This is a genomic window from Saccharopolyspora antibiotica (genome assembly GCF_047200635.1).
GTDB lineage: Bacteria > Actinomycetota > Actinomycetes > Mycobacteriales > Pseudonocardiaceae > Saccharopolyspora_C.
In genome coordinates, this window is sequence record NZ_JBJZOI010000009.1 from 57537 (window position 1) to 169760 (window position 112224).

108 protein-coding genes, 3 tRNA genes and 1 riboswitch (2 of these 112 running past the window's edge) are annotated in these 112224 nt (G+C 71.9%); of the genes, 70 read left to right on the top strand and 41 right to left on the bottom strand.

Annotated elements, in window-relative coordinates; all coding sequences use genetic code 11:
• Positions 1 to 1200 carry the 5' portion of a nitrite/sulfite reductase gene (locus ACL03H_RS09215; RefSeq protein WP_412810709.1) on the bottom strand. 510 nt of this gene lie to the left of the window's left edge, so the window shows 1200 of its 1710 coding nt (coding positions 1-1200); the start codon lies at positions 1198 to 1200; its stop codon lies beyond the left edge, outside the window.
• 433 nt (positions 1201 to 1633) lie between these two features.
• On the opposite strand from ACL03H_RS09215, the gene hemW reads away from it, so the two are divergent.
• The 17 genes from hemW (at position 1634) to ACL03H_RS09300 (ending at position 16911) form a co-directional block, all read left to right on the top strand.
• Positions 1634 to 2857: a radical SAM family heme chaperone HemW gene (hemW, locus tag ACL03H_RS09220; protein WP_412810710.1), complete on the top strand. Its 1224-nt coding sequence runs from the start codon at positions 1634 to 1636 to the stop codon at positions 2855 to 2857.
• A gap of 154 nt (positions 2858 to 3011) precedes the next feature.
• Positions 3012 to 4037: a heat-inducible transcriptional repressor HrcA gene (gene hrcA, locus ACL03H_RS09225; protein ID WP_412810711.1), complete on the top strand. Its 1026-nt coding sequence runs from the start codon at positions 3012 to 3014 to the stop codon at positions 4035 to 4037.
• A 62-nt stretch (positions 4038 to 4099) separates the two neighbouring features.
• Positions 4100 to 5275: a molecular chaperone DnaJ gene (gene dnaJ / locus ACL03H_RS09230; protein WP_412810712.1), complete on the top strand. Its 1176-nt coding sequence runs from the start codon at positions 4100 to 4102 to the stop codon at positions 5273 to 5275.
• Between the two features lie 373 nt (positions 5276 to 5648).
• Positions 5649 to 6020, top strand: coding sequence for a histidine triad nucleotide-binding protein (locus ACL03H_RS09235; RefSeq protein ID WP_412810713.1), 372 nt, complete (start codon positions 5649 to 5651; stop codon positions 6018 to 6020).
• Positions 6021 to 6262: 242 nt separating this feature from the next.
• Complete coding sequence (locus tag ACL03H_RS09240; protein ID WP_412810856.1) at positions 6263 to 7336, top strand: PhoH family protein; 1074 nt, start codon at positions 6263 to 6265, stop codon at positions 7334 to 7336.
• Positions 7333 to 7890 carry an rRNA maturation RNase YbeY gene (gene ybeY / locus ACL03H_RS09245; RefSeq protein ID WP_412810714.1) on the top strand — a complete coding sequence of 186 codons (558 nt, stop codon included), beginning with the start codon at positions 7333 to 7335 and terminating at the stop codon, positions 7888 to 7890. Before ACL03H_RS09240 ends, ybeY begins: the two co-directional genes overlap by 4 nt.
• Positions 7891 to 7915: 25 nt before the next feature.
• Positions 7916 to 9241 carry a hemolysin family protein gene (locus tag ACL03H_RS09250; protein ID WP_412810715.1) on the top strand — a complete coding sequence of 442 codons (1326 nt, stop codon included), beginning with the start codon at positions 7916 to 7918 and terminating at the stop codon, positions 9239 to 9241.
• Positions 9234 to 9599: a cytidine deaminase gene (locus ACL03H_RS09255; RefSeq protein WP_412810716.1), complete on the top strand. Its 366-nt coding sequence runs from the start codon at positions 9234 to 9236 to the stop codon at positions 9597 to 9599. Before ACL03H_RS09250 ends, ACL03H_RS09255 begins: the two co-directional genes overlap by 8 nt.
• A gap of 47 nt (positions 9600 to 9646) precedes the next feature.
• On the top strand, positions 9647 to 10570 hold the full coding sequence (gene era, locus ACL03H_RS09260; RefSeq protein WP_412810717.1) for a GTPase Era: 924 nt from the start codon (positions 9647 to 9649) through the stop codon (positions 10568 to 10570).
• Positions 10571 to 10750: 180 nt separating this feature from the next.
• A complete protein-coding gene (locus ACL03H_RS09265; RefSeq protein WP_412810718.1) occupies positions 10751 to 11503 on the top strand; it encodes an RDD family protein in 753 nt (250 codons plus the stop codon).
• 49 nt (positions 11504 to 11552) lie between these two features.
• Positions 11553 to 11936 carry a DUF2752 domain-containing protein gene (locus ACL03H_RS09270; RefSeq protein ID WP_412810719.1) on the top strand — a complete coding sequence of 128 codons (384 nt, stop codon included), beginning with the start codon at positions 11553 to 11555 and terminating at the stop codon, positions 11934 to 11936.
• Positions 11937 to 12079: 143 nt separating this feature from the next.
• The gene (recO, locus tag ACL03H_RS09275) at positions 12080 to 12892 is read left to right on the top strand and encodes a DNA repair protein RecO (RefSeq protein WP_412810720.1); all 813 of its coding nucleotides are present in this window, start codon (positions 12080 to 12082) and stop codon (positions 12890 to 12892) included.
• Positions 12893 to 12894: 2 nt separating this feature from the next.
• The gene (locus ACL03H_RS09280; protein WP_412810721.1) at positions 12895 to 13494 is read left to right on the top strand and encodes a GNAT family N-acetyltransferase; all 600 of its coding nucleotides are present in this window, start codon (positions 12895 to 12897) and stop codon (positions 13492 to 13494) included.
• A 54-nt stretch (positions 13495 to 13548) separates the two neighbouring features.
• Complete coding sequence (locus ACL03H_RS09285; protein WP_412810722.1) at positions 13549 to 14397, top strand: isoprenyl transferase; 849 nt, start codon at positions 13549 to 13551, stop codon at positions 14395 to 14397.
• Positions 14394 to 14828 (top strand): YbjN domain-containing protein, encoded by a 435-nt coding sequence (locus ACL03H_RS09290; protein WP_412810723.1) that lies wholly within the window; start codon positions 14394 to 14396, stop codon positions 14826 to 14828. The genes ACL03H_RS09285 and ACL03H_RS09290 overlap by 4 nt, the downstream gene beginning before the upstream one ends.
• A gap of 284 nt (positions 14829 to 15112) precedes the next feature.
• Positions 15113 to 16129: a permease gene (locus ACL03H_RS09295; protein WP_412810724.1), complete on the top strand. Its 1017-nt coding sequence runs from the start codon at positions 15113 to 15115 to the stop codon at positions 16127 to 16129.
• Entirely contained in the window at positions 16129 to 16911 is a 783-nt protein-coding gene (locus ACL03H_RS09300) for a TIGR03943 family putative permease subunit (protein WP_412810725.1), read from the top strand. Before ACL03H_RS09295 ends, ACL03H_RS09300 begins: the two co-directional genes overlap by 1 nt.
• Before the next feature lie 13 nt (positions 16912 to 16924).
• Here the strand turns inward: ACL03H_RS09300 and ACL03H_RS09305 are convergent, their stop codons facing one another.
• Together ACL03H_RS09305 and ACL03H_RS09310 are read right to left on the bottom strand one after the other, a co-directional pair.
• Positions 16925 to 17347 carry a Fur family transcriptional regulator gene (locus ACL03H_RS09305; RefSeq protein WP_412810726.1) on the bottom strand — a complete coding sequence of 141 codons (423 nt, stop codon included), beginning with the start codon at positions 17345 to 17347 and terminating at the stop codon, positions 16925 to 16927.
• Positions 17344 to 17844, bottom strand: a complete 501-nt coding sequence (locus tag ACL03H_RS09310) for an ArsR/SmtB family transcription factor (protein WP_412810727.1) — start codon at positions 17842 to 17844, stop codon at positions 17344 to 17346. Before ACL03H_RS09310 ends, ACL03H_RS09305 begins: the two co-directional genes overlap by 4 nt.
• A 528-nt stretch (positions 17845 to 18372) precedes the next feature.
• On the opposite strand from ACL03H_RS09310, the gene ACL03H_RS09315 reads away from it, so the two are divergent.
• The 6 genes from ACL03H_RS09315 (at position 18373) to ACL03H_RS09340 (ending at position 24019) form a co-directional block, all read left to right on the top strand.
• Positions 18373 to 19758, top strand: coding sequence for a glycine--tRNA ligase (locus ACL03H_RS09315; RefSeq protein WP_412810728.1), 1386 nt, complete (start codon positions 18373 to 18375; stop codon positions 19756 to 19758).
• Positions 19759 to 19781: 23 nt separating this feature from the next.
• A complete protein-coding gene (locus ACL03H_RS09320; protein ID WP_412810729.1) occupies positions 19782 to 20432 on the top strand; it encodes a YdcF family protein in 651 nt (216 codons plus the stop codon).
• A 104-nt stretch (positions 20433 to 20536) separates the two neighbouring features.
• On the top strand, positions 20537 to 21817 hold the full coding sequence (locus ACL03H_RS09325; RefSeq protein WP_412810730.1) for a deoxyguanosinetriphosphate triphosphohydrolase: 1281 nt from the start codon (positions 20537 to 20539) through the stop codon (positions 21815 to 21817).
• A 151-nt stretch (positions 21818 to 21968) separates the two neighbouring features.
• Positions 21969 to 22154 (top strand): hypothetical protein, encoded by a 186-nt coding sequence (locus ACL03H_RS09330; protein ID WP_412810731.1) that lies wholly within the window; start codon positions 21969 to 21971, stop codon positions 22152 to 22154.
• A 117-nt stretch (positions 22155 to 22271) separates the two neighbouring features.
• Positions 22272 to 23369, top strand: coding sequence for a serpin family protein (locus tag ACL03H_RS09335; protein WP_412810732.1), 1098 nt, complete (start codon positions 22272 to 22274; stop codon positions 23367 to 23369).
• 83 nt (positions 23370 to 23452) lie between these two features.
• Positions 23453 to 24019, top strand: a complete 567-nt coding sequence (locus tag ACL03H_RS09340) for a carboxymuconolactone decarboxylase family protein (RefSeq protein ID WP_412810733.1) — start codon at positions 23453 to 23455, stop codon at positions 24017 to 24019.
• On the opposite strand, the gene sigJ is transcribed toward ACL03H_RS09340, so the two are convergent.
• Positions 23982 to 24962, bottom strand: a complete 981-nt coding sequence (sigJ, locus tag ACL03H_RS09345; protein ID WP_412810734.1) for an RNA polymerase sigma factor SigJ — start codon at positions 24960 to 24962, stop codon at positions 23982 to 23984. The genes ACL03H_RS09340 and sigJ overlap by 38 nt on opposite strands.
• A gap of 65 nt (positions 24963 to 25027) precedes the next feature.
• On the opposite strand from sigJ, the gene dnaG reads away from it, so the two are divergent.
• The 4 genes from dnaG (at position 25028) to ACL03H_RS09365 (ending at position 28423) form a co-directional block, all read left to right on the top strand.
• Positions 25028 to 26920: a DNA primase gene (gene dnaG / locus ACL03H_RS09350; protein ID WP_412810735.1), complete on the top strand. Its 1893-nt coding sequence runs from the start codon at positions 25028 to 25030 to the stop codon at positions 26918 to 26920.
• On the top strand, positions 26920 to 27444 hold the full coding sequence (locus tag ACL03H_RS09355; RefSeq protein WP_412810736.1) for a hypothetical protein: 525 nt from the start codon (positions 26920 to 26922) through the stop codon (positions 27442 to 27444). The genes dnaG and ACL03H_RS09355 overlap by 1 nt, the downstream gene beginning before the upstream one ends.
• A gap of 39 nt (positions 27445 to 27483) precedes the next feature.
• A complete protein-coding gene (locus ACL03H_RS09360) occupies positions 27484 to 28236 on the top strand; it encodes a trans-aconitate 2-methyltransferase (protein ID WP_412810737.1) in 753 nt (250 codons plus the stop codon).
• Positions 28237 to 28350: 114 nt separating this feature from the next.
• A tRNA-Asn gene (locus tag ACL03H_RS09365) sits at positions 28351 to 28423 on the top strand.
• A gap of 339 nt (positions 28424 to 28762) precedes the next feature.
• Here the strand turns inward: ACL03H_RS09365 and ACL03H_RS09370 are convergent.
• Positions 28763 to 29626, bottom strand: a complete 864-nt coding sequence (locus tag ACL03H_RS09370) for a CPBP family intramembrane glutamic endopeptidase (protein ID WP_412810738.1) — start codon at positions 29624 to 29626, stop codon at positions 28763 to 28765.
• A gap of 592 nt (positions 29627 to 30218) precedes the next feature.
• Positions 30219 to 30671: a MarR family winged helix-turn-helix transcriptional regulator gene (locus ACL03H_RS09375; RefSeq protein ID WP_412810739.1), complete on the bottom strand. Its 453-nt coding sequence runs from the start codon at positions 30669 to 30671 to the stop codon at positions 30219 to 30221.
• A gap of 68 nt (positions 30672 to 30739) precedes the next feature.
• Between ACL03H_RS09375 and ACL03H_RS09380 the strand changes: the two genes are divergently transcribed.
• Entirely contained in the window at positions 30740 to 31585 is an 846-nt protein-coding gene (locus ACL03H_RS09380) for an NAD(P)-dependent oxidoreductase (protein ID WP_412810740.1), read from the top strand.
• A gap of 95 nt (positions 31586 to 31680) precedes the next feature.
• Here the strand turns inward: ACL03H_RS09380 and ACL03H_RS09385 are convergent, their stop codons facing one another.
• Complete coding sequence (locus ACL03H_RS09385; protein ID WP_412810741.1) at positions 31681 to 32184, bottom strand: MarR family winged helix-turn-helix transcriptional regulator; 504 nt, start codon at positions 32182 to 32184, stop codon at positions 31681 to 31683.
• 176 nt (positions 32185 to 32360) lie between these two features.
• On the opposite strand from ACL03H_RS09385, the gene ACL03H_RS09390 reads away from it, so the two are divergent.
• A complete protein-coding gene (locus ACL03H_RS09390; RefSeq protein ID WP_412810742.1) occupies positions 32361 to 33290 on the top strand; it encodes an NAD(P)/FAD-dependent oxidoreductase in 930 nt (309 codons plus the stop codon).
• Positions 33291 to 33392: 102 nt separating this feature from the next.
• Here ACL03H_RS09390 and argG read toward each other — a convergent pair whose 3' ends face one another.
• Entirely contained in the window at positions 33393 to 34820 is a 1428-nt protein-coding gene (argG, locus tag ACL03H_RS09395; RefSeq protein ID WP_412810743.1) for an argininosuccinate synthase, read from the bottom strand.
• A 200-nt stretch (positions 34821 to 35020) separates the two neighbouring features.
• Here argG and ACL03H_RS09400 point away from each other — a divergent pair, with 200 nt between their 5' ends.
• Positions 35021 to 35824, top strand: coding sequence for an SAM-dependent methyltransferase (locus ACL03H_RS09400; protein ID WP_412810744.1), 804 nt, complete (start codon positions 35021 to 35023; stop codon positions 35822 to 35824).
• Positions 35825 to 35845: 21 nt separating this feature from the next.
• On the opposite strand, the gene ACL03H_RS09405 is transcribed toward ACL03H_RS09400, so the two are convergent.
• From ACL03H_RS09405 to ACL03H_RS09415, 3 genes are all read right to left on the bottom strand, one after another.
• Positions 35846 to 36445 (bottom strand): TetR/AcrR family transcriptional regulator, encoded by a 600-nt coding sequence (locus ACL03H_RS09405; RefSeq protein WP_412810745.1) that lies wholly within the window; start codon positions 36443 to 36445, stop codon positions 35846 to 35848.
• 25 nt (positions 36446 to 36470) lie between these two features.
• Positions 36471 to 37493, bottom strand: a complete 1023-nt coding sequence (locus ACL03H_RS09410) for an extracellular catalytic domain type 1 short-chain-length polyhydroxyalkanoate depolymerase (protein WP_412810746.1) — start codon at positions 37491 to 37493, stop codon at positions 36471 to 36473.
• A 103-nt stretch (positions 37494 to 37596) separates the two neighbouring features.
• Complete coding sequence (locus tag ACL03H_RS09415) at positions 37597 to 38151, bottom strand: TetR/AcrR family transcriptional regulator (RefSeq protein WP_412810747.1); 555 nt, start codon at positions 38149 to 38151, stop codon at positions 37597 to 37599.
• An 82-nt stretch (positions 38152 to 38233) separates the two neighbouring features.
• Here ACL03H_RS09415 and ACL03H_RS09420 point away from each other — a divergent pair, with 82 nt between their 5' ends.
• The 3 genes from ACL03H_RS09420 (at position 38234) to ACL03H_RS09430 (ending at position 40171) form a co-directional block, all read left to right on the top strand.
• Positions 38234 to 39130 (top strand): SDR family oxidoreductase, encoded by an 897-nt coding sequence (locus ACL03H_RS09420; protein WP_412810748.1) that lies wholly within the window; start codon positions 38234 to 38236, stop codon positions 39128 to 39130.
• A gap of 579 nt (positions 39131 to 39709) precedes the next feature.
• The gene (locus ACL03H_RS09425) at positions 39710 to 39913 is read left to right on the top strand and encodes a hypothetical protein (protein WP_412810749.1); all 204 of its coding nucleotides are present in this window, start codon (positions 39710 to 39712) and stop codon (positions 39911 to 39913) included.
• A 181-nt stretch (positions 39914 to 40094) separates the two neighbouring features.
• Positions 40095 to 40171, top strand: a tRNA-Ile gene (locus ACL03H_RS09430).
• A 129-nt stretch (positions 40172 to 40300) separates the two neighbouring features.
• Here the strand turns inward: ACL03H_RS09430 and ACL03H_RS09435 are convergent.
• Positions 40301 to 41194, bottom strand: coding sequence for an NADP-dependent oxidoreductase (locus ACL03H_RS09435; RefSeq protein ID WP_412810750.1), 894 nt, complete (start codon positions 41192 to 41194; stop codon positions 40301 to 40303).
• Positions 41195 to 41263: 69 nt separating this feature from the next.
• Here ACL03H_RS09435 and ACL03H_RS09440 point away from each other — a divergent pair, with 69 nt between their 5' ends.
• Entirely contained in the window at positions 41264 to 41851 is a 588-nt protein-coding gene (locus ACL03H_RS09440) for a TetR/AcrR family transcriptional regulator (protein ID WP_412810751.1), read from the top strand.
• A gap of 82 nt (positions 41852 to 41933) precedes the next feature.
• On the opposite strand, the gene ACL03H_RS09445 is transcribed toward ACL03H_RS09440, so the two are convergent.
• The 5 genes from ACL03H_RS09445 to ACL03H_RS09465 form a co-directional block, all read right to left on the bottom strand.
• Positions 41934 to 42260 carry an FKBP-type peptidyl-prolyl cis-trans isomerase gene (locus ACL03H_RS09445; RefSeq protein WP_412810752.1) on the bottom strand — a complete coding sequence of 109 codons (327 nt, stop codon included), beginning with the start codon at positions 42258 to 42260 and terminating at the stop codon, positions 41934 to 41936.
• A 67-nt stretch (positions 42261 to 42327) separates the two neighbouring features.
• The gene (locus ACL03H_RS09450; protein WP_412810753.1) at positions 42328 to 42795 is read right to left on the bottom strand and encodes a VOC family protein; all 468 of its coding nucleotides are present in this window, start codon (positions 42793 to 42795) and stop codon (positions 42328 to 42330) included.
• 63 nt (positions 42796 to 42858) lie between these two features.
• On the bottom strand, positions 42859 to 43080 hold the full coding sequence (locus ACL03H_RS09455) for a YbdD/YjiX family protein (protein WP_412810754.1): 222 nt from the start codon (positions 43078 to 43080) through the stop codon (positions 42859 to 42861).
• The gene (locus ACL03H_RS09460; RefSeq protein WP_412810857.1) at positions 43077 to 45215 is read right to left on the bottom strand and encodes a carbon starvation CstA family protein; all 2139 of its coding nucleotides are present in this window, start codon (positions 45213 to 45215) and stop codon (positions 43077 to 43079) included. The genes ACL03H_RS09455 and ACL03H_RS09460 overlap by 4 nt, the downstream gene beginning before the upstream one ends.
• A gap of 242 nt (positions 45216 to 45457) precedes the next feature.
• Entirely contained in the window at positions 45458 to 46279 is an 822-nt protein-coding gene (locus ACL03H_RS09465; RefSeq protein ID WP_412810755.1) for an LLM class F420-dependent oxidoreductase, read from the bottom strand.
• A 467-nt stretch (positions 46280 to 46746) separates the two neighbouring features.
• Here ACL03H_RS09465 and ACL03H_RS09470 point away from each other — a divergent pair, with 467 nt between their 5' ends.
• Positions 46747 to 47271 (top strand): SigE family RNA polymerase sigma factor, encoded by a 525-nt coding sequence (locus tag ACL03H_RS09470; protein ID WP_412810756.1) that lies wholly within the window; start codon positions 46747 to 46749, stop codon positions 47269 to 47271.
• On the top strand, positions 47268 to 48305 hold the full coding sequence (locus ACL03H_RS09475) for a hypothetical protein (RefSeq protein WP_412810757.1): 1038 nt from the start codon (positions 47268 to 47270) through the stop codon (positions 48303 to 48305). The genes ACL03H_RS09470 and ACL03H_RS09475 overlap by 4 nt, the downstream gene beginning before the upstream one ends.
• Positions 48306 to 48334: 29 nt before the next feature.
• On the opposite strand, the gene ACL03H_RS09480 is transcribed toward ACL03H_RS09475, so the two are convergent.
• On the bottom strand, positions 48335 to 49591 hold the full coding sequence (locus tag ACL03H_RS09480) for a hypothetical protein (protein ID WP_412810758.1): 1257 nt from the start codon (positions 49589 to 49591) through the stop codon (positions 48335 to 48337).
• Between the two features lie 394 nt (positions 49592 to 49985).
• Here ACL03H_RS09480 and ACL03H_RS09485 point away from each other — a divergent pair, with 394 nt between their 5' ends.
• Entirely contained in the window at positions 49986 to 50489 is a 504-nt protein-coding gene (locus ACL03H_RS09485; RefSeq protein ID WP_412810759.1) for a DUF3145 domain-containing protein, read from the top strand.
• 59 nt (positions 50490 to 50548) lie between these two features.
• Complete coding sequence (locus ACL03H_RS09490) at positions 50549 to 51130, top strand: hypothetical protein (protein WP_412810760.1); 582 nt, start codon at positions 50549 to 50551, stop codon at positions 51128 to 51130.
• An 86-nt stretch (positions 51131 to 51216) separates the two neighbouring features.
• Here ACL03H_RS09490 and ACL03H_RS09495 read toward each other — a convergent pair whose 3' ends face one another.
• The 5 genes from ACL03H_RS09495 to ACL03H_RS09515 all read right to left on the bottom strand — a co-directional run bounded on the left by ACL03H_RS09495 (position 51217) and on the right by ACL03H_RS09515 (position 56244).
• Entirely contained in the window at positions 51217 to 52464 is a 1248-nt protein-coding gene (locus ACL03H_RS09495; RefSeq protein WP_412810761.1) for a beta-ketoacyl-[acyl-carrier-protein] synthase family protein, read from the bottom strand.
• Positions 52461 to 52700 (bottom strand): acyl carrier protein, encoded by a 240-nt coding sequence (locus ACL03H_RS09500; RefSeq protein ID WP_412810762.1) that lies wholly within the window; start codon positions 52698 to 52700, stop codon positions 52461 to 52463. Before ACL03H_RS09500 ends, ACL03H_RS09495 begins: the two co-directional genes overlap by 4 nt.
• 71 nt (positions 52701 to 52771) lie before the next feature.
• On the bottom strand, positions 52772 to 53752 hold the full coding sequence (locus ACL03H_RS09505) for a beta-ketoacyl-ACP synthase III (RefSeq protein ID WP_412810763.1): 981 nt from the start codon (positions 53750 to 53752) through the stop codon (positions 52772 to 52774).
• Positions 53749 to 54726, bottom strand: coding sequence for an ACP S-malonyltransferase (locus ACL03H_RS09510; RefSeq protein ID WP_412810764.1), 978 nt, complete (start codon positions 54724 to 54726; stop codon positions 53749 to 53751). The genes ACL03H_RS09505 and ACL03H_RS09510 overlap by 4 nt, the downstream gene beginning before the upstream one ends.
• A gap of 315 nt (positions 54727 to 55041) precedes the next feature.
• Positions 55042 to 56244: a PucR family transcriptional regulator gene (locus ACL03H_RS09515; RefSeq protein ID WP_412810765.1), complete on the bottom strand. Its 1203-nt coding sequence runs from the start codon at positions 56242 to 56244 to the stop codon at positions 55042 to 55044.
• 170 nt (positions 56245 to 56414) lie between these two features.
• On the opposite strand from ACL03H_RS09515, the gene ACL03H_RS09520 reads away from it, so the two are divergent.
• Positions 56415 to 57350: a peptidoglycan recognition protein family protein gene (locus ACL03H_RS09520; protein ID WP_412810766.1), complete on the top strand. Its 936-nt coding sequence runs from the start codon at positions 56415 to 56417 to the stop codon at positions 57348 to 57350.
• A gap of 90 nt (positions 57351 to 57440) precedes the next feature.
• Here ACL03H_RS09520 and ACL03H_RS09525 read toward each other — a convergent pair whose 3' ends face one another.
• Positions 57441 to 57677, bottom strand: a complete 237-nt coding sequence (locus ACL03H_RS09525) for a DUF3263 domain-containing protein (protein ID WP_412810767.1) — start codon at positions 57675 to 57677, stop codon at positions 57441 to 57443.
• A gap of 170 nt (positions 57678 to 57847) precedes the next feature.
• Positions 57848 to 57989: riboswitch (FMN riboswitch) on the top strand.
• A gap of 95 nt (positions 57990 to 58084) precedes the next feature.
• Between ACL03H_RS09525 and ACL03H_RS09530 the strand changes: the two genes are divergently transcribed.
• A complete protein-coding gene (locus tag ACL03H_RS09530) occupies positions 58085 to 58735 on the top strand; it encodes a nicotinamide mononucleotide transporter family protein (protein WP_412810858.1) in 651 nt (216 codons plus the stop codon).
• Positions 58736 to 58834: 99 nt separating this feature from the next.
• Here ACL03H_RS09530 and aceE read toward each other — a convergent pair whose 3' ends face one another.
• Positions 58835 to 61666 carry a pyruvate dehydrogenase (acetyl-transferring), homodimeric type gene (gene aceE, locus ACL03H_RS09535; protein ID WP_412810768.1) on the bottom strand — a complete coding sequence of 944 codons (2832 nt, stop codon included), beginning with the start codon at positions 61664 to 61666 and terminating at the stop codon, positions 58835 to 58837.
• A 229-nt stretch (positions 61667 to 61895) separates the two neighbouring features.
• Here aceE and ACL03H_RS09540 point away from each other — a divergent pair, with 229 nt between their 5' ends.
• From ACL03H_RS09540 to ACL03H_RS09570, 7 genes are all read left to right on the top strand, one after another.
• Complete coding sequence (locus tag ACL03H_RS09540; protein WP_412810769.1) at positions 61896 to 62330, top strand: DUF3052 domain-containing protein; 435 nt, start codon at positions 61896 to 61898, stop codon at positions 62328 to 62330.
• A gap of 143 nt (positions 62331 to 62473) precedes the next feature.
• The gene (locus ACL03H_RS09545) at positions 62474 to 62938 is read left to right on the top strand and encodes a peroxiredoxin (RefSeq protein WP_412810770.1); all 465 of its coding nucleotides are present in this window, start codon (positions 62474 to 62476) and stop codon (positions 62936 to 62938) included.
• 69 nt (positions 62939 to 63007) lie between these two features.
• Positions 63008 to 63079: transfer RNA gene (locus tag ACL03H_RS09550), tRNA-Val, on the top strand.
• 1322 nt (positions 63080 to 64401) lie between these two features.
• A complete protein-coding gene (locus tag ACL03H_RS09555; RefSeq protein WP_412810771.1) occupies positions 64402 to 65424 on the top strand; it encodes a beta-ketoacyl-ACP synthase III in 1023 nt (340 codons plus the stop codon).
• A gap of 28 nt (positions 65425 to 65452) precedes the next feature.
• A complete protein-coding gene (locus tag ACL03H_RS09560) occupies positions 65453 to 65695 on the top strand; it encodes an acyl carrier protein (protein WP_412810772.1) in 243 nt (80 codons plus the stop codon).
• The gene (locus ACL03H_RS09565) at positions 65695 to 66918 is read left to right on the top strand and encodes a beta-ketoacyl-[acyl-carrier-protein] synthase family protein (RefSeq protein ID WP_412810773.1); all 1224 of its coding nucleotides are present in this window, start codon (positions 65695 to 65697) and stop codon (positions 66916 to 66918) included. Before ACL03H_RS09560 ends, ACL03H_RS09565 begins: the two co-directional genes overlap by 1 nt.
• A gap of 19 nt (positions 66919 to 66937) precedes the next feature.
• On the top strand, positions 66938 to 68800 hold the full coding sequence (locus ACL03H_RS09570; RefSeq protein ID WP_412810774.1) for an acyl-CoA dehydrogenase family protein: 1863 nt from the start codon (positions 66938 to 66940) through the stop codon (positions 68798 to 68800).
• Positions 68801 to 69327: 527 nt separating this feature from the next.
• On the opposite strand, the gene ACL03H_RS09575 is transcribed toward ACL03H_RS09570, so the two are convergent.
• From ACL03H_RS09575 to ACL03H_RS09600, 6 genes are all read right to left on the bottom strand, one after another.
• Positions 69328 to 70257: a PfkB family carbohydrate kinase gene (locus ACL03H_RS09575; RefSeq protein ID WP_412810775.1), complete on the bottom strand. Its 930-nt coding sequence runs from the start codon at positions 70255 to 70257 to the stop codon at positions 69328 to 69330.
• A gap of 11 nt (positions 70258 to 70268) precedes the next feature.
• Positions 70269 to 71726 (bottom strand): purine-cytosine permease family protein, encoded by a 1458-nt coding sequence (locus tag ACL03H_RS09580; protein WP_412810776.1) that lies wholly within the window; start codon positions 71724 to 71726, stop codon positions 70269 to 70271.
• Between the two features lie 4 nt (positions 71727 to 71730).
• Positions 71731 to 72741 carry an ADP-ribosylglycohydrolase family protein gene (locus ACL03H_RS09585; RefSeq protein ID WP_412810777.1) on the bottom strand — a complete coding sequence of 337 codons (1011 nt, stop codon included), beginning with the start codon at positions 72739 to 72741 and terminating at the stop codon, positions 71731 to 71733.
• Positions 72738 to 73472: a GntR family transcriptional regulator gene (locus ACL03H_RS09590; RefSeq protein WP_412810778.1), complete on the bottom strand. Its 735-nt coding sequence runs from the start codon at positions 73470 to 73472 to the stop codon at positions 72738 to 72740. The genes ACL03H_RS09585 and ACL03H_RS09590 overlap by 4 nt, the downstream gene beginning before the upstream one ends.
• A 487-nt stretch (positions 73473 to 73959) precedes the next feature.
• A complete protein-coding gene (locus ACL03H_RS09595; RefSeq protein WP_412810779.1) occupies positions 73960 to 74181 on the bottom strand; it encodes a hypothetical protein in 222 nt (73 codons plus the stop codon).
• Positions 74182 to 74390: 209 nt separating this feature from the next.
• A complete protein-coding gene (locus ACL03H_RS09600; protein WP_412810780.1) occupies positions 74391 to 75134 on the bottom strand; it encodes a helix-turn-helix domain-containing protein in 744 nt (247 codons plus the stop codon).
• Positions 75135 to 75523: 389 nt separating this feature from the next.
• Here ACL03H_RS09600 and ACL03H_RS09605 point away from each other — a divergent pair, with 389 nt between their 5' ends.
• Positions 75524 to 75775, top strand: coding sequence for an ATP-binding protein (locus ACL03H_RS09605; RefSeq protein WP_412810781.1), 252 nt, complete (start codon positions 75524 to 75526; stop codon positions 75773 to 75775).
• A gap of 29 nt (positions 75776 to 75804) precedes the next feature.
• Here ACL03H_RS09605 and ACL03H_RS09610 read toward each other — a convergent pair whose 3' ends face one another.
• From ACL03H_RS09610 to ACL03H_RS09625, 4 genes are all read right to left on the bottom strand, one after another.
• Positions 75805 to 77262, bottom strand: coding sequence for an APC family permease (locus tag ACL03H_RS09610; protein ID WP_412810782.1), 1458 nt, complete (start codon positions 77260 to 77262; stop codon positions 75805 to 75807).
• A gap of 40 nt (positions 77263 to 77302) precedes the next feature.
• Positions 77303 to 77605: a chorismate mutase gene (locus tag ACL03H_RS09615; protein WP_412810783.1), complete on the bottom strand. Its 303-nt coding sequence runs from the start codon at positions 77603 to 77605 to the stop codon at positions 77303 to 77305.
• A gap of 199 nt (positions 77606 to 77804) precedes the next feature.
• Positions 77805 to 78833, bottom strand: coding sequence for a methyltransferase (locus tag ACL03H_RS09620; protein WP_412810784.1), 1029 nt, complete (start codon positions 78831 to 78833; stop codon positions 77805 to 77807).
• A gap of 121 nt (positions 78834 to 78954) precedes the next feature.
• Positions 78955 to 79857 (bottom strand): phytanoyl-CoA dioxygenase family protein, encoded by a 903-nt coding sequence (locus ACL03H_RS09625; RefSeq protein WP_412810785.1) that lies wholly within the window; start codon positions 79855 to 79857, stop codon positions 78955 to 78957.
• A gap of 703 nt (positions 79858 to 80560) precedes the next feature.
• Between ACL03H_RS09625 and cmdF the strand changes: the two genes are divergently transcribed.
• The 6 genes from cmdF to ACL03H_RS09655 all read left to right on the top strand — a co-directional run bounded on the left by cmdF (position 80561) and on the right by ACL03H_RS09655 (position 88890).
• A complete protein-coding gene (gene cmdF, locus ACL03H_RS09630; protein WP_412810786.1) occupies positions 80561 to 82168 on the top strand; it encodes a tyrosine 2,3-aminomutase in 1608 nt (535 codons plus the stop codon).
• 40 nt (positions 82169 to 82208) lie between these two features.
• On the top strand, positions 82209 to 83309 hold the full coding sequence (locus ACL03H_RS09635) for an AMP-binding protein (RefSeq protein WP_412810787.1): 1101 nt from the start codon (positions 82209 to 82211) through the stop codon (positions 83307 to 83309).
• On the top strand, positions 83309 to 84700 hold the full coding sequence (locus ACL03H_RS09640; protein WP_412810788.1) for an aldehyde dehydrogenase family protein: 1392 nt from the start codon (positions 83309 to 83311) through the stop codon (positions 84698 to 84700). Before ACL03H_RS09635 ends, ACL03H_RS09640 begins: the two co-directional genes overlap by 1 nt.
• Before the next feature lie 87 nt (positions 84701 to 84787).
• Positions 84788 to 85831, top strand: coding sequence for an alcohol dehydrogenase catalytic domain-containing protein (locus tag ACL03H_RS09645; protein ID WP_412810789.1), 1044 nt, complete (start codon positions 84788 to 84790; stop codon positions 85829 to 85831).
• Between the two features lie 231 nt (positions 85832 to 86062).
• Positions 86063 to 88372 (top strand): N,N-dimethylformamidase beta subunit family domain-containing protein, encoded by a 2310-nt coding sequence (locus tag ACL03H_RS09650; RefSeq protein WP_412810790.1) that lies wholly within the window; start codon positions 86063 to 86065, stop codon positions 88370 to 88372.
• Positions 88373 to 88686: 314 nt separating this feature from the next.
• On the top strand, positions 88687 to 88890 hold the full coding sequence (locus ACL03H_RS09655; protein ID WP_412810791.1) for a cold-shock protein: 204 nt from the start codon (positions 88687 to 88689) through the stop codon (positions 88888 to 88890).
• Between the two features lie 77 nt (positions 88891 to 88967).
• On the opposite strand, the gene ACL03H_RS09660 is transcribed toward ACL03H_RS09655, so the two are convergent.
• Together ACL03H_RS09660 and ACL03H_RS09665 are read right to left on the bottom strand one after the other, a co-directional pair.
• Positions 88968 to 89102 carry an MFS transporter small subunit gene (locus tag ACL03H_RS09660; protein WP_412810792.1) on the bottom strand — a complete coding sequence of 45 codons (135 nt, stop codon included), beginning with the start codon at positions 89100 to 89102 and terminating at the stop codon, positions 88968 to 88970.
• 10 nt (positions 89103 to 89112) lie between these two features.
• Positions 89113 to 90624, bottom strand: a complete 1512-nt coding sequence (locus tag ACL03H_RS09665; protein WP_412810793.1) for an L-lactate MFS transporter — start codon at positions 90622 to 90624, stop codon at positions 89113 to 89115.
• A 407-nt stretch (positions 90625 to 91031) separates the two neighbouring features.
• On the opposite strand from ACL03H_RS09665, the gene ACL03H_RS09670 reads away from it, so the two are divergent.
• The 3 genes from ACL03H_RS09670 (at position 91032) to ACL03H_RS09680 (ending at position 93595) form a co-directional block, all read left to right on the top strand.
• A complete protein-coding gene (locus ACL03H_RS09670) occupies positions 91032 to 91445 on the top strand; it encodes a DUF485 domain-containing protein (protein ID WP_412810794.1) in 414 nt (137 codons plus the stop codon).
• Complete coding sequence (locus ACL03H_RS09675; RefSeq protein WP_412810795.1) at positions 91445 to 93055, top strand: solute symporter family protein; 1611 nt, start codon at positions 91445 to 91447, stop codon at positions 93053 to 93055. Before ACL03H_RS09670 ends, ACL03H_RS09675 begins: the two co-directional genes overlap by 1 nt.
• 132 nt (positions 93056 to 93187) lie before the next feature.
• Positions 93188 to 93595: a DUF7144 family membrane protein gene (locus tag ACL03H_RS09680; RefSeq protein ID WP_412810796.1), complete on the top strand. Its 408-nt coding sequence runs from the start codon at positions 93188 to 93190 to the stop codon at positions 93593 to 93595.
• Positions 93596 to 93598: 3 nt separating this feature from the next.
• Here ACL03H_RS09680 and ACL03H_RS09685 read toward each other — a convergent pair whose 3' ends face one another.
• Positions 93599 to 95266, bottom strand: a complete 1668-nt coding sequence (locus tag ACL03H_RS09685) for a putative bifunctional diguanylate cyclase/phosphodiesterase (protein WP_412810797.1) — start codon at positions 95264 to 95266, stop codon at positions 93599 to 93601.
• A 1229-nt stretch (positions 95267 to 96495) separates the two neighbouring features.
• Here ACL03H_RS09685 and ACL03H_RS09690 point away from each other — a divergent pair.
• Positions 96496 to 96765, top strand: coding sequence for a WhiB family transcriptional regulator (locus ACL03H_RS09690; RefSeq protein WP_412810859.1), 270 nt, complete (start codon positions 96496 to 96498; stop codon positions 96763 to 96765).
• 325 nt (positions 96766 to 97090) lie between these two features.
• Here ACL03H_RS09690 and ACL03H_RS09695 read toward each other — a convergent pair whose 3' ends face one another.
• Positions 97091 to 98335, bottom strand: a complete 1245-nt coding sequence (locus ACL03H_RS09695) for a DNA cytosine methyltransferase (protein ID WP_412810798.1) — start codon at positions 98333 to 98335, stop codon at positions 97091 to 97093.
• 101 nt (positions 98336 to 98436) lie between these two features.
• Between ACL03H_RS09695 and ACL03H_RS09700 the strand changes: the two genes are divergently transcribed.
• A complete protein-coding gene (locus ACL03H_RS09700) occupies positions 98437 to 98925 on the top strand; it encodes a very short patch repair endonuclease (protein ID WP_412810799.1) in 489 nt (162 codons plus the stop codon).
• Between the two features lie 76 nt (positions 98926 to 99001).
• Here the strand turns inward: ACL03H_RS09700 and ACL03H_RS09705 are convergent, their stop codons facing one another.
• Positions 99002 to 99997, bottom strand: coding sequence for a NaeI family type II restriction endonuclease (locus ACL03H_RS09705; protein ID WP_412810800.1), 996 nt, complete (start codon positions 99995 to 99997; stop codon positions 99002 to 99004).
• Between the two features lie 159 nt (positions 99998 to 100156).
• On the opposite strand from ACL03H_RS09705, the gene ACL03H_RS09710 reads away from it, so the two are divergent.
• The 7 genes from ACL03H_RS09710 (at position 100157) to ACL03H_RS09740 (ending at position 108089) form a co-directional block, all read left to right on the top strand.
• Positions 100157 to 100732, top strand: a complete 576-nt coding sequence (locus ACL03H_RS09710) for a 2Fe-2S iron-sulfur cluster-binding protein (RefSeq protein WP_412810801.1) — start codon at positions 100157 to 100159, stop codon at positions 100730 to 100732.
• Complete coding sequence (locus tag ACL03H_RS09715; protein ID WP_412810802.1) at positions 100729 to 101709, top strand: FAD binding domain-containing protein; 981 nt, start codon at positions 100729 to 100731, stop codon at positions 101707 to 101709. The genes ACL03H_RS09710 and ACL03H_RS09715 overlap by 4 nt, the downstream gene beginning before the upstream one ends.
• On the top strand, positions 101706 to 103784 hold the full coding sequence (locus ACL03H_RS09720) for a xanthine dehydrogenase family protein molybdopterin-binding subunit (protein WP_412810803.1): 2079 nt from the start codon (positions 101706 to 101708) through the stop codon (positions 103782 to 103784). Before ACL03H_RS09715 ends, ACL03H_RS09720 begins: the two co-directional genes overlap by 4 nt.
• A 456-nt stretch (positions 103785 to 104240) precedes the next feature.
• The gene (locus ACL03H_RS09725; protein WP_412810804.1) at positions 104241 to 105209 is read left to right on the top strand and encodes a DUF3048 domain-containing protein; all 969 of its coding nucleotides are present in this window, start codon (positions 104241 to 104243) and stop codon (positions 105207 to 105209) included.
• A gap of 248 nt (positions 105210 to 105457) precedes the next feature.
• The gene (gene mshB / locus ACL03H_RS09730; RefSeq protein ID WP_412810805.1) at positions 105458 to 106303 is read left to right on the top strand and encodes an N-acetyl-1-D-myo-inositol-2-amino-2-deoxy-alpha-D-glucopyranoside deacetylase; all 846 of its coding nucleotides are present in this window, start codon (positions 105458 to 105460) and stop codon (positions 106301 to 106303) included.
• Positions 106304 to 106353: 50 nt separating this feature from the next.
• Positions 106354 to 107289, top strand: a complete 936-nt coding sequence (locus ACL03H_RS09735) for an ABC transporter ATP-binding protein (RefSeq protein ID WP_412810806.1) — start codon at positions 106354 to 106356, stop codon at positions 107287 to 107289.
• Complete coding sequence (locus ACL03H_RS09740) at positions 107286 to 108089, top strand: ABC transporter permease (RefSeq protein ID WP_412810807.1); 804 nt, start codon at positions 107286 to 107288, stop codon at positions 108087 to 108089. Before ACL03H_RS09735 ends, ACL03H_RS09740 begins: the two co-directional genes overlap by 4 nt.
• Positions 108090 to 108143: 54 nt before the next feature.
• Here the strand turns inward: ACL03H_RS09740 and ACL03H_RS09745 are convergent, their stop codons facing one another.
• The gene (locus ACL03H_RS09745) at positions 108144 to 108863 is read right to left on the bottom strand and encodes a GntR family transcriptional regulator (protein ID WP_412810808.1); all 720 of its coding nucleotides are present in this window, start codon (positions 108861 to 108863) and stop codon (positions 108144 to 108146) included.
• Between the two features lie 214 nt (positions 108864 to 109077).
• Here ACL03H_RS09745 and ACL03H_RS09750 point away from each other — a divergent pair, with 214 nt between their 5' ends.
• The 4 genes in view from ACL03H_RS09750 to ACL03H_RS09765 are tightly spaced (at most 11 nt apart) and all read left to right on the top strand, a layout consistent with a single transcriptional unit that may run on beyond the window.
• Positions 109078 to 110286 carry an NRAMP family divalent metal transporter gene (locus ACL03H_RS09750; RefSeq protein ID WP_412810809.1) on the top strand — a complete coding sequence of 403 codons (1209 nt, stop codon included), beginning with the start codon at positions 109078 to 109080 and terminating at the stop codon, positions 110284 to 110286.
• 11 nt (positions 110287 to 110297) lie between these two features.
• Entirely contained in the window at positions 110298 to 111083 is a 786-nt protein-coding gene (locus ACL03H_RS09755) for a LamB/YcsF family protein (protein ID WP_412810810.1), read from the top strand.
• Between the two features lie 5 nt (positions 111084 to 111088).
• Positions 111089 to 111700, top strand: coding sequence for a 5-oxoprolinase subunit B family protein (locus tag ACL03H_RS09760; protein ID WP_412810860.1), 612 nt, complete (start codon positions 111089 to 111091; stop codon positions 111698 to 111700).
• Positions 111697 to 112224, top strand: the 5' portion of a protein-coding gene (locus tag ACL03H_RS09765; protein ID WP_412810811.1) for a 5-oxoprolinase subunit C family protein. It continues 330 nt past the right edge of the window; the window shows 528 of its 858 coding nt (coding positions 1-528); its start codon is at positions 111697 to 111699; the stop codon falls past the right edge of the window. Before ACL03H_RS09760 ends, ACL03H_RS09765 begins: the two co-directional genes overlap by 4 nt.

Genomic DNA, 112224 nt, shown 5'->3' on the forward strand with positions numbered 1-112224 from the left:
CACGTCCAGCACGAGCAGGTTCTGCTCGACGGTGGTGCGGATCCGGGAGGAGCCCACCCGCTCAGCGGCCTTGGCGACCTCCACCAGCGTGGACCCGCTGACCCGCCCGGCCTGCGACTTCACCCCGACGTAGAAGTTGCCGTCGACCTGCGGGTGCACCCCGAGGTGGTCGCGGTGCCCGCCGGGCGTCTCCGGCGCGGGACCGTCCAGCAGCTTCCGGCCCAGGTACTCGTCCTCGATGACCTGACGAGTCCGCTCCGCTCCCCAGTCGTCGACGAGGAACTTCAGCCGCGCCCGGTGCCGCAGCCTGCGGTAGCCGTAGTCGCGGAACAGGCAGGTCACCGCGTGCCAGACCTCGGCGGCCTCCTCGATCGGCACCCAGGCGCCCAGCCGCACCGCCAGCTTCGGGTTGGTGGACAGCCCGCCGCCGACCCACAGGTCGAAGCCGGGGCCGTGCTCTGGGTGCACCACGCCGACCAGCGAGATGTCGTTGATCTCCGGCACCGTGTCCCAGCGCGGCGAACCGGAGATCGCCGTCTTGAACTTCCGCGGCAGGTTCGACAGCGACCGGTCGCCGATGTAGCGCTCGGTGATCTCCCGGACCGCCGGGGTGGCGTCGATGATCTCGTCCGCCGCGACTCCCGCCACCGGGGAGCCCAGCAGCACGCGGGGGCAGTCCCCGCAGGCCTCCGTGGTGGACAGGCCGACGGCCTCCAGCTTCCGCCAGATCGTCGGCACGTCCTCGACCCGGATCCAGTGCAGCTGGACGTTCTGGCGGTCGGTGATGTCGGCGGTGTCGCGCGCGTAGCTCTGCGAGATCTCCCCGATCACGCGCAGCTGCTCGGTGGTCAGCGCTCCGCCGTCGATGCGGACCCGCAGCATGAAGTACGAGGCGTCGAGTTGCTCCGGCTCGATCGTGCCGGTGCGCGCGCCCGGGATCCCCGGTGCGCGCTGCGTGTAGAGCCCCCACCAGCGGAACCGGCCGCGCAGGTCGGCCGGGTCGATCGAGTCGAAACCGCCGTGCGCGTAGATCGTCTCGATGCGTTGCCGCACGTTGAGGGGGTTGTCGTCCTTCTTCGAGCGCTCGTTGGCGTTCAGCGGTTCCCGGTAGCCGAGCGCCCACTGGCCCTCGCCCCGCCCGGACTTGCGGGCGGGGGCGCGGCGCGCGGTGCGGGCTTGAGCTTCCGTCGGGGGGACCATGGCCCGACCTCCGTGGTGGTCGACGAGGCGCTGAGCCGCACCGAGCGGAATCCACCAGCGGATTCGCCGTCGGCGCGCACCCGGCGCCGACTGGAAAGTTCGGAAGGCGACGGCGGGTTTCAGCCAGTGGAACGGCACAGCGCGCTGCAGACCCGCCGCAGGTCGAGGTAGCGACGGGCCACCAGCAGCAACTTCGTCGCGGGCGCGCCCATGCCGATTAGCGTGCCACGCGTCCACCTGCTGCTCCACCCTCGGCCAGATACTGAGACGAGGGTCAACCGGGATCGCACTCGGCCGGGCGGGCCGGGGCGGAACCCCGGCTGCGCTGCACGTCGCGGGCGCGCCGCCGGGGCGGCGGTCGGCCCAGCAGCGGGCGATCCCGGGCTGGTGAGGGGCTGCGCTGGGAGTTCTCCGGGGCTGGGAGACTGGGGGCGTGCCTTCGCAGCCCCCGCCGGGTGAGCCGGCCCCGCCGGACGGATCACTGCCCGCCAGCGCCCTGACCGGGGTGGGCGAGCGGCCGTTCGGCGTCTACGTGCACGTGCCGTTCTGCGCGACCCGCTGCGGCTACTGCGACTTCAACACCTACACGGCCGACGAGCTGGGCTCCGCCTCCGGCTTCGCGGACTGGCTCGACGGGCTGCGCGCGGAGCTGGACCTCGGTGCCCGGGTGCTGGGCGCGGGTGGCCCGGTCCCGGCCGCGCGCACCGTCTTCGTCGGTGGCGGCACGCCCTCGCTGCTCGGCGCCGAGCGGCTCTCGGCCGTGGTGTCGGCGATCCGGAACTCCTTCGGGCTCGCCCCCGGCGCGGAGGTCACCACCGAGTCCAACCCCGAGTCGACCTCGCCGGAGTTCTTCGCCGGCATCCGGGCCGGTGGCTTCAACCGGGTCTCGCTCGGAATGCAGTCCGCCGCCGAGCACGTGCTGCGGGTGCTCGAACGCACCCACACCCCTGGCCGGGCCGCCGCCGCGGCGCGGGAAGCGCGCGCGGCCGGGTTCGAGCACGTCAACCTGGACCTGATCTACGGCACGCCGGGGGAGACCGACGACGACCTGCGGGCGTCGCTGGACGTGGTGCTCCAGGCCGGTGCCGACCACGTCTCGGCCTACTCGCTCATCGTCGAGGACGGCACCGCGATGGCCCGCAAGGTCCGGCGGGGTGAGCTGCCGATGCCCGACGAGGACGTGCTCGCCGACCGCTACGAGATCATCGACGCCCGGCTCGGCGAGGCGGGACTGCGCTGGTACGAGGTCTCGAACTGGGCCTCGGACGAGGCGGCGCGCTGCGCGCACAACCTCGGCTACTGGCAGGGCGGCGACTGGTGGGGCGCCGGGCCCGGCGCGCACAGCCACGTCGGCGGGGTGCGCTGGTGGAACGTCAAGCACCCGGCGCGCTACTCGGCGCTGCTGGCCGAGGGGCGTTCCCCCGCGCTGGCCCGGGAGCTGCTGGACGCGGAGGACCAGCGGATCGAGCGGATCATGCTGGAGCTGCGCGTCGCCGAGGGACTGCCCGCCACCGCGCTCGACGAGGCCGGCGCGAAGGCCGCCGAGCAGGCCGCCGCGGACGGGCTGCTGCGGGAGGCCGACCTGAGCGCGGGCCGCTGCGTGCTGACCGACCGGGGTCGGCTGCTCGCCGACGCCGTGGTGCAGCGCCTGCTGTGACCGCCCGCCGCGACCGGCCGGGCACCCGGGGTGGCGGATGGCCTGCGAACGAGGCGGTTTCCGGTCGAGGTGATCTGAACCCGGTCACGAGCACCGTAAACTCGACGGTGCGAGCACCAGGCCGGGTGCGCGGCTGCGGCGATGCGGAGGTGACGTGGTGAACGCCGACCAACGGCGGTTCGATGTCTTGCGGGCCATCGTGGCGGACTACGTGTCCACCAACGAACCGGTCGGGTCGAAGGCGCTGGTCGACCGGCACAACCTCGGCGTCTCCAGCGCGACCGTGCGCAACGACATGGCGGCGCTGGAGGAGGAGGGGCTCATCGTCCAGCCCCACACCAGCGCGGGCCGGGTGCCCACCGACGCGGGCTATCGGCTGTTCGTCGACCGGCTGCACGAGATCAAGCCGCTCACCGCGGCGGAGCGCCGGGCGATCGGTGCCTTCCTCGAAGGGGCGCTGGACCTCGACGACGTGATGCGCCGCAGCGTCCGGCTGCTCGCGCAGCTGACCCAGCAGGTCGCCGTGGTGCAGTACCCCACGCTGACCCGCTCGACCGTGCGCCACGTCGAGGTGGTCACCATCACCCCGGCGCGGCTGATGCTCGTGCTCATCACCGACACCGGCCGGGTCGATCAGCGGATGGTCGACCTCGGCGACGTGATCGGTGACGAGGACGTGGCGCGGTTGCGCACCGTGCTGAACTCGGCGATGGCCGAGAAGCGGCTCGCGGACGCCTCGGCGGCCGTGGCCGAACTGCCCGACCAGTCCCCGCCGGAGCTGCGCGACGCCATGACGCGCGTCGCGAGCGTGCTCATCGAATCGCTGGTGGAGCATCCCGAGGAGCGCATGGTCCTCGGCGGCACCCCCAACCTCACCCGCAACGTCACCGACTTCCCGAACTCGCTGCGCCAGGTGCTGGAAGCCCTGGAGGAGCAGGTCGTGGTGCTCAAGCTGCTCGCGGCCGCCCGCGATTCGCGCACCGTGACGGTGCGGATCGGGATGGAGAACGAGGCCGAGGAGATGCGCACGACGTCGGTGGTGTCCACCGGCTACGGCACGCATGGGATGGTGCTGGGCGGCATGGGGGTCGTCGGCCCCACCCGGATGGACTATCCGGGAACGATGGCGGCGGTCCGTGCCGTTGCCGCGTACGTGGGTGAGATCCTGGCGGGCCGGTGAGGCCCGACCGCACGACTCGCCCCACGTGAACTCGCAGACCTAGCAGAGGAAGATCGCAGAAGGTGGCCAGGGACTACTACGGGACCCTCGGGGTGGCCAAAGACGCTACGCCGGAGCAGCTCAAACGCGCGTACCGCAAGCTAGCCAGGGAATTGCACCCCGACGTCAACCAGGAGCCCAACGCCCAGGAGCGGTTCCGCGAGGTGACGACGGCGTACGAGGTGCTGTCCGACCCGAAGAAGCGCCAGGTCGTCGACCTCGGCGGTGATCCGCTCTCCCAGGGCGGCGGCGACGGCGGCACGGGCGGCGATCCGTTCGCCGGCTTCGGCGGCCTCGGCGACATCATGGACGCCTTCTTCGGCGGCTCCGGAGGTGGCGGAGGCGGTGGGCGAGGCCCGCGCAGCCGGGTGCAGCCGGGCTCGGACGCGCTGCTGCGCCTGGAGCTGACGCTGGAGGAGTGCGCCAGCGGCGTGAACCGGGACATCACCGTCGACACGGCGGTGCTCTGCGACTCCTGCGACGGCGGCGGCTCGCGCGCGGGCAGCGCGCCCTCCACCTGCGACACCTGCGGGGGTCGCGGCGAGGTGCAGTCGGTGCAGCGCTCCTTCCTCGGGCAGGTCATGACCTCCCGCCCCTGCCCGGTGTGCCGCGGCTTCGGCGAGGTCATCACCGATCCCTGCCAGCAGTGCGGCGGCGACGGCCGGGTGCGCGAGCGGCGGACCATCACCGTCAAGATCCCGGCCGGGGTCGGCGACGGGATGCGGGTCCGGCTCGCGGGCGAGGGCGAGGTCGGCCCGGGCGGAGGCCCGGCGGGCGACCTGTTCGTCGAGGTCGAAGAGCTGCCCCACGAGCGGTTCGTCCGCGACGGGGCCGACCTGCACTGCAACGTGGCGGTGCCGATGACGGCCGCCGCGCTGGGCACGGTGCTCACGCTGGAGACCCTGGACGGCACCGAGGAGATCACCGTGGAGCCGGGCACCCAGCCCGGGACGGAGCAGGTGCTCAGCGGGCGGGGCCTGCCGAAGCTGCGCTCCAACGGCCGGGTCAGCGGGCACGGCGACCTGCACGTGCACCTCGACGTCCAGGTGCCGACGCGGCTGGACGAGGAGCAGACCGAGCTGTTGCGCGGCCTCGCGGCGCTGCGCGGCGAGGAGCAGCCGGAGCCGACCGTCACCGCGAACGGCAACGGGCAGCGGCAGGGGTTGTTCTCGCGCTTCAAGTCCTTCGGACACCGCTGAGGCCCGATCGTGATCTGGTGCGCCGGCCGTCGCCGGGCGCCCGGAGAGGCCCTGATCAGGGGCCTGTCCCGGCGCGGCGGCGGCCGGTTTTCGCGTTCGGCGCGGATCACTGGATCGGAGCAATGAACCTGCATTTGTGCGTTTTCTGGCGCGCGCGAATGACGCGGGGTTACGGTGAACGCCACGCCTGAGGAGGGAATCTCACCGCCTCAGGTGGCTCGCGGAGCGAGCCCAACCGGGCGCTCGTCGGACAACCCCCCCTCGGTCCGGCGAGGCCGCGCCGTAGCCGGGCCACCCCCAGCCCCGCTACGGCGCGGCATCCGGCGGGGAGCGATCACCGGAGGCGTCGGGGCCGCCGGATAGCCTTCCCGGCATGACCGACAGCGACCTGGACTCCCTGTTCCTGCGCATCATCGCCGGCGAGATCCCCGCCGACGTCGTGCACGACGACGAGCGCGTCATCGCGATCCGGGACATCAACCCGCAGGCGCCGACGCACGTGCTGGTCGTGCCCAAGACCCGCTACCGCAACGCGGCCGAGCTCGCCGCGGCCGAGCCCGACCTGATCGCCCGGCTGGTGACCGTGGCCGACGAGATCGCCGAGCGCGAGGGCATCGCCGAATCCGGTTACCGGCTGCTGTTCAACACCAACGCCGACGCGGGCCAGACCATCTTCCACGTGCACCTGCACCTGCTCGGCGGCGAAGCCCTCGGCGGCCTCACCGGCGGCCCGCTGCCCGGCTGACCGGGAGGGGAGCGGTGGAACGGCGGCGCGATCGCGCCGCCGCTTGCTCTACCATCGGAACCGGGACGAACGCACGACCGACTTCGCGCGCCGAGCGCAGAAAGCAGGCCCGAACACACGTGGCCGGAATCGCAGCAGGTGGATCCGCCCAGTCCGGACGCCAGTCCGGGGACGTCCAGAACCAGCAGACCAGGGAATCGCCGGACGGGACCGCCCAGCGGGAAGCGGTGCAGGACCAGAGCTTGCCCGCCCAGAACCCCTCCGCGCAGCACCTCTCGGCGCAGAGCCGGGCGCAGGGCAGGCCCGTCCAGTCCGGCGTGACCATCCCGGACAGCGCGGTCCTCGCGCTCGTCGGCACCCGCGACGCGAACCTGCGGGTGGTGGAGGAGCTCCTCGCCGCCGACGTGCACGTGCGCGGCAACGAGGTGACGCTCACCGGTGAGCCCGCCGACGTCGCCTTCGGCGAACGGGTGTTCGCTGAGCTCATCGCGATGGTGGAGAAGGGCGGCCTGCTCGGGCCCGACGCGGTGCGCCGGATCGTGGCCATGCTCTCGGCCGACAGCGGGGAGTCGCCCGCCGACGTGCTCAGCCTGGACATCCTGTCCCGGCGCGGTCGCACCATCCGTCCCAAGACGCTGAACCAGAAGCACTACGTCGACGCGATCGACGAGAACACCGTGGTGTTCGGCATCGGACCCGCGGGAACCGGCAAGACCTACCTGGCGATGGCCAAGGCCGTGCAGGCCCTGCAGGCCAGGCAGGTCAACCGGATCATCCTGACCAGGCCGGCGGTGGAGGCGGGCGAGCGGCTCGGCTACCTGCCGGGCACGCTCTACGAGAAGATCGACCCGTATCTGCGGCCGCTGTACGACGCGCTGCACGACATGATCGACCCGGAGTCCGTCCCGCGGCTGACCCAGGCGGGCACGATCGAGGTCGCGCCGCTGGCCTACATGCGCGGGCGCACCCTCAACGACGCGTTCATCATCCTCGACGAGGCGCAGAACACCACGCCGGAGCAGATGAAGATGTTCCTGACCCGGCTCGGTTTCGGCTCCCGCGTCGTGGTCACCGGCGACGTCACCCAGGTCGATCTGCCCGGCGGGCAGCGCAGCGGGCTGCGGGTCGTGCGGGAGATCCTCGACGGCGTCGACGACGTGCACTTCGCCGTCCTCGACAGCGGGGACGTCGTCCGCCACCGGCTGGTCACCGACATCGTCAACGCCTACGACCGCTGGCAGGCGGAGCAGGACGCGGATTCCGAGCAGTTCCCGCGTCGCTCCGGCCGGGGCGGTCAGTTCCGGGAACGCGCATGAGCATCGAAATCGCCAACGAATCCGGCGTCGAGGTCGACGAGGGGACCATCGTCTCGGTCGCCCGCTACGCCCTGGACCGGATGAGCGTCAGCCAGCTGGCCGAGCTGTCCATCGTGCTGGTCGAGCTGAACGTGATGTCCGACCTGCACGAGCGCTGGATGGACCTGCCCGGTCCGACCGACGTGATGGCCTTCCCGATGGACGAGTACGACTCGTCGCGGCGGCCGGACGCGGCCGGCTCCGGCCCGGCGCTGCTCGGCGACATCGTGCTGTGCCCCGCTTTCGCGAAGGACCAGGCCCGCAAGGCCGGGCACGAGCTGATCGACGAGCTGCACCTGCTGACCGTGCACGGCGTGCTGCACCTGCTCGGCTACGACCACGCCGAGCCGGACGAGGAGCGCGAGATGTTCGGGTTGCAGAACCGGATCCTCGCCGACTACCGGACGGCCCGGGACGAGGCCGAGCGGGCCGCGGCGCAGCGCGACGCGGACAACCGCGTGCTGGGTACCGTGGGGCTGGACCCGGGCACCTCGCCCGAGGTCCCCCGCGACTGAGGGCGAGAAGGCGGGGGTCGTGTTCATGAGTTCGGCCGCACTGGTGGTGTGGGCTGTGCTGCTCGTGCTGGGGGCCGGGGTGTTCGCCGCGGCCGATTCCGCCGTCGGCACCGCGTCCCGCGCCCGCGTGGAGGAGCTGCTGCGGGAGAACCGCAGCGGGGCCAGGCAGCTGGCACTGGTGCTGGAGGACCGGCCCCGGCACGTGAACCTGCTGATCCTGCTGCGCCTGGCCTGCGAGCTGGGCGCCACGGTGCTGGTGACGGTGGTGGCGCTGCGCCTGGTGGAGTCCGACCTGTGGTCGGCGCTGCTGGCGATCCTGATCATGCTCGTGGTGTCCTACGTGCTCATCGGAGTCGGACCGCGGACCATCGGCAGGCAGCACCCGTACGGGGTGGGGCTGCTGGTGGCCGCGCCGGTCCGAGCGCTGGCGCGGGTGCTCAACCCGCTGACCCGGCTGCTGATCCTCATCGGCAACGGGCTCACCCCAGGACGCGGTTTCCGCGAGGGCCCGTTCTCCTCGGAGGTGGAGCTGCGCGAGCTCGTCGACCTGGCGGGGGAGCGCGGCGTGGTCGCCGCGGGCGAGCGCGAGATGATCCACTCGGTGTTCGAGTTCGGCGACACCATCGCCCGCGAGGTGATGGTGCCCCGCACCGAGATCATCTGGATCGAGCGGGCGAAGTCCGCGCGCCAGGCGCTCGCGCTGTGCCTGCGCTCCGGGTTCTCCCGGGTGCCCGTGATCGGGGACAGCGTCGACGACATCGTGGGCGTGGTGACGCTGCGCGACCTGACCCAGGCGCTCGCGGAGGGCGGCGACCTCAACCAGCCCGGCCCCGAGCTCGGCGAGCTGATGCGCCCGGCCAGCTTCGTGCCGGACACGAAGCGCCTCGACGAGCTGCTCAAGGAGATGCAGCTGTCCCGCAGCCACCTGGCCATCGCCGTCGACGAGTACGGCGGCACCGCCGGCCTGCTCACCATCGAGGACGTCATCGAGGAGATCGTCGGCGAGATCACCGACGAGTCCGACCTGGAGGAGCACCGGCCGATCGAGCACCTGGACGACGGCACGATCCGGGTGTCCTCCCGGCTGCCGGTGGAGGACCTCGGGGCGCTCTGCGACGTCGAGCTGGACGGTTCGGAGGTGGAGACCGTCGGCGGCCTGCTCGCGCAGCGACTCGGCCGGGTCCCGCTGCCGGGGGCCGAGGCCGAGATCGAGGGCTTGCGGCTGCGCGCCGAGGGCGGCAAGGACCACCGCGGCCGCATCCGCATCAACGCGCTGCTGGTGCGTCGCGTGAACGGCGAACCCGCACCGCACCGCGGTGCCGATCAGGAAGGAAGCCCCACCCGTGGCTGAGCACGCGCAGGAGTCGGCCGCTCCGGAGGAGCTGGACGCCGAGGACGCCAAGATCGTCACGCTGGCCCGTTCGGCCCGCGCCCGCACCGGCGCCGCCGAGGGCGCCGCGGTGCGCGACACCGATGGCCGCACCTACGCGGCGTGCACGGTGGCGCTGCCGTCGTTGCGGCTGACCGCGTTGCAGGTGGCCGTGGCCACCGCCGTGGCCAGCGGCGCCGAGGGCCTGGAGGCCGCCGCCGTGGTCACCGATGCCGCCGAGGTCTCCGCGGACTCGATCGCCGCCGTCCGCGACCTGACCGCCACCGCGCCCGTGCTGCGCGCCGACGCCAGCGGCGAGGTCGCCGGGGTGCTGAGCTGAGCAGGGCCGGTGCCGGAGCTCCGGGCTCCGGCGGCGACAATGGGGGAGTGAGCAGCACTCCAGACACCGGTTCCTCCGATGCGCACCGCTCCGGGTTCGCGTGCTTCGTCGGCCGTCCCAACGCGGGCAAGTCGACGCTGACGAACGCCCTGGTCGGCTCGAAGGTGGCGATCACCTCCAGCAAGCCGCAGACCACCCGGCACGCGATCCGCGGCATCGTGCACCGGCCGGACGCGCAGCTGATCATCGTGGACACGCCCGGTCTGCACCGTCCGCGCACGCTGCTCGGGCAGCGGCTCAACGACCTCGTCTACGAGACCTGGTCCGAGGTGGACGTCGTCGGCTTCTGCGTGCCCGCCGACCAGAAGGTCGGCCCCGGTGACCGGTTCATCGCCGAGCAGCTCGCCAAGGTCGCGCGCCGCACCCCGGTGCTGGGCATCATCACCAAGACGGACCTGGCGACGAAGCAGCAGGTCGCCGAGCAGCTGCTCGCGCTGCAGCAGGTGATGGAGTTCGCCGACCTGGTGCCGGTCTCCGCCGTGGACTCCTACCAGATGGACACCCTCGGCGACCTGCTCGTCGGGCACCTGCCGGAGGGGCCGCAGCTCTACCCGGACGGGGAGCTCACCGACGAGCCGGAGGAGACGCTGATCGCGGAGATGATCCGCGAGGCGGCGCTGGAGGGCGTGCGCGACGAGCTGCCGCACTCGCTGGCGGTGGCGATCGAGGAGATGAACGTGCGCGAGGACCGCGAGGACCTCGTCGACGTGCACGCGATCGTGTACGTGGAGCGGCAGAGCCAGAAGTCGATCGTGATCGGCCGCAAGGGCGAGCGGCTGCGCGAGGTGGGTTCGCAGGCGCGCCAGCACATCCAGCGGCTGCTCGGCAGCAAGATCTACCTCGACCTGCACGTCAAGGTCGCGAAGGACTGGCAGCGCGACCCCCGGCAGCTGCGCAAGCTGGGGTTCTGACGCCGCCGGACCCGCTGCCGCGGCGAGCGCGGACCCGTCGCCGCGGCCGTCCGCGATGTTGCTTTCGCAACCGGGATTCCAACGATTTGATCGAACGGCCACGGCGGGCAACCGCGCTCCGGTAATTTCCTGTTCGGCCTCGTCAGAGCGCTGCCCGTTTCATCGATCGAAGGACTCCCCGTGACCAACCCGTATGGCGGGCCGCCGTCCGGCCCGCAACCGCAACAGCCCTACGGGCAGCAGTCGTATCCGCAGACGGGTGGCCAGCCGCAGCAGCCCTACCCGCAGACGGGCGGCCAGCCGCAGCAGCCGTACGGTCAGCAGCCCTACGGCCAGCAGCCGTACCAGCAGCAGCCCTACGGGCAGCCGGGGTACGGGTACGGGCAGCCGGTGAACCCGGCGAACTACGCGCACTGGGGTCATCGGGTGCTCGGGTACCTGGTCGACGGCGCGATCATCGGCGTGCCTACGGCGATCATCATGCTGATCGTGGGCGGGATCGCCGGGGCGATGGCGCGCTCCGGCGAAGGCGCCCTCGTGTTCGTGAACGTGATCGCTCTGGTGCTCTACTTGGCCACTGTCGCGTTCGGCATCTGGAACCTGTGCTACCGGCGCGGGACGACCGGGCAGACCATCGGCCAGAAGGTCTTGAAGATCAAGACGGTGAGCGAGGAGACCGGCCAGCCGCTCGGGTTCGGCACGGCGTTCCTGCGTCAGCTGTGCCACGTCCTGGACGGTTTCGCCTGCTCGATCGGCTGGCTGTGGCCGTTGTGGGACGCGCGGCGGCAGACCTTCGCGGACAAGATCATCAGGTCCGTCGTGGTGCCCGCCCCGGAGCAGAGCGCGCCGGGCCAGCAGCCCGGTTATCCGAACCAGGGCGGCTACCCGCAGCAGCCCGGCTACCCGCAGCAGCAGCCGCCGCAGCAGTGGTGATCACCCGGTGAGCGGCGTGCTCCGAGCCGTCGCTTTCCCCTGGCGCCGGATGCCCCGGACGACCCGCCTCGCCGCGGGCGCCGGGGCGCTCGGCTTGGTGCTGAGCGCGGGCCTGCTCCCGCTGCCGTGCCCGATGTTGTTCCTGACCGGTCTGGACTGCCCGTTCTGCGGCGGCAGCCGGATGCTCGGCGCGCTGCTGCACGCCGACTTCGCCCGCGCGGCCGACTTGAACCTGTTCGCCCTCGTGGTCATCATGCCGCTCGCCGTTGCCTTCCTGATCGGATCGGCCCGGCAGGAACTCGGTCAGGTCGCCCATCCGCTGCCGGCCGGACGCCGCGGCTTGATCGCCGGGCGCGTCCTGGTGGGCGCCGTCATCACCTGGGGCGTGGTGCGCAACCTCCCGTTCCCGGGTTTCGAGTTCTTGCGCGCCTGAGCCGGTGTTCCGCCGGGGAATCCGCGCGGGCTCGGCCCGGGCGCGGCTCGTCGAGCTGCGACCCGGCGCGCCGCGACACCCGCGTTCGCGGCGAGGGGCTCACCCGGAGCAGTCGGGTAGCCCGGTAGTGGGACGATGGCGGCGTGAGCCTCTACCGGGATACCGGCGTCGTGCTGCGGGTCCACAAGCTGGGTGAGGCCGATCGGATCATCACCCTGCTCACCCGCCGCTTCGGCAAGGTGCGCGCCGTGGCCAAGGGCGTGCGGCGCACGAACTCCCGCTTCGGCGCCCGCGTCGAGCCCTTCTGCCACGTCGACGTGCAGCTGCACACCGGGCGCACCCTCGACGTGATCACCCAGGTGCAGACGCTGGACGCCTTCGGCGTGCACATCGTCGACGACTACCAGCGCTACACGGCGGGTTGCGCCGTGCTGGAGACCGTGGACCGGCTCGCCGCCGAGGAGGGCGAGCCCGTGCTGCGGCTCTACCTGCTGGTGACCGGGGCGCTGCGGGCGCTGTCCGGCCGGGATCGGGACCCCTCGCTGGTGCTCGACGCCTTCCTGCTGCGCGCCATGTCCTACGCGGGCTGGGCCCCCGCGCTCGCCGAGTGCGCCCGCTGCGGCGCCGCCGGGCCGCACGCCGCGTTCTCGGTGCAGGGCGGCGGCTCGATGTGCCCGGACTGCCGGCCCGCCGGGTCCGCCCGGCCCGCCGCGACGACGCTGCCGCTGCTCGAAGCGCTGCTGCACGGCGACTGGACCGCCGCCGAGAGCAGCGCCGAGCCGGTGCGGCGGGAGGGCAGCGGGCTCGTCGCCGCGCACCTGCAATGGCACCTGGAGCGGCAGCTGCGCTCGCTGCCGCTGGTGGAGCGCCAGGAGCACCGACCGGCCGTCCCCGAGCTCATCCGGGAGCGGGCGGCGGCCGCGGACGCCGGTGCGGCGGACGGGGCCACCGGTTGATCGTGCGCAGCTGGCGTCCCCGCGACGCCGCGGCGGTGCATCGGATCTGCGTGGCCACCGGTGACGGCGGTGAGCCCGTGCACCCCATCCTGCGCGACCCGGACCTGGTCGCCTACGTGTTCGCCGACCCCTACCTGCTGCTGCACCCGGAGCTCGCGTTCGTCGTCGAGGGGCGCGGCGCGGTGCTCGGCTACGTGGTCGCCGCCCTGAACACCGAGGAGTTCTTCGCCCGCTGGCAGCTCGAATGGGCGCCGCGCTTCGCCGCCAGCCACCCGTCGGCCCGCGTGGTGGACGGGCGCGACGCGGACAGCCAGCTGCGCGCCTTCCTGCACCGGCCGCGCCTCATGCTGCCCGCCGACCAGGACGGCTTCCCCTCGCACCTGCACATCAACCTGGTCGCGGAGGCGCGCGGGCAGGGGATGGGCAGGCGGCTGCTGCACGCGGTGTTCGAGCAGCTGGCCCGGGCGGGGTCGCCGGGGGTGCAGCTCGGCGTCAACCCGGCCAACACCCGCGCGCAGGCGCTCTACCAGCGAACGGGCATGGTCCGGCTGCCCTCGGACACCCGGGTCGAGGTCCGCTACGGGACACCACTGAACGGGTGACACGACGGTCCGGGAGAATGGACGACCGGCCGCAGAACAAAGGAGAAGGCACACATGCTGCGACGCCGCGGACGCGGAAGCGACGACCCCACCGTGCAGGCCCCCGCCCCGCACCCCTCCGGGGCCACCCCGCCGAAGCTGCCGCAGGAACTGGTCCCCCGGCACGTTGCCATCGTGATGGACGGCAACGGGCGCTGGGCCAACGAGCGCGGCCTGCCCCGGGTCGAGGGCCACAAGCGGGGCGAGCAGGTGGTGCTGGAGCTGGCCAGGGGCGCGATCGAGATCGGCGTGAAGTGGCTGTCGCTGTACGCCTTCTCCACCGAGAACTGGAAGCGCAGCCCGGACGAGGTCAAGTTCCTCATGGGCTTCAACCGCGACGTCATCGCCCGCCGCGTCGACGAGCTCGACGAGCTCGGGGTGCGGGTGCGCTGGGCGGGCCGCAAGCCGCGGCTGTGGCGCAGCGTCGTGAACACGCTCCAGGCCGCGGAGGAGCGCACCCGCGGCAACGAAGTCATGAACTTGACCATGTGCGTGAACTATGGTGGCCGGGCCGAGGTGGGTGACGCCGCGCGCGAGATCGCCCGGTTGGCCGCCGCAGGCAAGATCAATCCAGAGAAGGTGGACGAGCGGACCGTGTCCCGGCACCTCTACCAATCGGAGATGCCCGACGTCGACCTGTTCATCCGGCCGTCCGGGGAGCAGCGCACCTCCAACTTCCTGCTCTGGCAGTCCGCATACGCCGAGTTGGTGTTCCAAGACACCCTGTTCCCCGACGTGGACCGTCGCCACCTCTGGCGCGCGTGCGAGCAGTACGCACGACGCGACCGGCGCTTCGGCGGCGCCGTCGACCGTGCCGCGCAGGACGAGAGCACCACCGACACCGCCCAGGAGGGCATCTCATGACCCAGGAGGCCGCCACTACCGCGGAGCTGTTGACCGCGGCGAAGGAAGCGCTGGAGACCTACCACGAGGTGAGCGTCGACGACGACGGAGCCCTGACGCTGCAGCACGGCGACGTGCCGTGCGCCGTGCAGGCGATGCAGCTCGCCGAGGGCCTCACGGTGCTCAGCCTGACCTGCGTCGTCGCGTGGGACCTGCCGTTGGACGACAAGCTCGCGCAGTCCGCGGCGGAGCGGGCGGGCCAGGGCCTGTTCGGCACGCTCGGCGTGGTGCGCACCGAGCGCGGCATGGACGTGACCCTGCGCTACGCCTTCCCCGCCGAGGGCATGGACCCGCAGCCGCTGGGCACCCTGCTCATGCTGGTGGTCTCCACGGCCTCGCAGCTGCGGGCGGAACTGCTCGACGGCGTCGAGGAGGACGCACCGGTCGACTGAGGTCGCCGCCGCGAGGAGCCCCACCCGGGTCGCCGGGCGGGGCTCCTCGCGCGTCGGGGGTTGCCGTCCGACGCGCGTCGGCGTGTCGGCGCGGATGAGCGCGGACTCACCGGATACGGGTGTCCTCCGGCGATCGCGGGTGAATCCGCGGCACGCGATGCGCGGCACGTGCGCGGCCCGTTGGCCGGTCCGGGTGTCAATGTGCCCGGCCGGGTGAACCGGAGACGTGGGAAGGCGGGGACAGCTGCGAACGATTGTCAGTAGCGGCTGGCACGATGTGCGCCATGACCACGACCCTCCGCCGTTCGGGCCGTGATCCGGTGCGGCGTCGCCGGGTCACCTCGCTGGAAGTGCTGTGCGCGCTGCTGCTGGCCGCCCTGCTGTTCCAGGCGCCGATCAGCGCGCTGCTCGACGCGCCGGGCCTGCGCACCGGCTCCACCGTGTTCGTCGCGGTGTGCGTCCAGGCGTTGCCCTTCCTGGTGCTCGGCGTGCTGATCAGCGGCGCCATCGCCGCGTTCGTGTCGCCGAGCGCGCTGCGCCGGGTGCTGCCCGGGGCTCCCGGCGCCGCGGTGCCGGTCGCCGGTCTGGCGGGGCTGGCGCTGCCGGGCTGCGAGTGCGCCTCGGTGCCCGTCGCCCGGCGGCTGATGGGGCAGGGCGTCCCGCAGGCCGCGGCGCTCACCTTCCTGCTCGCGGCCCCGGCGGTGAACCCGATCGTGCTGGTCTCCACCGCGGTCGCGTTCCCCGGGGATCCGATGATGGTGCTCGCCCGGTTCGCCGGCTCGCTGCTGACCGCGTGCGCGACCGGCTGGGTCTGGCTGCGGATCGGGAAGGCGAGCTGGATCGCTGAGCACGCCCTGCGGCGGGTCGAGCGGCGCCCGGACCCCGGCGCGGGCCGCTGGGCGCTGTTCGCCGAGACCGCCCGGCACGACCTGGTCGAGGCGGGCGGGTTCCTGGTGCTGGGCGGGCTCACCTCGGCGGTGTTCACCGTCCTCCTCCCGGCGGAGTGGATGAGCTCGCTCGGCGGCCAGCTGGTGCTCGGCGTGCTGGTGATGGCGCTGCTGGCCGTGGTGCTCGCGCTGTGCAGCGAGGCGGACGCGTTCGTCGCCGCCTCGATCTCGGGGTTGCCGCTGCTGCCGAAGCTGGTTTTCCTGGTCGTGGGCCCGGCCGTGGACCTCAAGCTCATCGCGCTCCAGGCGGGGACGTTCGGGCGCTCCTTCGCGCTGCGGTTCGCGCCGCTGGTGTTCGTGCTCGCGCTCGCCAGCTCGCTGCTGGTGGGCCTCGTCCTGCTGGGAGGCGCGTGATGCGCGGGGAAACGCAGAACCTGCTGCTGGTGCTGCTCGGTGGAGCGCTGCTCAAGCTCGCGCTCACCGGCACCTACCTGCGCTACGTCAAGCCCGGGCTGTTCCCGTGGTTGGTGGGTGCGGGAGCGGTGGTGGTGGCGCTCGGCGCGGTGGCGATCGTGCGCGACGTGCTGGAGGCCCGGGCGCGGGCGCGCGCGGCGGTCGACCCGTTCGCCCCACCCGTCCCGGAGCGATCCGGTCCGGGACAGGAGGGGACGGAGCACGAGCACCGGTCCCGCAGCCCGTGGCTGCTGCTGCTGCCGGTGTTTGCGGTCTTCCTGGTGGCACCGCCCGCGCTCGGCGCCGACTCGATCGGCCGGGGCCAGCACGCCGCGGCACCGGAGCGGCCCGGCGCGGAGTTCTTCGACGCGCTGCCGCCGGGACCCGCGCCGCGGCTGACCGTCTCGGAGTTCATCACCCGCGTGGTCTGGGACGGCAGCGGTGCGCTGGAGCGGCGCGCCGTCCGGCTGCAGGGCTTCGTGGTGCACCCGGACGACGATCCCGGGCGCAGCCAGCTGGCCAGGCTGCGGATCAGCTGCTGCGCGGCGGACGCCGCCCCGGTGCTGATCGACCTCGCCGGGGCCCCGGCGGAGGCGCTGACCGAGGTCGAACCCGACACCTGGATCGAGGTGACCGGAACGCTGCGACCGGGCACGGCCACCGAGGCGAACGGGCACGTGCCGACCTTCGACCTGACCGAGGTGCACGAGATCCCGGCCCCGGAGGACCCGTATGAGTACTGATCGGGACGCGGGCTCAGCCCGCGGCGGCGCAATCCGGGCAGACGCCGATGATCTCCACCGTGTGCCCCACGTTGGAGAAGCCGTGCTCGCTGGCGATCCGCTCCGCCCACTGTTCGACCGGCGGATCGGTGACCTCGACGGTCCGCCCGCAGTGGCGGCACACCAGGTGGTGGTGGTGCTCGGCGGAGCAGCGCCGGTAGACGGCCTCGCCGGAGTCGGTGCGCAGCACGTCGATCTCGCCCGCGTCGGCCAGGGTCTGCAGGGTCCGGTAGACGGTGGTCAGGCCGATGCCCTCGCCGCGCCGACGCAGCTGCTCGTGCAGGTCCTGCGCGGACCGGAAGTCGTCGATCTCGCTGAGCAGGCGGGACACCGCCGCCCGCTGCTTCGTGGCCCGCAGCCCTGGCACGCCGGCCGCGGAACGCTCACCGGTGGTCACGCTGTTTCCGTCCCCTCTGCAGTGTCTCGGGCGAACCGCGCGCCCTGGCGCCGGCGCGAGCCGGAGAGCTCCTCCGCGTGCGCGGCGGCGTCGACGACGATGTGCGCGAGATGTTCGTCGACGAGCCGGTACACGACCTCCCGCCCGTGCCGCTCCCCGTGCACGACCCCCGCCGACTTGAGCACCCGCAGGTGCTGGCTGATCAACGGCTGGGTCACGCCGAGCGCGTCCACGAGCTCGTGCACGCACCGCTCGGCGCTGCGCAGCTGGAGCACGATCGCGATGCGCACCGGGGCGGCCAGCGCCCGCAGCAGCTCGCCGGCCTCGGCCAGGGTCTGGTGGTCGTACACCGGCACCAGCCTGGGCGCCCCTCGCTCCGGCGAGTGCACGTGCTCCTCGGCGCGGTCCGGGTTGCCGTGCCCGGCCTCGGCCGCCGCGGTCCCGACCGGTTCGGTACCGGCCGAACCGGCGCGCGGATCGGGGCTGACGGCGGGCATGGCGTCCTTTCCGGCGGGCCTGGCGGTGTTCCCGGCTGATCCGGGTGCACCGGCCGCCCGGGGAGCGGCGGATTCTGTCCGACGTCCATCCTACGGGGCGAGCGAAACGCGCAGGCACCTCGCGGGGGTGGCCCGGTGCGCCGGGACGATCGTTCCGGCGCGGGTGCGCGTCCACCGCCGGCCCGGCCCGGTGGCGCGGGCGAGATGGGTGGGGCCACCGGGGCGGCAGGTCGCATCGGTACGCTGGGAAACCCCAGGACGCATCGCGTGCGGTGGCAGGGCCCGCACGACGTCGGAGATCGTCGAACAGCCGGGCTCCGACGCCGGGAAGGCCTCCCGTCCCGGGGCAACGTCGCCGACGGCGACCCCCGGGAGCACCGCCCGGCCGAACAGCAGCACCGGGAGCGGGCGCGGCAGAGCGCGTCGCGTCCCGGCCGCCGACAACTACCGTCGAGCCCCGACCCGCGTGGTCGACCCTCGGCCCGAAGCAGATCGTCGAGTCCCTCGACCTGAGATTCCGGAGTGACCGTGCCCGCCGATCAGATCGACACGATCGTCAACCTTTGCAAGCGCCGTGGCTTCGTCTTCCCGTCCGGGGAGATCTACGGCGGTACGAAGTCGGCGTGGGACTACGGGCCGCTCGGCGTGGAGCTCAAGGACAACATCAAGCGCCAGTGGTGGAAGTCGATGGTGCAGGGGCGCGACGACGTCGTGGGCCTGGACTCCTCCGTGATCCTGCCGCGCGACGTGTGGGTCGCTTCCGGCCACGTCGGTGCCTTCCACGACCCGCTGGTCGAGTGCACCTCCTGCCACCACCGCTTCCGCGGTGACCACCTGGTCGAGGAGTTCGCCGAGCGCACCGGGAAGGAGATCGCCGAAGGCGACCTCTCTCAGGTCCCCTGCCCGAACTGCGGCAACCGCGGCCAGTTCACCGAGCCGCGCGAGTTCAACATGATGCTCAAGACCTTCCTCGGTCCGGTCGAGAGCGACGAGGGGATGCACTACCTGCGCCCGGAGACGGCGCAGGGCATCTTCGTGAACTTCGCGAACGTCATGACCACCGCGCGCAAGAAGCCGCCGTTCGGCATCGGCCAGATCGGCAAGTCCTTCCGCAACGAGATCACGCCCGGCAACTTCGTGTTCCGGACCCGCGAGTTCGAGCAGATGGAGATGGAGTTCTTCGTCGAGCCGGGCGAGGACGAGCAGTGGCACCAGTACTGGATCGACGCCCGCACCGAGTGGTACACCGGCCTGGGCATCGACCGGGACAACCTGCGGCTCTACGAGCACCCCAAGGACAAGCTCTCGCACTACTCGAAGCGCACCGTCGACATCGAGTACCGCTTCCGCTTCGCGGGCAACGAGTGGGGTGAGCTGGAGGGCGTCGCCAACCGCACCGACTTCGACCTCACCACGCACTCCAACCACTCGGGCGTGGACCTGTCGTACTTCGACCAGGCCAGCAACTCCCGCTACCGGCCCTACGTGATCGAGCCGGCCGCGGGCGTGGGCCGTCCGATGATGGCGTTCCTGGTCGACGCCTACCACGAGGACGAGGCCCCGAACGCCAAGGGCGGCGTGGACAAGCGCACCGTGCTGAAGCTGGACCGCAGGCTGGCGCCGGTGAAGGCCGCGGTCCTGCCGCTGTCCCGCAACGCCGAGCTGTCCCCGAAGGCCCGCGACCTGGCCGCGCAGCTGCGCCGGAACTGGAACATCGAGTTCGACGACGCGGGCGCGATCGGCCGCCGCTACCGCAGGCACGACGAGATCGGCACCCCGTTCTGCGTGACGGTGGACTTCGACTCGCTGTCCGACCACGCGGTCACCGTCCGGGAGCGGGACACGATGTCCCAGGAGCGGGTCGCGATGGACAAGCTGGAGGAGTACCTCGCCGTCCGCCTGATCGGTTGCTGAGCGGCCGGTCCGGAGCAGAGCCCATGTCTGAGCCCGCCCCCCGACGCGCGAGCCCCGGCCGAGTGCTGCGCCGCGCCGCGCTCGGCTCCGTGCTGATGCTGCTGCTCCTGCTCGGCGGCACCGGGTTCCGGGTGTGGCAGGTGGCGCGCAGCGACGACCGGCGTCCGGTGGACATGATCGTGGTGCTGGGCGCCGCCCAGTACCACGGCAAGCCCACCCCGGTGCTGCGCGCCCGCCTCGAGCAGGCCCTGGAGCTCTACGAGCAGGGCCTCACCGAGCACGTCGTCACCGTCGGCGGCAGCCAGGAGGGCGACAAGTACACCGAGGCGGAGACGGGCCGGATCTGGCTGGCCGACCACGGGGTGCCGGAATCCAGGATCACCGACGTGGAGACCGGTGCGGACACCCTCGGGAGCATGAGGGCAGTGGCGAAGCTGGCGGATCAGCGCGGCTGGAACTCCACGCTGATCGTCAGCGACCCCTGGCACTCGTTGCGGGCGCGGACGATGGCCTCCGACTTCGGCCTGGACGCCTGGGCCTCGCCGACCCGGTCGGGGCCGATCGTGCAGACGCGGTCGACCCAGTTCCACTACATCTTTCGCGAGACCGGCGGCCTGCTGTACTACCGGCTCACCCACGCTCCGGCCGAGGTCGTGGGCAACGGCCTCGGCTGACCGCCGGACCGGCCCACCGCGAGCCCCGGGCGGACAGCGAGCGGTTCGCCGCCAGCTCGCGCTTTCTCGCTGGGCCTCCCGGGGCCGGGCCGTAGGCTGGCGCGGTGAACGCCTCATCGCCCGGGTACGGCGAGCACGATCTGGCCCGGTTGCTCCCCGAACCTCCGAAGGCCGCCGCGCTGCCCGGCGCGCACGAGGAAGCCCGCTCCCCGTTCGCCCGGGACCGGGCGCGGGTGCTGCACTCCGCCGCGCTGCGCAGGCTCGCGGGCAAGACGCAGGTCATGGGGCCGGAGGAGGGTGACGTCCCGCGCACCCGGCTCACGCACTCGCTCGAAGTGGCCCAGATCGGACGCGGCATCGCGGCCACCCTCGGTGCCGATCCCGATCTGGTGGACACCGCCGGGCTCGCCCACGACATCGGGCACCCGCCGTTCGGGCACAACGGCGAGCAGGCCCTGCACGCGCTCGCGGAGCCCTGCGGGGGGTTCGAGGGCAACGCGCAGACGCTGCGGATCCTCACCCGGCTGGAGCCGAAGCTGCCGGGTGAGCCGGGCGCGGGCAGCGGGCTCAACCTCACCCGAGCCTGCCTGGACGCGGCGACGAAGTACCCGTGGCCCCGACGCCCGGGTCAGGTGAAGTTCGGCGTCTACGCCGATGACCTGCCGGTGTTCGACTGGATGCGCCGGGAGGCGGTGGGCGACCGCCGCTGCCTGGAGGCGCAGATCATGGACTGGGCCGACGACGTGGCCTACTCGGTGCACGACGTGGAGGACGGGGTGCACTCGGGTCGCATCTCGCTGCGCGAGCTCGTCCGGCGGGAGGAGCGCTCGGAGATCGTGCGGCTGGCCGCGAAGCACTTCTGGGCCGACGGCGACGCGGGCGAGCTGGACGCGGCCGCCGGGGAGCTCGCGCTGCTGCCCGCGGTGGCGGCGGCCGCGGACTACGACGGCACCCTCGGTGCCCAGGTCGCGTTGAAGCGCCTGACCAGCGAGCTGGTCGGCCGGTTCACCTCGGCGGCGGTGACGGGCACCGCCGAGGCGCACGGTCCCGGCCCGTTGACCCGCTACGCGGCGGACGTGGTCATCCCCCGCCAGGTCGCGGCGGAGGTCGCGGTGCTGAAGGCGGTGGCGGTGCACTTCGTGCTCAGCGATCCCCGGCGGCTGCGGATGCAGGAGCGGCAGCGGGAGCTGCTGGCGGAGCTGGTCGCGGAGCTGCTGCGCCGCGCACCCGAGTCGCTCGACCCCGCGCTGCGACCGGAGTGGTCGGTGGCGGCCGACGACGCCGGGCGGCTGCGGGTGGTGTTGGACCAGGTGGCTTCCCTGACCGATGCGCAGGCCGTGGCTTGGCATGCACGCCATGTACGCAGAGACACCAGAACGGTGTGAAATACATCCGTTCAGGGGGTGCGCCTCCGAAGTGTCCGGCATAGTGTTCACCCAGCGTGTCAGGCGTTCGGGATCCCCGACCCGAACGGCCGGCTACTGCGCGTGCGGCGCGAATCCCCCGACCCCGTCCCCGTGCCGCAAGGAGACCCCGATGCCGAACCGGCACTACATCCAGAAGCTCGTCGTCGAAGGCGAGCCGTACGTCAACAGCGACAACCTCGCCGACTGGGTGACCGACCTGCGCTGGCGCGATCCCGAGGCCCGCCGCGCCGCGGAGTACATCGCCCAGGAATTGCGGCTGATGGGGTTGTCCGACATCGAGGAATCCCTGCGCTGATCGTGCCCGGCCCCGGGATCCACCGGGTCGAGGCGGAGCCACGAGATCGGCAGGAGTGGCAGACTCGGCGGCAGTCCTGAGTGAGCAGCCGACGCGCCGAACGGAGTCCACCCGGCCGTGACCGAGCACCTCGATTTCAGCCTGGCCCTGCACCACCAACTCGCCCCGGAGTCCCGGCGGTCGTTCGCCTGGTCGCCCTACTCGGTCGCCAGCGCGCTCGGCCTGGCCGGGGAGGCCGCGGGCGGCGACACCCGCGCTGAACTCCTCGACGTCCTGGGGGCCGCCGATCCTGCCGCCGCGCGCGCCGCGCTGTCCCCGGCGGCGGAGCTGCCCGCCGGGGGCTCCGCCGAGGCGCCGGTCCTGGCGGTGGCGAACACCCTGTGGGCGCACGAGGAACTCCCGCTGCACGAGGAGTTCCTGCGCGAACTCGCCCGGTGGCCCGGTGCCGCCGCCCGCACCGCGCCGTTCCGCACCGACCCGGACGGCGCCCGCAGGTTGATCAACGCCGACGTCGCGGAGACCACCCGGCAACTGATCCCGGAGCTGCTGGAACCCGGCACCGTCGACCCCGAGACGGTCGCGGCCCTGGTCAACGCGCTCTACCTCAAGGTCTCCTGGCGCGAGGCATTCGACCGGCATCGCACCGCGGACCTCGCGTTCCACGCCCCGGCGGGGGAGCGCGCCGTCCCGACGATGACCGCGACCCGCCGCACCGGCTACGCGGCCGCCGAGGGCTGGCAGGCGGTGGTGCTGCCCGCCGCGGGCGGCGCGGAGGCCGTGGTGCTGCTGCCCGACGCGGACCTGGCCACCGCCGAACCCCAGCTGGGCGCGGCGGAGCTCACCGGTCTGCTGGCGCGGATCGATGATCAGCGCGTGGAGCTGTTCCTGCCCCGCTTCGAGGTCACCTCGGACGCCGAGCTCACCGCCTCCCTCGGCGCGCTCGGCGTGCGCCGGCTGTTCACCCCGGCCGCCGACTTCAGCCCGCTCACCGACGCCGCGTTGAAGATCTCCACGATCGTGCACCAAGCGGTGCTGCGGGTCGACGAATCGGGTTTGGAGGGCGCGGCGGCCACGGCGGCGATGATGCGGCTCACCGCCATCGTCCGGGAGCCGGATCCGATCACCGTCCGGGTGGACCGGCCGTTCCTCTTCCTGGTGCGCCACCGCGAGTCCGGGGCGGTGTACTTCCTGGCCCGCGTGGTCGATCCCTCCTGACCCGCGGTCCGTCACGTTCCGGCCCGCCGTCCCGTCCCGGTGTCGAGTCCCGCACCGGGCGGGGCCGGAACGGAGGAGTGATCATGCCGCGCATCGATCGCGTGCCCGCCGCGCGGGCGGGACTGCTGGCCAGGCTCTGCTACCGGTTCTCCCGCCGCCGCTACGGCGCGGTGCTGGACCCGGTGGCGGTGACCGCGCACCACCCGAAGCTGCTGCTGGCGGCCGGGCTCGGCGAGCTCGCCGTGCAGCGGGCGGCCCGGGTGCTGCCCGCGAGCGTCCGCGAGCTGGCCGTGTACCGCACCGCCACCCGCATCGGCTGCTCGTGGTGCGTGGACTTCGGCACGATGCTGCAGCGCGACGAGGGCCTGGACGTCGAGCGGCTCCGGGAGATCGAGGACCACCGCACCTCGCCGAAGTTCACCGAGCTGGACCGGCTGGTGATCGAGTACGCCGACGCGATGACCGATCTGCCCGTCCGGGTGACCGACGAGCAGGTCGCCGAGCTCGACCGCAGGCTCGGCCACCGAGGTCTGGTCGAGCTGACCCACATGATCGCGGTGGAGAACCAGCGGACCCGGTTCAACCACGCGCTCGGGCTCACCGCGCAGGGCTTCACCTCGGGGGAGGCCTGCCGGGCCCCGACGCCCTGATCGTGCTGGAGCGGGCCGCCGCCGCGCGGCCCGCTCCTCCGCCGAGGCCGAGCCGCGCCAGCTTGTCCGGGTCGACCAGGTCCTGCACCTCCGCGATCCGGTCGCCGTCCACCGTGAACGCCAGCAGCCGGGGGAACGAGGTGCGTCCGGTGGGGTCCTCCGGATCGCCGGGCAGGAACACGGCCGGATCCCCGTGCGCCAGCACCGGGAGCGCGCCCCGCAACGAACCCGTGCCGTACTTGGCCGCGAGCCCCGCCACGAACCGGGCGATCTTGTCCGCGCCGACGACGGGCCGCCGCGCCGTGGCCGCCTTCCCGCCGCCGTCGCCGTAGAACGCCGCGTCCGGGTGCAGCAGCCGGGTCAGCGCGGGCACGTCTCCCGCGACGACCGCGGCGAGGAATCCCTCCACCACCTCCCGCTGCCGGAGCGGTGGAACCGGCTCCGGGGTCCGGTCCGCGAGCGCCCTGCGGGCCCGGGAGGCGTGCTGTCGGGCGGCCGCCGTCGTGCCGCCGAGCAACTCGGCGATCTCCGCGAACGGCACCTGGAACCCGTCGTGCAGCACGAACGCGAACCGCTGCTCGGCGGGCAGTTCGTGCAGCACCCGCAGTGCCGCGGTGCGCAGCTCGTCGCGTCCCACGACGACGTCCAGGGGATCCCGCGCGTCGATCGCCGTGATCACGGGCTCCGGCAGCCACGGCCCGGCGTGCTGCTCCCGGCGGCGCGCGGCCGAGCGCACCTTGTCCAGGCAGAGCCGCCCGACGACGGTGCTCAGCCAGGCCCCGAGGTCGCGGATCTCGGCCTCCTCGCCCGCCAGCCGCAGCCAGGCCTCCTGCACCGCGTCCTCGGCGTCGGCACCGCTGCCGGTGAGCCGGTGGGCGAGCGCGGTGAGCCGCGCCCGGTGGGTGTCGAACTCGGCGGCGCGCGCCGGACCGGCGTTGGTCATGCACCGATTGTGCGGGCTCCGGGGACACCCGTCGGTGTGCCGTGCGCGACGCCTAGACTGGCGCCGTGGCTGGGAGGATCCGCGATAGCGACGTCGCCGAAGTTCGTGATCGCATCCGGATCGACGAGATCGTCGGTGAGTACGTCGCGCTGCGCAACGCCGGTGGCGGCGCGATGAAGGGCCTGTGCCCGTTCCACGACGAGAAGACCCCGTCGTTCAACGTGCGGCCGAGCCACGGCACCTTCCACTGCTTCGGCTGCGGCGAGGGCGGCGACGTCATCTCGTTCCTGATGAAGTCCGAGCACCTCGGCTTCGTCGAGTCGGTGGAGCGGCTGGCCGATCGGGCCGGGATCCAGCTGACCTACGAGGGCGGCGTTCCGGGGGAGAAGCGCGATCGCGGCACCCGGGCGCGGATGGTGGAGGCGCACCGCCTCGCCGCCGAGTTCTACGCCGAGCAGCTGCGCTCCCCGGAGGCGCTCGCCGCCCGGGAGTACCTGGCCGAGCGCGGCTTCGACGAGGCCGCTGCCACCCGGTTCGGTTGCGGATTCGCCCCGGCCGGTTGGGACAAGCTGACGAAGCACCTGCTGGGCAAGGGCTTCGCGCTCGACGAGCTCTACAAGTGCGGCCTGTCCAAGGAGGGCAGGCGCGGCCCGCTGGACCGCTTCCACCGCAGGCTGCTGTGGCCGCTGAAGGACCTGGCGGGCGACGTGGTCGGGTTCGGCGCCCGCCGCCTGTTCGACGACGACCCGATCGAGGCGAAGTACGTCAACACCTCCGCCACGCCGATCTTCAACAAGTCCCAGGTGCTGTTCGGCATCGACCTCGCCAAGCGGGAGATCGCGAAGCGGCACCAGGCGGTCGTCGTCGAGGGCTACACCGACGTGATGGCGATGCACCTGGCCGGCGTGCCCACGGCGATCGCTTCCTGCGGCACGGCCTTCGGCGACGAGCACATCTCGGTGCTGCGGCGCCTGATGATGGACGACGACGCCTTCCGCGGTGAGGTGATCTTCACCTTCGACGGCGACGAGGCCGGGCAGAAGGCGGCGCTGAAGGCCTTCGACGGGGAGCAGCAGTTCGCCACCCAGACCCACGTGGCGATCACCCCGGACGGGATGGACCCGTGCGAGCTGCGCCAGGCCAGCGGGGACACCGCGGTGCGGGACTTGGTGGCGCGGCGCAAGCCGCTGTTCGAGTTCGCGATCCGCAGCCTGCTCACCGAGCACGACCTGGACTCGGTGGACGGCCGGGTGGACGCGTTGCAGCGCACGGTGCCGCTGGTGGCCCAGATCAAGGACCTGGAGCGCCGGGACGGCTACGCCGTGCAGCTGGCCGGGTGGGTCGGCTGGAACGACGAGGCGCAGGTGGTGCGTCGGGTGCGCGAGTCCGCGGGCGCCCCGGTGAAGCAGCAGCGCCGGCGGGCGCCGCGCAACCCGGGGCAGGAGTCGCTGGGCGTGGACGTGGAGCTGCCGCGGCGGCCGCGCCGGGACGACCCGCGCTGGTGCCAGCGGGAGACGCTGAAGCTGGCGCTGCAGATGCCCGCGCTGGCCGGGCCGGTCTACGACTCGCTCCCGCTGGAGGCCTTCACCGAGCCCGCGTACGCGCGGTTGCACCAGGCGATCGTGGCGGCGGGCGGCACGATGTCCGGCCAGTCCGGGGCGGGCCTGGTGGACGCGGTGTCCCGGGAGTGCCCGGACGAGGTGACGCGGCGGCTGCTCACGCTGCTGGCGGTGGAGTCCTCCGACACCAACTCCGAGCAGGACCAGCGCTACGTGGCCGGGGTGATCGCCCGACTGCAGGAGATCATGGTCGGCCGCGAGATCGCGGAGATCAAGTCGCGGGTGCAGCGGACCTCGCCCACGGAGAACCCCGAGGAGTACAACTCGCTGTTCGGCGACATGCTCGCGCTGGAGCAGTACCGCCAGTCGTTGCTGCACCAGGCCACGGGGGCGCTGTGATGTCCTGGCTGCGCCGCTTCGCCGCCCGGCTGTCCGGCACGGCCGAGCTGCCCGCGGACTTCGCGGGCGCGCTCACCGCCGACGAGCAGGTGCTCGCCGCGGCGCGGTGCTCCGACGGCCCGCTGGTGGCCACCGATCTGGGCCTGTGGCTGCCGGGCGGTCGGCGCCTGGGCTGGCACCTGATCAGCAAGGCGACCTGGAACGACGGCGTGCTCGTCGTGGTCGAGGCCGCGGAGTCGGTCGCGGCCGGGGAGGCGGTGCTGCTGCGGGACCTGCCGCCGAGCCGCTTCCCGGTCACCGAGCCGGGCCGGTTGCCCGAGGTGGTGCACGCCCGCGTGACCGGCTCGATCCGCGGCACCGAGCACCGCGAGCTCGCGGTCGGCGGCGCGCGCTTCGTGCGGCGCAAGGTGCCCGGCCGCGACGGCCTGGTGCTGCAGGTGCGACCCGATCCGGGGACCGACGAGGCCGCGCTGGTCCCGGTGGCCGAAGAGGTCGCGCGGCGCTTGCGGCGCCCGGCGCCCTGACGCTGGACACCCTCGCAGTACGGTCGTACTGTTCCGCCCGTGTGGGATCCGCAGCAGTACCTGAGCTTCGGCGAGTACCGCGGCCGCCCCGCCCGAGACCTGCTGGCGCACGTCCCGCGTCGGCCCGCGCGCCGCGTGGTGGACCTGGGCTGCGGCGCGGGCACCCTGACCGGGCTGCTCACCGGGCGCTGGCCGGAGGCGGCGGTCGAGGCCGTGGACTCCTCGCCGGAGATGGTCGCGGCCGCCCGCGCGAACGGCGTCGACGCGCGCCTGCTGGACCTGCGCGACTGGTCGCCGCGCCCGGACACCGGCGTGGTGCTGTGCAACGCGGTCCTGCACTGGCTGCCCGAGCACGTGGACCTGCTGCGGGCGTGGCTGCCCGCGCTGCCGGCGGGGGCGACCTTCGCCTTCCAGGTGCCCGGCAACTTCGACGCCCCCTCGCACCGCGAGGTCCGCGCCCTGCTGCGCGAGACCGGCCGCGAGGTCGAGGGCGTGCCCGGTGCGGACGCGGTGCGCGATCCCGCGGAGTACGCCGAGGTCGTCGCGGAACTCGGGCTGGCGGCGGACGCCTGGGAGACCACCTACGCGCACCGCCTCAGCGGGCCCGACCCGGTGCTGGAGTGGATCGCGGGAACGGCCCTGCGCCCGGTGCGCGACGCCCTGCCGGACCGGGAGTGGGCGGCCTTCCGGTCCGAGCTCGCCGCCCGGTTGCGCGCGGCGTACCCGCCACGTCCCGACGGCACCACCTGGTTCCCCTTCCGGCGGATCTTCGTGCTCGCCCACCGGGTCTGATCGACTCGCCTTGACCTGCGACGTCGTCCGGAGGAGGGGGGTGTGAGCGACTCCGTTCGGATGCGCTAGAGTGGTACCCGTCGGCGAGGAAGAGAGCCGACGACAACACAACATTCCTCCATAGCTCAATTGGCAGAGCATTCGGCTGTTAACCGAAGGGTTACTGGTTCGAGTCCAGTTGGAGGAGCACGACAGCGAGGAACCCCAGGTCTGCGACCTGGGGTTCCTCGCGTTGGGGCGGCAACCAGCACGCGAGGTCGAGGAACCTGGTGCGCCACGGAGCATCAGCGGAGCCGGCGTTGTTCGCCAGTCCCCCGAGGGCGCCCGCCGGGCGGTGGTCGGTCTCCTTGCGCGGAACGTGGTGACGCGCGCGTCGCCGATCCGGTCGGCTACGTCGCCGGGCCCGCTTTCGGGTCGCGCGAGCGGGCTGGGAGAACTCGTGATTCGTCGAGGGTGTTCCGGGTGTGCCGACGGCGTTCGAGAACGTCGCCAGTGCGGCCGATGCGATGGCTCCCCGTCGGGCGGTTCATGGCAGGGGCCTCGACTTCCGAGCGGCCTGGTGCGGCACTCGCGCTCGTCTCCTGCGCTCGATGGCCCACACCGTGAGAGTCACCGCCACGTTCATGACCATGAGGATGATCAGGGCAGCTCCCGGTCCGGAGCCGGCGGCGCGGTCGACGACCGTGACGTCGTCTCCCGCGAACAAGGCGTTGACGATGCCCACCAGCACGTTGTTCGACACGTGGAACGCCATCGCCGCCTCGATGCCACCGGTGATGAGCCCCATGCTCGCGGTGCACGCGGAGAAGACGAACATGTAACCGATGAACCAGGGATCCAGGGTGACGTGGATCGCCGCGAAAATGATCCACGACGTCACGACACCTGCGGCGATCGAGTAGCGCGTCCCTCGGAGCCACGAGCCGGCCGCCGGAACGACCGCGCCGCGGAACGCGACTTCCTCACCCGCGGACTGCAGCGGCGTGAAGAGAAGTGTGGCGACGATGACGCTCGCGGAGCTCGCGTTCAGCCCGAATTCTCCCCACCCGGTTGATTCCGGTGCGATGAGCGCTGAGGCGAGGGTGCTGAGGCCGACGAGGCACGCTGAGGCGCCGAGGTACGCGCCGAGACGACGTCGATCGAAGCGGCGGTTGTGGCGGAACACCGCCCGCCAGGGCACCTTCGCCATGCGCGTCACCATTGCCGTCGTGATCACGGCCGTGAGGGCGGTGCTCACCCCCGTTGCTGCGATGGTGAGCGGTGTGAGCGCTGGCTTGTCCGGGTCTGCCGGACCCTCGATGGCCACGACGGCTTGGAACACGACGAACTGCGTGACGAGAAGAATGAGGGGGGCGGCGAGCACTGCGACCAGCGCCTTCCAGCGGGCCATGCGGAAGTGGACGCCGAAGGGTCGCTCGGGTGAAGTTCCTGGAAGTGCGGGGCCTGTGATGTCGGGGTCTCCGGGTGTGCGAGTGCGCCGCCAGGTGCGGTCGCGGTTCATCGGTGAGGTCCTGCTGCGCGCGGTCGAGGGCACGATGTTGCCGTGCTCGATTCCATGAGTTCCCCAGGTGATTGATCCGACGGCGGATTCGGGATTATCGCTGTTCGAATATAACGTAGCACAGTGTGCTAAAATGTGGCGTGGGCCGGGCGGACCTTCGGCAGGAAATACGAGGTCGAAGAGTCTCGCTGCGGCAGCGGTGGTGCTCGGCGGGCACCACCGCTCTCGTGCCGACTTCGAAGCGCGCGCCCGTGGAGCCGGCTGCGCTGAGGTGTCGCGCGAGGGTGTCGACCCCCGCTTCCCGGGGGCGACGTTCTTGATCATCTCGCGGCCGCCGAGGCGGTGCCCGTGCGGCGCGGAGGGCGCCGAGCAGGCGCGAGGTCTCGCCGGGTTCCTCGGGGTCGGCCGAGATGCGCGCCGACGAGGCGAGCGGCGAGGTCGCCGTCGCGGCGGCGCTGAAGGCACGGCGCTGCCGCCGGGCTCACCCGCCGAACAAGCTCCGGGCCGCCTCGGTCGCGCTGTCGTCGAAGTGGCGCAGGAAGTGGGCGCGAACCGCGGCGGCGTGCGGGGGCACGGCGGATTCGTAGGCGCGGCGCCCCGGATCGGTGAGCGCGATCGCCATGAGCCGGCCGCGCTCGCCCGGGGTGCGGTCGACCAGCTCGCGCTGCCGCATCCGGGCCAGCTGGTGCGAGAGCCGGGTCGCGGTCCAGCCGGTGAGCTCCCCGAGTTCCTTCTGGCTCATCCGGTGCCCGTCGGCCTCGTGCAGCCGGGCCAGGACCTGGAAGTCGGAGCCGGAGAGCCCGGTCGCCGCGAACAGTTCGCGCTCGACGGCGGAGATCACGTCCCCGCTGAAGCGCAGGAAATCCCGCCACAGGCGCTGCTCCGGAGGGGACAGCATCGGGCCCGGATCGGCACCGCTCGGTTCGCCGCTCATGGAGGAGTAGCATCGTCCGCGATGAGTTGATATGTCAAGTTGACGTGTCAGGAGGCGGGATGGAAACGGTGGCGGTTCTCGGAACCGGCGATGCGGGTTTCGCGATGGCGCAGCGGCTGCGCGAGCGCGGATTCGGCGTGCGCGCGTGGAACAGGACCCCGGAGCGGGCCGCGCCTCTGGCCGACGAGGGCGTGCAGGTGCTCCCGACCCCGGCGGAGGCGGTGCGCTCGGCAGACCTCGTGCTGGTGGTGGTGTTCGACGTGCGGGCCGTGCTGGACGTGCTGGAGCGGATCACCCCGGCGCTCGAACCGGGAGCGGTGGTGCTGCAGAGCGCGACCGTGGGGGCGGAGATCACCGAGGTGGTGACCGCGGCGACGCGGCTCGGGGTCGCGGTCGTGGACGCGCCGTTCCTCGGCAACCCGGGGCCCGCGCGGCGCGGAGAGCTCACGTACCTGGTCGCGGGCGAGCCCGGGCACAAGGACGTGGCGCGCCCGATGCTGGACGCGCTGGCCTCGAACGTGGTGGACGTGGCCGATCGCCCCGGCGGGGCGAGCCTGCTCAAGCTCACCTGCAACACGTGGCTGTTCGGGTTGAACGCGGTCGCGGCGCAGGCGAGCGTGCTGGCCGAGTCCTTCGGGCTCGATCCCGCGCTGTTCCTGCGGGCGGTCAGCGGGAGCAACGCCGACAGCACCTACCTGCACTACCGCGCCGAGCAGCTCACGGGCAGGAGCGAGGAGGTGCTCAGCCCCGTCCGGGCCGCGCTCAAGGACCTCGGCCACATCCGCTCCGCCGCGTCTCGCGCCGCCGTTCCGGACCAGCTGCTCGCGGTGCTGCACGGGATCTACGCCGGGGCGTCCGAGGCGGGGCTGGCCGACCGGGACCTGGCCGCGGTCCGCGAGGTCCTGGCCCCCTGAACCCGTTCGCGTCGCGGGCCCGGCTCCGTCGCGACCCGGCCGAGGAGCCCGTCCGGTGACGCCTCCGGTGCGGAGCCTGCCGGGGCGCGCGGGGCTCAGGCCGGGTGCTGCCCGTGCACCTCCGCCTCCAGCGCGTCGGCGAGGCGGGTCAGCGCGCTGAGCACGGCGTCCCGCTCGGAGCCGAGCCCGGCCAGCAGCTTCGCGTGCGCGTCGAGCTCGCGCGGGAACAGGTCGTCGATGGCCTCCTCCGCCTCCGGGGTGATGCTGATGAGGGTGGACCGGCGGTCCGCCGGCTTGGACGACCGGGTGATGAAGCCCCGCTTCTCCAGCTTGGTCAAGGTCTTGCTGATCCCTGCCCGCGACATCCCGAGCTGGGCGGCCAGGTGCGCGGCCGTGATGGGTTCGTCGAGGTGGCGGAGCGGAATGATCAGCCTGGCCTCCGCCTGGGTGAGCGCGGCGTTGTCGTAGAGGTGCTCCGCGGCCTGGTCGAGCACCGCGGAGATGCGGTTGACCAGCGCCACCACCGTCATGGGCGAGGTGTCCAGGCCGGGAGTCCGCTCGGACCACAGTTCCTGGGCACGAGCCTGCAAGGAGGACAAGGGCGATCCTTCGTTAACCGGCGAACTACTTGTTACAGTACCTGCGCCGAGCGTAGCGCCCGAGTGGCCGTCGCGTTTCGGGGCCGTCCTCGGCGGATCGTCGGGGTGCGCTCCCGTCTCGCGCCTGCCCCGTGCTCGCCCGGCGATCGAAGGCGATCGAACTAGTGGAGCTCAGCGTGCTGGACGAGGATGTCGTGATCATCGGTGGTGGCGCCGCCGGGCTCACCGCCGCGACGGTGCTGGGGCGCTCGCGCAGGCAGGTGGTGCTGATCGATTCCGCGGAGCCGCGGAACGCGCGCTCCCGGCACCTGCACGGCTTCCCCTCCCGGGACGGGGCGGACCCCGCCGAACTGACCGCGGCCGGGCGGGCGGAGGTCCGCTCCTGCGGCGGCCGGATCCGGGCAGGCCGGGTCGTCCGGCTGACCCGGTTCCGGGAAGGCGGATTCGCGATCGATCTCGACGACGGCGCGGAGCTGACCGCGCGGGCGGTCCTGGTGGCGACCGGGCTGCGGGACGAGCTGCCGGAGGTGGCCGGGCTGCGCGAGCGGTGGGGCAGGGACGTGCTGCACTGCCCGTACTGCCACGGGTTCGAGGTGCGCGACACCCCGCTCGCCGTGCTGGGCGGGGACAACCGGCCGTTCACCCTGCACCAGGCGCAACTGCTGCGGCAGTGGTCCGACGACGTGGTCTTCTTCCCGAACCGGATCGAGCTGACCGAGGAGGAACGCCACCGGCTCGTCGCGCGCGGGGTGCGGATCGTCGACGGCGACGTCGCTCGCGTCCGCGCCGAGGACGACGCCGTGTCCGGGGTGGAACTCGCCGACGGCGAAGTGGTGGCGCGGCGGACCGTCTTCGTCGGCCCGCGCTTCCTCCCGCGGGACGAGCTGCTGACCTCGCTCGGGTGCGCGGTGGGCGACGACGGCTGGGTGCGGATCGACCCGTCCGGGATGACCAGCGTTCCCGGCGCGTGGGCGGCGGGCAACGTCGTGGACAGCACCGCTCAACTGGTCAACGCCGCCGGGGCGGGCTCGAAGGCCGCGATCGCGATCAACCACCACCTGCTCGCCGCCGACGTCGAGCGCGCGGTGGCGGAGTTCGACGGCTGAGCCGCTCCCAGGCGCAGCGCCGACGGGTGCGCCCGTCCACCGGGACGAGCAGGGGCCGGTGCGGCACTCCGCCGCACCGGCCCCCGCCGACGAGCAGGTTCCTCAGTCGGTGCCGAGCTCGATGGCGGCGTGGTCGAGCGCCTCGCCCTCCACGCCCGCGTCCTCGCCCGCGGCGCGGGAGGCGATGGCGGACGCCCCGCCCGGGGACAGCTCGCCCACGAGCCCGCCCCACGCGGTCAGCGCGCCGTGTCCACCGCTCTCGTAGAGCTCCAGCTTGCCGCGCGAGTCGGCGATGTCGAGGTTGCGCATGGACAGCTGGCCGATGCGGTCGTTGGGCACGAAGGCCTGGTTCGCGCTGCGCTCCATGGACAGCTTGTCCGGGTGGTAGCTCAGGTTCGGCCCCTGGGTGTCCAGGATCGTGTGGTCCCAGCCCCGGCGCAGCCGCACCGTGACGCTGCCGGTGATCGGGTAGCCGACCCAGCGCTGCAGGGACTCCCGCAGCATCAGGCCCTGCGGGTCGAACCAGCGACCCTCGTAGAGCAGCCTGCCGAGGCGGCGGCCCTCGACCTGGTACATCGCCACGGTGTCCTCGTTGTGCACCGCGTTGAGCAGCCGCTCGTAGGTGAGGTGCAGCAGCGCCATGCCGGGCGCCTCGTACACGCCGCGGCTCTTGGCCTCGATGATGCGGTTCTCGATCTGGTCGGACATGCCGAGGCCGTGCCTGCCGCCGATGGCGTTGGCCTCCTGCACGAGGTCCACGTCCGTGTCGAACGACTTCCCGTTGATCCGCACCGGGCGGCCGTGCTGGAACTCGACGGTGACGTCCTCGGCCGGGACGTCCACGGCGGAGTCCCAGAACCGCACGCCCATGATCGGATTGACGATCTCCAGCGGGGTGTCGAGGTATTCGAGCTTCTTCGCCTCGTGGGTGGCGCCCCAGATGTTCGCGTCCGTGGAGTAGGCCTTCTCGGCCGAGTCGCGGTAGGGCAGGTCCCGCTCGACCAGCCAGGCCGACATCTCGTCGCGGCCGCCGAGCTCGTCGACGAAGGCCTCGTCCAGCCACGGCTTGTAGATCCGCAGGTCCGGGTTGGCCAGCAGGCCGTAGCGGTAGAACCGCTCGATGTCGTTGCCCTTGTAGGTGGAGCCGTCGCCCCAGATCGAGACGTCGTCCTCGCGCATCGCGCGCACCAGCAGCGTGCCCACCACCGCGCGGCCCAGCGGCGTGGTGTTGAAGTACGCCTGCCCGCCGGAGCGGATGTGGAAGGCGCCGCAGGCCAGCGCGGCGAAGCCCTCCTCGACCAGTGCCGCGCGGCAGTCGATCAGCCGGGCGCGCTCGGCCCCGTAGACGTGACCGCGCTCCGGCACGTCGGACAGGTCCGGCTCGTCGTACTGGCCGATGTCGGCGGTGTAGGTGTACGGCAGCGCACCGCGCTCGCGCATCCAGGCCACCGCGACCGAGGTGTCCAGCCCGCCGGAGAAGGCGATGCCAACGCGCTCGCCCACTGGAAGATTATTCAGGACCTTCGACATTTATTCATCGTAACAGGCGTCCGTCGCGACCTCGAAGGGCTGGGACCAGTCGACTTGAACCGGCCGCGTGGCGCAACAGCGGTGGTGATCGTCTGGTGCGCTTGCTCCGTATAACTATTCACGCTCGGAGCAAGCCCGAGCGCTGCCGGATCCGCCGTCTAGCCTGGTGCGCGCGGCGCGGGATCGGCGATCATGAACAGGTGGAATCGTTCGACAGCTACCGCGGTGCGCCCGGCTCGGAGCCGGACGTGCCGAGCGCGGCGCGGATCTACGACTACGACCTCGGCGGTGACCACCACTTCGCGGTGGACCGGGAGGCGGCTGAGCGGATCCACCGGGCGCTCGGCTCCGGCCCGCAGGTCGCGCGGGACAACCGGGCCTTCCTGCGCCGGGCGGTGCGGTTCGGCCTGGACTGCGGGATCGACCAGTTCCTCGACCTCGGTTCCGGCATCCCGATCGCGGCCAACGTGCACGAGATCGCCCACGAGCGGAACCCGGACGCGCGGGTCGCCTACGTCGACAACGACCCGCTCGCGGTCGCCCGGACCCGGCAGCTGCTGACGACGTGGGGGCTCGGGGACCGCGTCTCGATCGTCGACGCGGACGTCCGCGACCCCGACGTCGTGCTGGCCGCGCCCGCCGTCCGGGACCTGGACCTGGGCAGGCCGACGGCGCTGCTCATGATGGCGGTGCTGCACCACGTCGGCCCCGAGCACGACCTCGCCGCCCTCGTCGGCCGCTACACCCGGCAGCTCGCGCCGGGCAGCGTCGTCGCGCTCAGCCACGCCGCCGCCGAGCCCGGGGAGTCCGCCAGCGCCGGGGCGCTGGCAGGCGCCGCCGCTCCCGCTGTCCTCCGCACCCGCGCGGAGATCATCGCGCTGGTCGCCTCGCTCGGCCTGGACCTGGTCGAGCCGGGAGTGGTGCAGGCGGCGGACTGGCGTCCCGACCAGGAGGTCGAGGACCCGTCCCGCTCCCGCTGCTGGGCCGCCGTCGCCGTGGTGTGACCGCCACCGGCGCGGGCTCCGTCAGGGGAGGCCGAGGCCCGAGGTGATGAAGTCGCGGTAGTGGGCCACGACCCGGGCGCGCGGGATCTCCGGGTGGGCGAACCACCAGCGGCCCAGCTGCTCGCCCACCCCGCTGATGGCGTGGGCGAAGGCGGTGGCCCGCTCCTCGTCGAAGCTCGCGAAGTGCCCGACCATGTCCGCGATCCGCCGGATCGTGCCCAGCCGCAGCGCGGCGACGTCGGCCGCGAGCTCCTCGGACAGCGCCCCGCCGCGCAGGAACAGCACCCGCCACCGCCGCGGATCCCGTTCGAGCAGCTCGAAGAACAGCTCGCCCGCGCGCTCGATCACCGCCGCCGCGCCCGCCCCGGCCTGGATCATGATCTCGGGCTCGCGGATCCGGTCCTCCAGCTCGGTGCGGGCCCGCCGGACGCAGGCCAGGAACACCTCCTCCTTGGACGCGAAGTGCGAGTAGACCATCGGCCTGGTCACCCCGGCCGCGCGCGCGATGTCCTCCATCGAGGTGCGCTCCAGTCCTCGTTCGGCGAACAGCACCTCGGCCGTGTCGAGCAACTGGGCCGCCCGCGCTTCGCGGGAGAGCCGGGTTCGGCGCGGGGCGGTCATGACCGGATCCCGAGGTGGGACGGGCTCATCGCGTTCCTCCGCTCATCGGGCGGGCGGCGGCGAAGTCCCAGATCAGACGGGACATGTCCGGTCCGGCCCGGTCGGTGAACAGCCCGCTGGCCGCGGGCCCCGACCAGGCGTGCTCCAGGCCCGAGACCAGGTAGAACTCGATCACCGGCGGGCCGCCGCCCGCCCCCGAGTAGGTCGAGTGGGTGTACGGGTGCCGACCCGGGGGATTCTGCCGGACCACCGACTCCGGGACGGCGTCGACCTCGCCGTCTGGCAGTCCGTCCGCGGCCAGGTCCGCGACCCGCGCCCAGTGCTCGACGAGCCGGTCCGCCACGAGCGGCGGCACGGCCTCGTCCTGGTCACCTTGCAGGATCAGCAGCGGGACCTGGCGGGCGCGCGGTCCCATCTGGGCGTAGGCCTGCCCGGCCGTGTAGCTGGGCGGCACCCCGGCCGGGTCCTCCGGATCGACCTGGTTCAGGCCGTACTCGCCGCCGGCGACCGAGGTGGCGGTGGCGAAGACGTCCGGGTAGGTGGCAGCCAAGATCACCGCGGTGCCCGCGCCCGACGAGGCGCCCGCCACGTGCACCTGGCCGGGATCGGCGTGGTACTCGGCCACGACCTCCCGCGCGACCCCGGCCAGCAGCTCCGGTTCGCCGCGACCGCGGTGCTGGTCCGCCGGATCGTTGGAGTTCCAGCAGTTCAGGACGTCCTGGAACGGGCTCTGCGTCGGGTAGACCACGATGAACCCGGCGGCGTCGGCGATCCGGTCGAACCGGGTGGTGCTCTTCATGGAGTTCCACCCGAAACCGCTCATCCCGCACCCGTGCAGGGCCATCATCACCGGCGGGCGGGAGTCCTCGCGGTAGTCCGGCGGCAGGTGGACCTGGTACATCAGCCGCCCCTGATTGCTGGAGTAGACGCCGAGCCGGTCACCGGGACCGGCCGCTCCGGGGAACCCGAACTGGAAGCCCAGGGACAGCAGTGCGACGACCGCGACCGCGATGCCGCCGAACGCGGCGAGCTTGCGGGATCCGGGCACGGTGCCTCCTGAATAACTTTACGACGTGTCAAGTTGAACTTTACACATCGACAACCAGAGGGTGCTGCCGTCCAGGGGGCGCCGGTGCGGGCGAGCGCGCGGATCAGAACAGGGCGCGCAGCGCGACCGCGGCCTCGTCCGCGCAGGTGGGGAAGTCGGGAGCGCCGTCGCCGATCCAGCGCGCGAACGCGACCCGGAACGCGCTCGCCGCGCAGTGGGCGGCGAGGACGGCGGTCTCCTCGGTAGCGCCCCGCTCCCGCAGCGCCTCGGCGGCGGCGCGGGTCAGATCCGCGAGCTTCAGCAGCTCGCGCTCCCGCAGGCGCGGAGTCCGCGCGATGATCCTGGCGCGCCGGGCCGCTTGCTCGCGCCGGTCCTCGAGGAAACCGGCGGCCGCGCACCCACCCGCGAGGGCCGCGTCGATCGGCGCCGCGCCGGCCGGAGCGGCCGCGATCGCCTCCCGGAGGCGGCGCTCCGTCGTCCGCTCCTCGTCGAAGAACGCCTCGCGCTTGTCCGCGAAGTGCCGGAAGAAGGTGCGCTCGGTGACTCCGGCGCGCTCCGCGATGTCCCCGGCCGTCGTCCGCTCGAAGCCGCGCTCGTCGAACAGCTCCAGCGCCGCCCGCATCATCCGGCCCCGCGCGTCCGGTTCCCAGCGACTCATGCGGCGGGAGTCTAGTGATGGCAGTCCCTGACCTCCGTCGCTACTGTTGATGACAGGCACTGACATGAGGGGAGGGGTGGACGTGCGCGTATTCGTCACCGGCGCCTCCGGCTGGATCGGTTCGGCGGTCACCGCAGAGCTGCTCGCCACCGGCCACGAGGTGCTCGGGCTGGCCCGCTCCGAGGATTCGGCCGCCGCCGTCGCGGCCGCCGGTGCCGAGGTGGTGCGCGGGGATCTCGACGATCCGGACGGGTTGGCGGTCGTGGTGGAGGAGGTCGACGCGGTCGTCCACCTGGCGTTCAAGCACGACTCCGGTGACTTCGCGGGAGCGAGGCGCAGCGAAGCGGCGGCCGTCCGGCGGATGCTGGACGTCTTCGCCTTCCGCGACCGCCCGTTCCTGATCGCCTCCGGTCTCGCGAGGGCCTCGGGCGGAGGCGTGCTCACCGAACTGGACCCGTCACCGCACGAGGGCGTCGGCTCGGCGCGCGGTGGCAGCGAGAACCTGGCCCTGTCCTACGCGGACCGCGGGGTCCGCCCGGTGGCGCTGCGCTTCGCGTCGACCGTGCACGAAGCGGGTGATCCCGGCCTGGTGGCGGAGCTGGTCCGAATCGCGCGCGAGCGCGGGGTGTCGGGCTACCTCGGCGATGGCGCGAACCGCTGGACGGCGGTCCACCGCTCGGACGCCGCGCACCTGGTGCGCCTCGCGCTCGAGAAGGCTCCCGCCGGCACGCGGGTGCACGCGGTGGCCGAGCAGGGGCTGCGCGCCCGCGACGTCGCCACGGCGATCGGTGCGCACCTCGGCGTTCCGGTGGCCTCGATCGAGCCCGGGGACGCCGCGGCCCACTTCGGCTGGATCGGCGGGTTCGTCGGCGTGGACGCGAGGGCGAGCAACGCCCGCACCCGGGAGCTGCTCAGCTGGACCCCCGGGGGGCCGACGTTGTTCGAGGACCTCGCGCACGGTGCCCACCGGTGGAGCTGAAGCGCGCGGAATTCCCCGGGGTGGTGGGAAATCGCGCTGCGAGCGGCCCGGTCCGGGGGTCGCCGCGGGCGGGAGCCCCGAACGGGCCGGATCCCCGGCGGCTGCTATGCTCATATCACGGTCTGAGGATCGGTCGGGGCAAGGTGAACCAGAGCGCGTGATCGCATGAGCAGATGCGGACGGCGCTCGTGGACCGGTGCTCCTCCGCCGAAATGCAGATCAGTCGGCTGATCGTGGGGTCGTTGAACGCGAAGGGGCGTCGAATAGGCGCCTCTCTTTTTGTGCTCACGGACCAAGTCCACCCTTTCGGGCGATTTGGCTACGGAGTGATCAGGGTCGGGTAACGATTCTGCGCAGTTCGTCGATCTGATTCGTGCAGTCGTCGACATCCCGCTTCCCCTGAGGTTTTCCCGCAGGTCACAGCGGGCATGAATGATCATGATCGAAGCACGTCCGCTGCCGCGCCGCAGGGACAAAATCGATTCATGATGCGTTCGAACCAACGGAACTACCACTGCTCTCCGTCCTCAGAGCAGTGGTGCACAAACGGGGACGACAATCAGGACGGGGGAAGTCGGGATGTCCGCTCCAGGTATCGGCAAGGAAAACCACTTCGCACTGCCCGACCTGGCCTCGGTGGCACAGCTGCCGAAGCCGGTCCGGGCGCTGGTCTACCTGGTCATGCTGTCGGTGCTCACGGTGGCCGCGCTGAGCGCGCTGCTCGCCACCGTCGTGGTCATCGGTCAGCTGACCGGGGCCTTCAGCATCGCCGCGTTCATGTGAGGCCGCGACGAGCAACGGGCCGGCACCTCCGGGTGCCGGCCCTTTTGCCGCCCTGCGGCGGAAACCGCGCCGAAGGGCCACCCGCTGTCCCGGTTTCGCCCGGTCGAGCGGACAACCCAACGAGCCTCTCGCCGCTCAGCCTCGCTACGATCACCCGGTGGAGCGTGTCATCACGCCTTCGGGGGCAGTAGCTCAGTTGGTCAGAGCAGCGGACTCATAATCCGTCAGCCGTGGGTTCAAGTCCCACCTGCCCCACCACCTGACCTGCGGCGGGCGAGATCGCGTCCCGATCGGAACCGGCGACCTGCGCTCCCCGCCGCTCGAATCATCGATTGATCCTTCGGCGATCCGCTGTCGCGGATCAGGCGCCGTCGTGCGGGAAACCGCTCAGGGGAGCACCACCCGGCGTCCGCGCGTGTGACCGGACTGGCTGTCGGCGTGCGCAGTCGCGGCTTCGGCGAGCGGATAGGACTTCTCGACGGGGATGCGCAGTTTTCCGCGTGCGATGAGATCGGCCGCTTCGGCGAGCGCGTCCGGCACGCTCCCGGCGGTTCCGGAGAAGCGGACGCCGAGTTCCGGCCCGCTGAGGTCGGCGATGGTGAGCACCTTCCGCGGATCTCCGGTCAGCTCGACGAGTTCGGGGAGGACTCCCGCGCCCGCCAGGTCGAGCGCGACGTCGACGCTGCCCAGCCGTCGCACCCGATCGACCCAGCCCTCGCCGTAGGTGGTGGCGGCGGCGCCCAGCTCGCGCAGGTAGTCCTGGTTTCCCGCGCCGGCCGTGCCGATCACCGCGATGCCGCGTTCGCGGGCGACTTGCAGCACCGCCGAGCCGACTCCGCCGGAGGCGCCGCTGACCAGCAGCGTGTCCCCGGGCCGCGCGCCGACCTGATCGAGGACGCGCAGCGCGGTCTCCACCACGGAGGGATATCCGGCCGCTTCCGCGAAGTCCAAGCCCTCGGGCATCCGGGCCCAGGCCGAGAGCACGGCGAACTCCGCGTAGGTGCTGGTGCCCTCGCCGAACACCCGGTCGCCGATGGCGAGCCCCTCGACGCCGGCGCCGATCTCGTCCACCACCCCGGCCGCGTCGAGCCCGACTCCGGCAGGCAGGTCGAGCGGACGTGCCTGCTGGAACTGGCCTTCGCGGATCCTCCAGTCCACGGGGTTCACCCCCGCCGCGCGCACCGCGATGCGCACCTGGCCCGGGCCCGCGTGGGGCTCCTCGGCGTCGACGAGGTGCAGGACGTCCGGACCGCCGAACTCGGCGAAGCTCACCTTCCTCATGCGGCCAACTTAGCACTAACGGTTAGGGTTTTGCATCGGTTGCGATTTGCTAGTTGATAGCATGGAAGGATGATCGAATCCTCGGGACGCCGCGAGCGGAAGAAGGCCGCGACCCGTCAGAAGATCGCCGACGCCGCGCTCCGGCTCTTCCTGGAGCGCGGGTACGAGCAGGTGGGAATCCGGGACGTGGCCGCCGAGGCCGACGTGGCCGTCACCACCCTGTTCTCGCACTTCGCCTCCAAGGAGGCCCTGGTGTTCGAGCAGGACCAGAACTTCGAGCAACGCCTGGTGGGGGCGGTCGGCGGCCGGGCGGCGGGCGAGCCGCTCATCCCCGCGCTGCGGGAGGAGACCCGGGCCCTCGTGCGGCACTGCGCGGGCAGCGCCGCACCGGTCTGGCGCATGATCGACGGGTCGTCGGCGCTGCGGGAGTTCGAGGAGTCGATGCGGGTGCGGCACGCCGCGTCCCTGGCCACGGCCATCGCCGACGATCTGGGCCTGTCCGAGCCCACGGCGGCCTGCCGGGCGATCGCGCGGTTCGCGGTCGACGCGCACTCGCTGGCCCGCGAGGCGGCCGACCCGGACGCCGCGGTGGACGAGATCTTCCGGATGATCGAGGCGGCTTGGGCAGCCGCCGGAGCCCCGCCCGGTCAGCGCTGAGCGGGGGAGGAGGGTCGGCAGCGGTGCCGGGCGCCCTCCGCCGGGACGTCGGCCGGGGCGAGGGCCCCGGCCGACGTCGCCGTCACTTGACGTCGAGCAGCTCGACGTCGAAGTGCAAGGTGGAGTTCGGCGGGATGACCGGCGGGAAGCCGCGCTCGCCGTAGCCCATGGCCGGGGGGATGACCAGGGTGCGGGTGCCGCCGACGCGCATCCCGACGACGCCGCTGTCCCAGCCTTCGATGACCTGGCCGGAGCCCAGGGTGAAGGTCAGACCCTGGCCGCGGTCGTGCGACGAGTCGAACTTCGAGCCGTCGCTGAGCGTGCCCGTGTAGTGCAGGGTCACGACGTTGCCCGGCTGGGCCTCGGCACCATCGCCGACCTTGGTGTCCTCGACCTGAAGATCGCTCACTTCGTCCTCCTCGGATTGCGGACCGCCCAGTCTGCCTTGCCGCGGTCGCCGGGAGCGGCCCGGGTGGCTAGCCCGCGTAGGCGCGGCGCAGCTCCTCCAGGTCGATCCGGCGCATGGCGAGCATCGCGCGCATGACGGCGTCCCGGCGCTCCGGATCGCGCAGCATCTCGCCGAGCTGCCGGGGCGCGACCTGCCAGGACAGCCCGTAGCGGTCCTTGACCCAGCCGCAGGGCCCCTGCTCGCCGCCGCCCTCGATCAACTGGTCGCTCATCCGGTCGACCTCCTCCTGCGAGCCGCAGTCCACCTGCAGCGAGATCGCCTCGGTGAAGGAGAAGGCCGGTCCGCCGTTGAGGGCGGTGAAGGCCTGGCCGCTCAGCTCGAACTCCACGGTGAGCACGGTTCCGGGCTCACCCGGCCCGGGCTCCCCGTAGTGCTGGATCTCGGTGATCCGGGAATCGGGGAAGATCGACGTGTAGAACCGCGCCGCCTCCTCCGCCCGTCCGTCGAACCACAGGCACGGGGTGATCTTCTGCATGACGCCCTCCTCATGACGAAGCCGACTCGGAGAACGGTCCTCGCCCGGGGGGACCCGCGCAGCTCAGCAGCAGCGAGAACCCGGGTGCGCGTCGCCGCGGTCGACGTGGCGGCGCCAGAACTCGCGCTCGCCGAGCGGAGGAGTGCCGGCGTGGTGCGCGCGGTGGTGTTCCAGGTAGCGCTCGTAGGCGGTCTCCCCGACGATGCCGCGGGCGATCTGCCAGGCCGCGCGGGCGGACCGTCCCCACCGGGACAGCGCCGCCCGCGCCGGGTTCGCGGGACTCACGTCCCCGCGCCGACTTCCTGGCGCTCGCCGGGGTCGCGGCGCTCGCGCTGAACGCGCCGCTCCTCGGCGGTCGGGATCAGGCCGGACGGGGCCCACAGGGCGGACTCGACGTGCGGCGTCTCGGTGTCGGGCAGCGGCTCGACGCTGCGCAGCGCCTTCAACCACACCCGGATCGCGTCCACCAGCACGATCACGATGAGCACCGCGAACAGCACGCTGAGCACCCCGCACACCGTGGAGTTCGTGACCACCTGCCGCATCTCCTCGACGGTGGCCGCCGAACCCTTGCTCGTCTCCCCGGCGTCGATCGCCGCCTGGTAGGAGGCGCGCTGGGCGAAGAAGCCGAGCTTGGGATCGGCGGAGAACACCTTCTGCCAGCTCGCCGTCAGCGTCACCACCGCGTCCCAGGCCAGCGGCACGATCGTCACCCAGGCGTGCTTCGCCCGCCCGGACTTGATCAGGATCGTGGTGGCCACCGCCAGCGCCACCGCCGCCAGCAGCTGGTTGGCGATGCCGAACAGCGGGAACAGCTGGTTGATGCCGCCCAGCGGGTCGTTCACCCCGGTCCAGAGGAAGTAGCCCCAGCCACCGACGATCAGCGCGCTGGAGATCCAGATCCCCGGCTTCCAGGTGACGTCCCCGAAGCGCTTCCAGACGTTGCCGACGGTGTCCTGCAGCATGAACCGGCCCACGCGCGTCCCGGCGTCCACGGTGGTGAGGATGAACAGCGCCTCGAACATGACCGCGAAGTGGTACCAGAAGGCGCGCATCGCATCACCGCCCATGACCTGCGAGAACACCTCGGAGAGCCCGAGCGCCAGCGTCGGGGCTCCGCCGGAGCGGCCGACCAGGGTCTCCTCGTCCACGGCGTTCGCCGCCGCGGCCAGCTGCTCGGGGGAGATCTGGAAGCCGATCCCGGCCACGGCCTGCGAGGCCGAGTCCAGCGTCTCGCCGAGCGCCGCGCTGGGCATGTTCATCGCGTAGTACATGCCGGGATCGATGATGCAGGCCGCGGCCAGCGCCATGATCGCCACGAAGGACTCGGTCAGCATCCCGCCGTAACCGATGACGCGGACCTGCGATTCCTTCTCGATCAGCTTCGGCGTGGTGCCGGAGGAGACGAGGGCGTGGAAGCCGGACAGCGCGCCGCAGGCGATCTGAATGAACACGAACGGGAACAGCGTCCCGGCGAACACCGGGCCCTGGCCGTTGAACGCGAACTCGGTGACCGCCTCGGTCCTCATCGCGGGCATCGCGATCAGGATCGAGGCCGCGAGCATGACGATCACGCCGACCTTCATGAAGGTGCTCAGGTAGTCGCGCGGGGCCAGCAGCATCCACACCGGGAGCACCGAGGCGACGAAGCCGTACACGACGAGCGCCAGCACCAGCTCGTTGCCGGAGAGCGTGAAGGCCTCGGCCAGCGCGGAGTCGGCGACCCAGCTGCCGCCGACGATGGCCAGCAGCAGCAGCGCGATCCCGATCACCGAGGTCTCGATGATCTTCCCCGGCCGCAGGAACCTCAGGTACACGCCCATGAACAGCGCGATCGGAAGGGTCATGCCGATCGAGAAGGTGCCCCACGGCGAGTCCTTCAGCGCGCCGACCACGACCAGCGCCAGCACCGCCAGCAGGATGATCATGATGGCGAGCACCGCGACCAGCGCCGCCACCCCGCCGACCGGGCCGATCTCCTCGCGCGCCATCTGCCCCAGGCTGCGGCCGTCGCGGCGGGTGGAGAAGAACAGCACCACCATGTCCTGCACCGCGCCGGCGAACACGACGCCGACGATGATCCAGATCGTGCCGGGCAGGTAGCCCATCTGCGCGGCCAGCACCGGACCGACCAGCGGGCCCGCCCCGGCGATCGCCGCGAAGTGGTGCCCGAACAGCACCCTGCGGTCCGTGGGCTGGAAGTCCGTCGCGTTGTTCAGCCGCTCCGCGGGGGTCGCGCGGGTGTCGTCCACCCGCAGCACCCGGTACGAGATGTAGCGCGCGTAGAAGCGGTAGCCGATCGCGTAGGAGGCCAGCGCCGCGAACACCAGCCACGCGGCGGAGATCTCCTCGCCGCGGCCGAGCGCGATGACCCCCCATGCGACCGCCCCCACCACGGCCACCAGAGCCCACACGACGATCTGCTTCGGGCTCCACTTCCGTCGCGGCGCGGTCTCGCCGCTCGACGTCGTTGTCGTCGTGTTCGCCACCGTCCCCGGTCTCCGTTTCCGCGATCGACGCCGTGCGGGCACGTTGCGCCGTGATCGCACCGATCTGCACAGAAGTCGCAAGGATCTGCCTGCGCTGTCCCCCATGTCCAGTGCGAGACCGGGAAGTAACCAGGATGTAAGTGATCCCTGGCGTTGCAACGGTCCCGCACGGTTCAGCCGTGCTCGGCGATCCTCCCGGCGAGCAGGTCGAGCCGCTCCAGCGAGGCGTCCCGGGGCTTGGTCGGGAGGAAGAACAGGATCCGGTCCACCCCGGCCGCCGCGCACTCCTCGATCGCCGCGTCCTTCGGCGCCGCGTAGAGCGTCACCGGCACCCGCCAGCCCGCCCGCTCACGCACCTGCGCGATCAGCGCGCCGAGGTTCTCGGTGCCCGCGCGGGGCAGCCAGCCCCCGCCGTACTCCGCGACCCGGTCGAACGAGCGCCTGCTCTCGCCGCCGATGTAGATCGGCGGGTGCGGTCGCTGCACCGGCTTCGGCCAGGAGTAGATCGGGTCGAAGTCGACGTGCTCGCCGTGGAACTCGGCGAGCTCCTGGGTCCAGATCTCCCGCATGGCGCGGATCCGCTCGTCCATCAGGGCGCCGCGCTTGCCGGGATCCGTGCCGTGGTTGCGCATCTCGTCGCGGCTCCAGCCCGCACCGATGCCGAAGATCACCCGGCCGTTCGAGACGAGGTCGAGGCTGGCGACCTCCTTGGCGGTGGTGATCGGGTCGCGCTGGATCATCAGCGCGATCCCCGTGCCCAGCAGCAGGTTCTCGGTCACGGCCGCGGCCGCGGTGAGGCTGATGAAGGGGTCCAGCGTGCGGTAGTAGATCCGGGGCAGATCACCGCCGCCCGGGTAGGGGGTGTCCCGGGAGGCGGGGACGTGGGTGTGCTCGGCGAGGAACAGCGAGTCGAACCCGCGCTCCTCCAGCGCGCGCCCCAGCTCCGCGGGCCCGATGCCCTCGTCGGTGTTGAACGTCGAGATGCCGAACTTCATGGCGGTTCGGACGACCGGGAGGCCGCCCTTCCTCCCCTCGATACCGGGCGCGGGACAGATCCTGTCTTCGGGCAGACGGTAGTCGAACGCGCACGTCGCGGCATCGGCTGCCAAACGGGTGAGTGAGATCGTCGAAGATCGTCTGACCAGGCACGACGCGAGCCGGGCGATCTTCGTTGTGGTGATCACCACTCCCGCCGCTGCTGCCCGGCGGCGCTTCCGGTCCTGTGTGGAGCGCGCCGGCGCGGGCGCATCCGCGCCGGTCAGCGCCGGGGATCCGCGCCCGGCCGGAGCTCCGCGGGGCGGGATCGGCCGCGATCACTCCGCGAGGCCGGTCGCGGCGCGCGGTAAGCTCCGCCTCTCCGCCGGTCGGAGCTGCGACCGGTAATCCGGTCAGCGTCGGCTGCCAACCGCGAAGGGGGTCTCGGGCGTCGTGCAGAGATGTGACGGTTTCGATCGCATTGCCCGTGACCGCCTGGCCGGGCGACGGGCTGGCGGCCATGGATGAACTGACGACCAAACTCACCGAGCTCTACCAGGAGAACTACCGGCAACTGCTGCGGATCGCGGTGCTGCTCGTCGACGACCGGGCCTCCGCCGAGGACATCGTGCAGGACGCCTACGTCCGGGTCTTCGACTCCCGGGCCCGGTTGCGCGATCCGGAGAAGGCGCTGGCGTTCCTGCGGCAAGCGGTGCTCAACAGGGCGCGTTCGGTGCTGCGCCGTCGCATGGTCGCCAAGCGCTACCAGCCGCGCATCGCCACCGAGGACTCGCGCCCGGACGACACCGGCCGCGGGCTGGACCGGGCGGTGCTCGCCGACGCGCTGGCCCACCTGCCGCGCAGGCAGCGGGAGGCGGTGGTGCTGCGGTACTACTCGGACTTCAGCGAGGCGCGCACCGCGCAGCTGATGGGCGTGAGCCAGGGTGCGGTCAAGTCGTACTGCTCGCGCGGTGTGGCTCGGCTGTCGGATTTGCTGCGGGAGCGGGTGTGAAGGATCCAGACGAGACGCAGGACGTCGAGAAGCTGCGCCGCGGGCTGCACGCGCTGGTCGACGAGGTCGAACCCCGCGGCGACGCGCTGCCCCGGCTGCTGGCCGCGCGCCAGCGCCGGTCGCGGCGGCCCTCCCGGCGACCGCTGCTCACCGCGGCCGGGGTGGGGGTGGCGGCATCGGCGGTGCTGCTCGTGGCGCTATCGGTGGTGCCCGGTGCCAGCGACCGCCGCGCCGAGCCGGTGAGCGTCGCGCCCGGCAGCTACGTGGCCGCGCCGGAACCGGACACCCTCGCCTCCTTCGACGTGCTCACCGGGGAGCGGCGAGAGCTGCTCGCCGAGCTCGACGCACCCGTGCGGGGCGGGCTCGCGGCCGACGGGAACCGGGTGTACGCGACCGTCGCCACCGCTGGCGGCAGCGAGGTGGTCGTGGTCGGACCGGACCGGATAGCCCGCCCGCTCGCGCACCGCGACGGCGCGGAGACCGCGCTCGCCGCCGGTGGCGGGCGGGTCGCCTACGCCGACCGCGACGGTGTCGTGGTGGAGGGCGCCGGGCAGCCGCGGCGGATCGCGACGCCGGGCCGCCAGGTGCTCGACCTCGCGGTGGACGACGCGGGCCGGCTCGCGGTGCTCACCTCGGACTCCCGGATCCACGTCCTCGCCCCCGGAGCGGCCGAGCTCGGCCCACCGGTGGAAGTTCCCCCGGTCGCGGCCTGCGCCCCGGCGGCGCTGGCCTGGACCGACGGTGATGTCGCGGTGCTCACGGCGGCGGAGTGCGGGAGCTCGCCCTCCTCCCGGATGCGGATCACCGCGGTGGACGGGGACAGCGGCGCGGCGATCGGCGGCGGCGTGCCCTTCGAGACCGGGGGAGCGGTCGCGCCCGATCAGGTCCAGCTCTCGGTCGACCGGGTGGGGCGGTACCTGGTTTCGGTCGCCGACGGCAGGCAGTGGCTGGTCGACGGTGCCGACGTGCGCCCGGTCGCCCGCGCCTGCACCGAGGGCGGCTGCGCCTCGGTCCCGGCGACGTTCTGGGGCTGAGCCCCGCGGCTCGGCCCGGGCGGAGCGGCTCAGGAGGGGGTGCGCAGGCGCAGGGCCCGCTCGGCCAGCGCGCGCAGCGGCACGTCCTCGGGATCCGAGGAACCCCCGCTCCACGCGGCCCGCACGATCCGCACCTGCGCGCCCGTCTGCTGCACCACCTGGGCCGCGCCCTCGAACTCGGGCGAGGCCGGGCGTCCCGGCTCGGCCGCCGGATCGGTCACCCCGCCCGCACCGGGCGTGGTGAGCAGCTCCCGCAGGTTGCGGGCGGGCGTGGCGTCGCCGAGGTCGACGACCGCCACCGAGACCGTCGCCGACCGTCCCGAGGCCTCGCTGTCGAAGACCTGCCGGGACAGCCCGGCGCACGGGTGCCGCTGGAACCAGGCCCGGACGTCGCCGAACGAGGCCGCCGAGCAGTCGGTGCCGGAGTCGGTCCTGGTGCGCGCGAACTCCACCCCGTCCACCCGCTGCGCGGTGACCTCCCGGCCCGCGCCGGTCCCGCCCGGGCGCAGCAGCACCACGATCAGCGCCACCAGCACCGCGGCGCCGGCGCCGAGCGCGATCGCCTTGGCGCGGCGCGGCAGTCCGGCCAGCCGGGCGCGCAGCCGCGCGGCCCCGGTCGGAGTCGGCTCGTCGCGGATCTTCGGGATGAGCAGCGTGCTGGCCGATGCCAGCTCGGGGGCGACCGCGTCCGGGAAGCCCTCGGCGGTCAGTTCCGGCACCGAGAACCGGTCCGCGCGCTCGTCGAGCACTCGCAGCACCTGCCGGGCCGCGTCCAGCCCGCAGGCGGGCTCGCGGGTGGCGAGCTCGCGGGCGGCGGCGAGCATCGTCGTCGTGGACGGGTGCAGCACCCGCACGCCGCGGTCGAGGTCGCTCGTCGGCTGGGTGATCCGGGCGGCGTAGGGGCCGACCGCGACGACGGCGGCGACCGGCAGCTGCTCGACGCCCCGGTCGCGCAGCGCGCGGGCCAGCGAGCCGGCGGACTCCAACGCCTGCAGCGCGGGGTTGACCGCGCCCCGGTGCAGCAGCGGCCAGCCGTCCACCGTCCACGGGGTCCGCACCGGGGCGTCCAGGGCGTGCGCTGCTTCCGGCAGATCGGTGCCGACGACGACCACGATCCCGCCCGGCAGGACCAGCACCGCGTCCAGCACCCGCGGCGCGCCCGGCGGTTCCACGCCGCAGACGGCGACGCCGCCGAAGACCTCGGCGCCCGCTCCCCAGGCCGTGATCGCCGCCCGCACGTCCGCGCCGATCTCGGTCGGCTCAGCCCCGAGCCGCACCACCCGCATGTCGCCTCCGTTCCCGCACCGGAGCGCCGCTCGCCCGTCGCGGGCCGCGCCGCCCGGCATTCTCGCCTACGCCACGTACTCACCCGTTCGAGTGGTATCCGCCACTCGTCCGCACCTGCGATCATGGGCCGTTCGGGTCCCTGCTCCCGCCGCGCGGACGGCTCGGAACTGCGAGGACCCCTCGACGGCGGTACCCGCCCCGACCCGGGAACGGTAGCCGAGGGACTTGCCCCGGTCGGGGAGCTCATCAACTTCATCTGGCGCCCCCCGCGCACCCCCGGGCAGAATGGCGCCGCACGACACCGGATCACCCGCGGCAGCGGATTCCGGAGCGGATCACCGCAGGACGAGGTCGTAGGGGAAGACGTCCCTCGTCGAACAGCGGAGGTCAGCAGTGAGCACCCGTGGCAGCACAAGTGGCGTGGTCTACGTCCACTCGTCGCCGTCTGCGGTCTGTCCGCACATCGAGTGGGCCGTCGCCGGCGCACTCGGCACGCGGATCGAACTCCGCTGGACGGCGCAACCCGCGGCGCCTGGGCAGTTGCGCGCCGAACTCACCTGGATCGCGGAACCCGGGACCGCGTCCCGGTTGGTCACCGTGCTGCGCGCCTGGCCGATGCTCCGCTTCGAGATCACCGAGGACCCCAGTCCGGGCGTCGACGGGCAGCGGTTCTGCCACGTGCCGGGTCTCGGCCTGTGGAACGCCCGCACCAGCGCCAACGGCGACGTCGTCGTGAGCGAGGACCAGCTCCGCACCCTCGCGGCCAACGCCCGCGGCTCCGACTCCTTCACCCACCGCGTCGAGCAGCTGCTCGGCGCGGCCTGGGACGCGGAGCTGGAGCTGTTCCGGCACGCGGGGGACGGCGCCCCGGTGAGCTGGCTGCACCGGGTCGGCTGACCAGGGATGCCTCGGCCCGGTGAGCCCCGGCTCGGCCGTGCTGTGGGAAGCTGATCGACGTGCAGTCGAACTCCCCGGAAGGTCCGCGTCACTCCTGGTGGAAGTGGAGCGTCCCGATCGCGGTGCTGGTGCTGCTCGCGGCGGGAGCGGGCGGCGTCGTCGCCCAGCGCTTCTACGGCTCGGAACCCGTGCCCACGTCCGTTCCCGGCATCGCGATGGAGCAGAACTCCGAGCTGGCCGACATCGAGTTCACCCCGGACGCGCAGGCGCACCCGGACCACGCGGACGTCCGCTGGACCCTGCAGATGCACTTCAACGCGATCAACATGCGCCGCTACGAGACCTGGAAGGCCACGGTCGTCGCGGCCAAGCAGCAGCAGCTGCCCGAGGACAAGTGGCTGGAGGAGTACTCCACGACCCGGGACGCGGCGGTCAAGGTGCACCGCATCGAACCCGGTCCGAAGGACTCGTTGCGGATCCTGATGACCTTCGTCAGCACCCAGAACCCGAACGACGCCCCCACCGGGATGCGGGCCTCCTGCCTGCGCTGGCGGGTGGTGTACCCGATGGTCGTGGACTCCGGGGCCTTCCGCCTCGACACCAGCAGCCTGCCCGGCAGTGCCCTCGCCGTCCCCTGCTGAGGCTTCCCGGAGCCGGAGACGAGGACAGCCCCGAAGTCAGCTGACTCGGGGCTGTCGTCCAGGTCCGGAGGGCTGTTCGCCGCCGCTCAGGCCTTGGTGAAGGCGAGGGCGACGTTGTGGCCGCCGAAGCCGAAGGAGTTGTTCACGGCTGCCGAGAGCTCGACCTGCCGCGGCTTGTCCGTCACCACGTCAAGCTCCACCTTCGGGTCGAGCTCGTCGAGGTTGCGGGTGGGCGGGATCTGCCCGTGGTGGATCGACAGCAGCGTCACGATGCTCTCGACCGCGCCCGCGCCGCCGACGAGGTGCCCGAGGGCGCTCTTCGGCGCGGTCAGCGCGACCCCGTCGCCGAACGCCTTGCGGATGGCCGCCGCTTCGCCCACGTCGCCGACCACCGTCGACGTCGCGTGCGCGTTGACGTGCTCGATCTCCGAGGCGGCCAGGTCAGCGGTCCGCGCGGCCTGCGTCATGGCGTTGACCTGACCGATGCCGTCCGGGTGGTTGCCCGTGATGTGGTAGGCGTCCGAGGTGATGCCCACCCCGGCGAGCCGCCCGTAGACCCGGGCCCCGCGCGCCTTGGCGTGCTCGGCGCTCTCCAGGATGACCACGCCCGCGCCCTCGCCGAGCACGAACCCGTCCCGGCCCGTGTCGAACGGGCGGGAGGCCAGCTCCGGCTCCTCGTTGCGCGTGCTCAGCGTCCTGGCCTGGCAGAACCCGGCGACGGTGATCTGGTGGATGCAGGACTCCGCACCACCGGCGATCACCACGTCGGCCTGCCCGGAACGGATCATGTCCCAGCCCCGCGCCAGCCCCTCCGCGCCGGAAGCGCAGGCGGAGGCGGGGGAGTGCACGCCCGCCCGGGCGCGCAGGTCGATGCCGACGTGCGCGGCGGGACCGTTCGGCATGAGCATCGGGACCGTCAGCGGCGAGATCTTGCGCAGCCCGTGCTCCTCCAGGAGGTCGTCCTGGTTGAGCAGCGTCACCGGGCCACCGATGCCGGTGCCGAGCGCGACGCCGAGGCGTTCGGGTTCCACCGACTCGTGCTCGTCGGTGGGCATCTCGTAACCGGCGTCGGCCCACGCCTGGCGGGCCGCGATGATCGCGATCGCCTGGCAGCGGTCGAGCCTGCGCAACTGCACCCGGGGGAGCACCTCGGAGGGCTCGACGACCAGCGAAGCACCGATCTTGGTCGGCAGGTCGTAGGTGTCGACCCAGTCCGCCGTCAGCCTGCGCACCCCGCTGCGGCCGGCCAGCAGACCGTCCCAGGTGGACGCGACGTCACCGCCGAGCGGTGTCGTCGCGCCCATCCCGGTGACGACGACGTCGGTCGCCGTCATGCGTTCTTGGTGATGTAGTCCACCGCATCACCCACGGTCTTCAGGTTCGCCAGCTCGTCGTCGGGGATCTTGACGCCGAACTTGTCCTCGGCCTGCACGGCGATCTCGACCATCGACAGCGAGTCGATGTCGAGGTCGTCGACGAAGGACTTCTCGATGGTGACGTCGTCGGCGTCGACACCCGCGACCTCTTCGACGATCCCGGCCAGACCCTGCGCGATTTCCTCGTTCGCCACGGTGGTTCCTTTCCTCTGTTGCGATGGTCACCGCGGGCTCGCCCGCGGCGGTCTTGGATGAGCGCGAACGCTCAGGGGCAGATCGCGACCTGGCTGGCGTAGGACAAGCCCGCCCCGAAGCCGACCAGGAGCATGACGTCCCCGCTGGAGAGCTCGCCCGCCGACCGCATGTGGTCGATGGCGAGCGGGATGGAGGCGGCCGACGTGTTGCCGGAGTAGACGATGTCACGCGCGACCACGAGATCGTCGCGGGCACCCTGGGTCTGGAGCTTCCTGGCGATTCCCTCGACGATCCGCAGGTTCGCCTGGTGCGCGACCAGGACGTCCACATCGGACAGCTCGAGTCCCGCGAGTTCCACGGCGCGCTTGGCGACCGGGGCGATCTGCGTGGTCGCCCAGCGGAACACCGACTGCCCCTCCTGGTAGAGGTACTTGCCCTCGCGCAGGTAGATGGTGTCGACCAGGTCGCCCGCGCTGCCCAGCACGGCGGGGCCGATTCCGGGCTCGTCGGCCGGTCCCACGATCGCCGCGCCCGCGCCGTCGGCGAAGATGATGCAGTTCGCCCGGTCCTGCCAGTCGATCCACTCCTGGAACCGCTCGGCACCGATCACCAGCACCCGGTTGGCCGAACCCGCCAGCACCATGTCCGAGGCGGTGTTGAGCGCGTAGCAGAACCCGGCGCAGGCGGCGTTGAGGTCGAACGCCCCCTGCGCCTTGATGCCGATCTGGTCGGCGACCTGCGCGGCGGCGTTCGGGATCCCGCCCGGCATCGTGCAGGTGGCGATGATCACCTGGTCCACGTCCGCCGGGGTGAGCCCCGCGTCGGCGATGGCCTTGGAACCGGCCTCGACCGCCATCGCGACGACGGTCTGGTCGTCATCGCCGAGGCGGCGGTGCACGATGCCCACGCGCTGCTGGATCCACTCGTCGTTGGTGTCGACGGTCTTCGCGAGGTCGTGGTTGGTGACGACCCGGTTGCCCTGGGTGCTCCCGAACCCGAGCAGCTTGGTCGCTGCCGGGCCGGTGGATCGGCGCAGGGTCGGTGTGCTCACGCATCGCTCCCGGTGGTGTTCGCGTTCTGGGCGGACTCCTCGGAGTCAGCGGCCAGCAGGTCTGCGACCTTGTCGAGGTCGTCGGGCTTCTTCAGGGCCACGGTCTTGGTGCCCTTCAGCTCGCGGCGCACCAAGCCGGTCAGCGCCCCGGCAGGCGGAAATTCCACCACGGCCCGCACTCCGCGCTCGGCGAGGGTGGCCACGCAGCTGTCCCAACGCACCGGTCGGGTGATCTGCGAGACGAGGAGCCGCAGGAATTCCGCGCCGGAGGTCACCACCGAACCATCCGAGTTGGACAGCAGCGGGAGAGCCGGGTCGGCGGCGGCGGTCTTGTCGGCCTGCGCGCCGAAGGCGTCCTGGGCGGGCGCCATGAAGCGGGTGTGGAAGGCCCCGGCCACGGCCAGCGGGCGCACCTTCGTCCCGGTGAGCGGCTCCTCGGCCAGCGCCTCCAGCGCGGGCTTGCGCCCGGCGGCGACGATCTGCCCGGCGCCGTTGCGGTTCGCGGGATCGAGGCCGAGCACCTCGAGGTGGCGCACGACCTCGTCCGGGTCGCCGCCCAGCACGGCCGACATCGAGGTCGGCTCCAGCGCGCAGGCGGCCGCCATCTCGCGGCCGCGCACCGAGGCCAGGGCGATCGCGTCCTCCGGGGACAGCACGCCCGCGATGCCGGCGGCGGCCAGCTCGCCGACCGAGTGACCCGCGACCGGGGTGTCGGACGGGATGTCGAAGCGGGCCCGCAGCTGCTCTGCGGCCAGCAGCGACAGCGCGACCACGAGCGGCTGGGTGACCGCGGTGTCCTTGATCTCGTCCGCGTCGGCGGTCGTGCCGAGCCGCACGAGGTCGAGCCCGGCGTTCTCGGACCAGGCGGCCACGCGCTCGCGGGCGCCGTCGAGTTCGAGCCAGGGGGAGAGCATTCCGGGGGTCTGCGAACCCTGTCCGGGAGCGAGGAGCGCGATCACCCTGCTACTACACATGGCCGACCGAGATCGGCGTGATGTCGACACGGACGAAGTCCGAGCCGCAATCTTGTGGGGTGTCTACAAGTATGCGGTGGGATTCGGGCATCACGGAGCGTGTCTCGTTGTCGCTCGTGACGCTCCGCTGATCCTCGTTGCCCGTCGTGGGACCGGTCCGCGCCGCGGCTCAGCGGCCTCCTCGCGAGGAAACCGCTGGGACGCGGCGGCGGTGCCGGGCGATCGGAGCGGTCGCCGGCTCCGCCGCCCGCGGGACGAGAGCGACATCCGAACCCGGGTTCGGGGGAGGAGGGGTCAAGCGTCGGGTCGGGCTGATCACCACAGCCCGCGCGCCCTGGCGAGCCTGCCCACCGAGAGCGCCACCCGCAGCACCAGCGCGTCCCGCGCGTTCGACGGGGTGCGGCCGGTGAGCTCGGCGACCCGCCGCAGGCGGTAGCGCACGGTGTTCGGGTGCACGTAGAGCTGGCGGGCGCAGTTCTCCAGCACCCCGCCCAGCTCCAGGTAGGTGTCCACGGTCTCCAACAGCGCGCCGCCCGCGTCCACCAGCGGCAGCACGATGCCCTCCACCAGCTGCCGCTCCGCCTCCGGGTCCCCCGCCAGCGCGCGCTCCGGCAGCAGGTCCTCGGCCAGCACCGGGCGCGGCGCCGTGGGCCAGGCGACCACGGCCCGCAGCCCGGACATCGCGTCGGCCGCCGAGCGGTGCGCCTCGGACAGGCTCCCGACCGTCGGGCCCACCACCACGGGACCCTCGTCGAAGGCGTCCGCGATCCTGCCCGCCGCTTCCTGGGTGGCGCGATCGTCCGCCGAACCGCCGAAGACCACCACCAGCCGCGAGCCCTGCACGCCCAGCAGCACCGGTCGCCCGGCGCGGGCCGCGCGGCTGCGCACCTGGTAGATGATCGCGGGCGGGTCGTCGGAGGGCGCGGTGCCGACCAGCGCGGTGGCCTGCGAGCCCGGTTCCCAGCCCAGCGCGGCGGCCCGGGACAGCAGGGACTCCTCGGGGTCCCCGCGCACGATGCCGTCGACCACGAGCGCCTCCAGCCGGGCGTCCCAGGCGCCCCTGGCCTCGGCGGCGGCCGCGTACGAGGTGGCGGCGGCGAACGCGATCTCCCGGGTGTAGCGGAGGATCAGCTCGGTCAGCGCGGTGCGCTCCTCGTCCCGCTCGGCCAGCTCGGGGAGCTGGTGCTCGAACACGTCGATCGCCGCGCGCACCAGGTCCAGCGTCTGGCGCAGGCTCACCCAGCGGGACAGGTCCTTCGGGGCGGCGCGGAACGCCTCCGCCGTCAGCCGGATCGCCTCGGTCGGGTCCTGCAGCCACGCCACGAAGTTCGACACCCCGGTCTGGGTGACCAGCAGCACGCTGGCCCGCTGGTCCGCTGGCAGCCTGCGGAACCACGGAAGCCGCCGCTCCATCGCGGACACGCTCGCGGTGGCGAGGTCCCCGGAGGCCCGTTCCAGCGCGCGCAGGGTCGTCGAGGACACGCGTTCACCTTGCTCACCTGCGGCCGTGGAATCCATGCCGCCAGAATCGCACGCGCATCCGGCCGGTCTCGCCGGGCCGGGTACGCCCATCGGAACCAAGCGTTCGGGGCAGCATTCCACCCGATCAGGCGTGGAGGGGGCGGCCGACCGCGGGACACGATGGCGGCACGGATCCGATGGCGACGCGGCCAGGGGAGTGATGGGCGATGGCTCTACCACTGGAGTGGCTGGGCGAGGTGTTGCGGGCGGCCGGCCTGCGGGTCGTGGAGAGCCCGGGCTGGCTGGAGCGCACGGCGAACTCCGGAGCACTGCCGGAACCGGTCGGGGTGCTGGTGCACCACACCGCGACCCCGGCCTCCTACGCGGACCCCGCGCCGAGCCTGCGGCTGGTGATCGACGGGCGGTCGGACCTGGCCGGGCCGCTGTGCCACGGGTTGATCGGCTTCGACGGCGTGGTGCACTTGATCTCCGCGGGCCGGGCCAACCACGCTGGGAAGGCCCGCGCCTCCGGGCCGGTGCCCGCCGGCGACGGCAACGTGCTCTACGTGGGGTTCGAACTGGACTACCAGGGCGTCGAGCAGGGGCCGAGCCCGGAGCAGTACTCGGCGTCCCTGATCGCGACGAGGGCGGTGCTGGACCGCCTGGGCGCGCCGCACGAGGCCGCGCGCGGGCACAAGGAGACGAGCGTCACCGGCAAGATCGACCCCGGGCACGTGGACATGGACCGGTACCGGGCCGAGCTCGCCACGAGCGAACAGGAGAGAGCCGACATGACACCCGAACAGGACGCGATCCTGCGCCGCATCGAGAACGAGCTGCTCGGCCCGCGCGGCCCGCAGGGGCAGCTCGCCGGGTGGAACACCGCGCTCGGGCCGCGCACCCCGGTGGCGATGCTGGTGGACCTGGTCAACGGACTCCTCGCGACCCGGACGCCCGCCCCGCAGCAGGACGCCGCCGCGCCCGAGATCCCGCAGCAGCAGACGGCGGCCCCCGGCCCGGGTGAACCGCAGGACGCTGAGTCGATCAAGGCCGCCTTCGCGGCGCTCCCGCCGGAGCAGGCCGCGCCGCTGCTCGCCGAGCTCGTGCGCATCCAGCAGGAGCGGCAGCTCACTCCCGAGGAGCAGGCCCGCGCGGCGGGCTGAGCGCCTCGTCCGGGGCGTTTCCGGTCCGGTTCGTTGAGGGACGCGCGCCGGGTGGTGGCCGTCCGAAGGACGTCGGGCCGACGGTCCGGGTCAGCCGCGCGGGGCGGCGGACCTGCGCTCGGAGCGCTCGTCGCGCATCCGCAGCAACCGCTTGACCAGGACCGGCTGCCGCGCCAGGGCTTCGGGCTCGTCGAGTAATCGGTTGAGCCGCTGGTAGTAGCGGGTGGGAGAGATCCCGAACCGCTCCTGGATGACGCGCTCCTTGCTGCCCGGCCGGAGCCAGAACTCGCTCTCGAACGCCAAGATCGCGTGGTCGACGTCGTTCACCCGGATCTCCCCTCGCGTCGATCGCTCGCTCCGCCTCGCCCGATCGAGTCTACCGCGTTCCGCACGGGTGTTCGATCACCTGATCGAGAGCGCGTCGCTGTGATCCGAGCCACGGATCGGCGACGGAACAACCGCGACGATCGACGATGTTGACAGCAGTACGAGAAGTCGTGCGCTCCGGGGCTCGGTGAGATTCCGAACCGGCGGTGACAGTCCGCGAACCGGAGCCTCTCGGCCACCAGGTCGAGGGGCCCGGCCGATCCGGTGGAATTCCGGTACCGACGGTGACAGTCCGGATGAGAGGCGGCGCACGGGCACTCGGCCGCGACCGGTCGCCCCGCGGGGCACCGGTGGCCGCCGCGTTCCCGCTCATCCCCGGCGCCAGGACCGGCTGGGAGGAGCAGGTGGTGCGCGAAGTCGGCGAATGGGTGCTCGGCCACGGGATCACCGTGCTGGGCCAGCAGATCTCCTGGGCCGAGCTGGTGGGGCAGTTGTGCGCCCTCGCCGTCGTCTTCCTGGCGCAGCGCCGGACGCTGGCGACCTGGCCGGTGCAGGTGACCGCGACGGTGCTGCTGTTCGCGGTGTACGCCTCGGCGGAGCTCGGCGGTCTCGCGGTGCGCCAGATCGTGATCCTGCTGATCTCGGTCTACGGCTGGTGGGCGTGGAGCCGCCGCAGCGATCCGGTCTACGGCGTCGCCGTGCGCAGGGGCACGGCCCGGGAGCGCCTGGCGCTGGTGGGCGTGCTCGCGGTCGCGACGACCGGCTTCGCGCTGCTGCTCTCGGCGCTGGACGCGTCCTGGGCGCCCTGGCCGGACGCGTGGATCTTCGTGGGCACCGCGGTCGCGTTCTGGGCGCAGGGGCGCGGGCTGGTCGAGTTCTGGTTGGTGTGGCTGGCGGTGGACGCGGTCGGCGTCCCGCTGCAGCTCGCTTCGGGTCTCTGGTTCAGCGCGGCGATCTACGTCGTGTTCGCGGGCCTGGTCGTCCACGGCTGGTGGAGCTGGAACCGCGCCGCCCGGAGGCAGGCCACCGTCCCGGCCCGGGCGGCCCTGGCCGACTGACGGGCGAGCGGCCCGGCTCCGGCGGCGGGCCGGTCCGGGCTCGCACCGCCGCCGAGCCGGTCCGCCCCGGCCCCCGCGGGCCGGGGCGCGGCCGAGCGGTCAGGCGACGCCGGGGTCCGAGGTCTGGGGCCCCGCGGCCGCGACCTCGTCCAGGCGGTAGCGGCGGGCCGCCTCGGCGACGCGGTCCGGCTCGACCTCCCCGGTCCGGGCCAGCGCGGCCAGCGTCGCGACCACCGCGGATTCCGCGTCCACCAGGAACACCCGGCGGGCCGCGGGTCGGGTGTCGGAGAAGCCGAAGCCGTCGGCGCCCAGGCTCAGCATCTCGCCCGGCACCCACGGGCGGATCAGGTCCGGCACCGCGCGCATCCAGTCGCTGAAGGCCACCACCGGGCCCTCCGCGTCCGCCAGCGCCCGCGTCACGTACGGCACGCGGGGCTCGGCGGCCGGGTCGAGCAGGTTGTGCCGGTCCACCGCCTCGGCCTCGCGGCGCAGCTCCGTCCAGGAGGTCGCCGACCACACGTCGGCCCGCACGTCCCACTCCTCGGCGAGGATCTCCTGCGCCCGCAGCGCCTCCGGCATCGCGACCCCCGAGGCCAGCACCTGCGCGCGCAGCGATCCGGCCGTGCCGCGCCGGAACAGGTAGAGCCCGCGCAGCAGCCCGTCCACGTCCACGTCCTCGGGCTCGGCGGGCTGCCGGTACGGCTCGTTGTAGATCGTGAGGTAGTAGAAGACGTCCTCCGGCGCCTCCCCGTACATCCGGCGCAGCCCGTCGCGGACGATGTGCGCGATCTCGAACGCCCACGCCGGGTCGTAGGACACCACCGCCGGGTTCGACGCCGCCAGCAGCAGCGAGTGCCCGTCGGCGTGCTGGAGGCCCTCACCGGTGAGCGTCGTCCGCCCTGCGGTGGCGCCGAGCAGGAACCCGCGCGCCATCTGGTCCCCGGCCGCCCACAGCCCGTCGCCGGTGCGCTGGAAGCCGAACATCGAGTAGAAGATGTAGATCGGGATCATCGGCTCGCCGTGCGTGGCGTACGAGGTCCCGGCGGCGGTGAACGAGGCGGTGCACCCGGCCTCGTTGATCCCCTCGTGCAGGATCTGGCCCTGCTCGCTCTCCCGGTAGGCGAGCATCAGCTGGTAGTCGACCGGGGTGTAGGACTGCCCGTGCGGGTTGTAGATCTTCTGCGAGGGGAACATCGAGTCCATCCCGAAGGTCCGCGCCTCGTCCGGGATGATCGGCACGATCCGCGGGCCCACCTCGGGCTCCTTCGCGAGGTCCTTGAGCAGCCGGACGAACGCCATCGTGGTGGCGACCTCCTGCTTGCCGGAGCCGCGCCGGACGACGTCGTAGACCTCTTCGCCGGGCAGCGCCAAAGGCTTGGCCGCGACCCTGCGCTCCGGGAGGTGGCCGCCGAGCCGCTGCCGCCGCTCCCGCAGGTAGCGGATCTCCGGGGCGTCCGCGCCGGGGTGGTAGTACGGCGGGCGGGCGGGATCGGCGTCGAGCTGCTCGTCGGTGATCGGGATCCGCAGGCTGTCCCGGAACAGCTTGAGGTCGTCGAGGGTCATCTTCTTCATCTGGTGCGTGGCGTTGCGGCCCTCGAAGTGGGGACCGAGCCCGTAGCCCTTGATCGTCTTGGCCAGGATCACCGTCGGCTGCCCGTGGTGCTCGGTCGCGGCCTTGTACGCCGCGTAGACCTTCCGGTAGTCGTGCCCACCCCGGCGCAGCGCCCAGACCTGCTCGTCGGTGAGGTCGGCGACCATGTCCTTGGTCCGGGGGTCGCGGCCGAAGAAGTGCTCCCGGACGAAGGCGCCGTCGTTCGCCTTGTAGGTCTGGTAGTCGCCGTCGGGCGTGGTGTTCATCAGGTTGACCAGCGCGCCGTCCCGGTCGGCGTGCAGCAGCGAGTCCCACTCGCGGCCCCAGACGACCTTGATGACGTTCCAGCCCGCGCCGCGGAAGAACGACTCCAGCTCCTGGATGATCTTGCCGTTGCCGCGCACCGGGCCGTCGAGCTGCTGGAGGTTGCAGTTCACCACGAAGGTCAGGTTGTCCAGGCCTTCGTTGGCGGCCACGTGCAGCAGGCCCCGCGACTCCGGCTCGTTCATCTCGCCGTCGCCGAGGAACGCCCACACGCGCTGCCTGCTGGTGTCCTTGATCCCCCGGTCGTGCAGGTAGCGGTCGAAGCGCGCCTGGAAGATCGCGTTCATCGGCCCGAGGCCCATCGACACCGTGGGGAACTCCCAGAACTCCGGCATCAGCCTCGGGTGCGGGTAGGACGGCAACCCGCCGCCCGGCCCGGCGTGCGAGTGCTCCTGGCGGAACCCGTCGAGCTGGTCGGCGGTGAGCCTGCCCTCCAGGAAGGCCCGGGCGTAGATGCCTGGGGAGGCGTGGCCCTGGATGTAGAGGTGGTCGCCGCCGCCCGGGTCGTCCTTGCCGCGGAAGAACCAGTTGAACCCGACCTCGTAGAGGCTCGCGGAGGAGGCGAAGGACGAGATGTGCCCGCCGACGCCGATCCCGGGCCGCTGCGCGCGGTGCACCATGATCGCGGCGTTCCACCGCATCCACGCGCGGTAGCGGCGCTCGGTCTCCTCATCGCCGGGGAACCAGGGCTCCTGCTCGGTGGCGATGGTGTTGACGTAGTCGGTGCTGGTCAACGAGGGGACGCCGACGCCGCCCTCCCGGGCCCGCTGGAGCAGCCGGAGCATCAGGTAGCGGGCGCGCTGCTGCCCGGCATCGCCGAGCATCGCGTCGAAGGACTGGAGCCACTCCTCGGTCTCCTCCGGATCGATGTCCGGCAGATGAGCGGCGAGACCGTCTCGGATGACCCGCACCCGTTGCGGGGTGCCGCCGACGTCGTTGCTGTGCGCGGTCAAAGGAACTCCTCGACTGCTCGCGGTGCGGTGCGCGGGGCGCGGGGTGACGCCCGACACGGCCATGTTCCCCCATGTTCGGCAACGTTGCGTGCACCCTGGTCATTACTTGCCGGTACCGTTCTAGCCTGAGCTGGAGGTGGGCGCCTACAGTCGAGTTCCACGCCGGGTACCGGCGTGTCGTGCGCCCAGCAGTTGCGCCGGAAGCGGTTCGCAGTGTTCGCTATCGGCCAGATCTGCCCGACCTGGGTGCGGTGCACGCACCGCACGCCTGCATTGGAGGAGTGAGAACGCCGTGGTCGCCGCGGGAGACGCCGGCAAGAGCGAAGTCGACGTCGCCGACAGGCTCGACATCGAGCCGGAGATGGTCGTTCAAGAGATCGGTTGGGACGACGACGTCGATGACGCCGTCCGTGCCGCGATCGAGGAGCGTTGCGGGAGCGAACTGCTCGACGAGGATGCCGACGAAGTCGTCGACGTCGTGCTGCTGTGGTGGCGGGACGACGACGGTGATCTGACGGACACGCTCCTCGACGTGATGACGCCCCTCGCCGATGAGGGGGTGATCTGGGTGTTGACCCCGAAGACCGGGCGAGATGGCTACGTGGAACCCAGCGACATCGCCGAGGCAGCGTCCACGTCCAACCTGGCCCAGACTTCGAACGCGAGTCTGGGGGATGCCTGGATGGGAACCAGGCTGGCTTACCGCAAGGCCAAGTCCAAGCGCTGACGAGAAGTCGGTCGCAGCCGAGCGGGAACGTCGAATCCCGGAACCCTGGGCACCGGTGGCGAGCAGCCTCCGGTGCCCAGGCGTGCGTTGATCGGTGTAGGTTCGGCGTTGTACGTGCACAGGGCGAACAGAAGGGTGCGCGCATGACGCTCCAGGTCGGCGCTGACGCTCCGGACTTCACGCTGCCGGACTACAACAAGGAGCAGGTCTCCTTGTCCGGCTTCCAGGGCAGCAAGAACGTGCTGCTCGTCTTCTACCCGTTCGCGTTCAGCGGGGTCTGCCAGGGCGAGCTGTGCCAGGTCCGCGATGACCTGGCCGACTTCCAGAACGACCAGGTGCAGGTCCTGGGCGTCTCGGTGGACACCCCCTTCGCGCTGAAGGCGTGGGCGGACCAGCAGGGCTACACCTTCCCGCTGCTGTCGGACTTCTGGCCGCACGGCGAGGTCGCCAAGGCCTACGGCGTGTTCCACGAGCAGGCGGGCATGGCCCTGCGCGGCACCTTCCTGATCGACAAGGACGGCAAGGTCCGCTTCGCCGAGGTGAACCAGCCCGGCGAGGCCCGCGACCAGAACGTGTGGAAGAAGGCGCTGGCCGAACTGGCCGCGTGACCTCCGGTGGTGGTCGGCCCGGTAGAGTGATCACCCGTCGGGGTCGATCAACCGGGCGACCACCACTCGGGGCGCATAGCTCAGCGGAAGAGCACCTGCCTTACAAGCAGGGGGTCGTTGGTTCGAACCCAACTGCGCCCACCTTGGTCCTGTGACCGGCGATAATGCTCCGTCCTATCGAAAATCACCGGAGCGGGCTCGTCGGCGAGCCCGGCAGGGTGCTGTAGTGCGAGAACAAGCAAGGGCTCGTTGGCGCTGGCCACCCACGGGTAGTGCTGTGACCTGCGTAAACGAGATGTGTGTTCGTGGCTGCTCCCTGTCGCGCAGCGTCCAGCGAGCCCTTGATTTTGCTCTGGTAGGTCATGTTCGACCTTCAGATCAGTGGCTTTGACAAGGGGCCGAAGTGGGCCGGCGTCGGTCAAGACGATCTTGGGCGCGCAGAGGGACACCCCTCGCCGTTCCCGCCGTCGCATCAGCGATGCCCTGCGTCCCGCAGCGGGTCCAGCTCCATGGTCGAGAGGTAGGTCGGGGGCAGGCCGCGCAGGTCCTGCGCCCGCGCCGGGGCGGCGTACGGCGGCACATCCTGCCGTGCGCAGCGCACGCAGGTCCGTGCGGCGGCTCGTTCTGGCTGAAGTCGCGCGCGCTCTCTCCGTGGAATGGGTGGAGATCGCAGCCGAGGGACAAGGCCGGAGAGCATTGCGATGATGCCCGCCCGTGTATCAGCTCGGCGAGATGACGAGCAAGGAACGTGCACTTCCGCTCGGAGTGCCAACGATTATCAGGCATTCCGCGAGGTGGCCCCGGCGCGGGCAACGCGGATGGAAAAGGCCTGATCATCCGCGAGTGCGCGGTGAACTCCTCATGAAATCGTCAAGTCCAGGATTGTGCGCCCGTGCCCTGCGTGCGGGCCAGTGGTGGCGGTTTCCTGGGATATCAATTCGAGTGTTGCTCCGAGTTGTTTGCGGAGATGCGTCGAGGTGTCCACGCAGTTCATCCCTTGATGGAAATTTGGCCGAGAATTTGGTTCGGGTTATCTGAGATATACGGAGAGTCATGTGATGCCAGTCACTCGAACAGACCTCTTGTTGTCCGATGTGGACCTCGGGTACGGTGTTGTTGCAGTGAAAAAAAGGTGACCGAAAGTGACGAAATCGGTGTCGTTGGAGCGGGCTCGAGCCGCGGCGACTTCGCCGATAAATCGCTGCGGTCCGTGTTTTCATGCCTTGGCGATGCAGGACACTGGTGTCGAAATCGGCGGACCGCGTAGCGGACGTCGCCAACTGAGTCGTATGGGTGCGGCTGTCGAGCCCGATGAACGTGTGACGACGGCTTTGTGTTCGGCCTGCGCGCACTTCCTGGCGAGGTTTGCAATATCGTCAGTTATTCCGTTGGTCGTTCGATGTTTCTTTTCCTGTTGGCCGTCTCGGTGAAGAAGCTACCGGCGGAGCGATGGAGTTAACAAGATGGCAGCGAGTGCTGTAATTGCGGGGTTGGGGGCATGGCTGCCGCCGTCGGTGGTGACCAACGGTGACCTGTGCTCGCGACTGGACACCACTGAGGAGTGGATAGAGAGTCGCACCGGGATCCGGGAACGCCGCGAGGTCTCCGATGGGGCGGCCACGGTGGATCTCGCGGTCAAAGCCGGCGAACGAGCGTTGAAGTCGGCTGGCCTGCGATCCGTTGATGCGGTCGTCCTCGCCACTACCTCGCCTGATCGGACCTGTCCGGCGGGCGCGCCGGAGGTGGCGTCGAGACTGGGCGTGGGGGCGGTCGCCGCCTTCGACCTGACTTCCGCCTGCAGCGGGTTCGTGTACGGGCTTGCCACCTGTGCGGGGCTCATTGCCGCCGACGTCGCCGAGACGGTGCTTTTCATCGGTGCGGAAGCGTTCTCCACGTTCGTCAACCCGGAGGACCGGGCGACGGCGCCGATTTTCGGTGATGGCGCTGGTGCGGTGGTGTTGCGCCGCGGGAGTCCCGACGAACCGGGCGCGATCGGGCCGTTCGATCTGGGCAGCGATGGCGAGAACGCCGACCTGCTCGCGGTCGCGGCCGGTGGTTCCAGGCAGCGCGCGTCGACCAGGCTCGGCAACGACGACGTGCCAACAGAGGACTGGTACCTGTCGATGGCCGGGCGGGCCATCTTCCAACACGCGCTGGCACGGATGACAGCGTCGGCGAACACCGTGCTGGACCGGGCGGGCTGGGCGGTGGCGGATGTCGATCGTTTCGTGGGGCACCAGGCGAACATTCGAATTCTCACATCGGTCGCCCAACGCCTGGGTATTGCGCAGGACCGGGTTCCAGCCAACATCGACCGGGTCGGCAACACGCTGGCCGCTTCCATCCCTCTCGTTCTCGCGGAATCCTGCGCCAACGGCCACCTGAGGCCGGGTGACCGCGTGTTGATGACCGCGTTCGGAGCGGGGCTTTCATGGGGCTCGACAGTGCTCGTGTGGCCGGACGTCGTGACCACGAGTCCATTCTGATTCTATCTGATTCGATGAAAAAGAGGCTATGGTGGAAAAACTGATCAGCCGTGTCGGGGAGCTCTTGACCAGTCGGTTTGAAGTTGACCCCGATGATGTGAGCCCCGACGCGTCGTTCGACGACCTGGGACTGGACTCCTTGGCGCAGGTGGAACTCGGAGAAGTCCTCGAGCAGAATTTCGGCATCGAGGTGTCCGATGAAGAAATGGAAAAATTAGCGACACTGGCCGATCTCGCCGAGTTGCTGAAGCAAAAAGGCGTGGCCGCCTGATGCCTGGGTTCGCCGCGGCGGTCACCGGGCTGGGGTTGATCACGCCCGCTGGCACCGGGATCGAAGCGAACTGGGATCGCGTCACGTCCGGGCGGCCGACGGCGGCCGTCGATCCGGAGCTGGACGGCCTCCCGGTCAACTTCGCATGCCGAGTGCCTGACTTCGATCCCGCCGCGAGCCTGGGCGAGCAGAAGACCTGGCAACTCGATCGGCATCAGCAGTTCGCCCTGGTAGCGGCCCGCGAGGCCATCCGAGATGCAGGACTCTCCCCGGAGAGCTGGGACGGCTCGCGCGTCGCCGTCGTTCTCGGGTCCGGCGCGGGCGGCAGCTCGACGATGGAAAACCAGCAGACCCGGCTCCTCGATCGGGGCGCGGCGAAAGTCTCTGCCCTGACCCTCCCGATGGGGCTCGTCAACATGGCCGCTGGCCGGTTGGCGATCGAGTTCGGTGCCCGCGGGCCGAACCTGACGGTCTGCACGGCGTGTGCCTCCGGCGCGAGCGCGATCGGCACGGCTCGCGACCTCCTCCGCTCCGGTGCGGCCGACATCGTGATCGCCGGTGGCACCGAGGCGGTGGTGACTCCGCTGTTCGTCGCCGCCTTCAACCGGATGCGGGCCCTGTCGAGGAACAATGCCGATCCTGGGGCGGCATCCCGCCCGTTCGACGAGGCACGCGACGGTTTCGTCATCGCCGAAGGTGCTGGCGTGCTCGTCCTGGAGAGCGAACGCCATGCCCAGGCCAGGAAGGCACGGGTGCGGGGCCACGTCGTCGGTTACGGAGCGTCCGCCGACGGACATCACATCACCGCGCCGGATGCGGACGGTGCCGGGGCCGAGCAGGCGTTGCGAACCGCGATGAAAGATGCCGACCTCACCGCGCAGGAGGTGCAGCACGTGAACGCTCACGGTACTTCAACGCCGCTCAACGACGTGGCCGAAGCAGCGACCATTCGGCGGGTCATCGGTGACCATGCCGCCGTGAGCTCGACCAAGGGCGTGACCGGACATGCGCTCGGTGCCGCCGGTGCGATCGAAGCCGCCTACAGCATCCTCGCGCTCCAGCACGCGTGCATTCCCCCTACTGCCAATTTGGACAATCCGGATCCGCGGGTCGACGTCGACCTCGTCGCAGGGGCGGCGCGGGCGGGTGAAGTCCGGGTGGCGCTCAGCAATTCATTCGGATTCGGCGGGCAGAACGCGGTTCTGGCGTTCGCCTGCGTCTGAGACAACGGTGAGGATCCCCATGACACGCTCCGCGGAACGCCTGGAGCAGGCCGAAAACCACAGTGCGGACGCCCATGACGAGCTCGTCGCGCTCCTCTTCGATGGCAAGTTCGCGAGCCTGCACGAGGACCTGCGCACCGAGCTGGAGCGCCCGCTGTTCGATTCGCGGCCGGGACTGTCGGCCCTGGACGCGGGGCGGTTGTCCTACGAGCGGGCTCGCTGGCTGCACGACCGCACGGGCCGGCACGGTGAGCTGGTGCGCGACCCCGAGCGGATGTTCGCGATCAGCGAGTGGTCGTGCCTGGCGGATACCACCACTCTTCCGGTGCTGAACATCCACTACAACCTGTGCATGGGGACCATTCTCGCGCACAGTGCGGAACGAGACGACCTCGACGATTACCTCGAAGAGCTCAGCAGCATGTCCTCGGTTGGCCTGCTGATCGCCACCGAACTCGGCTATGGAAACAACATCGCGGCGTTGGAGACCGTGGCGGTCTACGATCACGCGAATGGCGAGTTCGTGCTGAACACCCCGAACGCTCGGGCGCAGAAGTTCATGCCGAACACCGGAATCACCGACATCCCCAAGCTGGCGGTGGTGCTGGCGCGGCTCGATGTTTCCGGGGTCGACCGTGGCGTGTTCCCGTTCATCGTGCGGATCTCCGACCGGGACGGCCTGCGTCCGGGCGTTCACGTCGAGCGACTTCCGGAGAAGCCCGGATTCGCGTTGGACAACGGTGTGACCCGGTTCGAGAACGTCCGCATTCCGCGCAGGAATCTGCTGACCGGGAACATGGGCGAACTCACCTCCGAGGGAGAGTTCCGCAGCATCGTGAAGAACAAGCGCAGGCAGGTGCTGCGCGTCCTGGACAGGGTGACCCCGGGGCGGATCTGCTTGAGCGGTGCGCTGGTCTCAGCTGGGCGGGCCAGCACTTACATCGCGATCCGGTACTCGTGGCAGCGTTTGACGGCCGGCCCCGGAAACGGCGAGATGCCGATCATCGCGTTCCGCAGTCAGCAGACAGCGCTGTTCACCGCGCTGGCCCGTGTTTACGCGATGACTTTCCTGCTCAATCACGTGAAACGGGAGTACCTCGGTTGTGACGAGACGAACCGGACCGAGGTCAACCAGTTGATCTCGATCGCCAAGGTGGTGTCGAGCTGGGAGATGTCCGAGGTCCTCCACGTCTGCCGGGAGCGGTGCGGTGCACAGGGCATGTTCTCGATCAATCGAATCGCGGACTACATTCCGATGGCGCAGGGCGTGGTCACCGCCGAGGGGGACAACCTGCCACTGCTCGCCACGGTGGCCAGCCAGTTGATGACCGCACGACACGGCAAGCCGGTTCCCCGGCCGCCGGCGCCCGCTGAACTCGACGACTGCGATTTTCATCGTGACCTGCTGCGGTATCGCGAGGAAAGCCTGCGCTGGGAAGCGCAACAGCAGATGTCCGCACAGGCCCAAGAGGGGCAGAGCCTGCACGCCCGCTGGAACGACAACATGAGCACTGCCATGTCGATGGCTCGCACCCGCGGTACCAGACTGGCCTTGGAGCGGTTCTCGGCGATGGCCAGCGGTGCCGGGATCGCGGAAAGCCGTGCTGCGCTGGAACTGCTGTCGAAGATCTACGGTCTCGGCGAGATTGACCGGGACAGCGGCTGGTACCTCGCTCGGGGAGCTGTGCGCCCCGACCAGGTGGAGCGACTGCCTCGCGAGATCGACTCGCTGTGCGAACAGCTCCTGCCGTACTCGGCGATGCTCGTGGACGCGTTCGAACTCACTCCCGAACTCCTGCGCGCGCCCATTGCGGCTGATGACTACGTTTCCGCGGTCGATCTGGCGGTCGGACACGGGCTCACCACTGCTGAGGCCGGCTGACCGCTGCTGCGGACCTGTCCGAGGAGGAACTTTCCCAGCGGTTGCTGACGCGCGTCGGAGTCTCCGTCCAGCTGGGAGAAGTTCAGAGCAGCCCTGCCGCAGAGCCGAACGCACCGCGTGCCGCGATCGCACGCTGTGCGTCCGGCTCTGCCCGGCCTCCCGCGCCACCGTCGTTGCGGTGGGTGAGCGGGTGGCCCGAAGTGACGCCCCCGCATGCGCGGGTTCGTGTCCTGCTCTTGGTGCTGTCGTTGTGGGATGCTGCGTCTCGGCTGGTCTGTTCGGGTGAGGTTTTCGGCGCGTCGGGCAAGATTTTTTGCGAGCCCTTAACTGTGGCCCCACGCTCGTCGCCGACCAAGAAGTTCCTGGTCACGCACATCGCTGGGGCGCTGATGCTTACGAGCAGGGGGTCGTTGGTTCGAACCCAACTGCGCCCACTTTAGGTCGTGACCAGCGGAAACGATCCTCGCCGCGCGCCCGGCGCCTGCGGCCCGGACACCGAGTCGGACGCGCGCCCGCTTCCGCTCGGTTCAGCTTCGGCCGAGCGCCGCGTCCACCTCGCTGGCCGTCGGTGCCGTCGCGGGCCCCGGTCGGGTGACGGCGATGGCAGCCGCGGTGGTGGCCCGGCGGACGGCCGGTTCGAGGCCCTCCCCGGCGGCCAGGCGGGCGCACAGCACTCCGGCGTGGGCGTCACCCGCTCCGTTGGTGTCGATGGCTTCGACCTCGGGCGCGGGGCAGCTCAGGACGTCGCCGCCGGGAGCCGCGAGGAGCGCTCCGCGCGGGCCGGCCCGGAGCACGACCGCGAGGCCGGTGGCGTCGGCGAGCGCGGGCGCCACCTCGGCGGGGCCGGTGCGCTCGGTCGTCGGACGCAGCCGCCGGAGCAGGACCAGCGCCTCCCGCTCGTTCGTGGTCCACACGTCCGCGCGGTCCAGCAGGGCGCGCACCGCGTCGAGGTCGGCCTCGCCGATCACGGGGGCGGGGTCCACGACCACGGGACACCCGGCGGGAACGGTCGGCAGCCACTCCAGCAGCGCGGCACGGTTGGCCTCGTGGATCAGCGAGTAGCCCGAGGCGTAGACCACGTCGCCCGCGCTCGGTTCGGTGCGGCGCAGCTGGGTCGCGGTCACCGCGCCCTCCGCCCCGGTGGTGGAGACGAACGTGCGCTCCGCGCGGTCGTCTACCAGGGCGACGCTGAAGCCGGTGTCGGTGCTGGGGTCGGCGGGGGTGGTGAGCTCCACGGACTCCGCCGCGAGCGCGGCGCGCACCACGTCGCCGAACGGTCCGGTGCCGTGCCCGCCCGCGTACACGACCCGGGCGCCGTCGCGGGCGGCCGCCACCATGACGTTCACGCCGCCACCGGCCAGGAACTCGTGCCCGGAGGCGAACACGTCGCCTCCGGCGGACGGGACCGAGGGCACCCGGAGCACGAGGTCGACGACGGCCTGACCGGTGTGGATCACGCGGCCGGGGTTCATCGCGCGCCCGCCGCGGAGCGGAGCCCGAAGACCGCGTACAGCGCGCCGCCGACGACGGCGGCCACGAGCCAGGCCATCCCGTTGGCCCCGACCCAGGTGTCGTGCAGCGGGCCCGTGTACCACGGGACCTCGCCGGGGGTGATCCGCATGAACAGCGCCGCGACGACGATCGAGACCAGCCACGGCCCGAGAGCGGACCAGCGCACGCCGCCCGTGTAGAAGTAGGCGCCGTTCCGGCTGAGGTCGAGCAGGGCCACCGGGTCGTACTCCCGTCGGCGGAGCAGGTCGACCAGGAAGATTCCGATCCAGGCCGAGATCGGCACCGCCAGCAGCGAGATGAACGTGGTGAAGGGGCCGTAGAACCCGTCGGCGACCAGCAGGAACAGCAACGACGCGACGGTGGTGACGACCACGTCGACGATCACCGCCCAGACCCGCCGCACCCGCAGGCCGAGGGTGAGGGTGGTCAGGCCCGCCGAGTACACCGACAGGTGGTTGGACAGCAGCAGGCCGACGAACGAGATCACCAGGTAACCGACGGCGACCGAGGGCGGCAGGATGCCGCGGATGGCGTCGAGGGGGTTGGCGGACGCGGCGATCGCCGGATCGGACGCGCCGACCACCGAACCCATGCTGATCATGACCACCAGCGGAATGCCCGCCCCGGCGGAGGCCGACATCACCAGCGGCAGCGCGCGCACGGCCGGGGCCTGGTAGCGGGCCATGTCCGCCCCGGAGTTCGCCCAGCCGATGCCGGTGCCCGCCGCGATGGTGCCGATCCCGGTGAGCACCGCGGCGAGGTCACCACCGGGAACCCGCCCCACCGCTTGCCAGTCGATGGTGACGGCGAGGAACCCGAGGATCAGCAGGTTCGCCGCGCCGAAGATCCAGGTGGACCACTTCTGCACGACGAGGATCGCGCCGTGGCCCATCCCGGAGACGGCCACGGTGCAGCCGACGAACAGCACCACGCCGAGGACGGCGACGATCGGTGCGGACTTCGCGTCCCCGCCGGTGCCGACGAGCAGCGAGGCGGCTGTGACGATCGCGAGGGCCGCCGTCGAGGTGTTCACGGTCTCCCAGCCGAGCCGCGAGACGAGTGCGACCGCCGTGGGACCCGCGTTGCCCCGGGTGCCGAAGAGAGCGCGGGAGAGGGTGAGGCTCGGCGCCCCGCCGCGCCGTCCGGCGACGGAGATCAGTCCGACCAGCGCGAAGGAGCCGAACGCGCCGAGGACCGCCACGAGGACCGCCTGCCACGCGGACAGGCCGAGCGCGACGAGGCTGACGCCGAGGGGCATCCCGACGACGGAGATGTTCGCGGCGAACCACACCCAGAACAGCTGCAGCGGGTTCCCGCGCCGCTCGGCGACGGGCACGGGCTCGATGCCGCGCTGCTCCACCGCGCCGAGGGCGCCCGCCGGGCGGGCCGGGTCCGCCGTGGAAGTCTCGGACACGGGGTCACCTCGTCTTCGTCGATGATGGCCGCACGGCGAGGAGCCGCCGCGCGAGGGAGTCCAGGTCCAGGCCGTTGACGTCGAGAACCCGGCGCAGCGCCGCTTCCGGGAACGCGCCGACGCCGTGCACGGCCCCCAGCACGGCTCCGGCCATGGCGGCGACGGTGTCGGTGTCGCCGCCGAGGGAGGCCGCGGTGCACAGCGCGTCGAACGGCGAGTCGGTCCCGCGCTCGACGAGCAGCAGGGCCGCCACGACGGACTCCTGCGAGTGCACCGAGGTGCCGACCACCTCGGAGAGGAAGGTGTCGAAGTCCTCGGCGCCGAGCGAGCGCGCGTGCGGGCGGAAGGCGTCCAGCCGGGCGGGGACGGAGGCGCCCGCGACCCAGTGGCCGCGCGCCTCGCCCGCCCGGGCGGCGGCGGTGGCGGCGTCGAGCGCCCCGGTGGTGTCCGCGCCCTCGACGCCCGCCGAGACGGCTGCCGCGACCGCGCAGGCGGCGGAGATCCCCAGCCCGGTGTTGTGGGTGACGCGACTGGCCTCGACGACCGCGTCGACCAGGCGCTCGCCCGGTGGGTGGGCGAGTCCGACGGGCGCGATGCGCATCGCGGCCCCGTTCGTGGTCCCGTGCCGACCGGTCTCCTCCAGCGAGGTGCCCGCCTGGAGCTTCGCCAGGGCCGCGTTGGTGGAGGGGCCGAGCAGGTCCAGCGAGCCGCGTTCGAGCATGACCTGCTCCCAGGCGATCAGCTCCGCGGCGAAGGCGCGCGGGTCGATGCTCCCGGCGCCGTCGGCGACCAGCCGCGCGACGATCAGCGCCTGGTCGGTGTCGTCGGTGACGGAGCCGGCGGGCATCCCGGGGGCGATCGGCTGGTCGGCGGCGCCGTCGGTGAAGTCGCGGATCCGCCCGTAGCGCTCGCGGATCAGGCACCGGGGCATCGACTGGGTCGGCATCCCGAGCGCGTCGCCGAGGGCGAGTCCGGCCAGGGCGCCGTGCGCGCGGTCGGAGCGGGAGGCGCTCACCGCTCGTCCCCGAAGGTCAGCGCGAGCGTGAAGTGCCGGGGGTCGAGCAGCGAGACGACGTGCTCGGCGAACCTGCCGTCCGCGGTGAACGAGGTTCGGGCGGTGCGGAGGAAGGCGGTTCCCGCGTCGCGGCGCAGGATTTCCGCCTCCCGCTCGTCCAGCGGGTGCACGTCCGCGCGCTGGGTGCCGCGCGTCGGTGACAAGCCGGCCTGCGCGAGGGTCTGGGAGATCGAGCCCCGGAGCAGTCCGGTCTCGGGCAGCTGCGCGAGGCGGCCCTCGGCGGGGACGGTGGAGCACTCGAAGGACACCGGTTCGGCGGTGTCGTCCGCCGAGCGGAGGATCCGGACGCGGCGGATGGCGATGCCCTGGTCCATCCGGACCTCGGCGGGCAGCAGCGGCACGTCGGCGCGCCGCACGCGCTCGACGCCCAGGACGGCGACGGTGATCTCGCTGCCGGTGGCGGCGAGGGACTGGGCCCAGCCCCGGTCCTGGCTCAGCTGGTGCCCGTCGAAGATGACGAAAGAACCGCGCCCGGTTTCCGTGGCGATGAGCCGCTGGTGCTGGAGCTCGTTGAGCGCCTGGCGCACGGTGCCCCGCGAGACGTCGAACTCCGCGGCGAGCCGCAGCTCCCCGTCCAGCTTCTCCCCGAGCCGGTAGTGGCCGTCGCGGATGCGCTGGGCGAGGGTGTCGACGATCTGCTGTCGCTTCCCGGGAGACACCTGTTTAGACATGTTGATACATGTACACCCCGATGGTCCCGCGAGCAAGGGGAGGACAGCACCGGGCTGGCGGCGTGGGAGCACTTCAGCGCGGGATCGCCCGGCGGAGCCGCGCCCCGGTCGAGGTGGTCGAGCTGCTGCCGTGGTGCTCGCGGGATCACCACCGCGGCCTCGGTGATGTGCGTCCGGGAGCGCGCCGGGTCCCTGACCGACGTGCACGCCACCGAGCGGGACCCGCTCCCGGGGCGCTGCGCACCGCTGGCGGCGCGCGCGGCGCGCGGCGCTGATGGGCGTGCGCCCTCGAACACCGCCGATCATCGGATGCGCGAGATCGCCGAGCTCAACGCCGCCGAAACCCGCGCTCGGTCCGCCCCGCGCCGAGTCCGGCGGCACGAACCACCCGGTCGCCCGACGCCGGTGGAGCGGATCGGGGAGAGCGGCGAGAGGTGCCCGCGCACTCCTCCGCTCCGCGAGCGATTCCGCGATTACCGGAACGCGGTCAGCAGGGCGGTACCACGCCAGCGATCCTGCCCGCCCCGCCGCAGTGCGGGCAGGTGCGCCATTCGCCCATCGTCATCCCGGTCTCGGTCTCCCGGGTGGCTTGGATGACGTAGATCCGGGGCTCGCTCACCTTGCGGAACCCGGCGCACGTGAAGCACACGGTGTTCGGCCCGGCGGCGAAGGAGGGGCCGGTCTCATCATCATCGGCAGGACTCGTCACCGGCACATCCTCCCGCTTCGCCGAGTGGCCGTCAGCCCCCCGCCGGGATCGGCGTGTCGCGTCGGGCGACGGGGTCGCCCGGTGCTCGCCACCGCGACCGCGGAGCGGTCGCGAACGGCATTCCCAGGCGTTCGCCGCGGAGAATCGCCCTTCGGGACGAAGGTGCGGCCGGGCGGACGAATCGCCCGCGATCACCGGTGGAGCGCCGATCACTCCTCGCCGGCGGCGCGCTGCTCCTCCATGAGCTTGAACGACCGGCGCATCACGTCGAGCTGAGCCGGGCTGTAGAGGTCGAGCGCGGCCTTGTTCACCGTGTCCGCGACGAAGCGCTGGCCGCCGCGCGCGTCCTCGTGCAGCGTGGCGACGGCGGGATGCCGCTTGAACACCTCGCGGGTGTGCGCGGCCAGGCGGGCGGCCAGGTCGTCCCGGGTGGCCTCGTCGGCGTCCTCGGTGATCTCGTCGAACTCGGCTTGCACCGGGTCCGGCGGGAGGTCGTTGAGCAGGTCGGCGTAGGCCTGCATCCCCTGCGGGCCCAGCAGCCGGGACAGCACCACCACGAAGGAGCGGTCGGAGTCGGACAGCGAGGCGTTCGCTGCGGCCGGGGCGAAGTCCGTGGGCAGATCGGTGGGGGCCGACCGGCTCAGGATCAGGCTCAGCTCCACGCGCACCCGCTGCAGGCGGTCGATGGTCGTGGCGAGCTCGGCGTCGAGGGTGCGCAGGGCTTCCTCCGGGTGGTCGTCGGTGTCGCCCATGGCGGCGATCTGGGACAACGAGAACCCGAGGTCGGTGAGGCGCTTGATCCGCAGCACCCGGACGAGGTGGGCGACCCCGTACTGCTTGTAGCCGTTGGCCCGCCGCTCGGGTTCTTCGAGCAGCCCCACCTCGTGGTAGTGCCGGACGGCCCGCAGGCTCGTACCGGCGAGCTCGGCGATCTCGCGGGTGCTCCACGCCACGACCAGTACCTCGATTCGAGAGAGACGTTGCCGTCGGCGCGGGGCGCGCCGACGGGAACCAGTCGAAACCATGCCGTCGCGGCAGGGTCAAGCTCGGGTCCCTCGCGATCCGGAAGAGTGTCCTGCCTCACCCATCTTAGGTCGTGGTGCGGTGGTCGCGAGACCGCCGCCCGGTTCCGGTGTCCACTGCGGACGGAACCGGGCGGCGGAGGCGCGCGGGGAGATCAGCGACCGGCGGGCGCACCCGGGACACCCGGGACGCCGGGCTCGCTCGGGACCCCGGGTGAGCCGGGCGCACCCGGGCCGCCCGGTTCGCTCGGCTGGCCGGGGACGCAGGGCACGCCGTCGGCGGGCACCCCGGGCTGACCCGGCACGCTCGAACCGGGGCGGTGCCCGGCTGGCTCGGAACGCCCGGGCCGCCCGGTTCGCCCGGCCGGCCCGGGTTCGAGCCGTTCCGGCGGCTGCGCCTGGACCGGGTGCGGCTGCCGCGCGGCTCCGGGATCGGGCTCTCGGTGGTCCGCGCGATCGCCGAGGCGCACGGAGGTTCGGCGACCGCCCGCCCGCTGGAGCAGGGCGCGCTCGCGATCGCGGTCGAGCTCCCGGCCGCCGCGACGGTCCGCGCGCCCGGGACCGCCGGGTAGCGGGCGGACGGCACCGCGCCCGCTTCCGCTCACCGCGCCGCGGGGGTGCGGTCCGGGGCGGGGCCGTCCCGCTCGGACAGCGCGGTCGCGCCGAGGTGCACCGGGTGGCCCCGGCGGGTCGAGACCTCGGCCGCGACGAGGGTGAGCAGCGCCGCGACCGGGATCAGCCACGGCAGCAGGAAGGCCGCGCCCCCGGTGAGCCCGGTGAGCACGTCGAAGTTCGCCACCGCCAGCACGATCCCGGCCGCCAGCCCCAGCATCCCGAGCAGCGGGGCCACCGCGGTCTGCCAGCGCGGACCGCGCACCCGCCGCCGGAAGAACACCAGCACCGCCGCCGCCACCGCCGTTTGCAGCACCAGCACGGCGACCGTGCCGATCCCCATCATCCACGGGTACAGCTGCCCGAACGGGTCCGCGCCCGCCGCGAGGAAGACCGCCAGCGCCAGCGCGGTGATCCCGCTCTGCGCCGCGCTGGCCCGGTGCGGGCTGCGATGCCGGGGGTGGGTGCGACCGAGGAACTCCGGCAGCAGCCCGCCGCGCCCCAGCGAGAACAGGTACCTGGACAGCGTGTTGTGCAGCGCCAGCAGCACCGCGAACACGCTGGTGACGACGAGGACCTGCATGAGCTCGGTGGAAAACGTGCCGACGAACGCGGTGTTGAGCGCGGTGACGAAGCCGACCGGGTCTTCCCCGGCGCGGGCCGCGATCTCCTCGGCGGGGTGGGCGAGCCCGATCGCCCAGGTGGTGAGCGTGTAGAAACCGCCCATCACCAGCACCGCCACGTAGGTGGCGCGGGGGACGGTGCGGCGCGGCTCGCGGGCTTCCTCGCCGTAGACGGTGGTGGCCTCGAAACCGATGAAGCAGGTGAACGCGAACAGCAGCGCGATCCCCGGCGCCCCGGCGAGGAGGTTGCCGGGGGCGAAGCCCGCCGCGTCGAGCCCGTCCGCGCCGCCGCGCGCGATCACCGCGACGTCGAAGACGAGCAGCACCAGCACTTCGGCGACGAGCAGCACGCCCAGCACCTTCGCGGACAGGTCGATCTCCAGGTAGCCCAGCACTCCCACGAGCAGCAGGGCCGCGGCGGCGGCCAGCTGCCAGGGCACTTCGTGCCCCCAGCCGCGCGAGAGGTCCTGGGCGAACACGCCGAACTGCCCGGCGACGCCGAGCAGCAGGCAGTTGTAGGCCAGCAGCGCCACGCCGGCCGAAGCGTGCCCGGCGCGGCGTCCCAGGCCGAGCGCGATGTAGGCGGTGAACCCGCCCGCGTCGGTGACGTGGCGGCTCATCGCGGCGTAGCCGACCGCGAACAGCAGCAGCACCACGCTGGCCACCAGGTACAGGCCGGGTACGCCGGGCCCCGTGGCGGCGAACGCCACGGGGCCCGCGCCGAGCGTCGCGCCCAGCGGGGCGGCCGCCGCGACCACGAAGAAGACGATGCCCGGCGCGCCCATCGCCGATCTCTTGAGCTGCCTGGACGATTCGGTGCTCATCACCACTGCCTCTCGATTCGTGCCGCGCGGCGGGCGGGGCTCACCGCCCCAGCGGGCCGCGTCCGAGGCGGAGCAGGATCATGGCGAGCTCCTTGCCCTCCGCGCCCAGCGCGCGGAAGCGGGCCAGGACTTCCAGCTCGCGGTTGTAGACGATCTTCGGGCCACCCGCGGCGGTGCGGGCGGCGCCGATGGCGCGGGAGATCTCCGACCGGCGCTGGATGACGTCCAGCAGTTCCGCGTCGAGCTGGTCGATCTGCTTGCGCAGGGTCTGGAGATCGGCGTCAGCGACGATCGGAGTGGACTTCCTGCGCGCGGTTCCGCTGCTGTCCAGGGGGATGTCCATCGTGATGTCCTCGTCTGCTCGGTCCGGGGCGTGCCGCCGGATCGCGGCGCGGGGGTGCGGAGGCCGGTTCGCGGTGAGCCGGGAGCTCGGGCCGGGCCGGGGGCGCGGTCCCGGTGGACGGCCCGAACGCCGCCTCACCGGTCCCGGCCGCCGCACCACCCGCGACCTGGGTGTCAGCGCGGCGGTCGCCGCGCCGGGCTCACGGCTTGCGGGCGACCACGACCCCGTTCGCCGCCGGGGCGTCGAACGGGCGGATCTCGACGTCGGTGTAACCGGCCTCCAGCAGCCACTCCCGGTACTCGGCACCGGTGTAGTTGCGGCCGAAGGTCTCCACCAGCATCGACAGGCTCATCAGCGTGGCGTCCAGCGGGCCGTCCTTGGTGTCGTCGACCAGCAGCTCGCTGACCAGCAACCGCCCGCCCGGCTTCAGGGCGTCGTAGCAGGACCGCAGGATGTGCTTGCACTGGTCCTCGTCCCAGTCGTGCAGGATCATCGACAGCAGCACCACGTCCTGCCCGGTCGGCAGCGGGTCGTTGAAGAAGTCCCCGTGCGCGAAGGAGATCCGGTCGGACAGCTCGGTGCGCTGCACCTTCTTCTCCGTCAGGTCGCAGACGAAGGGCAGGTCGAAGATCGTGGCCCGCAGCTGCGGGTACGCCCGGGTCATCCCGACGGCGTAGGCCCCGCCGCCCCCGCCGACGTCCAGCAGTGAGCGCGCGTCGGAGAGGTCCACGGCCCCGGCCACGGCCTGCGCCGTGGGGCGGGAGATCGCGGCCATGCCCTCCCAGAACGTCTCGACCAACACCGTGTCGGTGTTGTCGAACATCGAGGTCTGCTTCTCGGTGTCCCAGGCCGTCGGCTTGTTCGTGGCCAGCGCCTCGTCCAGCTTCAGCCAGCCCGGGTAGTCGTGCCGCGACACGACCTCGATCCAGCCGCCGACGTAGTCCTCACCGCCGCGCAGCAGGTACTTGTCGGTCATCGGGGTGTTGCGGTAGCCGGCGCCGTCGCGCTGCAGCAGGCCCAGCGCGGCGCAGGTGGTGATCAGCTGCTCGACGGGGCGTTCCTGCAGGCCGAGCACGTCGGCCAGCTCACCCGGGGTCATCCCGGGGCGCTCGGCGAAGCGGCCGAACACGTCCCGCTCGTGCGCGGTCACGAGCGTCTGGGACACCCACAGGCCGTACACCATGTTCATGATCGGCATCACGGACGGAGATTCCTGGACGGAGGTCATCGACACCCTTTCTCGGATTGGAGCTGTGTGTTCTGGCGGCCCCGCGTTCCGCCCGGAACGACGGGACCGGTCCCGGCGGAATCCGCCGGACTGCGCGGTCCCGTCGTTCCCGGGAGTCGGGTCAGACCGTTCGTTCGGCCACGTCGGTGGCCCATTCGCGGCCGGTGTCGTTCTTAGCCCGGCTGGCCGCGGCGGAGGGCACGATCGGCGTCTCCGACTTGCGGCCGAACAGCACGTCCATCGGTTCCTCGATGTCCCCGGCGTAGCCCATCGCGAAGCAGCCCTGCTGGTAACCGATGATCTTCAGCAGTTCTTCGTCGAAGGTGCGGGCCAATTCCGGCGGGGCGACGAGGTATTGGTTCTCCTCCTGGCGGACCCATCCGGAGCAGTAGCTCTGGATGAGCCCCTGGCGAACCTTGTCGGTGCGGTTGTGGCCGCCGCCGTGGACGACCTTCCCGTTGAAGATGAACACCGAACCCTTCCGCATCCGCACCGGAACGGCGTCCTCTTCCTTGACGTCCGCCGGGGCCACCGGATCGGTTCCGGGCCACACGTGAGTGCCGCCGTTCTCCTCGGTGAAGTCGGTGAGCGCCCAGAAGAACTGGCACATCACGTGGTGGTCCACCGCGAACGGGAAGAAGTCCCAGATCAGCTCGTCCTTGTGCGGCTTCTGCTTGACCGAACCCGGGTAAGCGCTGATCAGCTGGGTCTGGGAGAGCTGGATCTCCGTCGAGGTGTTGAGCAGCCCCCGGGCCACGCTCAGGCACAGCGGGTGCGTGACCAGCTTCCGGCCCGTCTCCGACCGCGCGACCAGGCTGCCGGTGCGCTTGGTCGTCTGGCCGGCGAACGCGTCCGGCCCGAAGGGCGTGGCGTCGATGTAGGGCGTCATCTCCTCGAGCAGCGCGTCCACGGTCTCGTGCGAGAGGACGTCCTCCACGATGGCGTAGCCGTTCGTGCGGACGCTGGTCAGGATCTCCTCGGTGCTCGCATCCTTCGCGAACCGATCGTTGACCGCAGGTTTCACAGCAGTTCTCCCTGGCTCGTTTGGGCGTGGTGGTTTTCTGGTCGTGACGGTCTTGCCCGTGCGGGCCGGTCGTCTCCCAGTCATGTTCGGTGTGGCATATTCCGGCGACAGTGCGGAGGGTTCGTGCGTGCACGGTGGAACGTGCGTGTTCTGGAAATGGCCTTCGCGGCGTCGCAATTACATGACTACAGGAGTTCGCGGAGGACCGACAAGGCGGAATCGGTGGCTTCTCCGCTTACGGCTCCGCTGTTGGTGCCACGGGTGGATCCCGGTGCGCCGATCGCCGCTTTTGACTGCCTTGGTAGCGGGAGCGTCGCGCCGCCGCTCATACCGGAAGGTCCTGGTGGGAACAGTATGGAAAACCCCAGTCTTTTGCCTGGGATCAGGCCGGTTGGGCTTTTTGGGCGCGCTGCGTGGAGCGTGCGGAGAATGGGCATTGCTCCCTTGACTCGCGGTTCCGGGGATGGCTAATCTTTCGGCGTCTGCCTCAGATTCACCATGCCCGCGAAGTCGCGGCCTGGGTGGTTGCCCCGAAAAGGTGACCCTTTTCCGGTCCGGGCATCTGAGGAAAACATCCGCATTTCTGGAGTGAATTCCCCCGTGCGTCGCGGCATCTCGCGGTGCGGTGCGCACCGGGACGCGCACCCGTGCGCTCCGGGCCGGAACGTCGACCACCACGACCCGTTCATGGAGGTAAGGACCAATGACCGCACTCGAGACCGCTACCGCGTCCGTCTCGTTCGACGGGGAGAACCTCACGCTCGCGGATGTCCGGCGGGTCGCCGAGGACAGCGCTCCCTGCTCGGTGGCACCCGAAGTGCTGGCCAAGGCCGCGGTGCGCCGACGCCAGTTCGAGGAGGTCGTGCACAGCGGTGCCGCCATCTACGGCGTCACCACCGGGTACGGCGAGATGATCTACATGCAGGTCGAGCCCTCCAAGGAGGTGGAGCTGCAGACCAACCTCATCCGCAGCCACAGCGCGGGTGTCGGTCCGCTGTTCGCCGAGGACGAGGCCAGGGCGATCGTCGCCGCGCGGCTCAACGCGCTCTCACGCGGCTATTCGGCGGTGCGCCCCGAGATCCTGGAGCGGCTCGCGCTCTACCTGAACCTGGGCATCACCCCGGCGATTCCGGAGATCGGCTCGCTCGGGGCCAGCGGTGACCTCGCGACCCTGTCGCACATCGCCGCGACCGTCATCGGCGAGGGCTACGTGCTGCGCAACGGCAACCGCATCCCGACCGAGGTCGTCCTGCGCGAGCAGGGCATCGAGCCGCTGGAGCCGCGGTTCAAGGAAGGCCTCGCGATGATCAACGGCACCTCCGGCATGACCGGGCTCGGGTCGCTGGTGGTCAGCCGAGGTCTCGACCAGCTGCACCAGGCCGAGATCGTCGCGGCGCTGGTGCTGGAGGCGCTGCGCTGCTCCACCAGCCCGTTCCTCGCCGAGGGCCACGAGCTCGCCCGCCCGCACCAGGGCCAGATCGACTCCGCCGCCAACCTGCGCACCCTGCTGGCGGACAGCCGGCTGGTCGTCGACCACTCCTCGCTGCGCGACCAGGTCGAGGGCGAGCGCATCGGCGACGAGGTGACCCGCACCAACGTCTACCTGCAGAAGGCCTACTCGCTGCGCGCCATCCCGCAGGTCCTCGGCGCGGTCCGGGACACCCTCACCTCCGCGGCGAGCTCCCTGACCACCGAGCTGAACTCGGCCACCGACAACCCGCTGTTCTTCGAGGGCCAGGAGGTCTTCCACGGCGGCAACTACCACGGCCAGCCGATCGCGTTCGCGATGGACTTCACGACGATCGCGCTCACCCAGCTGGGCGTGCTGTCGGAGCGCCGGAGCAACCGGCTGCTCAACCGGCACCTCAGCTACGGCCTGCCGGAGTTCCTGGTGGCGGGCGATCCGGGCCTCAACAGCGGCTTCGCCGGTGCGCAGTACCCGGCGACCGCGCTCATCGCCGAGAACCGGACCATCGGGCCGGCCAGCATCCAGAGCGTGCCCTCCAACGGCGACAACCAGGACATCGTGAGCATGGGCCTGATCGCGGCCCGCAACGCCCGCCGCGTCCTGAACAACAACACCAAGATCCTCGCGCTGGAGCTGCTCGCTGCGGCTCAGGCCGTGGACCTCTCCGGCCGCCGCGAGGGACTGAGCACCGCCGGGGCCGCCACCTACGAGAAGGTCCGCTCGCTGGCCCCGACCCTGGACCGCGACCGCTACATGTCCGACGAGCTGGAGCTGGTGGCCTCCGCCGTGGAGCGCGGCGAGTTCCTGGAGGCCGTCAAGTCCGCGGGCGTCGAGCTGCGCTGACCGCGCGCCGCCGAACCCACCGCAGCGGAAGGGGATCACCATGAAGACAGCGGATGCCCTCGCCATCCTGGACGCTCCGCTCGACGCGGACGTGGATCCGGACGAGCTCGTCCGGGCCGCGATGCACTGGCACTTCTCGCCGGAGACCGGCACGCCGTTCTGGCTCGACCGGGCGGACCGGCTGGAGTTCGACCCGCGCGCGGACGTGCGCACCCGGGACGACCTGCGGCTGTTCCCCCAGGTGGTCGACGAGCTCCGGTTCACGCGGGTCGAGGACCTGCTGCCCCGGGGTTACGGCGGCCGCGCCGAGGTGATCGGGGTCTTCGAGAGCGGCGGCACCACCGGCTCCCCCAAGCGGGTGGTGTACCTCGCCGACTGGATGGAACGCGAGATGGCCGGGGCCATGCGGGCCATGGACGAGCGGGGTTATCCGCGCGATGCGAACTGGCTGTCCCTCGGGCCGAGCGGACCGCACGACTACCACGAGCTCACCGCGCAGCACGCGCGGCGCCGCGGTGGCGTGCGGTTCGCCATCGACTTCGACCCGCGCTGGGTGCGCAAGTGCCTCCAGCAGGGCCGGGCGGAGGAGTCCGACCGGTACGTGGATCACGTGCTGGCGCAGGCCGCGGACGTGCTGAGCAGCCAGCGCGTCGGGTGCGTCCAGGCTCCGCCGCCGCTGCTGGAGCGGCTGGCGCGGGACGAGCGGCTGGTCGAGCTGGTGCGCTCCCAGGTGAAGGTGATCACCTGGTGCGGCACCAGCATGGACCGCGACACCCGGGACCTGCTGGGCCAGGAGGTCTTCCCCGACACGGCGATCTACGGGCTCTACGGCAGCACGATGGCCCTGGGCGCCGCGTTCGAGCGGACCAGCACCGACGACGGGGACTCCGTGTTCGACCCGCCGTCGGCGAACGTCACCTACGAGGTCGTCGACCCGGACTCCGGCAAACCGGTGGAGCACGGCGAGGTCGGGCAGGTCGTGATGCACCACGTGAGCAAGTCGGCGCTGCTGCCGAACAACCGCGAGCGGGACGTGGCCCGGCGGGTGCTCGAACCGGAAGGCCAGGTCAGTCATTCCGTGGCCGATGTCCGCCCGGTCGAGCACTTCACCGGGGTGCCCGTGATCGTGGGGGCGTACTGATGGCGGCCCCGGCCCAGCCGGCGGAGCTGCTGCTCGACGCCCTCGGCCCGGACGGCGCCTACCGCACCGGCCGGCGGGAGGTCGTCCGGGACGTGGCGGGGGAACCGGTCGCGAGCCTGAGCCTCGCCCCGCCGCTCTACGTCGCCCGCACCCTGGACCGGCTGCGGCGGCATCCCGCCGCCGCGGCCGGAACGGCCCGGACCGAAGTCGCCGCGCGACTCGAAGCGGCGGCCCGGGCCTTCACCGGTGCGGTGCTCGGCGGGCTCGACCCCGAGCAGCACCACCTGCTCGTCGCGCGCACCACCGGGATCCCGGTCGCGGTGGCGCGCGGCGCGGCGGACACCGTCGCGGAGTCGGTGCGCACGGCCTCGGACACCGCCTGGCGGGCGGCCCCCCGGGCGATCGGGCAGGGGAGCGTGCGGTGGCGCCGACGGGGCCGGGTGCTGAGCATCAACGCCTCCGGCAACCACCCGGCGGTGCACTCGCTGTGGCCGGAGGCGCTGGCCCTGGGCTACCGGGTGGCGATCCGGCCGTCCCGGCGGGATCCGTTCACCCCGCACCGGCTGGTGCTGGCGCTGCGCTCCGCCGGGTTCGCCGCCGAGGACGTCGTGCTGCTGCCCTGCGACCACGCCGCCGCCGACGACCTGGTGCGCGGCGGGGACCTGGCGATGGTCTTCGGCGGCGACGACGTGGTGGACCGGTACTCGGCGGGCTGGTCGGCCACGCCGGTGCTCCCGCAGGGGCCCGGCCGCTGCAAGCTGCTGCTCACCGGGGACTGGGAGCGCCACCTCGACGTGGTCGTGGACTCGATCAGCGGTCTCGGCGGGGTGTCCTGCCTGAACGCCACCGGCGTTCTGGTGGAGCGGGATCCGGAGGGCTTCGCCGCCGCCCTCGGGGACCGGCTCGCCGCGCTGCGCCCGCTGCCGCCGGAGCACGAGGAGGCGGTGCTGCCCAGCACCTCGCTGGCGCAGGCGCGAGCCCTGGAGGGCTTCGTCCGCCAGCAGGCGGGTTCGGCTCGGGCGGTGCTCGGCGGCGACGGGATCGCGCACGACCTCGGGGACGGCAGCGCGGTGCTGCGCCCGGCGGTGCACCTGCTCGACTCACCGGAGGCCGAGCAGCTCGGGGTGGAGCTGCCGTTCCCGTGCGCGTGGGTCGCGCCCTGGTCCCCGGAGGTGGGCGTCGCGCCGCTGCGCCGCTCGCTGGTGGTGGGCGTGGACACCGCGGACGAGGAGCTGGTCGGACGGCTGCTCGACGAGCAGTCGATCCGCAACGTCTACGACCTGGAGCGCCCGACCTGGTGGCTGCCGCCGGGCATCCCGCACGACGGGTTCCTCGCGGAGTTCCTCATGCGCAGCACCGCCCTGGCGCGGGGGGTGAAGGCCGACGGGTGATCCGGCCGGTGTCGCGCTCACCCGCTTCGCGTCGCCGTCGGCCGGGCACCCGCGCGGATCGGTTCACGGATGGAGGAGAGGAGTCGTATGCGTGCCGTTGTCCTGCACGGCGTCGGGGACGTCCGCGTCGAGGACGTGCCCGAGCCCCGCATCGAAGAACCCGCCGACGCGCTGGTGCGGGTGGTGGCGGCGGGGGTCTGCGGTTCGGACCTGTCCGTGCTGCGCGGGCTGTCCCCGCTGCCCCGGCCGATCCGCAGCGGCCACGAGTTCATCGGGATCGTCGAGGAGGTGGGCTCCGCGGTGCGGGGGTTGCGCCCCGGGCAGTTCGTCCTCGCCCCGTTCAGCACCGCCGACGGCACCTGCCGGCACTGCCGCCGGGGGGTGTCGATGTGCTGTGAGAGCGCCCGGCTGTTCGGCGAGTTCGGCCCGGACGGATCCGCGCTCGACGGCGGCCAGGCCGAGTTCGTGCGGGTTCCGCTCGCCGCCACGACGCTGCTGGCCGCACCGGACCGGCCTCCCGCCGAGCTGCTGCCCGCGCTGCTCGCGCTCACCGACGTCATGTCCACCGGGCACGAGGCCGCGCTGCACGCGGGCGTCGGGCTCGGGGACGCGGTCGTGGTGGTCGGCGACGGGGCGGTGGGGCAGTGCGCGATCGCGGCTTCCCGGCGCCTGGGCGCGGAGCGGATCGTGGTGATGTCCCGGCATCCGGAGCGCCAGCGGCTCGCCCGGTCGCACGGGGCGACCGACGTCGTCGAGAGCCGGGGCGAGCGGGGCGCGGCCGAGGTCGCGGACCTGCTCGACGGCGGTAGCGGCCACGTGATCGAGGCGGTCGGTTCGCTGGAGTCGATCCGCCAGGCGATCGGGTGCACCAGGCCGGGCGGGCGGATCGGTTACGTGGGCCTGCCGTGGAACGTGGAGTTGCCGCTGTTCGAGCTGTTCGAGCGGAACATCGCACTCAGCGGTGGTGGGGCGAACGTGCGCACCGTGCTGCCGGAGCTCCTCGACGACGTGCTGGACGGGAAGCTCGATCCGGGGCGGGTCTTCGACGCGAGCTACCCGTTGGACGACGCCGCGGCCGCCTTCCACGACATGAACGCCCGGCGGCGCACCAAGGCGTTGCTGCGCCCCTGACCCGTCGTCGCGGTCGGCCCGCCGGCGGCGGAATTCGCCCCGTCGGCCCTGTCCGGCGACGGGGCGGACCCACTAGGTTTCAAGATCAACTAGGCTCCGCGGGAGGAGCCGCCCACCCGTCGTGATCGGCGGCGGAAAACGTTGCTTCCCAACGGTTTCCGCCGCCGCGCTCGCGCGGTCGTGCCGCCGCGCCGGCGGGCCCGGGAACCCCGGCAACGAGAAAAGGCGACGATGGACATCACGGGATACACCGGCCGGTTCAGCACTCCTCCGGGCGAGTCGCTCGATTTCATGATCAGCAGCCGGTCGCCCGACCACACCGCGCAGCTGCGCAGGCTGTTCCACGGTGATCTCAACCCGGCGGGGCCAGGCGCGAAGTACGAGCCGGTGGACAACCCGGTCAACGGCACCCACCGCGGGATCGAGCAGCGGCTGCACCCCGGCTCCTACGTCGAGATCCCCTGCCCGGCGGAGTTCGGCGCGGCCACCGGGTCGTTCACCGCGCAGCTCTGGATGTGGCCGACCACCCCGGCCAAGCGCTCGCAGACCCTGCTGGCCTGGCGCGCGGGCGGCCGCGCCGTCGAGCTCGCGCTGCGCTGGGGGCGTCCGACGCTCACCGTCGGCGACTCCTCCTTCGCGATCGACCGCGAGCTCGCCGAGCGCACCTGGTACTTCGCGGTCGCTTCCTACGACGCCCGGACCGGGATGGCGAGCCTGGTCCTCGACGCGCTCGGTCCGACCGTGGCGGGGCTGAGCGTGCGCGCTTCCGGCCCGCTCGCCCCCACCGCCGATCCGGTGGCCCCCGCTCCGGCGATGATCACGATGGCGGCGCGGCTGCCGGCCTCCGGCGAGCCGGTCACCTCGCTGTTCAACGGCAAGCTCGAATCACCCCGGTTGTACCGCTCGGTGCTCGGGGAGGCCGAACTGGACGCGCTGCGCGCGGACGGCGATCCCCGCGAGGTGCCCGGACTGCTCGGCGCGTGGGACTTCGCCGCCGACATCAGCGGCACCGCCGTCACCGACCTGGGCCCGTCCGCTCTGCACGGGCGCACCCGGCAACGGCCCACCCGCGCGATGACCGGGCACTGCTGGACCGGCGACGAGCACAGCTGGCGGCACGCGCCGGCCGAGTACGGCGCGATCCACTTCCACGACGACGACCTGGACGACGCGGGCTGGGACCCGACGCTGCGGCTCACCCTCCCGCCGGAGACGCCGAGCGGTGTCTACTCGTTGCGCCTGGAGACGGACGGGGGAGCCGACGAGATCCCGTTCGCGGTGCGCCCGCGCACCGGGGAGCCCACCGCGGACGTGCTGCTGGTGCTGCCCACCTTCAGCTATCTCGCCTACGGCAACCAGCACATGCTCACCGACGACGGCCTCCAGGGGATGCTCGCCGCCGACGGGGCGGGGGACGCGGCGAACCGGGCCAGCACCTACCCGAGCACGCCCGAGGACCGCTACATCGTCGACAACCGGCTGCACAGCCTCTACGACAACCACTCCGACGGATCCGGGGTCTGCTACTCCTCGCCCCTGCGCCCGCTGGTGAACATGCGGCCCGGTTACGTGGAGGCGGCGCTGGACAGCGGACGCGGCTCGCCGCACCAGTTCAACGCGGACCTGCACCTGATCGACTGGTTGCGCCACCTCGGCGTGCCGGTGGACGTCATCACCGACCACGACCTCTACCAGGAGGGCCGGGCGCTGCTGGATCCGTACCAGGTGGTGCTCACCGGCACCCACCACGAGTACTGGTCGAAGTCCATGCTGGACGCGCTGCACCGCTACCTCGACGACGGCGGCAAGCTGATGTACCTGTCCGGCAACGGCATGTACTGGGTCACCGAACTCGACCCGGAGCGCGGCGGCACCATCGAGATCCGCCGCCGCGGTCCCTCCACGCGGATGTGGGACGCGCGGCCCGGCGAGGGCGACCTCAGCTTCACCGGTGAGCTCGGCGGGCTCTGGCGCTACCGCAACCGGGCGCCGCAACTGCTGCTCGGCGTCGGGTTCACCGCGCAGGGCCTCGGCGCCGGGCGGCCGTACCGGCGCCGGGCGGACTCCTTCGGCCCCGAGGTGTCGTGGATCTTCGAGGGCGTCGGCGAGGACGAGCTCATCGGCGATTTCCCCTGCCTCGTCTCGGGATACGGCGCCGCGGGCTTCGAGATCGACCGCGCCGACCACGCCCTCGGGACCCCGCTGCACACCCACGTGCTCGCGACCGCGGACGGCTTCTCGGACTCCTACCAGCACGCCAGCGAGGAGGTGCACGTCTCGGACTCGGCGCAGGGCGGATCGGTGAACGACAAGGTGCGGGCGGACATGACCTACGTGGAGTACGCCGACGGCGGGGCGGTGTTCTCGACGGGGTCGATCACCTGGTGCGGCTGCCTGTCCTACGACGGCTACGACAACAACGTCTCCCGCATCACCCGCAACGTGCTGGAGCGCTTCCTCGGCGAGCGACCGGCAGCCGACCGGGGGCGCTCCGCTCCCGCCACCGGTCGGGTGGGACGGCGAGACCCGCACGCCGGGTGACCCCCGAACGTGTGTTCTGCGCCACGGGGTCGCCCCCCCGTCACGGGTCGAAGTCCCAGCGCAGCCGCCGCCTGAGCGGGTCCTCGCGCGGCCGGTCCCGGATCCGGTCGGGGAGATCGTTCGAATCCTGGGCCGGTGGGGTGTAGAGTAGTCCTCGGTCGTTGTTTCTGGGTTCGTGTTTTTCGCACGCTCGCAGGAAGTACTGATGCGGGTGCGCTGCTGTATCGGAGTAGCTGGAGTAGTCGCCTCTGAGATCCGCGACCGCGGCACCGGACCAGGTGCCGGATCAACCAGCTACCAGGATGGAGAAAAACATGGCTCAGGGCACCGTGAAGTGGTTCAACTCGGAGAAGGGCTTCGGCTTCATCGAGCCGTCCGAGGGTGGACCCGACGTCTTCGTGCACTACTCGGCGATCGACTCGGCCGGGTTCCGCACCCTGGAGGAGAACCAGCAGGTCTCCTTCGAGGTCACGCAGGGCCCGAAGGGCCCGCAGGCGGAGTCGGTCCGCGCGATCTGATTTTCCGCTCCTAGCGAGCGAAACGAGGCCGGCCATCCGATTCGGATGGCCGGCCTCGTCGTCGTGCACGGGCGCCGCTAGCCGAACAGCTGCGCCGCCTTGGTCACGAGCTGGTAGACGCCGATGGCGAACGGGACGCTCACCCACAGCCAGGACACGATCAGCAGGACCCGGGTCGCGAGCCCGCTTCGGGATGCGGTGTTGTCAGTCATGTTCCGTCCCTCAGCTGCTCTTGTCGGCGGATGCGCTGGCGGTCTTCTCGGGCCCCTCGGAGCCGGCGGACTGCACCGCGTCCTCCGAGCCCTTCGCCGCGTCCGAGCCGGTCGGTACTTCCGAACCGGCGGCCTCCCCGGCGGGTGCCGCGGAGTCGCCCGTCCCAACGGCGGGCGCGGGCTCGTGGAACTTGGCCCGCACCGGGCGGATCAGCTCGTTGGCCACGAAGCCGAGCACCAGCGCACCGGTCATCAGGTAGAACGAGACCGTGTAGAGATCGGCCCCGGACCGTCCGGCCCGCTCGCCCGAGTCGGCCAGCGCGTCGACGATGGCCGGCCCGAGGACGCCCGCCACCGACCACGCGGTGAGCAGCCGGCCGTGGATCGCACCGACCTCGAAGGTGCCGAACAGGTCCTTGAGGTACGCGGGGATCGTGGCGAAGCCCGCGCCGTAGAAGGACATGATCAGCATGGCGGCGACGACGAACAGAGCGACGCTGCTGTCTCCCGCGAACAGCAGCAGCAGGTACGCCAGCGCACCCACGCCCAGGTAGACCCGGTAGATGTTCTTGCGCCCGGTGCGGTCCGACAGCGCCGACCAGGCGAACCGGCCGCCCATGTTGGCCAGGGACAGCAGGGACACGAATCCGGTGGCCGCGGCGACGGCTACCGGGGTGCTGGTCCCGGCGAAGAAGTCCTGGATCATGGGGGAGGCCTTCTGCAGGATCCCGATGCCCGCGGTCACGTTCAGGCACAGCACGATCCAGAGCAGCCAGAACTGCGGGGTCTTGATCGCGTTGTTGGCCGAGACCCGGACCGTTCCGGTGCTCTTGGCGGCCGCGGCCGGGGTCCAGCCCGGCGGGGTCCAGCCGGGCGGGGGGACCCGGATGAGCAGGATGCCGAGCGTCATGAACACGGCGTAGGCGAGGCCGTGCACCAGGAACGTGGTGCCGATGCCCTCGGTGGTCGTGCCGAAGGCGCTGAGCATCGCGGTCGACCACGGCGAAGCGATGATCGCGCCGCCGCCGAAGCCCATGATCGCGATGCCGGTCGCCAGACCTGGGCGGTCCGGGAACCACTTCATCAACGTGGACACCGGGGCGATGTACCCGATCCCGAGCCCGATCCCACCGACCACGCCGTACCCGACGACGACGAGCCAGTACTGCCCCAGGTACATGCCCAGGGCGGAGATCAGGAAGCCCGCGGCGAAGCTCACGGTGGAGACCAGCATCGCCCAGCGCGGGCCGCGGGCCTCCACGAACTTGCCGCCGAACGCCGCCGACAGGCCGAGGAAGAAGATCGCCACCTGGAACGGCAGCGCGCTGCCCGTCCCGGAGATCTGGAGGCTCGATTCGAGCGGGCTCTTGAAGACGCTCCAGGCGTACGCCTGCCCGATCGACAGGTGGATGGCCAGCGCGGCGGGTGGAACAAGCCAACGGTTCCAGGTCGGTGGCGCAACGACCGAGAATCCGTCACGCACTGTCACAAGTAAACCTCCTTGATGCGGGGGTCCCGGCATCTGGTACCGGAAACACGCCCCAGCAAGTTGGGGCGCACGAATTCGAGATGTTACAGCCCTGGTCAAACGGGAAATTGGCGAAGATCCTTCGCATACGCACAGTTGGTCTTGGGTCGGTGTCACCTGAAGTGATCGTCTGGAGGTGCGCGGAAGGGCCTTATTGTGCACTGCAAAGGTGACCCGGCGACTCCGGTGAATGGTGTTTACCAATCTTGGGCGGACGACTCCGGCGTCACTCCCCGTGACCCTTGACGCTGTTCCCGTGACCATTTTTGTGATCGTATCGAAACCAATTATTTGCGGTGGCGTAGCCCATCCTGCGGATAGTGCCCGCGTGTGATCCCCGTCCCTCCGGGGGACTAGACTTCAGATTCCTGGACGCGCGAGCAAGCCGAAGGAACCACAGCATGACCCGCACATCGGAAAATTGGAGCCGAGGCCCGCTCGACGGCCCGCCCTCGGAACCGAAATTCGGCAACATATCGAAGCACAGCCTTCGGCGCACCGCGGATTCGAACGGCATCGATTTCACCGCCATCCAGGAGAGCTCCGAGTTCACCTCGCTCCGCCGCCGCTTCCGGTGGTTCGTGTTCCCGGTGACGCTGGTCGTGCTGGCCTGGTACTTCACCTACGCGGCGCTCGCGGCCTTCGCCGACGAGTTCATGAGCCAGCCCGTGTTCGGGGTGGTCAACATGGGGCTCGTGCTCGGCTTGCTGCAGTTCGTGACCACCGCGATCGTCACCGTGGCCTACGGCGCCTACGTGCGCAGGCGCATCGACCCGCTCGTCGACCGGCTCCGCGAGCAGGAGGAGGTGCGCTGATGTCGAACGTCCTCGCCGCGGGCGCAGTGGGTGACCCGACGACCACCGTCGGGGTGTTCGTCGCGTTCGTCGTGCTGACGCTGTTCGTCGTGTACCGGGTGTCCAACCGGAACGCCAGCGCCTCCGACTACTACGTCGCGGGCGGCAACATCACCGGTGCGCAGAACGGAATCGCGCTGGCCGGTGACTGGCTTTCCGCCGCTTCGTTCCTGGGGGTGGCCGGAGCGATCGCGGTGCACGGTTACGACGGATTCCTCTATTCCGTCGGATTCCTCGTCGCGTGGCTCATCGAATTGATGCTCATCGCCGAGCTGGTGCGCAACACCGGTCGGTTCACGATGGGTGACGTCATCGGTTACCGAATGCGCCAGAGGCCGGTGCGAGCGGCGGCCGCGAACACGACGCTGGTCCTCTCCTTCTTCTACATGGTCGCTCAGATGGCGAGCGCCGGTGGTCTCGTCGCGCTCCTGCTCGATGTGCAGAGCAAACTCGGGCAGTCACTGGTCGTGGTCGGCGTCGGCCTCATCATGATTTTCTACGTGCTGGTCGGCGGCATGAAGGGCACCACCTGGGTGCAGATCATCAAGGCGACGCTGCTGCTGATCTGCGTGTCGCTCATGGCCGTGTTCCTCATCGGTCGGTTCTCCTACGACTTCTCCTCCCTGCTGGAGCAGGCCGCGGCCAACAGCCCGCTCGGCCAGGGCCTGCTGGAGCCGGGCGCGCAGTACGGGCAGAGCCAGCTGTCCCGGATCGACTTCCTCTCGCTGGCCATGGCGATCGTGCTCGGCATCTCCTGCCTGCCGCACATCACGATGCGGTTCTACACGGTCCCCAGCGCACGCGAGGCGCGCCGCTCGGTCGTCTGGATCACCTGGACGATGATCGTGTTCTACCTGGCCACGATGCTGCTCGGCTTCGGCGCGACGGCGCTGGTCGGTTCCGAGGCGATCACCGAGGCCCCGGGCGGCGAGAACTCGGCGGCGCTGCTGCTGGCCTACCGGATCGGCGGCTCGCCGCTGCTGGGCGTCGTGGCGGCGATCGCGTTCGCCACGATCCTCGCGGTGGTCGCCGGTCTGACCCTGACCGCCTCGGCGTCCTTCGCGCACGACGTGTACGCGAACATCATCAAGCGCGGGCAGGCCGACACCGCCTCGGAGATCCGGGTCGCTCGCCTCACGGCGCTGGTCGTCGGGGTGCTCTCCACGATCGGCGGCATCGCGGCCATCGGGCAGAACGCGGCCTTCATGGTCTCCCTGGCGCTGGCCCTGGCGGCCTCGGCGAACCTGCCCACCATGCTCTACACGCTGTTCTGGCGGCGGTTCAACACGACGGGCACGCTGTGGTCGATGTACGCGGGCCTGATCTCGTGCATCGTGCTGATCGTGTTCTCGCCCGCGGTCTCCGGGCGGCCCGCGGCGATGTTCCCGAACGCGGACTTCGACGTCTTCCCGCTGACCAACCCGGGCATCGTCTCGATCCCGCTCGGCTTCCTGGCCGGCTTCCTGGGCACGCTGCTCGGGAAGAAGGACCAGGACCCGTCCAAGCAGGCCGAGATGGAGGTCCGCTCGCTCACCGGCATCGGCTCCGGCCTGGTCGAACCCCAGCGCTGAGCCCCGCCCGCACGAGGCCGCACCGGAGCTCCCCGGTGCGGCCTCGCCGCGTCTCCGGCGGGTCTTTCTCCCCTGGCCCGCCGCGCTCGCCCCGGCGCACGGTGGAGATCGACGGGACGGGAGGGGGACGAGATGTTTTCGCATCGGATCGACCGACGGCGCACGGGCTGGGTGGGCTGGGTGTACTTCGCCGCGGTGGTGCTGGTCATCTCCGGAATGGTGCAGGCGGTGAACGGCCTCGTCCTGCTGGCCCGCACGGGGACGACCTACGTGGTCCCGGGCGGGACCGTCCAGCTGGACCTGGGGACCCTGGGCTTCGGCCTCCTGGTCGCGGGCGTGGTGCTGGCGGCGGTCGGGATCGGCCTGTTCGGCGGCCGCATCTGGGCCCGGGTGTTGGCCGTGGTGCTCGCGGTGCTCAGCCTGCTGGCGAACATCGCGCTGTTCGCGGCCTACCCGGTGTGGTCCGCGGTCGTGATCGTGCTCGACGTGCTGGTGGTCTACGCGCTGATCGCGCACGGCAGGGAGGTCCGCCGCGGCTGAGCCTCAGCGGGCGGTCCTCCAGGGGGGATCGATCAGCAGGGCGCGGAACTCGGCGTCCGGAACGGGCCGGGAGAACAGGTAGCCCTGCTGGGCGTCCGCTCCCAAGCCGGTGAGCAGGTCCCGCACCGTGCGGGTCTCGACGCCCTCGGCCACGCACATCCGGTCCATCGCCCGCGCCAGCTCGATGATGGCGCGCACGATGCCCAGGTCGGTGGGGTCGGAGGCCATCCCGGTCACGAACCGGCGGTCGAGCTTGACGATCTGCGTCGGCAGGTCCTTCAACCGGGCCAGCGAGGAGTAGCCGGTCCCGAAGTCGTCCATCGCGAACCGCACCCCGCGCTCGCCGAGCCGCCGCATCACCTGCCGGGGCCGTGCGGGCAGGTCCACGAGCACGGTCTCCACCACCTCCAGCACCACCCGGTGCGGATCGATGCTGCTGTTCGCGATCGCGGTGCTGACCTCTGCCTCGAAGTGCGGGGAGTCCGGGCGCAGCCCGGCGAGGTTGATGGTCACCCCCGGCTGCCTGCCGTCCGGCGTCCGCCAGGCTCCTGCCTCCCGGAGCGCTGTGCGCAGCACCCACCGGTCCAGATCGGCGAGCAGCGAGGCCTGTCCGGCCACGGGCAGGATCACGTCGGGGGTCAGCAGGCCCTGCTCCGGGTGCGGCCACCGCACCAGCGCCTCGGCCAGCACCGCGTTCCCGGCCCGGTCCAGGATCGGCTGGTAGTGCAGCTGGAGCCCGTCGTGCAGCAGGGCCTCGCGCAGGTCCTCCTCCAGCGCGAGCCCGCGCGGCGAGGCGGGCGGGGAGTTCCGGCCGCGCTGCTTCGCGGCGAACATGGCGACGTCGGCCTGGCGGATGAGCTCATCGGCCGTGACCCCCTCCCGGGCGAGCGCGGCTCCGATGGAGGCGGTGATGCTGATCATCCGGCCGCGCAGCGGGATCTCCGCGCACAGCAGCCCGGAAACGACCGAGGTGAGCGCGTCGAGCCCGCCGCAGGCGCTCAGGTCCGTGCAGGTGACGAGGAATTCGTCGCCGTACAGCCGAGCGGGGGTGCAGCCCGCGGGCAGTTCCTCGACGAGCCGCCGGGCGAGGCCGGCGAGCAGTTCGTCGCCCGCTTCGTGACCGAGGGATTCGTTGATGCGCTTGAAGTTGTCCAGGTCGCAGTAGAGGACGCCGATCTCGCCGCACGGGTCCGCCAGCCGCGTCACCAGCAGCTCGTGCACGCCGCGCCGGTTCAGCAGCCCGGTGGGGTGATCGTGGGTGGCCTGGTGGTGCAGCGTCTCGGCGCGGTGGTGCTGTTCGGTGACGTCCTGGAACACCACCAGCCGGAACCGGTTGCCGTCGCGGTCGGCGGAGTCGGCGGACCGGACCTCGCAGTGGATGGGCTCGCCCCCGTGGTGGGCGAGCAGGCGGTGCCCCACCTCCTCGGAGACGAGCTCGTGGCTCCGCTCGGCCGGGTGCAGCAGTTCCGCCGCGCCGAGACCGGTGGGCTGGTAGCCGAGCAGGTCGCGCAGCGCGGCGTTGGCGTCGAGGATCCGGTCGTCCCGGTCCAGCAGCGCGATGCCCACCGGGGTGAGCTGGAACAGGTCGGTGAACCGCGGCTCCGAGCGCGCCTCCAGCAGGGACTCGGCCTGCCGGAGCGGTGCGCCCGAGCTGTTCGGCGTACCGCGCATGATCTCCACATCTCCGTTTCTGCTCGATGTGCGCGGATCACTCGCGAGGTGGCGGCGCGCGGGGCTTGAGAGGACCGCGGCGGGCGGTGGCGGGAGTCGTCCCGAGCCGACCGGCGCCCGCCACGGTACCGGCGCGTTGCTCGGTGTGCCAACGAAAACCAGGGGCGGTGAGAAGCGGGAGCGGTGAGTCGGGCCCGCCGGGGGGCAGTGCTGCGCATCACCAGACGGCGCGCGGGATGTTGTTCGCCGAGTGCGCTGGTCACCGCTTCGGGAGTCGCTCGGAGTTCGCCGTCCGATATGGATTTCTCGCTGGAAAAGCGTTGTGGTTCGGCCTGTTCATGGCCGCGCGCGGCGGGTGTGCACGGGTTCTGGAGACGATTTCCCGGCTTCGTCGTCGGCCCGCTGGACAATGATCGTAATGCTGGCTAAGGTATCGGCGTCGGTCGGCGTGACCTGGATCCGCCAGCCGATGTGCTGACTGCTCGGCTTTGTTCCGAGCACTCGGGTTTTCATTTCGCTCCGCGATGAGTCATCGCACCGCCGCGTGAGCTCTTCTTTCTCCGGAACCGGGCAGCGGGGGCTCCCCGGTTTCGCCGTAACAGCCGCGTCGAACAGGAGAAGCGTTGATCCACCATCTCGAGCCGTCCCGGCTCGTCGGCTGGGGGAAGCCGAGCCGGGGCCGGTTCCGGAGACCTGGCGCTCGCGGCGAGCACCCGATGTCGTAGCTGGTGGGGGCGGCCTCTCGTGCCGTGAGCGCGGGAGCATTGCCGTGCGCCACCACCCCCTCGCGCCGCGCCGCCCTCCGGCGGCCGCCGCACCGGCGCCGATTCCCGACCGTCGGTCGATCACCGCTGCGGGAAGATCCGCACGGCCATTCCTCCCCGCCCGCGCGGCGGCTGCGAAATGCGTCCCGCGGCGGTCCGGAATGGACCTCGCTCGAAAGAGACGACCATGAACTACGCCGTCCGCTGGTGGCCGGGTCTGACCCGGAAAGAGCTGCACCACGTCGACCCCGATGCGCCGCGAGCCCGCGTCGGCGAGGTGAACGGACGAGTCGCGATCTGCGGGGCCGTGACCGTTCCCGCGTTCGGAAACCGCCTCGCCGGCTGGGCGCGCTGCACTTCCTGCGTTCGGAGAACGACCGAACGCGGAGGCGCCTGAAATTCCGTCGAATGCCGAAGAAACCACCCAATCATCCGCACCCGCAATCCAGAGTGGAGGGCCGAGACATCCGGCTCATCAGGAACCCGTCCCGATCGATCCACGACGAACCCGCCTGGTTCGGCTCGGCGCTGTGCGCGCAGACCGACCCCGACGCCTTCTTCCCCGAGAAGGGCCAGTCCGGTCGGCTGGCCAAGCGCATCTGCGCCTCCTGCGAGGTTCGCGAGCAGTGCCTGCGCTACGCGCTCGACCGCGGCGAGCACTCCGGGATCTGGGGCGGTCTCAACGAGAGCGAGCGCCGTGAGCTGCGCGTCGCCGCCCGGGCGGGCGCGGCGTGAGCGAAGCCCGTGATCGAACGCGGCGAGACGTCCTCGGCGGACTCGTGGTCCGATGTGGACGAGCCGGTGCGAAGCGGGCCGGGCTGCCCGTGGTTCGGCCCGCGCGACCCGCTGCGACCGTCGTTCCCGGTCGAGGACGACGACCAGGAGGAGCCGCTGCTTCCGCCCGCCGTGGCTCGAGGCCGTCGACCTGGCCGGCCTCGCCCAGGAGGTCGGCGAAGACGCCTTCTGGCACCTCGCCATGCGAAACCCCTGCAACGAGGACGGCCGGACCGGTCCTGGACTTCCCGCTACCCGGAGTGGTGAGCGGAGCGCCGAGCCCGGGTCAGCTGATCCGGGCCCGGTGCTTCAGGAACGCCTCGTGGCGGCTGTGGCCGTCCTGGCCGACGAAACCGTCGAAGCCGCTGAGCTTGTACCGCGTGGTTTGGCCGTGCGTGACCGTTTCGACGTCGAAGTCTCTGCTGAGCATGCTCATGTGCTGTTCGAGCTTGGCGGTGCTCATCTCGCCTCCGGCGATCCGAATCAGCTTGCCCGCAGACAAGAAGTCTCCCGATTGCTCCAACGCGCGGTAGATCGGGTCCTGCTCAGGCGGAGGAGTGAGCTCCCGGCGCGGTCCGGTGCGGTGGAAAGCCTTCATGATCGCGTCTCCGACCGCGTGGGCTACCGGTGGTGGGAAGGCGTTCCCGATCTGCCGGTAACGGCTGGTCTTCCGGCCGGTGAAAGACCATTCGTATTGTCCGGAGAAGCCTTGCAGGACTTCGACCATGTCGCAGGTGAGTTTGGGACCCACGGGGAAGACGTCGTCTCGCCTGGGCGGAGTGTCCGCCACACCCATGGCATCGACGTGCATCTGGGCCCAGGCACGTTTGGCGCGCGTCGGCCCCAGGTCGGCGCCGCCGTGCTTCTTCGAACCGCCTACGATGGTCGGTGCGATCTTGTCGGCGTGCCCCTTCCAGTCATCGGCACCCTTCCACTCGCCCATGAGCTCGAAGAGGGCCTGCCCCACGGTAGGCGCGGGGTCGAACTTCTGGGGATCCGGCCAGCGGAAGTACGCGGCGTCCTCCGGCCTCAGCGCGACGAGGACGAAGCGGGGACGCAATTGGGGGACGGAGAAGTCCGACGCGTGCAGGAGTCGCCATTCGCCGACATACCCGGCTTCGGCCAGGCGGTCCAGAACGCGCTGCCGGTATCCGGCGAACCTAGGCATGCTCAGCCCGCGGACGTTCTCCAAGAGCAGGGCCCGGGGCTGCACCTTCTCAACCTGCTCGATGGCCCACGCGAAAAGGTCGCGTTCGTCGCGCGCTCCCAGTTGCTTGCCCGCGATCGTGAACGGGGGGCAGGGAACTCCACCGGCGAGTAGCGAGATCCCGCGGTACTCGTGCGGATCCCAGACCGACGTGTCGGCCACGTCTCCTTCAGCGACGGGCGAGAGCTCGTTCTCGCGAAGCGTCGCGCAGGCGTTGCTGTCGAGCTCCACAGCCATCTCGTGCTGGAAGCCGGCGCTGTGCAGGCCGAGCAACTGGCCGCCCGCACCCGCGCAGATCTCCACTGCGGTGAAGGTCTCGTTCACGTTGACTCCTCCTTCGGGCTGCGCGCGGCGCGACGGGTTAAGCGGGTATCTTGCCCCATGGCGCGGGGGCCTCGTGATTCGGTGGTGCAGGTGGGGTGACCATGTCTTCGGGCGAGCGGGGTGGAGCGGCGGACAGACCTCGTGTAACCGGAGCCTCTCCGGTTCCGGCGAGCGAGGGCCGCTCGCGGAACATGAAGGCGAACCGGCGCAGCGACACGAAGCCCGAGATCGCGCTCCGGAGTGCTTTGCACCGCTTGGGCTACCGCTACCGCAAGGACTTCCGGTTGCTGCTGGACGGAGGAGTCCGCGTCAAACCGGACATCGTGTTCACGGTCCGCAAAGTTGCGATCTTCGTTGACGGCTGCTTCTGGCACGTGTGCCCGGAGCACGGTCGTCAGCCCGCGTCCAACGAATGGTATTGGACGCCCAAACTCGCGAAGAACGTCGAGCGCGACCGCCTCGTCTCGGCTGCCCTGGAACGTGCCGGATGGCGCGTGGTGCGCATCTGGGAGCACGAGCCCCTGGCGGCGGCAGTCGGGCTGGCGGTCGACGCTATCGAACATGCTGGCGATAGTAGCCGTCGCGCCTGAGCTCGTGTCGCAGGCAACCGACCACGATTCAGTGATTCGGTAGCGGTCCCCCTTGCTTGGGGTTTTCCGGTTCCGCTCAGTTGTTGATCAGCGGAGCTGGGGTGACCGGGTCGTCCGGTTCGGCGACCGCGTAGCAGGCCTCATCGATGATCGTGGTCTTCCGGGAGGAGGTGCCAGCAGTGACCCGGGCCAGCTGGACGGCGATGAAGGTGCCCTTCATCGGGATCTGCAGGCCCAGGTCGACGGCGATCCGGCGCGAATCGTTCTGGTGTCCGAGCACTACGATTCCTTCATCTCGGAGCGCCGGGCGGGCATCGCGGCAGCGCTTCAAGCCATCCGCCTGCTTCGCGACGGTGAGCGCGGTGTTGCGATCGATCATGCGACCTTGCTCAGTGCGGAGTAATTCGTTGATCCGGCGCTGGCCCGACGTCTGGCTCATGATCTTTTTCGCTTGGTGCTCAGGCAGGTGCAGAAGGATGTTCCGCGGGAGCTCGGCGCCAGCCGCCAGCCAGATGATCTTATCGCGCCCCGCCTTGGAGATCGTTGCCTTCCTGTCCCTGTTTCGCCCCCTGTTGAGCACCTCCTCGGTGATCCGCAGAAGCCCGATGTCGAAGGATTGCCTACGGTCCCGGGCCGCCATCAGCAGGCACAGGTGTCCCATCGCCTCTTGCGGGATCTGCCAGACAGCGCTCAGCGAGAACTTGGCATCGACCTCGTGGCCTGCGATGCAGTAGTCCATGGGCTTTCGTTTGCCAGAGCGCTCGCGCTGGGGGAGGTCGAATTCGGCGCGGGTGATGATCTCCACCTTGGTGCCGAGGTAGGTCTTCTCCGTTTTGCTCAGGCCGTCGGGTTCGGCGGCCTCGATGTCGTAGCGCCCGGTCCGCTGCCCGTCCAAGACCTCGTCGATGGATTGCCGGAGCACCGCGCCGAAGCGTTCCCGGTAGTTCCGCTGGGCGCGGAACCACGCTGCGACCTCTCGCAGGCCCACGTCCTCGTGAGCTGTCTCCGAGGTTGGTTCCGAAGCGGGGCAGCCATCGTCGGCCGGGGTGAAGAGTGAGAAGTCTGCGGGCACGATCCACAAGCTAACGCAACGTGGCGATCTTGTTGGCCGTGATCGACGAGAAAGGCTTACCGGGGCGAGGCGAGCAGCCCGGCAGCGCCTCGGCGGCGAGCGCCACGCCCGGATGGGGCTCACCCTGAGAGGGCAAGTGCCCGAGGGGAGGAGGGCTTCGTGGAGATCACGTGGACGGTGGACGGGGAGTCGCGCGCGCTGGGGGTCGATCCGCGGGTGACCGTGCTGGACGGGCTGCGGGAGCAGCTCGGGGTGACGTCCGTGAAGAAGGGGTGCGATCACGGGCAGTGCGGGGCGTGCACGGCGCTGGTGGACGGGCGGCGGGTGCTGACCTGCCTGGCGCTGGCGGTGGCCGCGGACGGGGCCGAGATCACGACGGCGGCGGGCCTGGGGGCGCCGGAGCCCGGGTCGGACCAGTCCTGGGCGGTGGTGCCCGGGGGCTCGGCGGCCGGCCCGCGGGACGAGCTGCACCCGGTGGCGCGGGCGTTCCTGGAGCACGACGGGTTCCAGTGCGGGTTCTGCACGCCGGGGCAGGTGTGCTCGGCGGTGGGGATGCTCGACGAGGCCGCGCGTGGGATGCCCAGCCACGCGACCGAGGACGTCGCGGCGGACTTCCGGGGACTCGACGACGCGGAGATCCGGGAGCGGATGAGCGGGAACCTGTGCCGCTGCGGGGCGTACGTGAACATCCTCGCGGCGATCCGGGACGTGGCGGCGGAGGAGGGCGCGCGATGAACCCCTTCGACTACGTGCGGGCGACCGACGAGGCCGGTGCGGTGGCGACCGTGGCGCGGAACCCGGGCGCGGTGTTCCTGGCGGGCGGCACCAACCTGGTGGACCACCTGAAGCTCGGGGTGAGCGCGCCGGAGCTGGTCGTGGACGTGTCGGGGCTGCCCATGGACGAGGTCGTGGAGCTGCCGGACCGGGTGCGGGTGGGCGCGGGGGTGCGCAACAGCGACCTCGCGGCGGATCCGCTGGTGCGGCGGCGGTTCCCGGTGTTGGCCGAGGCGCTTCTGTCGGGCGCTTCCGGGCAGCTGCGCAACGCCGCGACCACCGGTGGGAACCTGCTGCAGCGCACCCGGTGCCCGTACTTCCAGGACGTGACGACCCCGTGCAACAAGCGAACGCCGGGTGCGGGCTGCGCGGCGCTGGGCGGGCACCAGCGCGACGCGGCGATCCTCGGCACCTCCCGGCAGTGCGTGGCCGCGCACCCCTCGGACATGGCCGTCGCCCTGGCCGCGCTGGACGCGGTGGTGCGGGTGCGCGGAGCCGACGGCGAGCGGGAGGTGCCCGCGGCGGAGTTCCACCGGCTGCCGGGGGAGGAGCCGCAGCGGGACACCGTGCTGCGGCACGGCGAGCTGATCACCGCGGTGGACCTGCCGGGGGAAGCGCCGCGCTCGGCCTACCGGAAGGTGCGGGAGCGCGCCTCGTTCGCGTTCGCGCTGGTGTCGGTGGCCGCCGAACTGGAGGTGGACGGCGGGGTGGTGCGGCGGGCGCGGATCGCGCTCGGCGGGGTCGCGCCGAAGCCGTGGCGGGCCACCCGGGCCGAGGAGGTGCTGCTCGGCGCCGAAGCGTCGGAGGCGGCGTTCCGGGCGGCGGCCGAAGCCGAGCTCGCGGCGGCGGAACCGCTGGCGGGCAACGCCTTCAAGGTCCCGATGGCGCGCAACGCCCTGGTCTCGGTGCTGCGCCGACTGGCGGAGGAGGAGCGATGACGGACCTGCTGCGGCCACGAGCCATCGGCGTCCCGCTGGAGCGCTTGGACGGGCGGGCCAAGGTCACGGGCACGGCGAACTACGCCGCCGACCAGCCGGTGCCCGCGCCCCTGCACGCGCACCCGGTGCAGGCGACGATCGCGCGCGGCCGGATGCGCGCGGCCGACGTGCACGCCGCCGCCGACCTGGACGGCGTCGTCGCCGTGCTCACCTGGGAGAACGCCCCCCGGCTCGCGACCGACGCGGACCCGGAGCTGTGGATCCTGCAATCCCCGGAGATCGCGTTCCGCGGCCAGCTGATCGGCGTGGTGCTCGCGGAATCCCCGGAGATCGCCCGGCACGCGGCGGACCTGGTGCGCGTCGACTACGAGCGCGAGCCGCACGACGTGGTGCTCCGGTGCAACCACCCGGAGCTCTACGCCCCGGAGACCGTGAACCCCGCGTTCCCCGCCGACTCCGAGGTGGGCGACGCGGCGGCGGCGCGACCGGAGGTCGAGGTCGAGCAGCTCTACACGACGCCGATGGAGCACAACAACCCGATGGAACCGCACGCCACCACCGCGATCTGGAGCGGCGGGGAGCTGGTGCTGCACGATTCCACGCAGGGCGTGCACGCGGTGCGGGCACGCCTCGCCCCGGTGCTCGGCCTGGACCCCGAGCGGATCCGGGTGATCGCGCCGCACGTCGGTGGCGGGTTCGGCTCCAAGGGGACGCCGCACGCGCACGTCGTCCTCGCCGCTCTCGCCGCCCGGGTGGCCGAGGGCAGGCCGGTGAAGCTGGTGCTGACGCGCCAGCAGATGTTCGCGCTGGTCGGCTACCGCACGCCCACCGCCCAGCGGGTGCGGCTCGGCGCGGACCGGGACGGGCACCTGACGGTCGTCGAGCACCACGTGGTCGAGCAGACCGCCACCGTCCAGGAGTTCGCGGAGCAGACCGCGGTCGGCACCCGGATGGTCTACCCGGCGCCGAACCACCGCACCACGCACCGGCTGGTGGCCCTGGACGTGCCGATCCCGTTCTGGATGCGCGCGCCGGGCGAGGCGCCGGGGATGTTCGCCACCGAGGTCGCCATGGACGAGCTCGCCGAGGCCTGCGGGCTCGACCCGCTGCTGCTGCGCTCCCGCAACGAGCCCGAGCTCGACCCGGCGACCGGGCTGCCGTTCTCCGCGCGACACCTCGCGGAGTGCCTGCGGGAGGGGGCCGAGCGGTTCGGCTGGGCCGAACGCGATCCGCGGCCGGGAGCGCGGCGGGAAGGGCGCGAGCTGATCGGGACCGGCGTGGCGAGCTCCACCTACCCGCGGTACGCGATGCCGGGTTCCACCGCGACGATCCGCTTCCGCGACGGGGGTTACGAGGTGCGCATCGGCGCCGCCGACCTCGGGACCGGCACCTGGACGGCGCTCACCCAGATCGCCGCCGACGCGCTGGGCCGGCGCGTCGACGAGGTGCGGCTGGAGATCGGCGACACCGACCTGCCCGTCGCCAGCGTCGCGGGCGGTTCCTCCGGTCTCGGGTCGTGGGGCGCGACGGTCGTGGACGCCGCGGAGCGGTTCCGGTCGAAGTTCGGCGACGACCCCGCCGACGGGGACGAGGCCGACGGCGCCATGCCGGAGAACCCGGACGAGCAGCGGTACGCGATGCACTCGTTCGGCGCCCAGTTCGCCGAGGTCCGCGTCGACGTCGACACCGGTGAGGTGCGGGTGCCGCGGATGCTGGGGGTCTTCTCGGTGGGCCGGGTGATCAATCCCAGGCTGGTCCGCTCCCAGCTGATCGGCGGCATGACGATGGGCCTGTCGATGGCCCTGCACGAGCACAGCGTGCTCGACCCGCAGTTCGGCCACGTGGTCAACCACGACTTCGCCCAGTACCACATCGCCGCGCACGCCGACGTGCTCGACGTCGAGGCGACCTGGCTGGACGAGGTGGACCCGCACGCGAACCCGATGGGGCTGCGCGGGGTGGGGGAGATCGGCATCGTCGGCGCGGCGGCGGCCATCGCGAACGCCGTCCGGCACGCCACCGGCGTCCGCGTCCGCGACCTCCCGATCACCCCGGACAAGCTCCTCACCGCGTGATCGGCCCCTGACGCCGCGGCGTCAACGGACCGCCCGTCCAGCGTTCGGACGGGCGGTCCGTTCGCGTTCGGGCCGGTTCTCGGGTGAACGGCCCGTTAGTCCCACGTGATTGGGCAAGCGGGCCGTTGACTCGTGAGCCGGGCCGAGCCCGGAGCGGGTGGTCTGCTCGGCCGATGTCGGGTGAACGGCCCGTTCGTCCAGCGGGGTTGGGCAGGCGAGCCGTTGACTCCGCGGCTGGTGGCGGCCCGTTCCTCCTGTCGCGCGGGGCGGGCGGCCCGTTCACTCCTGCCCCAGGCGTCTCTCAGGTGGTGTTGCTACCGGTCCGTTCGGCGGGTGAGTTGTGACGCTCAGGTGTGCCTGAGTCAAGAACAACACCTGGTCAGGGACTTGTGATGCCTTGCTAGTAGCCCGTTGGAGGGGGCACTCTGGGGACTCTGAGTGAGGGGGGTCGAGTGCATGGGGCGAATTCGAGGTCTGCCGGCTCGGGTGGCGGTGCTGCTCGCGGTGCTGGTGACCGTGCTGGCGGCCGGTCTCGGGTGCCAACCGTCCGGGGGTGAGCGGGCGGAGGCTCCCGGGGGGAGCGCGCCGACCCCGTCCGAGGACGGTTCGTCCGCCGCTCCGCCGGTGCTCGCGGTGAAGATCGACAACGTGCCGGAGGCGCGCCCCGCCACGGGGCTCGGCGCCGCGGACCTCGTCGTGGTCGAGCCGGTCGAGGGCGGGCTGAGCCGGTTGATCGCGCTCTTCGGCGCGCAGCGGCCCCCGGTCGTCGGACCGGTGCGCAGCGCCCGGGAGACCGACCTCGACCTGCTGCCCCAGTTCGGCCATCCCGCGTTGGCGTACTCCGGCGCCGCCCCGGAGCTGCTGCCGCGCCTCGACGACGCGCCGCTGGACGCGGTGCGGCCCGAGCAGCTGCCGGGCGCGTTCTTCCGCGGCGAGGACCGGCCGCTCCCGCACAACCTCTACGTCCGCCCCGCCGATCTGCCGCCGGGCGCGCCCTGGGCGCAGCAGTCCCGGCCGCGGGTCGGGCCCGCCCCGGCCGGGGGCGAGCCGCGCGAGTCCGCCCAGGTCGACTACCGCGCCGCCTCCACCGGGTTCACCTGGTCCCCGCAGGAGCACCGGTGGCTGGTGTCGATGGACGGTGCACCGGCCGTGACCACCGACGGCGGCCGGCTCGGCGCGGGCACGGTGGTGCTGCAGCAGGTCGAGATCCGCGACTCGCAGCTCAGCGACAGCAAGGGCAGCGTGACGCCGCACGCCCAGACGGTCGGGTCGGGGCGGGCCGTGGTGCTGCGCGACGGCCAGGCCTTCGACGCCCGCTGGTCCCGGCCGAGCCCGGAAGCGCCGACCGCGTACACGACGGCCTCCGGTGAGCCGCTGCCGTTCGCTCCCGGGCAGGTCTGGGTGGCGCTCACCGATCGGCTCTGATGCTCGTGGCCGCGCGTCAGCGGTGCCGGCCTCCTCGACGCTGAGCGCGCGAGGACAGCTGGGAACCGGCGGCCGCCCCGGCTGGTCGCCGCGCGGCCCGACGAGGCGTGGCCGGTGGCGGCGGCACGGTCGGCCGGCTGCTCGATCCGGTGCCGATCGGGCCGGTGCACCGGCCGGGTGAGCGCTGCCACTGCCGCGCACCGCCGTGCGCGCGGGGAAGGTCGGTGGGGTTGGCTAGGCTCGAATGCATGAGCGATCGCCGCTTGCTACTGGTCCACGCACATCCCGACGACGAAGCCACCGCCACCGGCGCCACCATGGCTCGGTACGCCGCCGAAGGCGCCACCGTGACCCTGGTGACCTGCACCAGCGGTGAGCTCGGTGAGGTCGTCGCCGACGACCTCGCGCACCTGCGCGGCTCCCCGGACGCCCTGGGGGAGTTCCGGCGGGGCGAGATCGCCGCCGCGCTGCCCGAGCTGGGCGCGGGCATCCGGCATCACTGGCTGGGCGGCCCCGGCCGCTGGCGGGACAGCGGCATGGCCGGTCTGGACAGCAACACCGCAGACGGCGTGTTCGCCGCCGCCGACCCGGTCGAGGTGACCCGCGAGATGGTCGCGCTGCTGCGGGCCGAGCGACCGCACGTCGTGATCACCTACGACGACTTCGGCGGCTACGGCCACCCCGACCACATCGCCGCGCACCGCGCGCTGATGGGCGCCCTCGGCCCGGCCGCCGACCCCGGTTACGCCCCCGAGCTGGGCGAGAGCTGGGACGTGCCGAAGGCCTACTGGTCGGTGCTGCCGCAGTCCTTCGTGGAGCGCGCCCAGGAGGCCGGTGCGGTGGACTTCAAGCCCAACACCGTGCCCGATCACGAGATCACGGCCGTGCTCGACGGCACCGCCTTCCACGAGTCGAAGCTCTCCGCCCTGCGCCGCTACCGCAGCCAGGTCGACGTCGACGACGGCGGCTTCTTCGCCGAGATGGTGCGCCGCCCCGAGTTCGCGACCGAGCACTTCCTGCTGGTGCGCGGCGAGCGCGGTCCGGGCGGCGGTCCGCGCGGTGCGGAGGTGGACCTGTTCGCCGGACTGGCCTGATCAGGCCGCCCCGGTACGGTTGAGGCCGCCGGTCTGCTGGGGGGTGGCGCATGACGGCAGGGGAGCGCGTCGGCGCGTGCACGACGTTCGCGCTCGCCCTGCGCGGGGTGGTCAAGCGCTACGGCGAGATCGTCGCCGTCGACGGCCTCGACCTGACCGCCCGGGCGGGCACCTGCCTGGGACTGCTCGGACCGAACGGGGCCGGCAAGTCCACCACCATGCGCCTGATCACCGGGCAGACGTTGGCCGATGCCGGTGAGATCGAGGTGCTCGGGTTCCGGGTGCCCCGGGAGTCGAAGCGGGCGCGGGCCGCGATGGGCGTGGTCCCGCAGCTGGACAACCTCGACGAGGAGCTCACGGCCCGGCAGAACCTGGCGGTCTTCGCCCGGCTCTACCGCGTGCCGCGCGCCGAGCGGTCGGCCGCGGTCGAGCGCGCGCTGGACCTCGCGCAGCTGCGCAAGCGCGCGGACACCAAGACCGACGAGCTCTCCGGCGGGATGCGCCGCAGGCTGCTCATCGCCCGCGGCCTGGTGCACTCGCCCCGGCTGGTCCTGCTCGACGAGCCGACCGTCGGCCTCGACCCGCAGGTCCGCCAGGAGCTGTGGGCGCTGATCGACGCGCTGCGCGGCGAGGGCGTCACGGTGCTGATGTCGACGCACTACATCGAGGAGGCCGAGCGGCTCGCCGACGAGGTCGCGGTGATGTCCGGGGGTCGCGTCATCGCGACCGGCAGCCCCGAGCAGCTGCGCGCCGCGCACGCGGGACGGGACGCGGTGGAGTACTACGGCCCGCCGGTGCGGCTCGCCGAGATCGAGTCGATCGCGCTGGAAGCGGGCCTGGCGACCCGCCGGACCGGGCCCGCGGTGTCGGTGCTGCGCGCCGAGCTGATGACCGAGGCGACCAGCGCGCGGCTCGGCCGGGGCTACCGGCGTCCCAGCAGCCTGGAGGACGTGTTCGTCTCGCTGACCGGGGAGGACGTCGAATGACCGGCGCCGCGCCGCGGGCGGGCACCGACCGGTTGCGCCGCTTCGAGTTCGCCGCGTTCACCGGGGTGTGGAAGCGGGAGGTGACGCTGTTCCGGCGGTACTGGGTGTCGAGCACGTTCTCCTCCGTGGTGGAACCGACGATCTACCTGCTGGCCTTCGGCTTCGGGTTCGGCTCGCTGGTCGCCACCATCCGGGGCCTGCCCTACATCGAGTTCCTCGGGACCGGGGTGGTGGCGACCTCGGTGCTGTTCACCAGCGCGTTCGCCGGCATGTTCACCACCTTCGTGCGGCGCAAGTTCCAGCACTCCTACGACGCGATGCTGGCAGCCCCGGTGGACGTGCACGAGCTGGTCGCGGCCGAGGCGCTGTGGATCGGCGGCAAGGCCGGGGTGTACGGCTGCGCCCCGCTGCTGGTGGCGATGGCGTTCGGGCTGGACCCGGCGCCGGGGATGCTGCTGGTGCCGTTCGTCGGGATGCTCACCGGGCTGGGCTTCGCGCTGTTCGGCATCTGGTGCTCGGCGGTGGTGCCCTCGATCGACTCGTTCAACTACGTGGTCAGCGCGGTGATCACCCCGCTGTTCCTGGTCGCGGGCACGTTCTTCCCGATCGACCAGCTGCCGGGCTGGGCGGGGACGGCGGCGGCCTTCAACCCGCTCTACCACTGCGTCGAGCTCGTCCGGCACGCCGCGTTCGGCCTCCGCCCGGGCGTCGACCTGCTGCACGTCGCCGCGCTGGTGCTGTTCGCGGGCCTGATGTGGCTGCTCGCCTACACGGCGATGCGCCGCAAGCTCATCGACTGAACCCGCGGCGGCCCCGGCGCGGACGGTCGCGTCCGAGCGCCCCGCCGCGCGGGGTCAGCCCCGGGCCGCGTAGGCCTCGACCAGCTGGGCTTCCGCGTCGGCCAGGTACTCCTCCAGCGCGGAGGCGGCCGGCTCCAGCTCGCCCGCGGCGACCTGCTCGGAGATCGCGCGGTTGCGCTCCACGTACGACTCGTAGAACTCGCGGGTGCGGCTCGGGTCGAGCTCGCCCCGCTCGTCGGTGGACATCACGTGGAAGGCCAGTCGCAGCTCGGCGAGCAGCCCGGCCATCGCGTCGTTGCTGCGCGGGCTGTCGGCGAGCCCGACCAGCGCCTCGTGGAAGCGCATGTTGGCGGTGCCGACCTCGGTCCAGTCGCCGTCCGCGGCGGCCTGCTCCCCGGCGCGCACCGCGCGCGAGACCGCGGCCACCAGCTCCGGCGCGGCGGTCGCGTTGCGCACGGCGCCAGCTTCGATGATCCGCCGCAACCGGTACAGGTCGGTGACGTCGGCGCTGGTGGGCTTGCGGACCGAGACGCCCTTGTGCATCTCGTGCTCCAGCAGCCGCTCGTGGCCGAGCAGCCGGAAGGCCTCGCGCAGGGTGTTGCGCGAGACGCCGAGCGCGTCCTTCGCGCTGACCTCGGACAGCTGCGTGCCGGGCGGCAGCTCGCCCTGGATGATCCGCTGCCGCAGCAGGTCGGTGACCCGTTCGACGGTGCTGGTCCGTTCGAGCAGGGACCGGTCCGCTGCCAGCCGGTCGACCCACTGCGCGCTGGTCATGCCTCTCCCGGGGTGAGCGATCGGACGTGCCGAGACGAGCAGTCTAGCCAGCGCGCTGAGCGGCGTCGTCCGCTCGCTCGATTGTTGAACAATAGAACGTTCAACATGGGAAATGTAGGAACGACCCATTGAACCCTCGCCGGACGAGACCTATCGTGACCACACCGCCGAGGCGGCGGGGAACCAGCGCGAGCGCGCGGCGGAAGGGTCGGGGATGAGCGTTACCAGCACGAGGACCGGCGCCCAGCGCGGAGCGCTGCTCGGCGCGGTCTTCCTCATGGCCACCAGCGCCATCGGGCCCGGCTTCATCACCCAGACCACCGACTTCACCGCGCGGCTCGGCGCCGCGTTCGCCTTCGCGATCGTGCTGTCCGTGCTGGTCGACATCGCGGTGCAGCTCAACGTGTGGCGCGTCATCGGCGTTTCCGGCCGGCGCGCCCAGGACCTCGGCAACGCGGTGCTGCCCGGGCTCGGCTACGCGATGGCCGCGCTGGTCGTCTTCGGCGGCCTGGTGTTCAACGTGGCCAACGTGTCCGGGACCTCGCTCGGCCTGGACGCGATGGTCGGGCTGGACGCGAAGCTCGGCGGCGCCGCCTCGGCGCTGCTGGCCATCGGGATCTTCCTGAGCAAGCGGGCCGGGGTCGCGATGGACCGGATCGTGGTGGTGCTCGGCGTGCTCATGATCGCTCTCACCACCTGCGTGGCCGCGGTCTCCGGCCCGCCGGTCGGCGAGGCGATGCGGCAGGCGGTGCTGCCGGACCAGGTGGACTTCCTCGCGGTCACCACGCTGATCGGCGGCACCGTCGGCGGGTACATCACCTACGCGGGAGCGCACCGGCTGGTCGACGCCGGGGTCACCGGGCCGGAGCGGATCGTCGAGGTCAGCCGCAGCTCGGTGCTCTCGTTGCTGGTCACCGGGGTGATGCGGGCGGTGCTGTTCCTCGCGGTGCTGGGCGTGGTGTCCACCGGGGCCGCGCTCGGCTCGGCCAATCCCACCGCCGAAGCGTTCGGGCACGCGGTGGGTGAGGTCGGCGTCCGGTTGTTCGGGCTGATCATGTGGGCGGCCGCGATCACGTCGGTGGTGGGCGCCGCCTACACCTCGGTGTCCTTCCTGGTGACCTTCTCCCCGGTCCTGGAGCGCGGCCGCACCTGGCTGGTGGTGGGCTTCATCGCGCTGTCCACGGCGGTGTTCCTGGTGCTGGACCAGGCGCCGACGACGCTGCTGGTGCTGGCCGGGGCGCTGAACGGGCTGATCCTGCCGGTCGGGTTCGGCGTGCTGCTGTGGGTGGCGGCGCGGCGCTCCGATCTGCTCGGCGGATACCGGTACCCGCGCTGGTTGCTGGTGATCGGCGTGCTCGCCTGGTCGCTGGCGCTGTACTTCGGGGTGAACTCGCTCAGCGGCATCGCGGGGCTGTGGCGGTGAGCGGCGGCGCCATGAGCGGAGGAGACGTGCGGATCGATCTCAACTCGGACCTCGCGGAGGGCTTCGGGCGCTGGGAGCTCGGCGACGACGCCGCGCTGCTGGGCATCGTGAGCAGCGCGAACGTCGCCTGCGGCTTCCACGCCGGGGATCCGGGCGTGATCCGGCGCGCGTGCGCGCAGGCCGCGGCCCGCTCGGTGTCGGTGGGCGCCCAGGTCGGCTACCGCGACCTCGCCGGGTTCGGCAGGCGGTTCGTGGACGTGCCGCCGCGCGAGCTCACCGACGAGGTGGTCTACCAGCTGGCCGCGCTGGACGGCATCGCGCGCGTCGAGGGGACCGCGGTGCGCTACGTGAAACCGCACGGCGCCCTCTACAACGCGATCGTGCGGCACGCCGAGCAGGCCGCCGCGGTGGTCGAGGCGGTCTCCGCCTACGACCCGCGGCTGGCCGTGCTGGGATTGCCCGGGTCGAGCTGGCTGGAGCAGGCCGCGGCGGCGGGGCTGCCGGTGTTCCGGGAGGCCTTCGCCGACCGCGCCTACACCCCGGAGGGCACCCTGGTGTCCCGGCGCGAGCCGGGCGCGGTGCTGCACGATCCGGAGCTGATCGCCCGGCGCTGCCTGCGGATCGTGCGCGGCGAGCCGGTGGAGGCGGTCGACGGCTCCGAGATCGCCGTGACCGCGGAGTCGATCTGCGTGCACGGCGACAGCCCGGGCGCGGTGGCGATCGCCGAGGCCGTGCGCGATCGGCTGCTGGGCGAGGGCGTCGAGGTGCGCCCGTTCGTCCCCGGACCGGGGCGGTGAGCCGCGTGCGGGTGCTGCGCTGCGCCGATTCCGGGCTGCTCGTCGAGCTCGACGACCTCGACGCCGTCCTGGCCCTGCACGGCGCGCTGAGCGACCGGCCCCCGGCCGGCGTGCTCGACCTGGTGCCCGCGGCCCGCACCCTGCTGCTGCGGCTGGACCCGGAGCGCGCCGACCCGGTGGCGGTGGAGCGCGCGGTGCGCGCCGCCCGCCCCGGCGGCGGTGCGCGCGACGACCGGGGCCTGCTGCGGGTGCCCGTGGTCTACGACGGGGCGGACCTCGCCGAGGTGGCCCGGCTGACCGGGCTCACCGAGCGGGAGGTGGTGCGCGAGCACGTCGCGCGCCCCTGGACGGTGGCCTTCGGCGGCTTCGCGCCCGGCTTCGGCTATCTCAGCGGTGGTTCGCCGCGGCTCGCCGTCCCGCGGCGCGGCGAGTCCCGGACCAGGGTGCCGGCCGGGGCGGTGGGGCTCGCCGGGGAGTTCAGCGGCATCTACCCGCGCGCCTCGCCCGGCGGCTGGCAGCTCATCGGCCGCACCGAGCTGGAGATCTGGTCCACCGACCGGGAGCCGCCCGCGCTGCTGCGGCCCGGGGTGCGGGTCCGCTTCGAGGAAGTCCGATGATCGAGATCCTGGAACCCGGCCCGTTCGCGACCGTGCAGGACCTGGGGCGACCGGGCCGCGCGGCGATCGGCGTCGGCGTCTCCGGCGCCGCCGACCGCCGCTCGCTGCGGCTGGCCAACCGGCTCGTCGGCAACCCCGAGGGCGCGGCGGCCGTCGAGACCACGGCGGGTGGCCTGCGGTTGCGCGCGGAGCGGGACCTGCTGGTGGCCGTGACCGGCGCCGCGAGCCCGCTGGAGGTGGGGGGCCGGGCGGAGCCGGTGAACACCGTGCTCCGGCTGCCCGCGGGCGGCGAGCTGCGCCTCGGCCCGCCGGTGCGCGGATTGCGCGGCTACGTGGCGGTGCGCGGCGGGATCGACGTCCCGCCGGTGCTGGGGTCCCGCGCGACCGACGTGCTCTCCGGTCTCGGCCCGCCCCCGATCGCCGCCGGGACCCGGCTGCCGATCGGCCCGCCTCCGGCCGCGTTCCCGCTGGTCGAGCAGGCCCCGGTGCGCCGCGAGCCGGACGGGGAGCTGTGGTTGCGGGTG

Excerpts from the sequence above, each read along its gene's own strand:
- ACL03H_RS09235 (WP_412810713.1), top strand. The coding sequence starts at position 5,649 with ATGACCGACAGCGACCTGGACTCCCTGTTCCTGCGCATCATCGCCGGC.
- ybeY (WP_412810714.1), top strand. The coding sequence starts at position 7,333 with ATGAGCATCGAAATCGCCAACGAATCCGGCGTCGAGGTCGACGAGGGG.
- ACL03H_RS09250 (WP_412810715.1), top strand. The coding sequence starts at position 7,916 with ATGAGTTCGGCCGCACTGGTGGTGTGGGCTGTGCTGCTCGTGCTGGGG.
- ACL03H_RS09270 (WP_412810719.1), top strand. The coding sequence starts at position 11,553 with ATGCCCCGGACGACCCGCCTCGCCGCGGGCGCCGGGGCGCTCGGCTTG.
- ACL03H_RS09285 (WP_412810722.1), top strand. The coding sequence starts at position 13,549 with ATGCTGCGACGCCGCGGACGCGGAAGCGACGACCCCACCGTGCAGGCC.
- ACL03H_RS09290 (WP_412810723.1), top strand. The coding sequence starts at position 14,394 with ATGACCCAGGAGGCCGCCACTACCGCGGAGCTGTTGACCGCGGCGAAG.
- ACL03H_RS09295 (WP_412810724.1), top strand. The coding sequence starts at position 15,113 with ATGACCACGACCCTCCGCCGTTCGGGCCGTGATCCGGTGCGGCGTCGC.
- ACL03H_RS09300 (WP_412810725.1), top strand. The coding sequence starts at position 16,129 with ATGCGCGGGGAAACGCAGAACCTGCTGCTGGTGCTGCTCGGTGGAGCG.
- ACL03H_RS09310 (WP_412810727.1), bottom strand. The coding sequence starts at position 17,844 with ATGCCCGCCGTCAGCCCCGATCCGCGCGCCGGTTCGGCCGGTACCGAA.
- ACL03H_RS09320 (WP_412810729.1), top strand. The coding sequence starts at position 19,782 with ATGTCTGAGCCCGCCCCCCGACGCGCGAGCCCCGGCCGAGTGCTGCGC.
- ACL03H_RS09330 (WP_412810731.1), top strand. The coding sequence starts at position 21,969 with ATGCCGAACCGGCACTACATCCAGAAGCTCGTCGTCGAAGGCGAGCCG.
- ACL03H_RS09340 (WP_412810733.1), top strand. The coding sequence starts at position 23,453 with ATGCCGCGCATCGATCGCGTGCCCGCCGCGCGGGCGGGACTGCTGGCC.
- sigJ (WP_412810734.1), bottom strand. The coding sequence starts at position 24,962 with ATGACCAACGCCGGTCCGGCGCGCGCCGCCGAGTTCGACACCCACCGG.
- ACL03H_RS09355 (WP_412810736.1), top strand. The coding sequence starts at position 26,920 with ATGTCCTGGCTGCGCCGCTTCGCCGCCCGGCTGTCCGGCACGGCCGAG.
- ACL03H_RS09370 (WP_412810738.1), bottom strand. The coding sequence starts at position 29,626 with ATGGCCCGCTGGAAGGCGCTGGTCGCAGTGCTCGCCGCCCCCCTCATT.
- ACL03H_RS09375 (WP_412810739.1), bottom strand. The coding sequence starts at position 30,671 with ATGAGCGGCGAACCGAGCGGTGCCGATCCGGGCCCGATGCTGTCCCCT.
- argG (WP_412810743.1), bottom strand. The coding sequence starts at position 34,820 with ATGTCGAAGGTCCTGAATAATCTTCCAGTGGGCGAGCGCGTTGGCATC.
- ACL03H_RS09405 (WP_412810745.1), bottom strand. The coding sequence starts at position 36,445 with ATGACCGCCCCGCGCCGAACCCGGCTCTCCCGCGAAGCGCGGGCGGCC.
- ACL03H_RS09415 (WP_412810747.1), bottom strand. The coding sequence starts at position 38,151 with ATGAGTCGCTGGGAACCGGACGCGCGGGGCCGGATGATGCGGGCGGCG.
- ACL03H_RS09425 (WP_412810749.1), top strand. The coding sequence starts at position 39,710 with ATGTCCGCTCCAGGTATCGGCAAGGAAAACCACTTCGCACTGCCCGAC.
- ACL03H_RS09435 (WP_412810750.1), bottom strand. The coding sequence starts at position 41,194 with ATGAGGAAGGTGAGCTTCGCCGAGTTCGGCGGTCCGGACGTCCTGCAC.
- ACL03H_RS09440 (WP_412810751.1), top strand. The coding sequence starts at position 41,264 with ATGATCGAATCCTCGGGACGCCGCGAGCGGAAGAAGGCCGCGACCCGT.
- ACL03H_RS09450 (WP_412810753.1), bottom strand. The coding sequence starts at position 42,795 with ATGCAGAAGATCACCCCGTGCCTGTGGTTCGACGGACGGGCGGAGGAG.
- ACL03H_RS09465 (WP_412810755.1), bottom strand. The coding sequence starts at position 46,279 with ATGAAGTTCGGCATCTCGACGTTCAACACCGACGAGGGCATCGGGCCC.
- ACL03H_RS09480 (WP_412810758.1), bottom strand. The coding sequence starts at position 49,591 with ATGCGGGTGGTGCGGCTCGGGGCTGAGCCGACCGAGATCGGCGCGGAC.
- ACL03H_RS09495 (WP_412810761.1), bottom strand. The coding sequence starts at position 52,464 with ATGACGGCGACCGACGTCGTCGTCACCGGGATGGGCGCGACGACACCG.
- ACL03H_RS09510 (WP_412810764.1), bottom strand. The coding sequence starts at position 54,726 with ATGTGTAGTAGCAGGGTGATCGCGCTCCTCGCTCCCGGACAGGGTTCG.
- ACL03H_RS09515 (WP_412810765.1), bottom strand. The coding sequence starts at position 56,244 with ATGGATTCCACGGCCGCAGGTGAGCAAGGTGAACGCGTGTCCTCGACG.
- ACL03H_RS09520 (WP_412810766.1), top strand. The coding sequence starts at position 56,415 with ATGGCTCTACCACTGGAGTGGCTGGGCGAGGTGTTGCGGGCGGCCGGC.
- aceE (WP_412810768.1), bottom strand. The coding sequence starts at position 61,666 with ATGGCCGTGTCGGGCGTCACCCCGCGCCCCGCGCACCGCACCGCGAGC.
- ACL03H_RS09545 (WP_412810770.1), top strand. The coding sequence starts at position 62,474 with ATGACGCTCCAGGTCGGCGCTGACGCTCCGGACTTCACGCTGCCGGAC.
- ACL03H_RS09555 (WP_412810771.1), top strand. The coding sequence starts at position 64,402 with ATGGCAGCGAGTGCTGTAATTGCGGGGTTGGGGGCATGGCTGCCGCCG.
- ACL03H_RS09560 (WP_412810772.1), top strand. The coding sequence starts at position 65,453 with ATGGTGGAAAAACTGATCAGCCGTGTCGGGGAGCTCTTGACCAGTCGG.
- ACL03H_RS09565 (WP_412810773.1), top strand. The coding sequence starts at position 65,695 with ATGCCTGGGTTCGCCGCGGCGGTCACCGGGCTGGGGTTGATCACGCCC.
- ACL03H_RS09570 (WP_412810774.1), top strand. The coding sequence starts at position 66,938 with ATGACACGCTCCGCGGAACGCCTGGAGCAGGCCGAAAACCACAGTGCG.
- ACL03H_RS09590 (WP_412810778.1), bottom strand. The coding sequence starts at position 73,472 with ATGTCTAAACAGGTGTCTCCCGGGAAGCGACAGCAGATCGTCGACACC.
- ACL03H_RS09610 (WP_412810782.1), bottom strand. The coding sequence starts at position 77,262 with ATGAGCACCGAATCGTCCAGGCAGCTCAAGAGATCGGCGATGGGCGCG.
- ACL03H_RS09615 (WP_412810783.1), bottom strand. The coding sequence starts at position 77,605 with ATGGACATCCCCCTGGACAGCAGCGGAACCGCGCGCAGGAAGTCCACT.
- ACL03H_RS09620 (WP_412810784.1), bottom strand. The coding sequence starts at position 78,833 with ATGACCTCCGTCCAGGAATCTCCGTCCGTGATGCCGATCATGAACATG.
- cmdF (WP_412810786.1), top strand. The coding sequence starts at position 80,561 with ATGACCGCACTCGAGACCGCTACCGCGTCCGTCTCGTTCGACGGGGAG.
- ACL03H_RS09635 (WP_412810787.1), top strand. The coding sequence starts at position 82,209 with ATGAAGACAGCGGATGCCCTCGCCATCCTGGACGCTCCGCTCGACGCG.
- ACL03H_RS09640 (WP_412810788.1), top strand. The coding sequence starts at position 83,309 with ATGGCGGCCCCGGCCCAGCCGGCGGAGCTGCTGCTCGACGCCCTCGGC.
- ACL03H_RS09645 (WP_412810789.1), top strand. The coding sequence starts at position 84,788 with ATGCGTGCCGTTGTCCTGCACGGCGTCGGGGACGTCCGCGTCGAGGAC.
- ACL03H_RS09650 (WP_412810790.1), top strand. The coding sequence starts at position 86,063 with ATGGACATCACGGGATACACCGGCCGGTTCAGCACTCCTCCGGGCGAG.
- ACL03H_RS09655 (WP_412810791.1), top strand. The coding sequence starts at position 88,687 with ATGGCTCAGGGCACCGTGAAGTGGTTCAACTCGGAGAAGGGCTTCGGC.
- ACL03H_RS09660 (WP_412810792.1), bottom strand. The coding sequence starts at position 89,102 with ATGACTGACAACACCGCATCCCGAAGCGGGCTCGCGACCCGGGTCCTG.
- ACL03H_RS09665 (WP_412810793.1), bottom strand. The coding sequence starts at position 90,624 with ATGCCGGGACCCCCGCATCAAGGAGGTTTACTTGTGACAGTGCGTGAC.
- ACL03H_RS09670 (WP_412810794.1), top strand. The coding sequence starts at position 91,032 with ATGACCCGCACATCGGAAAATTGGAGCCGAGGCCCGCTCGACGGCCCG.
- ACL03H_RS09675 (WP_412810795.1), top strand. The coding sequence starts at position 91,445 with ATGTCGAACGTCCTCGCCGCGGGCGCAGTGGGTGACCCGACGACCACC.
- ACL03H_RS09680 (WP_412810796.1), top strand. The coding sequence starts at position 93,188 with ATGTTTTCGCATCGGATCGACCGACGGCGCACGGGCTGGGTGGGCTGG.
- ACL03H_RS09685 (WP_412810797.1), bottom strand. The coding sequence starts at position 95,266 with ATGCGCGGTACGCCGAACAGCTCGGGCGCACCGCTCCGGCAGGCCGAG.
- ACL03H_RS09700 (WP_412810799.1), top strand. The coding sequence starts at position 98,437 with ATGTCTTCGGGCGAGCGGGGTGGAGCGGCGGACAGACCTCGTGTAACC.
- ACL03H_RS09715 (WP_412810802.1), top strand. The coding sequence starts at position 100,729 with ATGAACCCCTTCGACTACGTGCGGGCGACCGACGAGGCCGGTGCGGTG.
- ACL03H_RS09720 (WP_412810803.1), top strand. The coding sequence starts at position 101,706 with ATGACGGACCTGCTGCGGCCACGAGCCATCGGCGTCCCGCTGGAGCGC.
- ACL03H_RS09725 (WP_412810804.1), top strand. The coding sequence starts at position 104,241 with ATGGGGCGAATTCGAGGTCTGCCGGCTCGGGTGGCGGTGCTGCTCGCG.
- mshB (WP_412810805.1), top strand. The coding sequence starts at position 105,458 with ATGAGCGATCGCCGCTTGCTACTGGTCCACGCACATCCCGACGACGAA.
- ACL03H_RS09735 (WP_412810806.1), top strand. The coding sequence starts at position 106,354 with ATGACGGCAGGGGAGCGCGTCGGCGCGTGCACGACGTTCGCGCTCGCC.
- ACL03H_RS09740 (WP_412810807.1), top strand. The coding sequence starts at position 107,286 with ATGACCGGCGCCGCGCCGCGGGCGGGCACCGACCGGTTGCGCCGCTTC.
- ACL03H_RS09745 (WP_412810808.1), bottom strand. The coding sequence starts at position 108,863 with ATGACCAGCGCGCAGTGGGTCGACCGGCTGGCAGCGGACCGGTCCCTG.
- ACL03H_RS09750 (WP_412810809.1), top strand. The coding sequence starts at position 109,078 with ATGAGCGTTACCAGCACGAGGACCGGCGCCCAGCGCGGAGCGCTGCTC.
- ACL03H_RS09755 (WP_412810810.1), top strand. The coding sequence starts at position 110,298 with ATGAGCGGAGGAGACGTGCGGATCGATCTCAACTCGGACCTCGCGGAG.